Raw genomic sequence first — 112,882 nt, forward strand, 5'->3', positions numbered from 1 at the left:
TGTTCATCGAATGCATGACGCGGATCCTGCGCGAATGCTCGCGGCAGTTGGACAAGGAACGCCGTCAGTTGGGCAGCGTCGATCTGGAAGAGGAACGCGGCTATCTCACGCAGCTTGTGTCCGAATACCAGCGCCTGTCGCGCCAGGGTCAGGATCAGGTCTCGGACGAGACCTATCGCATCCTCGACGCCTGCAAGAAGATGAACCGTCACATCCTTGGCCTGTCGACGACCCGCGTCATGTGCAAGATCGAAGGCGCCCGCCTGACAGAGGGGCGCGAAAGCCTGACAGACATCATCGGGGAACTGAACGGCATCCAGCAGCGCATCCGCGCCAACCTTGCCCGGATCGAGGAACTGAGCGGCACGATCCGGTCGTTGCTGAATTGATCTAAGCTGACGTCGCCGTGCCGCGCGACGGCCCGTCCGGGCGGCAGCCTGCCGCATTTCCAGACAGGCGTCTGCGGCTCGGCCGGTCTGTCGGGCCGCTAACCGGCGTCCCGCCCTGTCACCCCGCGAACTGGCTGGTATAACTTTGCGCGAAGCCCCTGACTTTTGCCGCATAAGTGATTCCCGCTGATGGATACCTTTCTGTTCCAGGCCACGATCTACCTGGCAACGACCGTGATCGCGGTGCCGATCGCCGCACGGCTGGGGCTTGGGTCCGTTCTTGGTTATCTTCTGGCGGGTCTGCTGATCGGCCCGATTTTGGGTCTGGTGGGCGCGAATGCCGACCTGCAGCACTTTGCCGAGTTCGGCGTCGTGATGATGCTGTTCCTGATCGGGCTGGAACTGGAGCCGCGCGCCCTGTGGGACATGCGCACCAAGCTGATCGGGCTGGGCGTATCTCAGATCGTGCTGACCATGCTGCTGATCGCGGGCGGCGCGATGCTGCTGGGGCAGCCCCCCGCTGCCGCACTGGCGATCGGCATGATCTTCGCGCTGTCCTCGACCGCCATCGTCCTTCAGACGCTGACCGAGAAGGGGCTGATGCGCACGGCGGGCGGGCGTTCGGCCTTCTCGGTCCTGCTTAGTCAAGACATCGCGGTGATCCCCATGCTGATCTTCCTGCCGCTGCTGCAGGGAGAGGCGCGCACGGTATTCAACCCCGACGGGTCCGTCAGCCGACCGCATGACGCGGCCGCCCATGCCGCTGCGGAGAACGGGCACGAGGCCACGCTGTCGCTGGTCGCGGGTCTGCCCGGCTGGGGCGCGACGCTGGTGACCTTGGCGGTGATCGCGGCGGTGATCCTGATCGGCGTCTACCTGATCCGCCCGCTGTTCCACTTTGTCCACGCCACCCGGCTTGGCGAACTTTATACCGCCTTCGCCCTTCTGATCGTGGTCGGCGTCGCCTTCCTGATGACGCTGGTCGGCCTGTCGCCGGCGCTTGGGTCCTTCCTGGCGGGCGTCGTGCTTGCGAACTCGGAACTGCGGCACGAGCTTGAATCCAGCATCGAGCCGTTCAAGGGCATGTTGCTTGGGCTGTTTTTCATCACCGTCGGCGCGGGCATCGACATCGGGCTTGTGCTGGGGCAGCCCTTCATGCTGATCGGCCTGACCCTTGCGGTGATGGCCGTGAAGGGCCTTGTCCTGTTCGGACTGGGCCGGATGTTCCGGCTGAAGACCCGCGACCAGTGGCTGTTTACCCTTGGGCTGGCGCAGGCCGGCGAATTCGGCTTTGTCCTGTTGTCGTTTTCCGCCCAGCAGGGCGTGCTGGCGCCGCAGACCTCGCAGAACCTGCTGATGGTCATCGCGCTGTCCATGCTGCTTACGCCGCTGTTCTTCCTCGCGCAGGACTACCTGTCGCGGCGTGGCCGCGAGGTCGAGGACCAGCCGACCCCGGACGAGGTCGGATCCGAGGGCCCGATCATCATCGCGGGCATGGGCCGGTTCGGGCAAGCGGTGAACCGGATGGTGCAGATGGCGGGGTTCCGAACCACGGTGCTGGACAACAACCTTGCCACCATCCAGCTGATGCGAAAATTCGGCTACAAGGGGTTCTTCGGCGACCCGACCCGCCCCGACGTTCTGCGCGCCGCAGGCCTGAAAGAGGCACGGGTGCTGGTCGTGGCGATGGACGGGCGCGACGATGTCACCCGGCTGGTGGCCTTCGCCCGGCGGGAACGGCCGGACCTGCACATCGTCGCCCGCGCGCGCGACCGGGTGCATGTTTACCAGCTGTACCGCGCCGGGGCGAACGACATCGTCCGCGAGATGTTCGATTCCAGCCTGCGTGCGGGGCGCTATGTGCTGGAAAACATGGGGCTGACCAACTTCGAGGCGTCCGAGATGGAGCGGACCTATTTCCGGTACGACCGCGCCGCCGTCCGCGCGCTGGCCGAGGTCTGGAAACCCGGCGTGCCGGTCGACCAGAACCCCGATTACGTGGCGCGCACGCAAGAGCTGAACGCGGAACTGGAATCCGCGCTGCTGAAACAGTTCGCTGAGAACGAGAAGCGAAAGGACGACTAGGGCGCGTCGCCGTCCGACACGCCCGCTTCCGCGAAGGTCGCCATGCCAGAGTGGCACGCGACGGCGCCTTTCAGCACCCCGATCGCCAGCGCGGCGCCGCTTCCCTCGCCAAGTCGCAGGCCCAGCGACAGCAGCGGTTCCATTGCGAACTGGTCCAGAAGCCGCCCGTGCGCGGCCTCGGCCGACCGGTGGCCCGCGGCGCAGTGATCCAGTCCGCCGGGCGCCATCCGGTGAAGCACGGCCGCGGCGGCGCAGCAGGGGAAGCCATCCAGAAGAACCGGCACACCGAAATGGCGGGCCGCCAGAATCGCGCCGGTCATCGCCGCCAGTTCGCGCCCGCCAAGGCGGCGCAGGCATTCGACGGGGTCGGACAGGGCGTCCCGGTGCAGCGCAAGCGCCTCGTCCACCACCTGCGCCTTCAGCGCCAGCCCGGCATCGTCGACGCCAGTGCCCCGGCCCACCCAGTCGGCACCGGTGCCGCCGTAAAGCCCGGCGGCCAGCGCCGCGGCCACGGTGGTGTTGGCGATGCCCATTTCGCCCACGACCAGCAGGTCGGCCTGCGGATCAAGCGCCGACCACCCGGTCTGCAGCGCCTCCAGCAGCTCGGCCTCTGTCATCGCGGGGGCGGTGGTGAAATCGGCGGTCGGTGTGTCCAGCGAAAGGGCATGGATGTCGATCGTGGCGCCGAAGCAGTCGGCCAGTTGGTTGATCGCGGCGCCGCCGGCGCGGAAGTTTGCGACCATCTGCACCGTGACCTCGGCCGGGAAGGCGGACACGCCGCGGGCCGCAACGCCGTGGTTGCCAGCGAAGACAATGACCTGCGGGCGGTCGATCATCGGCCGTGCGTCGCCGCGCCAACCGGCATACCACTGCGCAAGGTCCTCTAGCCGGCCCAGCGCCGCTGGGGGTTTCGTCAGCTGCGCGTTGCGCGCGGAGGCGCCGTCGCGGGCCGTGGCATCGGGCCCGGGCAGGTCGGTCATCGCGGCGCGGAAGGCTGGCAGGTCGGCGGGACAGTGGGCGGCCATATGTCTCTCTCGTTGCGGGAACTGCAGCTTGTCTCTATCCGGGAGGGCATGAAGAGAACAGACGGAATTGCCGGTGACGTCATCGCCGCGCTGGGCCTGCTGACGCGGTTGCCGCTGCCGGGTCGTGCGTCCCACCGCGGCGCAGAGGCCGCCTGGGCCTGGCCGCTGGCGGGGCTGACCGTTGCGCTTCTGGCGGCTGTGCTGGCGGGGATCGGGGGCTGGATCGGCCTGCCGGTGACGCTATGCGCGGGCCTTCTGATCGCGGCACTGGTCGTGATGACCGGCGCCTTGCACGAAGACGGGCTGGCCGACGTCGCAGACGGCTTCTGGGGCGGGTTCACCAACGAGCGGCGGCTAGAGATCATGAAGGACAGCCGCATCGGCAGCTATGGCGTCATCGCGCTGGTGTTGTCGCTTGGACTGCGCTGGCAGGCGGTGGCGGTGCTGATCGCGGGCGGCGCATGGATCGGGCCGTTGCTGGCTGCGGCGATGTTGTCGCGCGCGCCGATGGCGGTGCTGTTGCAAGAGATGCCGAACGCGCGGGGCGTGGGCCTGTCGCAGGCGGTCGGACGGCCGGGGCGGGCGGCTGCCGCGACGGGGATGCTTGTGACGTTGGGGGTGTCGCTTTTGCTGGCCGGGTCGGGGGCCGTCTGGGTGGCGCTTGCCGTGGCGCTTGCGGCTTTCGGCGTGGCGCGGGTGGCGCAGGCAAAGGTCGGTGGCCAGACCGGAGACGTGTTGGGGGCGACCCAGCAGGTGTCCGAGGTCGTGGCCTTGTGCGCCTTCGCGGCGCTGGCCTGATCAGGACCGACAGCGCAAAAAGAAACCGCCGCCCGAAGGCAGCGGTTCTAATCCGGCTTGTCGCGGGAATCAGGCGGCGCGGCTGACCAGCACGTCGTCGACCTGCTTCTGCGCCGACGTCTCGTCAGCGCCAGAAACGGCCGCGACTTCGCGGGTCAGGCGTTCCAGCGCAGCTTCGTACAGCTGACGCTCGGAATAGGACTGCTCGCGCTGATCGTCGGTGCGGTGCAGGTCGCGCACCACCTCGGCAATCGCGATCAGATCGCCCGAGTTGATCTTCTGTTCGTATTCCTGCGCCCGGCGCGACCACATGGCGCGCTTTACCTTGGCCTTGCCCTTCAGCGTCTTCATCGCCTGAGACACGATGTCCGGCGTCGACAGCGAGCGCAGGCCCGCTTCGGTCGCCTTGTGGGTCGGCACGCGAAGGGTCATCTTGTCCTTCTCGAAAGAGATCACGAACAGCTCCAGCTTGATGCCGGCGATCTCTTGCTCTTCGATCGACACGATCTGGCCGACGCCATGCGCCGGGTACACCACGTATTCGTTCGGGCGGAATTCCATTTTCTTGGTCTTAGTCATGCAGCGTCCTTCCTCGAAGGTCCGAACGGACCTGAGACGGGGCTACCCGGGGCCACCGGCACCCCCGGGGCCCGGAATTTGGCGCCAAAAAAGCCAACCTCAGGAACGGGTCCCTGCGGACGGCTTCGGGTTTCCGGCGTCGATATTGGGTCTATATAGCATCAAATCGCCCCTTTTGGAAGCTTGATGCCAGTGTCAGCACCGAAAAAGCCGCTAAAACAGCAGCTTGACGGCGTCGTATTTACCTAATCCAGTTAACCCGACGTAACGTCATTCGCACGAAAGCGACGAATCGCGGGTCAGCCACCCTCTCCGGGTTTCTCGGAGAAGTACTTTTCCAACTTTCCGGATTCGCCATCCCGTTCGTCCGCATCGGGCAGCGGATCTTTCTTGGTGATGATGACCGGCCAGATTTCCGAGTACTTGCGGTTGAACTCGACCCATTTCTCGGTGTCGGGCTCGGTATCGGGCAGGATCGCCTCTGCCGGGCATTCGGGCTCGCACACGCCGCAGTCGATGCACTCGTCAGGGTGAATCACCAGAAAATTCTCGCCCTCGTAGAAACAGTCCACGGGGCAGACTTCCACGCAATCGGTGTACTTGCAGGCGATGCAGTTGTCGGTGACGACGTAGGTCATGGGCAGTGTCCGGATCTTGGCTCCGGCCCGTGCTAGCCCGCCGGGGCGGATCATTCAAGGCCGTGTTGGCGCATCTCGTCTGACTTGCGGCGGTCTTTCTTGGTCGGACGGCCGCCACCCTCGAACTTCGGCGCCGGCGCGGGCCGGTCTTCCGGGGGCGGGGCAGGGGGCGACAGGTCTTCGTAGAGGGCCTGCGCTTCGGGCGCGGGGCCGCGCCGGGTGCCGGGGGCAAGAATGCGCACGACACGGATTCGCTTGGCCTGCGGGAAGGTCAGGGTGTCGCCGGGGCCGACCGCCTGCGCGGGCTTTGACACCCGCGCGGCGTTGACCCGGACATGCCCGGCCGAGACGGTCTTTGCCGCAAGGCCGCGCGTCTTGAAGAAACGCGCGTACCATAACCACTTGTCCAAACGGATGGTGGCGCGGGGCTCGGTCAAGCTACTGCTTGTCCTTCAGCCCCATCAGCGCGGCGGCGAAGGGGTTGTCGGGGTCGATCTTGTCCTTCTTGGGCGGGCGCGCTTCGTAGGTGCGGCTTTGGTTGCCGCCGCCCTTGTTCGGGCGCTTGCCCTTGCCACCGCCCTTGCCGGTGTTCGGCTTGCCACCGCGCGGCTTGCCTTGGCCCTTGTTGCCACGGTTGCCGGCACCACCACCTTCGCGGCGACGGCCGAAACCGCCCCAAGTGAAGGTGTAGAAGGTCTCGATCTCGGGGCCGGCGACATCGGCATCGGGCGCCACGCCCTGCGGCGTTTCTTCCTCGGGCGCCTGCGGAATGCCGTCATCGACCTTGGCCACGTTGTCCGCGGTCTCGTCCACGGGCGCGATCCCCTCGTCGGCCACAGCCTCGACTTCGGCAGCGGGCGCGGGGTCTTCGGCCGGGGCAGGGGCTTCGGGTGTTTCCACGATGCCACCTGCGGGCGCGGCATCGGCCACGTCCATCACGGGGGTGTCGTCTGCGGGCGCATCCTCGGACGGAGCGTCACCTTCGGCTTCCGGCACCACCTCGGTCACCGGCTTCACCTTCTGGCGTTCACCCTTCTCGGCCTTGTAGCCAAGGCCTTCCATCAGCGCGGCGAACTGGTCCAGCGTCATGCCGGTGATCGACAGCATGTCGGCGGTCGCTTCGAACCCGCCACGGCTGTCTTCCGACCGCAGCATGTCGGCAAGCCGTTCCAGCATGTCGATGCGGATCGCGCGGTCGCCCGCTTTCCGGTAGCCGGCCATCGTGTGGTAGGCTTCGGGCGCGCTGGCATCGGATGGGATCGTCACAAGGCCCGGCGGCGGGCTTTCGGGGAATTCCTGCAGGTTCTGGGCCAGCGACCACAGCACCAGCCGCAGGCGGGTCGGAGCGGGCTTCAGAAGCAGCGGCATGAAAATGGTGAACTGGCCGAACCGGATGCCGTGCTTACGCAGCGCGCCACGGGCGTCCTGATCCAGCTCTTTCACGTCCTGCGCGACTTGGTCACGCGGCAGAACGCCCATCGATTCGACCATGCGGAAGGCGAAGCCACGGGCAAGGCCGGTCAGAGCCTCGTCGCGGGACATCGCCAACAGCGGCTCGAACAGGGTCGCGATCTTGCGGTCGACGAAATGCTGAAGGCGGCGCTGCACCTTCTGCGCCACGTCGTGGCCGGCTTCTTCGTCAACGAAGGCCTGCACCTCGGGCTTCAGGGGCTCGGATCCCGCGACCAGCTTGCCGATCGCGTGTTCACCCCACATCAGCCCGCCCTGATCGGTAAAGTCGATCTCGGTATCGGGCGAGTTGTAGAACCGGTCGGCGCGCAGGTGGAACTCGGGCTTGAGGGCCTGCAGGGATGCCTGCCGCAGCGTCTTTGCCTCGTCCGGGCTTGCTGCCTTGTCCTGGCTGAAGCGGAATCCTTCAAGCCGGCCAATGAATTGGTCCTCTACGGTCACTTCGCCCTTGTCGTTCACCTCGGCCACAAGGCTCTCCTTCTGCTTGAGCCGCCGCAGCAATACGCTGGTGCGCCGGTCCACAAATCTTTGCGTCAGCCGCTCGTGCAGGGCGTCCGACAGTCGGTCTTCTACCGCGCGGGTCGCCCCGCGCCAATGGCTTTCGTCATCGAGCCAACCGGCCCGCTGTGCCACATAGGTCCAAGTACGGATATAGGCCAGTCTTTTGGACAGGGCGTCAATTTCGCCATCGGTGCGGTCGATACGGCGGACCTGTGCCGACAGCCAGTCATCCGGCACCCGGCCGAACTCGTGCAAATAGCCGAAAATCTTCTCTAGCAGGCCGGCGTGTTCGGCGTGGCTGATGCCGCGAAAATCGGGGATGCGGCAGACGTCCCACAGAAGCTTGACCGACTTGGGGTCGGTGGTGCGGGCGCGAATGCCGTCGACAGAAGACAGCAGCTTCAGTGCCATCAGGTCGTCCGCCTCGCGGCCGCGGGTCAGCCACTCGTCCTCTGTGCGTTCCTCGAGCGAGGCGATCAGGCGGTCCGCCGTGCCGAAGTCCAGCCGAGAGTTGCGCCACTGCAGCTTACGGATCGGCGCGAACCGGTGGTTCTGGATCGCCTCGGCGACACCTTCGTCCAGCGGCGGCGCCTCTCCGGTCACGCCGAAGGTGCCGTCCCGCGTGTAGCGGCCCGCACGGCCCGCGATCTGCGCCAGTTCGTTCGGCATCAGGTATCGCATCCGGCGTCCGTCAAACTTGGACACCGAAGAAAAGGCGACGTGGTCGATGTCGAGGTTCAGGCCCATCCCGATGGCGTCGGTCGCCACAAGGTAATCGACGTCCCCGTTCTGATACAAAGCCACCTGCGCGTTGCGGGTGCGCGGGCTGAGCGCGCCCATCACGACGGCGGCGCCCCCCTTCTGGCGGCGCAAAAGCTCGGCGATCGCATAGACCTGATCGACAGAGAACCCGACGATGGCGGACCGGCGCGGCATGCGGCTGATCTTTTTCTGACCGATATAGGTCAGGTCCGAGAACCGTTCGCGCCGGATGAAGTTCACGCCCGGCACCTGCGCCGCGATGGCGCCGCGCATGGTGTCGGCGCCCAGCAGCAGCGTCTCGTGCGTGCCGCGTGCGCGCAGCAGACGGTCGGTGAAGACGTGGCCGCGTTCCGGATCGGCGCACAGCTGGATCTCGTCCAGCGCGACGAAATCGGCCAACAGGCCCTCGGGCATCGCCTCGGTCGTGCAGACCCAGTACTGGGTCCGGTCCGGGACGATTCGCTCTTCGCCGGTGACAAGGGCGACCACCGATGGTCCGCGCAGGGCGACGATGCGGTCGTAGACCTCGCGCGCCAACAGGCGCAGCGGAAGGCCGATGACGCCGGTGCGATGCGCCAGCATCCGTTCGATCGCGTAATGGGTCTTGCCGGTGTTGGTCGGGCCCAGAACCGCCGTCACTCGCGCCTGTCCGGCCATCGTTTGCCTCTGCCTTCGGGTCGCGGGGCCTTCCGTGGAAGCCCGGCGGACGGGATGCGTTCCCGAGCCACCCTCAGGGGCGGCTTTGACCCGGTCCTGTTTGTTTCACCTGATGCCCCATGTAGTGCAGCCAGCCGTCCTTGTATAGGCGCGGGGGCCGCGATGGGGGCTGCGGCGGGTCAGAGCGTCTGGCCGCCGAACTCGCGTTCCAGCCGATCCAACGCCGCTTTCGTCTCGGGGCGGTGCGGGTTCACCTCGGACACCATGCGCCACGCTTCCAGCGCATCCTCGCGCATCCCGATTTCTTCAAGGATGACGGCAAGACCGGCCAGCGCGTCGAAGTGATGCGGGTTCAGTGCAAGGGCGCGGCCGATGTCTTCCAGCGCCGGACCGTGTTGACCCAGCTGGAAGAAGGCGGTGGCGCGGTTGGTCCAGCCCTCGGCGAAGTCCGGGGCGTGGTCGGTCAGCGCGGTAAAGTGATCGACGGCCAGCCGCCAGTCCTGATCCTCCATCGCGTCGATCCCGCGTTGCAGCAGCAGATCCATCGCCGGCGACCCGGACCGCTGCCATTCCGTGCGAATCCGGCGTTCCAGCTGCATCCAGTTGGACGTTTCAGGGTTGGCCAGTTCAGAAAGCATTCCGTCGACATCCGCATCCTGTGCTAGCACCGGAGCGGTGGCGAGAAGATATGCCGCAACGACAGATTTGCAGAACCGTATCGATTTTTTCATAACGGAAGCATACTGCGGACGCAGCGAAAAGCGAGCCCCGCGCGGGTCACAAACGAAGGAGCCTTTCGATGAGTGAAGTTATCGACGCCGCTGTCGCGGCCCTGAACGAGAAAGACACTTCCGAGTTCGACGGAAAGGCGAAATTCCTGATCGAGGACGAAGGCTCGATCGTGCTTGATTCGGACGGCGCCCGTGCGGCGGACGAAGAGACTGACGTCACGCTCAGCGCGGATGCAGAGACGTTTCAGGCGATCCTGTCCGGCGCGATGGACCCGACGTCCGCGTTCATGACCGGCAAGCTCAGCGTCGATGGCGACATGGGCATGGCGATGCAGCTGGGCGCGGTTCTCAGCTGAGATGTCGACCCCGGCGCCGTTCTTTCAAGAGGTCGCGAAGGGCCCCGATAACGTACGCGCGCTGTGGGTGACCGCCCGTGATGGCGCCCGTCTGCGCATCGCGCTTTGGCCCGGTGGCACGCGGGGGACGGTTCTGCTGTTTCCGGGGCGGACGGAATACGTCGAAAAATACGGGATTATGGCGTCCGAGCTGGAAAGCATCGGGCTGTCCACCATCGCGATCGACTGGCGCGGTCAGGGGCTGGCCGACCGCTCGCTTGAGGATCGGGCGACGGGGCATGTCGGCGACTTTACCGACTATCAGCACGACGTCGCGGCGATGCTGTCCACGGCGCGGGAACAGGGCCTGCCGGAACCCTATTTCCTGATCGCGCATTCGATGGGCGGCTGTATCGGCCTGCGGGCGGTGCTGGAACATCTGCCGGTGAAGGCCGCCGTCTTCACGGGCCCGATGTGGGGCATCAAGATCAGCCGGTCGCTGCGCCCCGTGGCGTGGGTGCTGTCGTGGGCCGCGCGGAAGGTCGGGCATGGCTATCGTTACGTCCCCGGCACCAGCCCAGACACCTACGTCACCGCCGCGATGTTCGAGGACAACCTGCTGACCACTGACCCCGGGATGTTCGAGTACATGACCGAGCAACTGCGCGCGCACCCGGATCTCGCGCTTGGCGGGCCAAGCCTGCACTGGCTGTACGAGGCGTTGATCGAGACGCGGCGCCTTGCGCGGCAACCCTCGCCGGACCTGCCGTGCCTGACCTTCCTTGGCACGAACGAAAGGATCGTCGACACGGCGGCGGTCCACGCCCGGATGGCGATGTGGCCCAAGGGGCGGTTGCAGATGGTCGAGGCTGGCGAGCACGAGGTCATGATGGAAGGCCCCGATGCGCGCAGGCGTCTTGTCGAGGATCTTGACCGCTTCTGGTTCGGCGACAGCTAAGCGGTCCGCATCAGGCCATGCGCAACGTGTCGTTCGCGGGCGTTGCCTGACCGAGGAACTTCAGAAGCTCTGGAAAAGGCAGCGGCCCCGAAATCGCGAAGCCCTGCGCGCGGTCGCATCGCAACCCCCGCAAGCGCGTCAATGCCGCGTCCGTCTCGACCGCCTTGGCGGTGACGGACAGGCGCAGTTCTTCAGCAATCGTCTGGACCGCCCGCAGGATCGCCTCGGTGCTGGCGTCCGACAGGTAGGCGGTCATCGCGGGCGCCATGTTCAGGCCGCTGACCTCCAGTCGCCGCATCTTGGGCAGGGCGGCGTGGCCGGTGCCGAAATCGTCGATGGCGACGCCGAACCCCCGGTTCGTCAGCGTCTTCACAGCCGCTTCCACCACGCCTTCGGCGTCGGTCGCGATCTCTGTCTCGCTGATTTCAAGCGTCAGGTCAGACGGGGCCAGACCGTGACCCATGACCTCCCACAAAAGCAGGTCGACAAGGTCGGGTTCGGCCAGCGTTTCCGCCGACAGGTTCACGGACATCACCGGCCGGGTGCAACCAAGCGCGCGCAGTTGGGCGGTGGCGGCAAGACCTTTCGACCGGACGATCGCATCCATGTGCCCCGACAGCCCGATCTCGGCCGCAGCGTCCAGAAACGCCTCTGGTGACAGCAGGCCCCGCGTCGGGTGCGGCCAGCGCGCCAGCACCTCCAGCCCGACGACCTCGTTCGTGGCAACTTCGACGATCGGCTGGAAATGCGGCTCGAAGCTTTCGGTGTCGACGGCGGCGCGCAGTTCCGCATGCAGGGTGCGCCGCGCCTCGGCCTCGGCCCGCATCCGGGGCGTGAAGGCCTGTACGCCGCGCCGGCCCCGGCGCTTCACCTCGTAAAGTGCAAGGTCGGCATTGGCGATCAGCCGCTCGGCAGAGCCGTCGCCGGGCGCGGCCAGCGCGGTTCCGATGCTGGCCGGGCAGGCGATTGACGTGTCGCCCCACGGCATCGGCGCCGCCAGCGCCGTCGACAGGTTTTCGGCCAAGGCGGCGATGTCGCCCCCGTGGCGATCCGACCGGGTCACGATCAGGAATTCGTCCCCGCCGATCCGCGCGACGACATCCGCCGGCCCCGCGGTCTCGCGCATGACGCGGGCGGCATGGCACAGCGCGGCGTCGCCGGCGGCGTGCCCCAAGCGGTCGTTGGTGTCCTTGAAGTGGTCGAGATCGACGTGAAGCACGCCGATGATGCGGCCTTGGCTGTCGGGCGCATGCAGCGCCTGCGGCGTGTCAAGCACACGCATCAGCCGGTTGCGGTTGGCCAGCCCCGTCAATGGATCGGTCTCTGCCATGCGGGCGTTGCGGCGCAACTGCTGCATCAGCCGCGCCTGCGCACCGATCCAGCGCGCCGCGGCCACGACGTGCCGGACCTGCAGGTCGGAAAAGCGTTCCCGCGACCGGCGCACCAGCCCGACGACGCCCACGGTCTCACTCCCGCTGCGCATCGGGGCCATCAGGACACGCCCGTACCCCTGTTCATACAGGTGACGCATCGCGGGGTCCGGTTCGCGGCCCAGCGCCGCGCGGCCGATCTGAAGCACCTCGCCGCTTTCAAGCACCCGCGCACGGGGCGAGCCTTGCGTCAGGGGCACAGGGTCGGCGTCAAGATCGTGGACCCCGTCACGGCGGAAGCTGCGGGCGACAAGCCGCCCGTCGTCGATAAAGCTCAGCTTGGAGCGATCCGACTCGATCAGTCTGGGCAACCAAGCCGCGGACACGGACAGCACCTGTTCGATACTGTCCGCGCGCGAAAGCTCTTCTATGAAGGCGACCGGCAATCGGATCGCCGCATGTGCCGATTGGGTCATGGTGCCTGTCCTCGGCCCCGGTCTAGGCGATCTTCGTTGAAGAAGCCTTTATCCGGGCGGGCAGGGCCGGCGCGTTATTTCGACTGGGTCCGTTCCGCCAGCCGCAGCACCATGCGGCGCGGCAACAGCGGCACGATCCAGGTCAGGGCAAAGTTCAGCGCGGCGGAATTGATCTTCACCAACCGGCCTTCCATCATCGCGTCATAGCCCATCTTCGCAACGGTGGGGGCGTCGGCGCCGCCCGCCTTCACCATCGCGGTGCCCTCCATATCGGCGGCCGAGGCGAACCCCGTCTCGACATAGCCCGGCGCCAGCACGGTGCAGGTCACGCCGCGCGGGCGCAGCTCTTGGTCGATCGCCTGCGAGAACGAGTTCACGAAGGCCTTGCTGGCGAAGTAGGCCGCCTGTTGCGGCCCGGGCAGGAAGCCTGCCGTCGACCCGACGTTCAGGATGCGGCCTGCGCCGCGCCCAGCCATGTCACGGCCAAATAGGTAGGTCAGGACCATCAGCGCCTTGATGTTCACGTCGACCATCGCAAGGTGCCGCGACAGGTCGCGTTCGACGAACTTGCCCTGTCCGCCGAACCCAGCGTTGTTTATCAGTATCTCAGGGGCCAGCCCCGCCGCGCGCACTGCGGCGTACAGCTCTTCCGCCGCGCCGGGCTGACCAAGGTCAGCCGGAAAGACATGGACCTCGGTCCCGTGCCGGTCCTCAAGTTCCTGCTTCAGCGCCAGCAACTCCGGCTCGCGCCGCGCGGTCAGGATCACCCGGCCGCCGGTGGCGGCGTGGATCCTTGCGAATTCTTGTCCAAGACCGGAGGACGCTCCGGTCACGATCGCAGTGGCGGGCATTCTGCTTCCCCTTGGGCGCTTGGCCATCCCGGATTGGGGCGGCCTGACAGACCAGCTAGCCCGTATGGGGCGCAGACCAATGAAATGTGAACGCGCGCCGGCGAACCGGCGCGCTTTTGGATCAGGCCGAAGCTTTCGCCAGCCCTTGGTCCAGGTCGCGGATCAGGTCGTCCGCATCCTCGATACCGATGGACAGCCGCACCACGTTCGGCGCGGCCCCCGCGGCCACCTGCTGTTCTTCGGACAACTGGCGGTGCGTGGTCGAGGCCGAGTGGATCACAAGGCTGCGCGTATCGCCAAGGTTGGCGACATGGCTGAACAGCTCGAGGCTGTCGACCAGTTTGACGCAAGCGTCGTAGCCGCCCTTCAGCGCCACCGTGAACAGCGCGCCGGCGCCTTTCGGATACAGCCGCTTCACGCGGTCCGCGTACGGAGAACTGTCCAGCCCGGCATAGGTCACCGCCTCGATCGCGTCGTGACCTTCCAGCCAAGTCGCGATTTTCTTGGCGTTGGCGACGTGCCGTTCCATCCGCAGCGACAGGGTCTCGATCCCCATCAGCGTGTAATGCGCGGCCTGCGGGTTCATCGTCATGCCAAGGTCACGCAGACCGATGGCGATGCCGTGGAACGTGAACGCCAGCGGTCCGAAGGTCTCGGCGAATTTCAGGCCGTGATAGGCGGGTTCCGGCTGCGACAGCGACGGGAACTTGTCCGAGGCGGTCCAGTCGAACCGGCCTGAATCCACGATTGCGCCGCCGGTGACGGTCCCGTTGCCGGTCAGGTACTTGGTCGTCGAATGCACGACCAGCGTCGCGCCGTGCTCGATCGGGCGGCACAGGTACGGCGTGGCCGAGGTGTTGTCGACGATCAGGGGCAGCCCGGCCGCGTCCGCGATGCTGGCCAGCGCCTCGATGTCGGTGACGTAGCCGCCGGGGTTGGCGACGGATTCGCAGAACACCGCGCGCGTGTCCTCGTCGATGGCGGCCTTCACGGCGTCCAGATCGTCGGTGTCCACGAACTTCGCCGACCAGCCGAACCGTTTGATGGTCTGGCTGAACTGGGTAACGGTCCCGCCATACAGCCGGGTCGAGGCGACGACGTTGCGGCCCGGCCCCATCAGCGGGAACAGCGCCATGATCTGCGCCGCGTGGCCGGACGAACAGCACACCGCGCCAGCCCCGCCTTCCAGCGTGGCGATGCGTTCCTGCAGCACGGCGATGGTCGGGTTGGTCAGGCGCGAATAGATGAAGCCGACTTCCTGCAGGTTGAACAGGGCGGCCGCATGGTCGGCGTCGCGGAACACGTAGGATGTGGTCTGGTAGATCGGGGTCTGACGGGCGCCGGTCGCCGGGTCGGGGCGCGCGCCCGCGTGGATCTGCAGCGTGTCGAAACCGTAGGTCGGTGCGTCGTTCATGATTGCCTCCCTGAAATGAACATTGACGCCATCTGTAGGGAGCAAGGCCACGACTGTCCATCGCCCGGGCTCAGGCGGGCGTCGCCTTCAGAAGGCGACCGACATAGTCGCGAATATCCTCGGGCCACGCGGCCATGTGCACCTGCATCCCGGCGGTGTCACCGGCGAACAAGGCGCGCATCGCCTCTTCATAGCCTGGACGGTCCCCGGCAAGCGCGGTGGCCGCGCTATAGGCCGCGTCTTGCGCCTGGCGGGAGGTCGCGGACTCGGCGCGCATCGCCTGTTCGACCAGCCGCCGCAGCGTGGCAGAGGCCCCGCCACGCTGGCCCGACAGCCAGTCCCAGTGGCGCGGCAGCAGCGTCACCTCGCGCGCCTTCACACCCAGCTTCGGCCGCCCCCGCCGCGCGGGCGCCTCGGCATGCCGCGCGGCCACCTCCTGCGGTGTGCCGCGCAGGTCGAGATCGACGACCTTGCCGGTGGCGTCGTCGAACGCCAGCACGCTGCCGCCGCGCGCCACGGCGCTCTGCATCTTGGCGGCGACGTCGGCCACCGTCCCCCGCGCCAGCAGGCGCGCGTCTTCGAATACGGTCAGTTCCATAATGTGCTTTTACACCCGGGCAAAAATATGTCAATAGAACCCGGGTAAAAATGAATCGTCGAAGGAAGGCAGGGCCGTGGACCGTCGGACTATAAAGACACAATGGAAGGACACGCCGCCGGATGCGGGCATCTACGCGGTGCGTGTGGGCACCGGCGTCTGGATCGGCGCGACCCTGCGGCTCGGGGCGGCGGAACGCCGCCTGCGCTTCACGTTGAAAACAGGCGGCGCGCGGCCCCCGGCGCTGCAGGCGGCCTACCGCGGCGAGATGAAGTTCGAGGTGTTGGAGCGCTTCGACGAAGATATCTCGCCTATGGCCCGCGAGCGGCTATCCAAGGAGCGTCGGGCGCATTGGGTCGAACGGACCGGCGGGACGGCGCTGTAGCAGGGGGCGCTGCCCCCGTCGCTTCGCGACTCCCCCGAGGTACTTGGAAAGAGAAGAAGCAAATGCGCGACGGCCTTCTTCTCTTGGGAAATACCTCGGGGGAGACGCGCCGAAGGCGCGGCGGGGGCGGAGCCCCCTTGTTCAGACCCCGAGATGCGCCGCGGCGAGCCCTGCGAGGGTCATCGCGTCGCCGTCTGCCGTGACCGGGGTCAGGCCCTGCGCCTGCAGGGCTTTCGCGTAGAGCCCCGACAGCGCCGGTGCGCCGATCAGGACAACGGGCTGGCCCAGCCAATAGGCGCGGGCGGCGGCCAGTTCCATGCCGATCAGCCAGCCCGACAGCCGCGCGCGGGCGGTTTCGGCGGCCAGGCCGTCCAGCAGGCTGCCGGCACGCAGGCAAAAGGCGCGGGCGGCGAAGCTTTCCGGACGGGAGAGCGATTCCGACACCGCTTCGAGGAAGGCGTCGTCGTCGAAACCGTCGGTCGTCACGCTGTGGCGCAGGACGGACTGGCCGGCGATCAGCGCGAAGATCTCGCCCGACATGAAGGTGCGGAAGCTGACGATCTCTTTCGCGCTGATGTGGGCCCACTTGGTGTGGGTTCCGGGCAGGCAGAGGATGCCGTCGAAATCCGGATTGGCCGCGACGAAGCCGGCGATCTGGGTTTCCTCGCCGCGCATGACGTCGGCGGGTGACGCCTGTGACAGTCCGGGGATGATGCGCACGTCGAGCCGGTCGTCGTGGACCAGCGCGCGGATCATTCCGTTTCCACCGGCGGGGGCGCAGGGCACGGCGCGGTAGGGCGCCTCGACCCAGCCCTGCCGGGCGCCCACCATGCCGCAGGCGACGACCGGCGTCGCGCCGTCGGGGCGAAGCCAGGCTTCGACCAGCGCCAGCAGCGCCGGTTCGAAGGCCTCGGGCGACAGGCGGCCCATGCCGTCGTCGCTGTGGGCCGAGGCGCGGATCTCCGGCCCCGTCATCGCCCATGCCCTCAGGTGGCTGGTGCCCCAGTCGACCGCGATCCAGTCGTCGCTCATGTCCGTCCCTTACTCTTGGTGTATGCCGTCGGCCGTGAAGCCGCCGCCCTGATAGACCACGTCGGGCGCATCCGCCGCCGGTTTCTCGCGGGCGGCGTCGACCTCGGCGCGGTAGTCCTCGGCGTTGTCCTGCGGTTTCCAGCCAAGCCATGCAACCTTGGAATTGTCCCAGAAGTTCGCCGTGTTGGCAGAGTTGCCGTAGATCACCGGGCAGCCGAGCTTCGGCACATCAAGACAGCGGCGGATCAGACGTTCGAGATCATCGAAGCTAAGCCACGTCGACAGCGCCCGGTGGTTCGACGGTTCCGGAAAGCACGAGCCGATCCTGACCGACGCGGTCTCGATCCCGAACTTGTGGAAGTACATCGACGCGATCATCTCGCCGAACACCTTGGACACGCCGTACAGGCCGTCGGGCTTGGGGTAGATCGTGTTGTCGATCACCTCGTCCTGCCGGAAGAAGCCAACCGCGTGGTTCGAACTGGCGAAGACGACGCGGTTGCAGCCGTGGATGCGGCAAGCCTCGTACAGGTTGTACATCCCGTCGATGTTGGCGTTCTTCACGACGCTCCATGGCGCTTCGACCGGCTGGCCGCCGAAGTGGACGATGGCGTCGCAGCCCTCGACCATCTTCGAGACCGCCTCGGCGTCGCCGAGATCGCAGGTCACGACTTCTTCGTTCTCGCCCGCGGGCTCCATGTTGCCACGGTCGGCCAGCCGCACGATCTCGGCCAGATCGCCCAGCCGGGCGCGCATCTGGCGGCCGAGGTTGCCACCGGCGCCGGTGATCAGCAGTCGTTTCATCATGTCTCTCTCCCTTGTTCGTTCGATCTTTGGTGATGTCTTGGGCCCAGCACGGCGCGGCGCCGACCTATCCGAAGTCTTGGTGCCCGCGCGCGGCGGCTTGGGCAAGGAAATCCAGAACGGCGACCCGCATGGGCGCCGTCTCGCCATGACCGGCGGCGGGGTCGATGGCGCAGGTCAGCCGGTCGTCATGTCCGGCATAGGCCGCCCGCAGCCGGGCAAGGGCGGTATCGCGCGCGGCGGGCGGGGTCAGGTGGTCGGTGCCGCCGTGGCAGGCGAATTGCGGGCGGGGTGCGATCAGCCCGGCGATGTCGCCGGTCTCGGCCAGCGGCAGCAGGCCCGGCACCGACAGGTAGAATCCGTGACGCGCGTGGGCGCCTGCGTCGATCATCGGCCCGATGTCGGCCAGCATGCACAGGTGGGCGCAACCCGCGACGCGTGGTTCCAGCGCGGCCAGCCAATAGGCATGCGCCGCGCCCATCGACAGCCCCAGCGTGAAGATCCGCGCGGCGTCCACGTCGGGCCGCTCGGCGAGGTAGCCGAACGCCGCGCCGAGGTCGTTCAGCATATGGCCGAACAGGCTTTCACCGCGCCAGAACAGGGCCTTGGCCATGTCGTTCTCGTCGCCCTCGTCCCGGCGGTCGCCGAAGCCGGTCATGTCGACGCACAGCGCGGCGAACCCGGCGTTGGCCAGTGCGATGCCGTAGCCCGGCGTGTGCAGAAAGCGGCTGCCCTCCAGCATCTCGCGCCGACCCAGCCGATAGTCGCCGCCGTGCGCATGGCAGTACAGCACGGCGGGCAGGGGGCCCGCTGTCTCGGGCCGGATCAGGGTAGCGGGCATCGGCCCGCGCGGTCCCCGCAATACAAGCGTCTCGACGGGATGCCCGGCCTCGGGCGCGGCGTCCTTGCGCGACACCGCAGCGGCGGGGCGGGGATCCCAGCCGGTCAGCCGTTGCAGGCGCGTGCGAAGGGCGTCGGGCGTCATGGGAACGCGATAGAGCCGTCGGGGCGCGTCGGCAGCTTGCGTTCCCAGTGCACGTAGCGGTCGGTCTTCAGGTAATCCTCGTCGATCTCGACGCCCCAGCCCGGTCGGTCGGGACGCAGCTCTAGGTGGCCATCCACCGGAAGATACGGGTCCTTGACGTAGGCCGCATTCTCGTCGCTGTCCGACAGCCCGTGCCCGGTGTACGCCGCACCGTGCGGCAGGCGGTATTCGAGGATCTTGAAGTTGGGGCAGGCGGCCGAGAAGTGCAGGTTCACCGCCGTGGCCAGCGGCCCCATCGGGTTGTGCGGCGCCACGTTGACGTAGAATGCCTCGGCCAGCGTCGCGATCTTGCGCATTTCGTACAGACCGCCGACTACGCAGATGTCGGGCTGCACAATGTCGGCGCCCCCGGCCTGCAGGAGGCGTAGGAACTCCCAGCGGTTGTAGAGGGACTCACCCGTGGCCAGCGGCACTTTCAACTGCCGCTTCAGGGCGCCCCATGCGTCGATATTCTCGGGGCGCATCGGTTCTTCGTAGAACAGCGGATGATGCGGGGCCAGAACGTCGCCCAGTTGCGCGGCCTGCCACGGCTCCCACAGCTTGGCATGGGCGTCGTAGGCGAATTCGAAGTCGGGGCACAGCGCGGCGGTCTTCTCGACCCAGTCACCGGTGGCCTTCAGCACCTTGCCCCAAGGTTCGGCATGGATGTCGTTGCGGTAGGGCGACAGCTTGAAGGCGGTCAGGCCGTATTCTTCGTTCTTCGCCGCGCAGAAGTCGCGGATGTCTTCGGGTTCCGGGGCCGAGTAGACGCCAAGATAGACCCGCACCCGATCGCGCACATGGCCGCCCAGCAACTGGTAGACCGGCACGCCAAGCGCCTTCGCGTTCAGGTCCCACAAGGCGTGGTCGATGGCCGAGATCGCGGCCAGTCCCATCGCGCCGGGCGGAAATCGCGACTGCTGCAACAGCTTGAGGATCAGCCGCTCGATGCGGGTGGCGTCCTCGCCCTCGATCTGAAGGTAGAGATAGTCCAGCAGCGGCGGCAGGGCGCGGTCGGGGCCGTGGTTATAGCACTCGCCCCAGCCGGTGACGCCCGCGTCGGTGTCGAGGGCCACCAGCACGCGGGGGCGGTCGCGGTCGGCGGACATGTAGCTGCGAAGGCCGGTTATTTTCAAAGGGCCGGTGGTCGTCATCGGGAAATGCCTTTCGGTGTGGGTCGTGTGGCAACGTGCCGTGCGGGTGGCGAGGGCGGAGGGGGCTCTGCCCCCGCGCGCTTTGCGCGCCCCCCGAGGTACTTCGGAAGAGAAGAAGCCCCCGGGGGAGCGGTCAGCCCGGAAAGCGGGCCTGCGGCACGCCCTGACAGCCGGTGCCGGTGACAGCGAACAGGCTGCCGGCCTCGGGCTGTTTCGGGTCGTCCGCCGCGCCGATCGAGGTGACATAGAGGATGTCGAGGTTCGACCCGCCCCACATCGGCTTGGTCGGGCGTTCCACCGGCATGTCGATGGTCATGTCGACCTTTCCGTCCGGCGTGATGCGATACAACTGCCAGCCGCCGACGCCAGCCTGCCAATAGCAGCCGTCCGCGTCGACCGTGCCGCCGTCGGGCCGCCCGGGCACGGCGCGGGTGTCGAAGAACACGCGCGGGTCGCCGGGCGTGCCGGTGTCGGTGTCATAGTCGGCGGCCCAGATCGTGCGCACGTCGGGGTTCGAATCCGAGAAGTACATCGTGCGGCCATCGGGCGAGAAGGCGAGGCCGTTGGTGGTGTAGATGCCGTCCTTCCACTTCGTGACCGAAAAGTCCGTGTCCATCCGATAGAAGCTGCCTTGCGGGGCGGGCGGGCCGCCGTCGTCCTTCATCGTGCCCGCCCAGAACCGGCCCTGCATGTCCGTCGTGCCGTCGTTGAACCGGTTGCCGGGCAGGTGCGCTTCGGGGTCGGACAGGGCCGACTTCTCGCCGGTGTCCGGGTCGAACAGCCAGAACCCGCTTTTCGCGGCCACCACCAGCCCGCCGCCTTCGCGGATCGCGAAGCAGCCCACCGGCTCGCCGAAGTCGGTGGTGCCGTTGCTGCCGTCCTCGCGGGTCCGGTGAATGAGGCCCGCCTTGATGTCGACCCACCACAGGGCTTGGCCGCGATCATCCCACACGGCACCCTCGCCAAGCTGCGAACGGCTTGGCACCACGCATTCTACCTGCATGTATCCTCCCTAGACTCCCTTGAATATCCTCTCGCGCGAGGCGGCGAGGTGTTGTTCCATCGCCCGTTCCGCCGCCGGGCTGTCGCCCGCTTCCAGCGCGTCGACGATTCCGTAGTGTTCGTTCCGCATCCCGGCCTTGCCGCGCGCATAGCCAGACGCCGACAGCCGCCGCAGGAAATGGCCCATGAACAGGGTGTGCGGGCGCAGCATGTGCAGCGTCTCCAGCAGGAACCTGTTGTTCGCGATCTCGGCGATGCGGATGTGAAAGTTCACGTCCTGCTCGACCGTGGCAATCCCGGATTCGATGTCCTTGTCCATCTTCGCCAGCCGCTGCCGCAGATCGGCAAGGTCCTCTGCCGTCGCGCGGGTGGCCGCGATTGCGGCGGTCCGTGTCTCGATCATGCGGCGGTAGTCGAAGAAGGCGGTCATGTCGTCGATCGACCCGATGGGCGTGAACCCACCCTCGACCTCGGCCTCGCCGGAACTGACAAAACTGCCCGCCCCGCGCCGCGACGTGACCAGCCCGGCATCGCGCAGACGCGCCAGCGCGGCCCGGACCACCGGGCGCGACACGCCGAATTCGGACGACAGCTCCATCTCGGGCGGAAGCCGCTGGCCAAGCGCGTAGGTGCCCGACTGGATGCGATCCAGAAGCGCATGATAAATCTGTTCTTCCAGCCTTGCCCCTGCGCCCGCGCCACTCTCGCGGGTGGCATCCCGCAAGAGATCACGGGCGTCTTGCGCCGTCCTGTCGCTGGTGTCGTTCACTTGTATGTCCCGCTGTTGCGTGACCTCCCCGCGATGGACATAGCGCAAGGTTGGTCTGACAACCACATTACAGCATCGTTTTAATTGTTTGACAACTGATGACAACCGGTGGCACGGTTCGAGGTGGCGGGACCATCAACGAGTCCCGGCAAAGGGAGGAAAATCTGATGACAGTATTCTGGCGCGGACTGCGCCCGTTGACGTTTGCCGGTACGGCGCTTGGCGTGATGCTGGGCCCCCTGTCGGCGCTTGCGTATCAAGAGGCCCCCGCTCTGGCAGAGCGTGTCGCGGCCGGGGACCTGCCGCCGGTGGAGGAACGGCTGCCGGAAAGCCCCGAGGTCGTGACGCCGTTCGAGGCCGTGGGCACCTATGGCGGCAAGATCCGCCGCGTGCTGGGCGGGTCGAACGACCACAACTCGATCCTGCGTTTCGTCGGCCCGCAGGGCCTGACGCGCTGGGCGCCGGACTTTTCGGAAGTGGTTCCGAATATCGCGGAAGGCTGGGACGTCAACGAGGACGGCTCGGAATTCACCTTCCATCTGCGCGAGGGCATGAAGTGGTCGGACGGCGAGCCGTTCACCGCGGATGACATCATGTTCTTCGTGGAAGACCTGCTGCACAACGAAGAGTTCTTTCCGAACCCGCCCGCGCGCTTCGTGGTCAACGGCGAGGCGATGACCGCCGAGAAGGTGGACGACTATACCGTCACGCTGAAGTTCGCGGCGCCCTACGGCACGTTCCTGACAGAGCTGGCGACCCCGCTAGCGCAGGAGCCGGTCCTGTGGGCCAAGCATTACTGCGCGCAGTTCCACCCCGACTACAACGACGACGTGCAGTCGATGGTCGAAGAGACCGAGGCCGTAGAAGACTGGCCGGCCCTGTTCCGCCTGAAGTGCGGCGAGGTCGAGGCGCCGAACCGCTGGGCCAACGCCGAGCGTCCGACGCTTGATCCGTGGGTCGTCGTCGAGGGCGGCGAGTACAACGCCGGCGCCACCCAAGTGGTGATGGAGCGCAACCCCTACTTCTGGCAGGTCGACACCGACGGCAACCAGCTGCCCTACATCGACACGGTCGAGCAGAACGTCGCGCAGGACAACGAAACCCTTGTTCTTGAAGCGATTGCCGGCAACATCGACATGCAGCGCCGCCGCATCTCGGGGCTTGCGAACAAGCCCGTGTTCGCTGAGAACGCCGAGAAGGCCGGGATCAACATCCTGGACATGGTGAACTCGAACTCGAACACCATGGCGATCCATTTCAACCACACCCACAAAGACCCGGTGATGCGCGAAATGATCCGCAACAAGATGGTCCGCGAGGCGCTTTCGCTGGCGATCGACCGCGAAGAGATCATCGACATCGTGTACCAAGGGCAGGGCGAGCCGTGGCAGATCGGTCCGCGTCCGGACCACGTGCTGTACAACGAGCAGCTTGGCACCCAGTACACCGACTATGATCCCGACCGGGCGAACGAACTGCTGGACGAAGCGGGGTATGCCGAACGCGACGACGATGGCTATCGCCTTCTGTCGGACGGCCGCCGGTTCACCTTCAACGTTCAGTACACCGGCATCGAGCAGCCGGACTGGGGCGACTCGCTGGAGATCATCAGCGAGCAGTGGGAAGACATCGGCGTCGAGCTGAACATCTCGTCGGTCGAACGGTCGATCTACTACTCGCGCGGGGAAGCCAACGAGCATGACTTCATGGTCTGGGGCGCGCCCGGTGGTCTGGATCCGACCCTCAGCCCGCGCGACGTGCTGGCGGTTCACCCGCAGGCATCGTGGTTCGCGATCCCGTGGACCCGCTGGTACCTGTCGGGCGGCGTCGATGGCGAAGAGCCGACGGAGTCGATGAAGAAGCGGCTTGAGCTGTACGACGCCTTCAAGAAAGAGGCGGATCAGGAGAAGGCGCTGGATATCTTCCGCGAGATTCACCAGATGGCCGCCGAGGAACTGGAGATCATCGGCATCTCGCTGGCTCCGAACCTGGTGGGCGTGGTGAAGAAGGATCTGGGCAACGTACCGCCCTCGATCCCCGCGTCGTGGATGTATCCCGACCCGGCGCCGACGCTTCCTGCGACCTACTACTGGAAGAAATAAGTCTTACAACTTCCAAGGGGTGCGCGCCAAGCGCGCACCCTACGACCCGGGGGACATGCGGCCCGACCGCGTTCTGACACCCCGTTCCGACCGTAGGGTGTGCGCCTGCGCGCACCATTCGCAGAAAGCCTCACCATGTTGTTGCGCTATATCCTGAAGCGGATCTTTTGGATGATCCCGTTTCTCTTCGCCGTCTCCATCGTGGCCTTCCTGCTGATCCAGGCGCCGCCGGGGGACTACCTGACCACCTACATCGCCAAGCTGGGTGAATCGAACGAGGTGCTGGACCAGGCGTCGATCGAGAACCTGCGCGAACGCTTCGGTCTCGATAAGCCGCTGTACGTCCAATATTTCCGCTGGATCGGCAACCTGCTGCAGGGCGACTTCGGCATGTCCTTCGAATGGCGCCAGCCGGTCAGCGATCTGATCTGGGGCCGCATGGCGCTGACGGTGACGCTGTCGTTCGCCACGCTTCTGTTCACATGGGCCGTCGCTTTTCCCATCGGCGTCTACTCTGCGGTGCGCAAGTACTCGGTGGGCGACTACATCGCCACGACGCTGGGCTTCATCGGGCTTGCGACCCCGAACTTCCTGCTGGCGCTGGTGCTGATGTATATCGGCGTGGTGCACTTCGGCGCCGATGTGGGCGGGCTGTTCTCGAACGAATACAAGAACGCGCCGTGGAGCTGGGCCAAGGTCATGGACCTTGTGGCGCACCTGTGGCTGCCGGTGATCGTGCTGGGCACCTCGGCCACCGCATCGCTTATCCGCATCATGCGGGCCAACCTGCTGGACGAATTGCATCGGCCCTATGTGGACACCGCCCGCGCCAAGGGCCTGTCCGAATTCTGGCTGATCATGAAATACCCGGTCCGCGTCGCGCTGAACCCGTTCATCTCGACCATCGGCTGGGTGCTGCCGAACCTCGTCTCGGGCGCGGTCGTCACCGCCATCGTGCTGTCGCTGCCGACGGCGGGGCCGCTGATGCTGCAGGCCCTGCTGGCGCAGGACATGTATCTGGCCGGCGCCTTCGTGCTGCTGCTGTCGTCGCTGACGGTGGTCGGCATGCTGATCTCTGACATCCTCCTCGTCCTTCTGGACCCGCGGGTGAAATATGACTGACACGACTGACCCTTCCGGCGAGCCTCTCGCCGACACGCCGGAGATCGCAGGCGCGACCGGCCACCGTGGCCGCGACGTGGCCATCGCAAGCCAGTGGCAGCTAATCTGGTGGTCGTTCCGCCGGCACAAGCTGGCGATGGTCGGGCTTTGGGTGATCGGCCTGATGTACCTGATCGCGCTGTTCTGCGAGATCGTGGCGCCGAACGATCCGACGCAGCAGAACCGCCGCGGCGTCTATCACCCGCCGCAGATGGTGCATTTCATCGACCGCACCGACGACGGCTGGCGCATCAAGCCCTTCGTCTGGGAGATGGACCGCGAACGCGACCCCGACACGCTGGCGATCACTTACGTGCCCTCGGGCGAGAAGACCTATCTCACCCTGTTCGGCCGGGGCGAGGAATACCGGATGTGGGGCCTGTTCGACTGGGACGTGCACCTGCTGGCGACCGAGAAACCGCGCGACAATTTCTATATCTTCGGCGCCGACCGGCTGGGCCGCGACATGTTCAGCCGGGTCGTCTATGGCACGCGTGTCTCGATGTCGATCGGCCTTGTCGGTGTCGCCATCGCGATGGTGCTGGGCATCGCCCTTGGCGGCGCGTCGGGGTACTATGGCGGGCGGGTCGACGCGGTGATCCAGCGATTGATCGAGTTCGTGCTGTCGCTGCCGACGATCCCCATCTGGCTGGCCCTGGCCGCCGCGCTGCCGCCGTCATGGCCGGTCTACCAGCAGTATTTCGTCATCACGCTCATCGTGTCGCTGGTCGGCTGGACCGAGCTGGGGCGCGTGGTGCGGGGCCGCTTCCTTGCGATGAAGAACGAGGATTTCGTGATCGCCGCCCGGCTGGACGGTGCCAGCGAACGGCGGATCATCGTGCGGCACATGCTGCCCTCGCTGACGTCGCACATCATCGCCTCGCTGACGCTGGCGATCCCGCTGATGATCCTTGCGGAGACCTCGCTTTCGTTCCTCGGCCTTGGCCTGCAGCCACCCGCGATCTCGTGGGGGGTGCTTCTGAAAGAGGCGCAGAACATCCGCTCGATCAGTCAGGCGCCGTGGCTGTTCATTCCTGGCGGCTTCGTCGTGGTGGCGGTGCTGGCGTTCAACTTCCTCGGAGATGGGATGCGCGATGCGGCAGATCCGTACAGTCACTGACGTCCCGGGCCGGAAGATAGGGCGAGGGGCGCCGCCCCTCGCGCTCCCCGGAGGTATTTGGAAAGAGAAGAAGCAGGAAAGGGGGGCGCGATGAGCAAGCCCGTCATCCAGATCGAGAACCTAAACGTCGGGTTCAATGTGCGGCAGGGGATGCTGGACGTGCTGCACGGTATCAGCTTCGACCTGCACCGGGGCAAGACCACCTGCGTCGTGGGCGAAAGCGGGTCGGGCAAGTCGGTCACCGCGCGCACGATCCTGAACATGGTGCCGCGTCCCGGCGTGATCAACGGCGGGCGGATCCTGTTCAATCCTGTGGGCGGCGACACCATCGAGCTGACCGCGCTGGATCCCCGGGGCCGCGAGATCCGGTCGATCCGGGGCGGGCGCGTGGGCATGATCTTTCAAGAGCCGATGTCGTCGCTGTCGCCGGTGCATACGATCGGCAGCCAGATCGTCGAGGCGATCCGCCTGCATCGCGACGTGTCCAAGAAAGAGGCCAAGCAAATGGCGGTGGACAGCCTGCGGCAGGTCGAGATCCCGAACCCGGAAAAGGCGGTGGACCGCTATGCCTTCGAGTTTTCGGGCGGGATGCGGCAGCGGGCGATGATCGCGATGGCGCTGGCCTGTCGGCCCGAGGTGCTGATCGCGGACGAGCCGACCACGGCGTTGGACGTGACCACGCAGGCCGAGATCCTGGACCTGATGAAGAAGCTGCAGGAAGAGCTGGGCATGGCGATCATGTTCATCACCCATGACATGGGCGTGGTGGCCGAGATCGCGGACGAGGTCGTGGTGATGGAACGCGGCCACGTCGTGGAGGTGGGCGATTGCGACCGCATCTTCAACGCGCCCGAGCACCCATACACCCAGAAGCTTCTGGGCGCGGTGAAGCGGCTGGAGGAACCGGCGGCGGCCAAGGTGCGCCCGGCGGGCGACGCGCCCGAGATCCTGAAGGTCCGCGACCTGCAGCTGCATTTCGAGAAGCGCGAAGGGTTCATGCAGCGGGTGACCGACGTCACCCGGGCGGTGGATGGCATCAGTTTCGACCTGAAGAAGGGCGAGGCACTGGGCATCGTCGGCGAAAGCGGGTCCGGCAAGACCACCGTGGGGCGCTGCATCGCGCGGGTGTACGACCCGCAGGGTGGATCGGTCGACTATGAAGGGCGCGATCTTGTCCATGCAGGGAAGGAAGAGCTGCGCCAGTCGCGCCAGCAGATCCGCATGATCTTTCAGGATCCGTTCGCCTCGTTGAACCCGCGGATGACGGTAAAGCAGCTGATCGCCGAGCCGCTGATCGTCAACGGCGTGGCGCAGGGGGCGGAGCTGGACGCGCGGGTCGCGAAGCTGTTGACCGAGGTCGGGCTCGATCCCGGGATGATGGAACGCTATCCGCACGCGTTTTCCGGCGGACAGCGGCAACGGATCGTGGTCGCGCGTGCCATCGCGCTAGAGCCGCGTCTGGTGATCGCGGACGAGCCGACCAGCGCGCTGGACGTGTCGATCCGCACGCAGGTTCTGGACCTGCTGTTGAAGCTGCAGGCCGAGATGGGGCTGTCGTTCATCTTCATCAGTCACGACATGGCGGTGATCCGGTACTTCTGTGACCGGGTGGCTGTGATGTATCGCGGCAAGATCGTCGAGATCGGCGAGACCGAGCAGATCATCACCGATCCGCAGCATCCCTATACCAAGGCGCTTTTGTCGTCGGTGCCGATCTCGGACCCGGCCCTGCGGGGCACGCGGCAGCGGCATCGCTATGTGGAATCCGCATGAAGATCACCGGCGTCAAAACCTACCTCGTGCAGGCGGGCGCGCGGCCCGACCTGACGCGGTCGATGGGCGCGGATGCGGATTTTCGCGGCTCGCGCTGCTGGCTGTTCGTGGAGATCGAGACGGACGAGGGGATCACCGGCGTCGGCGAGTGTTCCGGCTGGCCCCGCGTGGTCGAAACCGCGGTGCAGGACCTGTCGGCCGTGCTGGTGGGCGAGGACCCGTCGGCCATCGACCGGCTGTGGGGCGTGTTGTACCGCGCGATGATGGGGCATGGGCTGACGGGGACCGTCGGCTCGGGCGCGCTGTCCGGGATCGAGATGGCGCTGTGGGACATCAAGGGCAAGGCGCTGGGCGTGCCGGTCTGGCAGTTGCTGGGCGGCGCGATCCGCACCCGCATCCCGGTCTACGGCCACGCGCACACCGCCGACGAGGCCCGCGCCCTGACAGCGCTGGGCTACACCGCGTTGAAGACGCCCTTTACCGGCATCGTCGATTTTGACCGCATCGCCATGCTGCGCGAGACCGTGGGGCCAGAGGTGGACATCGCGGTCGATGCGCATGGGCCGTCGTGGATGACCGTATCGGATGCGATCCTTGTCGGACGCGAGCTGGAGGCGTTCGACCTGTTGTTCTACGAAGACCCGGTGCCGCCAGAGAACCTGGATATGCTGGCGCGGATGCGGGACCACGTCGCGGTGCCGCTGGCTGCGGGTGAGCGGGTGGGCACGGTGCACGGGCTGCGGCCCTATATCGAGCGCGATCTGGTCGACGTGGTGCAGCCCGACACCGGGCGCGGCGGCGGCATCACGCAGATGCGCAAGATCGCCGCGATGGCGGAACCGCACGGCATCATGCTGGCGCCGCATTCCGGCTCGCTTGGCCCGGTGGCCGAGTTCGCGGCGCTGCATATCATGGCGACGGTGCCGAACGCGCTGCTGCTGGAGCGGATCGAGTTCGACTGGGAGGGTCGCTATGACGTGGTGACGCCGGTGCTGAAGGTCGAGGACGGCTGCCTGCCGATCCCGACCGCGCCGGGGCTTGGCGTCGAACTGGTGAAGGACGAGATCGCGAAGTATCCCGTCGTCCGCAACGTGGCGAAGGCGCCGGTGGACAACGGAAAGGCCTATGTGCCCGGAACCGCGGACGAGGCGGTTCACGTCCAGACCCGACGCGCCCGGGCGCGGAGCCTGCGCGCATGACCGATCCCGCACGCTACGCTGATGGCATGGTCGCCACGCTGGCCGAAGAAACACGGCTGAAGGCGCTGGACGACCCCGATGCGACCGCCGCCTTCTGGTCGGATGGCGCGCCCGAGGTCGCCGGGGTAAAGGACCTGTTCTATCCCGGCGCAGCGGGGCAGCAGCAGGCGGCGCGGCTGTACCGTGGCGCCGCCGGGGCGGATGCGCCGGTGCTGTTGTACCTGCACGGCGGCGGATGGAACGGCGGCAGCATTGCGCTGAACGAGGCGGCGTGCCGGGCACTGGCCGCCGAAAGCGGCTGGTCCGTCCTGTCGGTCAGCTATCGACTGGCGCCGGCGCATCCCTATCCCGCCGGTCTGAACGACGCGCAGGCGGCGCTGGGCTGGCTTGCAGAGAACGGCGCCGCGCTGGGGCTGGATCCGGGGCGGATCGCCATCGGCGGCGCCTCGGCCGGGGCGAACCTTGCGCTGGCCTGCGCGCTATCGCGGCCGGGCGCCACCATCGGGATGCTGCTGGTCTATGGCGTCTACGACCGTGATTTTTCGCGCGAAAGCTACGACCGCTACGGCGAAGGGCCGGGGCTGACAAAGGTGCGGATGACAGAGCTGTTCGCGATGTACGCGCCCGATGCGGGCACCGATCCGCTGGTCGTGCCGCTGCATTCCGACGCTCTGTCGGCGTTGCCGCCTGCCTGCCTGATCGCCGCTGAACTGGACGTGCTGGCGGACGAGAACGCCGATATGGCCGCCGCGCTGCGCGGGGCGGGCGTCGATACGGATTACCATCAAGAGCCGGGGGTCACCCACGGCTTTATCAACCGCGGGCGTCTTCTGCCCGCCGCCCGCGCCTGTCTGACGCGCGGGGCCGACTTTCTGAAACGTCTGTCCGGGGACCTGCCCACATGAAGATCGAAACCGTCGAGGCGATCACCTTTCGCCATTCCACCAACACCGTCCGTGACAGCGATGGCCACGGCCATCCCGGCCCGGTGAGCCAGACCACCAGTTCGTTGCTGGTGATCACCTGCGATGACGGCACCCAGGGCCGTGTGGTCTGCCGGGGCGGCGACGTGCGCGAGTACCTGCTAGAGCGGTTCGTCCGGCCGAACCTGATCGGCAAGGACCCCCTTGCGACCGAGAAGCTGTGGTACGGCGTCTACAAGTGGCAGCGCCTGTCCGGCGGAGAGCTGACCGACCGGGCGCTGGCCGCCGTCGATCTGGCGCTGTGGGATCTGAAAGGCAAGGCGGCGGGGATGCCCGTGTGGAAGCTGCTGGGCGGCTACCGTCCGAAGATCCTTGCCTATGGGTCGACCATGTGCGGCGACGACTTGGAAAACGGGCTGGCCACGCCCGAGGATTACGCGAACTTCGCCGACTGGATGGTGAAGCGCGGCTACAAGGCGATCAAGCTGCACGGCTGGATGCCGCCGGTGCCCGGCGCGCCGGACGTGCGGATGGACTACAAGGCCTGTGCTGCCGTGCGCGAGGTGGTGGGTCCGGACTTTCCGCTGATGCTGGACCCGCACCATTTCTATTCCCGGACCGACGTGCTGTGGCTGGCCGAAAAGCTGGCCGACCTCGACTATCGCTGGATGGAAGAGCCGATGGAGGAGGCGTCGATGTCCTCCTACAAGTGGCTGACGCAGAACTCGCGGTTGAACATCCTTGGCCCCGAGACGATGACCGGCAAGCACTGGACCCGGGGCGAGTGGGTGAAACATGACGCGTGCGACCTTGTCCGGTCCGGTGTCTGGGACGTGGGCGGCATCTCTCCGGCGATGAAATGCGCCAACATGGCAGAGTGCTTCCACATCTCGTGCGAGATCCACGGCACCGGGGCGGGCAACCTGTCCGTAGCGCTGGCGATCCCGAACACCTCGTTCTACGAGCGCGGGTTGCTGCATCCGTTCATCGATTACGATGAGCCGAAGGAGTACCAAAACCGCATCGACGACGAGATGGACGCCGACGGCTATATCCACGGGCGCGAGGAACCGGGCCTCGGGCAGGATCTGAACATGGATTACATCGAGGCGAACCGGGTGAACGGGTGAACCGATCACAGATAAGGAGCAAAGCCGTGGCTGCGCCGACCTGCGGGGTGGCGCACCGACGTCGCCACGGATCGCTTTATGTTGGCCAAGCTTGGACGACCTTTGGCGCTGCCCGTGCCGCCAGACAAGCGCCGCCCCGGGGGGCGGGTCGGCGCTGGCGCGGCGGCCCTGCGGGCCTTGATTCCGCGCCGGGGAACCCGCCCGGCCCAGCAACAGCATAGAGAGCAAGAATGACCGACCTTCGTATCGCCGACATACGCGTCACGCCGATCGCCTTCTACGACCCGCCGCTTCTGAACAACGCGGGCTGTCACCAACCGTTTGCCCTGCGCTCGGTGATCGAGGTCGAGACCGAGGATGGCGTGATCGGGCTGGGCGAAAGCTATGGGACCGAGGACGTGCTGGCGGGGCTGGCGGCGATGGCGCCTTCGTGCCGGGGGCTGGCGGTCACCGACCTGAACGGTCTGTGGGCGCGTACTGCGACTGCGCTGCCCGAGGCGCCGACGCGGCTGCGCCTGCGGGTTGGCGGCGCCGTCGAGGTGGCGATGTGGGACGCGCTGGGCAAGGCGACCGGGCAGCGCGTGGTGGATCTGCTGGGCGGACAGGTGCGCGCAAGCGTGCCGTTCTCGGCCTACCTGTTCTACAAGTTCGCGGGCCACGCGAACGAGGCGCCCGACGACTGGGGCGAGGTTCTGAGCCCCGAGCAACTGGTCGAAGAAGCCCGCAGCATGGTCGACGCCTACGGTTTCAAGGCGATCAAGCTGAAGGCCGGTGTGCTGGAACCGCTGGCCGAGATCGCGGGGCTCGAGGCGCTGCGCGACGCGTTCCCCGACGCGCCCCTGCGGATCGACCCGAACGGTGGCTGGCACGTCCACACGGTGCTGGACCTGCTGCCCCGGCTGGAAGGGCTGGTCGAGTACCTCGAGGACCCCACCAAGGGCATCGACGGCAACGCGGTGATCCAGGCGGCGACCGACGTGCCGCTGGCGACCAACATGTACGTGGTGGAACCATCGCACCTGCCGCCCAACATGAAACACGACGCGTTCCGCGTGATCCTGTCGGACCACCATTATTGGGGCGGGCTAAAGGCCAGCCGCGATCTCGCCGAGATCTGCCGGATCTGGGGGCTGGGGCTGTCGATGCACTCGAACTCTCACCTTGGGATCTCGCTGGCGGCGATGACCCATCTCGCGGCGGCGACGCCGAACCTCACCTACGACTGCGACACGCACCAGCCGTGGCAGACCGACGAGGTGATCGAGGGCGGCAAGCTGCCCATCGTGAACGGCGCGGTGGCGGTTCCCGACGGGCCGGGGCTGGGGGTGACGCTGGACCGGGCAGAGCTGAAGCGGCTGAACGGCAACTTCGAGGCGCTGGAATACCGCACCCGCGACGACGCGACAGAGATGCGCAAGCACTGGCCGGATTGGCAGTACGGCCGGCCAAAGTTCTGATCCGGCTGAACCGTCCGCACGAAAAAAGGCCGCCGGGATCACCGGCGGCCTTTCGCAACTTGAACAGGGCAGACCGATCAGAGGATCGTCTGGCCGGTCTTTTCCCAATCCTTCAGGAAGGCGTCGAGCCCCTTGTCCGTCAGGACGTGGTTCGCCATCGCCTTGATCACGGCGGGCGGGGCCGTCGCGACGTCGGCGCCGATCTTGGCAGCCTCGGACATGTGGTTCGCGGACCGGATCGAAGCGGCAAGGATCTGCGTCTCGAACCCGTAGTTGTCATAGATCTCGCGGATGTCGGCGATCAGCTCCATCCCGTCGAGGTTCAGGTCGTCGAGACGGCCGATGAAGGGCGAGATGAAGGTCGCGCCGGCCTTGGCGGCCAGCAGGGCCTGGTTCGCGGTGAAGCACAGGGTCACGTTGACCATATTGCCTTCTTCCGACAGCGTTTTACACGCTTTCAGGCCATCCCACGTCAGCGGAACCTTGATCGCGATGTTCTCGGCGATCTTCTTCAGTTCGCGGCCTTCGGCGATCATGCCCTCGGCGTCCAGCGCCACGGTCTCGGCCGACACGGGGCCATCGACGAGGTCGCAGATTTCCTTGGTGACTTCCTTGATGTCACGCCCGGATTTCGCGATCAGCGAGGGGTTGGTGGTCACGCCATCGACCATGCCAAGCTCGTGCAGCTCGCGGATCGCATCGATTTCGGCAGTATCTACGAAGAATTTCATTTGGGCCTCCTAGGGGGGACGCTTGCGGTTGGCTCTCTGTTAGCGCATGCCAACGTGGTGTTAAAGTAGAACCGGGCCGTCTGCCGACGAGGGGGCGCATCATGGACATTTACCGTCTGGCCGAACGGTCGATGGCGATGGACGACGACGCATGGGCCCGGCACGCCCACCCCGGCAGCGTGTTCTCGCGGTTCGCCGTGCTGCCTTTGCTGGCGCTCGCGATCTGGAGCAGGGTCTGGCTGGGATGGTGGGCGCTGGCGCCAGTGGTCGCCGTCGTGCTGTTCACATGGCTCAACCCGCGCCTGTTCGCGCCCGTCTCTGGCCCGCCGGTCGGCTGGGCCGGGAAGGGCACGGCGGGCGAACGGCTGTGGCTGGCGCGGAAAGACCGGCCAGTGCCCGCGAAACATGTCGCCGTTTGCCACATGCTGACCGCGGTTTCTGCCTTTGGCATGGTCCTGCTGTTTGCCGGGCTTTGGTGGCTGGACGCAGGGCTGGTTCTGGCCGGACTGGCCCTTGCCATGGGCGGGAAGGCGTGGTTCGTCGACCGCATGGTCTGGCTGTACGAAGACATGACGCGCGAGGACACCGCGTGAGCGAGATGCCGTCGCATTTCGAGGAAGGCGCATTGGTCGGCGTGCTGACCACGCAGCCGCTTGATCGCCTGTTGGATTACAAGGCGCCCGAGGGCGGCTGTTTCGTCGGCGCCTTCGTCGAGGTGCCGCTGGGCCCGCGCAAGGTGCTGGGCGTGGTCTGGGGGCCGGGGCGCGGCGACTTTGACATATCGAAGATTCGCAGCGTGATCCGTGTGCTGGATGCCGCCCCCATGCTTGACGAAATGCGACAATTCCTGGGGCGGGTCGCGGACTATACCCTGACCCCGATGCCCGCGATGCTGCGGCTGGCGACGCGGTCGCCCGGGTTGGGCGATCCGCCGTCCATGCGCAAGGTCTACCGGCTGGGCCATGCCGAACCCGACCGGATGACAGACGCCCGTCGCCGGGTGCTGGAGGTCCTGTCCGAGTATGGCGGCCTGTCGTTCACGCTGGGCGAACTGGCGGAAACGGCGGGGGTGACGTCGTCCGTGGTGAAGGGGCTGGTGAAGCAAGGCGCCGTGTCCGAAGAGGAAAGCCCGCGCGACCTGCCGTATCCGCGGCTGGATCCGGAACTGCCGGGCAAGGAGTTGACCGGCGATCAGGCGGCGGGGGCCGAGGTGCTGGGCGCCGCGATCCGGTCCGGGGCCTATGGCACGACGCTGCTGAAGGGCGTCACCGGATCGGGCAAGACCGAGGTCTATCTGGAAGCGGTGGCGGAATGTCTGCGCAAGGGCCGGCAGGCGCTGGTGCTGTTGCCTGAAATCGCGCTGACGGCAGAGTTCCTGAAACGGGTCGAGGCGCGGTTCGGCGCGATGCCGACGGAATGGCATTCCGGCGTCACCATGACCGAGCGGCGGCGCGCGTGGAAGATGGTGGGTGAGGGCGGCGCGCAGCTGGTCGTCGGCGCGCGGTCCGCGTTGTTCCTGCCGTTCCGCGACCTTGGACTGATCGTCATCGACGAGGAACACGACACGTCCTACAAGCAGGAAGACGGCGTCCTGTACAACGCGCGGGACATGGCCGTGCTGCGCGCCTCGATCGCTTCGGCGCAGGTCGTGCTGGCCTCGGCGACGCCCAGCCTTGAAAGCTGGGTGAACGCGGAAAGCGGGAAATATTCAAGGCTAGAGCTGAAATCCCGGTTCGGGGCGTCGGAATTGCCGGATATGTCCGCCATCGACATGCGCGATGAAGACCTGCCGTCCAGCAGCTGGGTCTCGCCCTCGTTACAGGCGGCGGTGCGCGAACGTCTGGAAGCGGGCGAGCAGTCGCTGCTGTTCCTGAACCGGCGCGGCTATGCCCCGGTGACGATCTGCCGGGCCTGCGGGCACCAGATCGCCTGCGACCATTGCGACGCGCGGATGGTCGAGCACCGCTTCCTCAAACGTCTTGTCTGCCACCAGTGCGGCGAGACGAAACCGATGCCCGAGGTCTGCCCATCCTGCGAGGTCGAGGGCAAGCTGGCCCCGGTCGGACCCGGTGTCGAACGCCTGCACGAAGAGGCCGCCGCCCTGTTTCCAGACGCCAGGATCGCGGTGCTGTCGTCGGACCTGTTCGGCTCTGCCCGGGCGCTGAAGGCGAAGGTCGAAGAGATCGCATCCGGCGGGGCCGATATCGTCATCGGCACCCAGCTTGTCGCCAAGGGGCACAACTTTCCGCTGCTGACGCTGGTCGGGGTGATCGACGCCGATCTTGGCCTGCAGGGATCGGATCTGCGCGCGGCGGAACGGACGTTCCAGCTGATGCGGCAGGTCGCGGGCCGCGCCGGGCGGGCCGAGCGGGCGGGGCTGGCGCTTTTGCAGACCTTCCAGCCAGAGCATCCGGTGATCCGGGCAATCCTGTCTGGTGACGAGGAAGGCTTTTGGCGGGCCGAGGCGGCCGAGCGGAAGGCGGCGGGCGTGCCGCCCTATGGACGCATGGCGGGGATCGTCATCTCGTCGCCCGAGGCGCAGCAAGCCTTCGACATCGGCGGCGCGCTGGCGCGGGCGGATGGGCCGTTGCGGCGCATCGGGGCACAGGTCTTTGGACCGGCGCCAGCGCCCATCGCCCGCATTCGCGGACGCCACCGCGTGCGGTTGCTGGTCAAGGCCGAGAAAACCGCACCTCTGCAAGCCGCGCTCGCGCAATGGGTGGCGCAGGTGCGCCTGCCGGCGAACCTGAGGCTGTCGATCGACATCGACCCGCAGAACTTCTTCTAGGGGCTACTGCGCCGCAACCGCCATCGGCGCCCACGCAGGCTGGGTGGGCAGGAACAGCTCGACCGCGTCATTCACGGCCAACTCGCCTTCGCGCTCGACCCAGGCGGTAACGCCGCGCAGGCTTTCGGCGGCGGGCTTGAATGCCTTGCCATGACCCGGCGCCTCGGCCTCGATCTCGCGGCCGGGCTGCACACAGGGGCCGTTCTCCAGGTCGATGGTCAGCACCGCGCCCGACGGCATGCGCAGACGCGACCCGGGCGGCACGTGGCTGAAATCGGGGATGCCCTCGACCACCATCGAGGCCCCCAGCAGGGAAGGGTTCAGCGTATCGAGCCCGATCTTGCCTGCGATCACTGCCAGTTCCTCGGCCGATACGATCGAGATCTGGCGGGTGTTCCGCACGGTGGTATAGCGCGGGTAAAGCATGGTGAAGCGCGAGCAGGATGGCCGTGTCAGCCCGCCATGCGCCTCGCCCTCGAACCCCTCCATCTGCGCCGGGACGCGGTCTAGCGGCTCGGCGCGCATGCCTGAGTCGCGGTCTGGCACACGGCCCAGCCATGTGATCCGGGCGGTGTATTCGGAGCGGACAAGCGCGGGCATGGACAAAGATCCTTGGTTGGCTGTGCAGACGGCGCCAGTCTGCCACTCTGGACGGGCGGCGGCAATCGGTGGCGGTTTTGGCCGGTGGGCCTGCCTGCGCAGACGCGGCGCCCAAAGAAAAACCCCGCGCCGGGGCGCGGGGTTTGATGTTCAGGTCGAGACCGGGTTCAGGACGGTTCCGGCTCTAGCCCGCCTTCGCCCGAGGGCTTCGGCTTGGGCTTGGTCTTTGGGATCGCCGTGACGCTGGCGCTGCCGCCCGCGTCGTTACGATGATCGTCCTCGTCGTCGCCACGGTTCAGCGGCTCGCCAGCGATCACCTTGGTGATCTCGTCACCGGTCAGCGTCTCGTACTCCAGCAGACCTTGGGCCAGCCGGTGCAGATCCTCGTTCTTCTCGGAGAGGATGCGCCGTGCGGTCTCATAGCCTTCGTCCACCAGTTCCTTGACCTTCGCGTCGATCTTGCGCTGCATGTCTTCGGAGTGGTTGGTGCCACCGCCATAGGCGCCCAGGTACGACTGCTGCTCGTTCGCATAGTCGATGTACCCGAGTTCCTCGGCAAAGCCGAACTGCGTGACCATCGCACGGGCGATCTTCGACACCTGCTGGATGTCAGACGCCGCGCCAGAAGTCGCGTTCTCCTTGCCGAAGATCAGCTCTTCCGCCACGCGACCGCCCATCGCCATCGCGATCTTGGACGTGTACTTGGTGAAGGTCACCGACAGCTGGTCGCGTTCCGGCAGCGACAGCACCAGACCCAGCGCACGACCGCGCGGGATAATGGTCGCCTTGTGGATCGGATCATGCTGCGGGACGTTCAGGCCGACGATCGCATGGCCCGCCTCGTGGTAGGCGGTCAGCTTCTTCTCGTCGTCGGTCATGACCATCGATCGCCGCTCGGAGCCCATCATGACCTTGTCCTTCGCGTTCTCGAAGTCCTCCATCGTGACGAACCGGCGGCCGACGCGCGCGGCCATCAGCGCCGCCTCGTTGACAAGGTTCGCCAAGTCGGCGCCCGAGAAGCCGGGCGTGCCGCGCGCGATGATGCGCAGGTCGACATCGGGGCCCAGCGGCACCTTGCGGGCGTGAACCGACAGGATCTTCTCGCGGCCCTTGATGTCCGGGTTCGGCACCTGCACCTGACGGTCGAAACGGCCGGGGCGCAGCAGCGCGGGGTCCAGAACGTCGGGACGGTTGGTCGCGGCGACGATGATGATGCCTTCGTTCGCCTCGAAACCGTCCATCTCGACCAGCAGCTGGTTGAGGGTTTGTTCGCGCTCGTCGTTGCCGCCGCCGTAGCCTACGCCACGCGACCGGCCCACGGCGTCGATCTCGTCGATGAAGACGATACAGGGCGCGTTCTTCTTCGCCTGTTCGAACATATCGCGGACACGGCTTGCGCCGACGCCCACGAACATTTCGACGAAGTCAGAGCCCGAGATGGTAAAGAAGGGCACGCCAGCCTCGCCAGCCACGGCACGGGCCAGAAGCGTCTTACCGGTGCCCGGAGGGCCGACCAGCAGCGCGCCTTTCGGGATCTTGCCGCCAAGACGGCTGAACTTCTGCGGGTTGCGCAGAAACTCGACGATCTCTTCCAGATCGTCCTTCGCCTCGTCGATGCCCGCGACGTCGTCGAAGGTGACGCGGCCGTGCTTTTCGGTCAGCAGCTTGGCCTTGGACTTGCCAAAGCCCATCGCGCCGCCGCGTCCGCCGCCCTGCATCCGGTTCATGAAGTAGATCCAGACACCAATCAGCAGAAGGAACGGCAGGAAGGTCATCAGGATGGTCTGGAAACCAGACTGTTCCTGCGGCCGTGCGTTCACGGTGACGTCGTTGGTGATCAGCATGTCGGTGATGTTGGCGTCGTCCGGACGGATCGTGGAGTAATCCTGACCGTCGCTGCCGCGGAACATCACACGCTCGCCGTCGATGGTGACCGAGCTTACCTCGTCATCCTGAACGCGCTGAACGAATTCGGAATAGCTGATCGAGCGGGTCGTCATCGTGGACTGACCTCCGCTGAACAGATTGAACAGCGCCAGGATCAGCAGGAACAGCACAACCCAAAACGCGATATTTCTGGCGTTACCCAAAAGTGGACCTCCAAGAATTGCCCGACGCCGGAGCCTGCGCGGACCTGCTGTACTAAAATAGGCATCGGGGCGGGATCTTCAACGAGAAAGGGCACACGCACGACCGGTGTGCGAAAGGGTCACGGTGCGCCCAGACGGTTATGCGGACCGCAGGGCGGCGGTGAACCTCTGGCTGTCGTCGGCAGAGGTGCAGGTCCATGCCTCTTGCGCGCGCGGATCGGCCAGCGGTCCGAACGGGCAGTGCACCAGAACGTCGCCGCGCCAGACCGACGGAGCGGCCAGCATTGCGCGGCGGGGCAGGGTGCCTGACTTCCAGCCCGGATCCAGCAGCGCCACCCCGGCCTCTCCCAGCGCGCGGATGACTGTGTCGGGGCTGTGTGTCCCCTCGACGGTCCAGCGATTGTCCCATGTTTCGCGGGTGCTTACGGCGGGTGGGACCGCGGCGGCCTCGCGTCCGATGCGGATCGTTTCACCGTCCGCCCCGATGGTGCAGCCCGCCAGCGTGGCCGGTCCCGGATCGCCGGTCCAATCGCGGGCGACGATGCGCATCATGGCCGCCGCCCGTGGGGCGTGCCGGGCCGCCGTGTGAAACCGCAGCGCCGCGGCCAGCGTGCGGCGGCGGAACTCGGCGGTCAGGGCGGTCCACGCGCCAAGGTCGATCACGATATCGGGACCGTCCGTGCGCCAATGGCCGGTAAGGATGTGCAGCAATTCCTCGCCTATGTCGCGCCGGGTGGCGGCGAGGTTGCCTATGGATTGTGCAATCTGGCCGTCCGGCAGGTCCAGCGTGGCAAGCGCGGCGCGGATTCGCGCCCGGTCATAGGTGGTGTCGGCGTTGGTCGGATCCTCGGCCCAGCCGACCCCGCGGTCGTGCAGCACGTCTCGGAGACTTTCGCGCGAGGCGTCCAGCAATGGGCGATGAAACCGAACGCCGTCGCGATCGAAGGCGGGCCTCATGCCGCACAGCCCGTCCAGCCCGGCGCCGCGCGACAGGCCCATGAAGAAGCTTTCGATGTTGTCGTCGCGCGTGTGGCCGAGGGCGCAGGCGCCAATGCCGGCGTCACGGCACCAGTCCGCCAAGGCGGAATAGCGCCCCTCGCGGGCGGCTTCGGACAGGTTGCCCTCGCCATCCCATCGCCATTGCAGGACGGCGTGCCGGAGGCCGAGCTCGCCGCAGATGCGGGCCACCATGCGGGCCTCGTCCGCCGCCTCGGGCCGCAGGCCGTGATCAACGGTCAGCGCGGCGGCGGCAAGGCCGTGGTCGTGCAGAAGGTGAAGCAGCGCAAGCGAGTCGCCGCCGCCCGAGACGGCGACGGCCATTGGTGCCGAAGGATCGAGGGTCGAAAGGTACCCTTCAAGAGCCGCCCGGGCGGGCTGGCTCACTGGCAGGCCAACGATTGCGCGCGCGAGACGGCGGTTCCGGCCTGAGCCGAGCCGGGGAAGCGTTGGCCGACCTGGGTCAGCATCACGCAGGCTTCCTCGACCTGTCCCAGATCGCCCAGCGACACGCCAAGGTTCAACAGCGCATCGGGGGCGCGGTTGCCGTCCGGGCTGCTTTTGAAGCTGTCGAGATAGGCGCGGGCCGCGCCGGCGGTGTCGCCCGAGGATCGCAGCGCCTCGCCCCGCAGATAATGGGCCTCGGCGTTCAGCGGGCCGCCCGGATAGGTGTCGGTGAACCCCCGGAACAGCTGCGCCGCCTGGGCGAATTCGCCCGCATCGAAAGCGGCGCGCGCGTTGTCGAAATCGGCCTGCTCGCTCATGGCAAGTTCGCCGCCACCCGTAGTAGCGGGATCGCCTGCGGGAACCGAAGGCAGCGTGGTGTCCACTGCAGGCGTCGTTACCGGTCCGGTGTCGACCCCGCCAAGCGTTGGCGTTTCGCCCAACGAGCCGATGTCGCAGTCGGCTTCCAGTTCGCACAGGCGGAATTCGAGGTCGCCGATGCGGTTGGTCCCATCGGTGACCACGCGGTTCACCGTCAATTCCATCTGCTCCGCCTCGGCGGTCAGGCGCTGAAGTTCGGACTCGATCCGGTTCAGCCGCTCGATGCCGGTAGAGCCGCCCAGCGAAACGCCGGGCGACCCGGTGGTCGACAGTTCGCGCTTCAGACGCTGGATCTCGACATAAAGCACCGACAGTTCCTGCCGGATGTCCGCCAGTGTGCTGTCCTGTGCCGCCGCCGGCACCGCCGCCAGAAGCGACAGGGCCAGCAATCCCGCTTTCGTCACGCGCTTCACGTCGTGTCCTCCGTCAGATCCGTCAGACGCCCGCGCCGACCGCCAGAACGGTCACGGCACGGCGGTTCTTTTCATAGCACGCCTCTTCCGAGCAAATCTCGAGCGGGCGTTCCTTGCCATAGGAAATGGTCTGAAGACGGTTCGCCGCAACCCCACGCGAGATCAGGTATTCGCGAACAGAGTTCGCGCGCCGTTCGCCGAGGTTGAAGTTGTAGACCCGCGTGCCTTGTTCGTCAGCGTGGCCTTCGATGGTCGCGGTGTACTCGGGGTTCGCGTTCAGCCACTCGGCCTGCCGGGCAAGGATTGCCTGCGCGGTGGTGTTCAGCGTGCTCTGGTCGACCTCGAACAGGATGCGGTCACCGACGGTCGCCGCGAAATAGGCGGGCGACGCCGGGTTCGACGGGTCGCCTGCATACGGGTTGTTCGGATCATAGGCGTCGGGGTTGCTCAGGGGGTCGTCCCCTGCGCCAAAGCCGGTGGGCTCGTTCTGCGAACAGGCCGCAACCGCGGCCAGCGCCAGCGCGCCGATGGCAATCCGGAAGGGGGTCATTGGGTCATGCCTCGTTGGGTCATTTGGTGCTCGATGCGCTCAGTCTAGCATCTCGCAGGGGGATTGGGAATCTTTCGCGTTTACTGCAGCAGCGGCGACCACGCCGGGTCCGACGCGGCGCCGTCGATCGGCACGCGGCGCAGGTTGCGGCCCGAAATGTCGACCGAGTACAGCGACGGCGCGCCGCTGGCGCCCTGACTTTCGCGGGTGAACATGATCACCCGGCCGTTGGGCGACCAGCTGGGGCTTTCGTCAAGGAAGGACGCCGTCAGCAGCCGTTCCTCGGACCCGTCGGTGCGCATGACGCCGATGTGGAACCGGCCGTTGTTCTGCTTGACGAAAGCGATCATGTCGCCGCGCGGCGACCACACCGGCGCGGCATAGCGCCCCGCGCCAGAGCTGATGCGCGTGGCTTCGCCGCCCGACGCGGGCATCACGTACAGCTGCTGCGTACCGGACCGGTCGCTTTCGAACACGATGAACCGCCCGTCCGGCGACATGCTGGGCGAGGTTTCGATCGACGGCGCCGAGGTCAGCTGCCGGGTCTGGCCGGTGGCGACGTTCAGTTCGTACAGGTCCGAGTTGCCGCCGCGCGCAAGCGAATAGATCACGCGCTGCCCATCCGGGCTGAAGGCGGCGCCGACCGACATCGCGCCAGCTTCGTTCTCCAGCACCCGCCGCTGAACCGTGTCGACGTCCAGAACGTGGATGCGCGGGCTGCCGGTCTCATAGCTGGTGTACAGCACGCGGTTGCCGTCCGGCGAAAAGCGCGGGGCCAGCACGATGGCGTTGCTGTCGGTCAGATATTCAAGGTTGGCGCCGTCGTAGTCCATGATCGCCAGACGGGTGCGGCGGTCGTCCTTGGGGCCGGTCTGGCTGACGAACACCACGCGGCTGTCGAAATACGCGCCCTCGCCGGTGATCCGGGAATACACGGCATCCGCCACCTTGTGCGACATGCGGCGCCAGCTGTCCTGACTGGCCACGAATTGCAGGCCGTCGCCCATCTGGCTTTCGGCGAAAACGTCGAACAGGCGGAACTTGACGATGACCTGATTGCCCTGAAGCGAGACCGCCCCTGTGATCAGCGCCTGCGCGTTGATCGCTTTCCAGTCGGAATACTGTACCGGGCTTTGAAAGCTGGTGATCCCGGAGATATAGGCGCCCTGCGGAATTTCGCGGAACAGGCCCGTGTTGGTCAGGTCGGCGGACACCACACGGGTGATCTGTGCCGCGATCGCCTCGGCGCCGGGGGTTTCGGCCACGAATTGTGGCGAGGCGAACGGCAAAGGTTCGATCACGCCCTCGGTGATCTCGATGCGCAGGGGGCCCGGGCTTTGCGCCGCGGCGGGGGTCAGGCCGGTAAGTGCCAGCAGGATGGTCAGCACGATCAGGCGGGTCATTTGATCCTCGTCGTCTCCGGTTGGGTCCGCGTGTGGCGGGGTGCGGCAGGTCCGCAAATTACAGTGTAGCCCGGATGCGCCGCTTGCACAGCGGCGCACCATTGACGCGGCAGGGACTTGCCGGGGGCGCGGTTCATCGCAGCCGCATCCCGTCGGGATTGAACGTCATCTCGATATCGCGCCAGTGGTCGTACTTGGCTTCCGGCAGGGGGAAGCCCCGCGCGCCGCAGCGGATGATCGCGCGGCGGGCGGCTTCGTAGGCCTGCGTGACGCTGTCCTGCGTGCCGCCCTCGGACGAGATCAGCCGGATCGATCCGGTGTCCGGCGTCCCGTCGCGGTTCATCGACACGCCGACGATCACCGTGGTCCGCATCGCGTCGGTCGAGGACGCGCCGAGGTTCCAGCATTGCTGGACGGCGACGCGCAGGCCTTCGCGCTCGCTGTTGTTCAGCGGCGGGCCGGCGGCGGTGCTGCTGGCGGGCGGCGCGGATGTGGTTTCCGAAACCGCATCAGCAACGGCGCCAGCGATGGCGTCGGCCAGCGGGTCCGCGTCGGGCGCCGGCGTTTCGTCGGGCGTTTCTTCCGGCGTTTCCGCGGGCGGCTCGGGCGCTTCGGTCACCTCGACGGGTTCCTCGACCTCTTCGGTCAACGGCGCGGGCGTCGGCGGCGGAGCGGGCCGGGCGGTGGGCGCCGGAGAACTGGCCGGGGCGCGGTTCGCCTCTGTCGCGATCTCGGTGGTCGCCTCTTCCGGCGCGGCTTCGGGCTGTTCCTCGGCCTGCTGGTCGCTGTCGGCGTTCTCGTCCACGCGCGGGGCGGGGGTGTCCGCGATTTCGGGAACGTCCGGCGCTTCGGGCACGGGGATCGGCGCCACGCGCGGGATGTCGCGGGGCGCGGCTTCCTCGGCGGGCGGCGTGATGTCGGGGATCGCGGTGTCTTCGACCGGCGGCGCGATCTCTTCGGGCGGGGTGTCTGTCACCTCGGCCTCGGGCGCGGGCGGTTCCTCGGCCTCGACCGGGGCGTCCTGTGGCGGTTCGGGAGCTTCGGGCGCGGGCGGTTCGGGCTGTTCCACGGGAGCCTCGGGGCGCATCGTGGGGGCGGGCGAATCCTCGACCACCGGTTCTTCGGGTTCGGGAACGGCAACGGTCGCGTCGGGCGCGTCCGCCTCGACCTCGGGGCGTTGCAACGCCGCGAATTCCTCGGCCGAGATCAGCGACACGTCGGCGGCGTTGAATTCAGGTTCCTCGTCGCGCGGCTGCAACAGGCCGCCGAACATCAGGAAGGCCAACAGCAGGCCGTGGCCCGCGCCGGATATGGTTGTTCCCGCGTCCAATTCGCGTCAGCCGCCCGTGGAATCCATCGTCGGGCCGCCGGTGTCGGTGACCAGACCGATGTTCTTGAACCCGCCCGCGTTCAGCGCACCCATCAGTTCGGCGACGCGCGCGTAGGGGATGTTTCCGTCGGCCCGCAGGAAGATCTTGTTGCTGGTCCGCTCGGCGGCGATGGCGCGCAGGCGGCCGATCAGTTCGTCCCGCGCGATCGCGGTCGTCTGGATCATGATGGTGCCCTCGGCGTCGATCGTCACCGTCAGCGGTTCTTCCTGATCGACCGGCAGCGCCTCGGCCGCCGTTTCGGGCAGTTCGATGGGAACGCCCACCGTCAGAAGCGGCGCAGACACCATGAAGATAATCAGCAGCACCAGCATCACGTCCACGAACGGCGTGATGTTGATCTCGGACATGGCGGCGGCCCCGCCCCGGCGGGCGCGACGGCCCCGGCGCTTGCCGCCACCGCTTTTGATGACACCTGCCCCCATGTCAGGCGGCCAGCTGGCGGCTGAGAATGGTCGAGAATTCGTCCGCGAAGCTTTCATAGCCCGCGACGATCTTGTCGCTGTCGGCGCTTAGCTTGTTATAGGCGACAACGGCCGGGATAGCCGCGAGAAGGCCAAGCCCGGTGGCCAGAAGCGCCTCGGCGATGCCGGGGGCCACGACGGCCAGCGAGGTGTTCTGCTGGCCCGCGATCTCGATGAACGAGTTCATGATGCCCCAGACGGTGCCGAACAGCCCGACGAAGGGCGCGGTGGACCCGACCGTGGCAAGGAACGGCAGGCTCGACGTCAGTTCGTCGGCTTCCTTGTTGATCGCGACGTCCATCGACCGGTCGATGCGCGACTGCGCCCCGGCGATCAGGCCGCCGTCCTGCCGGTGGCTGCGACGCCATTCCAGCATCCCGGCGGCAAAGATCTTTTCGGACGCGCCCTCGGGGGCGGTGCCGATCTGGTCGTACAGTTCGTCCAGCGGTTCGCCCGACCAGAAGGCCGCGTCGAAGGCGGCCTGTTCGCGGCGGGCGGCGCGATAGGCGATGGACTTGCGGATGATGATGGCCCAGCCCCAGAACGACGCCGCGATCAGCAGGATCATCACCAGCTGCACGACAAAGGACGCGTGGCTAAACAGCCCGAAGAAGGAGAAATCGGCTTCCATAGATCCTGCTCTGTATTCGGCCCGGCGTATCAGGCTCTTTGTTGGTGTCGTCCTTACCGGATTGTCAGGTCAAAATCCAGAATCACTGCAAGTGGAAGACACGAGCGCGTGTTCAGGCCGAAATTTGGCGGAGAATTGCCGGAAGCCGCGCTGGCCGCCCGGCGGACGTGAGCGCAACAAGGGTCACACTGGCCGAGAACAGAAGGGTGTCGCCGCGTTTGACGTCCTGCCGCAGCACCAGCCGCGCCGCCGTTGTGTCCGCGGTTGTCGTCTCGACCGTCAGGGTGTCGCCGAAATGCGCGGGCGACAGATAGTCGGCCTCGACCCGCCGCACTGCAAAGACAGTGCCGGTTTCCTCCTTCAGGGCGCGTTGGTCGATACCCATCGCCTCGACCATCTCGGTCCGGGCGCGTTCGATGAACTTCAGGTAGTTCGCGTAATAGACGATGCCGGCAAGGTCGGTGTCCTCATAGTAGACGCGACAGCGGTATTCGTGGGTCATTTTGCCTCGCTTCCTTCCCCGGCACGGCAATTGCCATTGCTGGGGGCCGCCGCCAATCTAGTTTGGCTCTGCACGACAGGGAAGGCGGGTGGATGGTGAAGGTTCTGAAGGTCTTGGGCGGGCTGATCGCGGTGTTCGCCTTGGCTGTGGTGGCGTTGCGCGTGATGTATCCGCTGCCGGACCTTCCCGAAACCGGCGAACTGCCCGATCCGACCGAGACAGAGCTGACCCGGCTGGTCGGCGCGCAGACAGCCGCGCATCCGGATGTTTCGGGCATCGTCGCGTTGGAAAGCGGGCTGGACGCCTTTGCGGCCCGCGTGGTTCTGACGCGTTCGGCGACGGCCAGCATCGACGCGCAATACTATATCTGGCACGACGATCTGACGGGCCTTCGCCTGCTGGCCGAACTGCAAGCGGCGGCAAAGCGTGGCGTGACCGTGCGGCTGCTGGTCGATGACAACGGCACGCCCACGCTGGACCCCGAGCTTTCGGCGCTGGACGCGCTGCCGACCGCCGAAGTGCGGATCTTCAATCCCTTCACGTTCCGGACATGGCGTCCGCTGAACTACGCCTTCGATTTCTTCCGCCTGAACCGGCGGATGCACAACAAATCGATGACCTTCGACCGCCGCGCCACCATCGTCGGCGGGCGAAACGTGGGCGACATCTATTTCGCGAAGGGGGACAACCAGTACATCGACCTCGACGTGCTGGCGATCGGGCCTGCGGCGGACGCGGTGACCGAGGATTTCAACCGCTATTGGGCCAGCGGGTCGTCCTATGCGATCGCGGATCTGGTGACCTTTCAAGACGACTGGGCCGACCGATTGGAACGCCGGGACGCCGAGAACCGCACCTCGGAGGAAGGGCAGGAGTACGCCGAAGCCGTGCAGGGCGCGGCGTTGCTCGACAACCTGCGCAACCAGACGGTGCCGTTCGAGTGGGTGCCTGCGCAGTTGTTCAGCGACGATCCCGCCAAAGGGCTGGGCGAGGCAGCCGAGACGCCGATGATGCGCACCCTGCTGGAGGCCATCGGCGAGCCGGAAATCTCGTTCGACATCATGTCCGCCTATTTCATCGCAGGCCCCTCGGCGACCGACCGCTTGGTGTCCTTTGCCGAGAATGGCGTGGCCGTGCGGGTGCTGACCAATTCGTTGGAGGCCACGGACGTGGTGCCGGTGCATTCGGGCTATATCGAGGATCGCGTGCCGCTGTTGCGCGGCGGGGTCGATCTGTTCGAACTTCGCAGCGCGGCGGAAGGGGAACGCAGCCTAAGTGAGTTCGGCTTGTCTGATCTGTCCGACGCGGCGCTTCACGCCAAAAGCTTCGCGGTCGACCGCCAGCGTGCCTTCATCGGGTCGATGAACTTCGATCCACGGTCGCGGCGGCTGAACACAGAGATGGGCTTTCTGATCGACAGCCCTGCGCTGGCCGAGCGTATCTCGGGCTGGCTGGACGACAACCTTTCGGGCCTGACGTATCAGGTGAGCGAGACCGAAGACGGTTCCCTGCAATGGAGCGAAACGAACGCCAGCGGAGAGGTGACGACGTGGGACACCGAACCGAACACCACGGTGCCGCTGCGCATCGCCGTTCGCGTCATTTCGTGGCTGCCGATCGAGTGGCTGCTGTAACCGGCGGCGTGGCCTAGGCGCCGGCGGCGGACATACGGGCGAACAGGCGCAGCGCATGGCTGGGGTCCTGCGCCACCGCCGGCATCACCGGGTCATAGCCTGCGGCGATCACGCCCGCGATTTCGGGTCGCAGGATGACCTTGCCGCCCGCGACCGCCAGCGGCGAGCGCGCCGAAAAGGCCGTGTCGGACCACAGCAGCACCGACTGCGCCACTTGCCCAAGCGCCAGTTCCTCTGCCGGGATGGCGGACATGGCGGCGTCCATCCGCAGAAAGACGAAACAGGCCTTCACCGCGCCATCGGCATCGAAGCGGAACACGCGGTACTGGTTCGCATCTGCCGCTTGCAGCCGGTCGACCAAGGGCGTCAGCCCCTCGATCATCCGGCCAAGGTCAGGCACGTCCAGCAGTTCGGCCCAGTCGCGGAAGAAGAAGAACATCAGGTTCGCGCCAAGCTCAGGGTCGGTTTCGGCCATCTTGTGACCGGCCAGCGCGACGACGGCCTCGCACGCGCCCTTCACGACCTGAAGCGTCGCATCCTCTACGCCGAAAACAATCGGCGCGATGGGGCGGCCCCAGCGGGCGAACAGGTAGGAGCCGTCAGAGCGGGTGAACAGGGCGGTGATATCTTCGGGCGTCAGGGTCATGATGCGGGGCTAGCCCGAGCGGCGCGCCTGAGCAAGCCCGTGGCCGCCGCCGTGGCGCTATTCGAACAGGTCGTCCTGTCCCGGCGCCTTCGGCGCGTCCAGCCCAAGATGAGACCACGCCTTCGCCGCCAGCATCCGTCCGCGCGGGGTGCGCTGGATCAGGCCCTGCTGCAGCAGGTAGGGCTCGATCACCTCTTCGATGGCATCGCGGCTTTCGCTCAGCGCGGCGCTGATCGTCTCGACCCCCACCGGGCCGCCGCCGTAGTTCTCGGCGATCATGCCAAGATAGCGGCGGTCCGCGCCATCCAGGCCAAGGTGATCCACGCCCAGCCGCGTCAGCGCGCCATCCGCGATCTCTTGCCCGATGCGGCCGTCACCCTCGACCACCGCGAAATCGACCACACGGCGCAGCAGACGCCCCGCGATCCGGGGTGTGCCACGCGCGCGCTTGGCGATCTCGGACACGCCCTGCGCGTCGGCGTCGATGCCCAGCAGGCGCGCGCCTCGCGCGACGATCTCGGACAGTTCGCCGGGGGTGTAGAATTGAAGGCGGATCGGGATGCCGAAGCGGTCGCGCAGCGGCGTGGTCAGCAGGCCCAGCCGCGTCGTCGCGCCGACCAGCGTGAAGGGCTGAAGCTCGATCCGCACGGTCCGCGCCGCCGGACCCTCGCCGATCACGAGGTCCAGTTCGAAATCCTCCATCGCCGGGTACAGGACCTCTTCCACCACCGGGTTCAGGCGGTGGATCTCATCGATGAACAGGACGTCGTTGCGTTCGAGGTTGGTCAGGATCGCCGCAAGGTCGCCAGCCTTGGCCAGCACCGGCCCCGAGGTCATGCGGAAGTTCACCCCCAGTTCACGCGCGATGATCTGGGCCAGCGTCGTCTTGCCCAGCCCCGGCGGGCCGTGGAACAGCGCGTGGTCCATCGCCTCGCCCCGGCGCCGGGCGCTTTCGATGAACACGCGCAGGTTGGCGCGCGCTTCGGCCTGTCCGATGAACTCCGTCAGACCCTGCGGGCGCAGGGCGCGGTCGACATCCTCGGGGCGCCGGTCGGGGCGCAGGGTGGGGTCCGGTTCGGTCATCGCTTATCCCTTCGGCGCCAGCAGCTTCAGCGCGGCGCGGATCAGGCCCGATGTCTCGGTCTCGTTCTGCGCGGCCTCGGCCACGGCACCCGCAGCCTCGCCCGGGGCATAGCCAAGGTTCGTAAGCGCGCTCAGCGCCTCTGCCTGCGCGGCCGCCGCGCCAGAGGCGCGCTTGGGTTTCGGGGCAGGGCGGGGCGCGGCAGAGCTGCCGGGTTCGATCACCTCGGCCAGTTCGGCGGTGTCGGATGGCACCGCACCGCCCATCGCCATGACCGTGTGGGCCTTGTCCTTCAACTCGTTCACCACGCGCTGCGCGATCTTGGGGCCGACGCCGGGGGCCGCCTTGATCGCGTTCCAGTCGCCCAACGAGATCGCGCGGCTGACGCCCTCGGGCCCAAGGGTGCCAAGGATCGCCATCGACGCCTTCGCCCCGATGCCCTGCACCGACATCAGCATCCGGTGCCATTCCTTTTCCAGCGGGGTGGTGAAGCCGAACAGCTGCAGCAGGTCCTCGCGAACCAGAAGATCGGTGTACAGCGCGACCGCCTCGCCGGGGCCGGGCAGGGCGGCCAGCGTCCGGTCCGACACATGGATGACGTAGCCAACGCCGCCCACGTCGATCAGTACATGGTCGGTCCCGCGATAATCCAGCCGTCCCGCGATGCGCCCGATCATGCCGCGCCCCGTGCGCTGCGGGCTTCGGATTTGCGCAGCGCGGCCTCCAGCCGGCCCGACGACCGGGCGTGGTGCGCGTGGCACAAGGCGATGGCCAGCGCGTCGGCGGCGTCGGGGCCGCTGATGTCGACGCCCGGCAATTGCAGGCGCACCATGTGGTCGATCTGTTGCTTGGCGGCATGGCCGACGCCGACGACGGTCTTCTTGACCTGGTTCGGGGCGTATTCGCCTACGTCCAGCCCAGCCTGAGCGGGCACGAGAAGCGCGATGGCGCGGGCCTGACCCAGCTTCAACGTCCCGGCGCTGTCCTTGTTGACGAAGGTATGTTCGACCGCAGCCGTGTTGGGCGCAAACCGTGCGACCACATCGGTCAGCTGTTCGTGCAGGCACAACAGCCGGGTCGCCAGGTCGTCGCTGCCCTCGGACCGGCACACCCCGTTTGCGACATGCGAAATCCGCGTTCCGGCCACGTCGATGATTCCCCAGCCCATCATGCGAAGGCCCGGGTCGATCCCCAAAACACGCATCTGCCTCACCTGCTCGCTCATTTGTTTGTGAAAACTTAGCACGAAACGCGAACATCCGCCAAGCCCGGTTCGGACAGGCGTGCCGCAGGAATGCCGATTTTGCAGCTTGAATGCGTCACCCGAAATGTCGTTTGCGACGCTTGAAGCCGGTTCGTATTCGTATAAAAAACACGCAGTTCTCAAAACGCCCAAGATATGCGCAAACAGCATGGCTTCCATGCAAAATTGCGGCTTGCTCGGGCGAAGCGCGATCTCTAACTGCCGCTTCACGACGCATGATGCGCCGCTGAAAAGTGCAGCCTAAGAGGAGATCGCTGATGGCTCTTTATGATACCGCCCGCCCGACTGTCGACGGTCGCCCTGCAATGCGTCCCGCCGGCCTGTTCGGCCAGTTTGTCGGCATTTTTGCCGCGTGGAACGACACCCGCGTGACCCGCAACGCCCTGTCGCACCTGTCGGACCACGAACTGGACGACCTTGGCCTTCACCGCGGTGACATCGACAACGTGTCGCGTCGCGGCCGCCGCTGATTGCGGCATCATTCCCGGACGGGCCGAACGGTCGATGTCCGGGTCGGAATAAACGAAGGGCCACGTTCCGCGTATCGGAACGTGGCCCTTTTTTCGCTCTCTGTGGCCCCCACCTTCTCAGAGAACGAATTTGATAGCGTCCACCACCTTGTGTGACACCGGATCAAGCGCCATCGCCGCGGCGGCGACGCGCCCGAAGGCCCCGCTTTCCGCAAGATCGTTCCGCTTCTCGGCGTAGGCCACCGGGCCAAGCTGGAGGAACAGGAAGATCTTGAAGGCGAATACGGCCAGCATGAACTGCAGCAGCTTCGCGACCGGGAAAGAGCGACGGCTCTTCTTCCGGCGGGCAAGTTCGAGACCGTCATGGTTGAAGCTTTCAACCGATTGGTCCGGGCGGCTTAGGACAGCGTGTTTCATGGATCACTAGCAGCAGACTAAAAACCAGTGTCGAACGCGGCAGCGTCGTTGCGACATGGGCAAAATCTTGTCGAATTGGGGCGAAAATGTGGCAACCAGAGCGTGTTGCCCGAATCCGGACAGATTTACACGCATAGGGTGAGTCGCTCTGTTTTAACTTGAAACAGTCCTAATTTTACTTAGAAATTGTTCTCTAAACTTGCGCGCACTCGCCGGTTGACCCTACGACTCGGACCCCGGAAATGGGGCCAAAAAAAGACCGCGACACTTGCGTGGCGCGGTCCAGTCCGAACGAAGAGTCTACTCCTCGGGAGTATTCGGGAATTCCTGTCGTCGCGGCGCGGGGCCGGATCGTGGGGCGGGCTGTTCTTGCGGGCCTCCTCTGCCCTTGTTCTGCGCCCGGCTGCAAAGCCACCGCTGCGAAACTGTTGCACGCTTCATTGAATTCAAATGTGGCCAGAGTTTGACGCAAAACGAGGACGGGCGGAATTCCGCCCTATTCGTTTCAGGCGCGCCGCAGAATCAGCGTGGTCCAGTCAACGATCTCTTCCCGGTGCTCGGCATTGAATCCGTTTTGGGAATAGACCGCGATCACCTCGTCCGCCTGTTCATTGAGAATGCCCGACAGAATCGCGACACCGCCGGGGGCGGTGGCCTGCGCGATCGAGGGCGACAGGTCGATCAGCGGACCCTTCAGGATATTCGCGAAGATCAGGTCGTACGGCGCGGCAGCGGCCAGTGCCGGATGATCCAGCCCGGCGGCCTCGTGGCAGGAGACTTCGCCCGCCATGCCGTTCGCCGCAAGGTTCGCCTCGGCGACCTCGACCGCGACGGCGTCGATGTCGCTGGCCAGGACCTGCGCATCGGGGAAGGCGCGCTTGGCCGCCATCGCCAGAACGGCGGTGCCGCAGCCAAGATCCAGCGCCCGAGACGGGACAAGGCCCGCGTCGATCAGACGGTCGAAGGCGCGCAGGCAGCCCAGCGTCGTGCCGTGGTGCCCGGTGCCAAACGCCATCGCCGCCTCGATCAGCAGGGCGATCGACCCTTCGGGCACCTTGTCGGCGTCGTGACTGCCGTAGACGAAGAACCGCCCGGCCACGACCGGTGCCAGTTCGCGGCGAACCTTGGCGACCCAGTCGGTTTCCGGCAGTTCGGAGATCACGAAGTCGCCGCCGCCGAAGGCTGCCGTCAGCAAGGCCAGTCCGGCCTCGTCCGGCTGTTCGGTGAAATAGCCGCCGACTTCCCACAAGCCAGAGCCGTCTTCGACTTCGAAGACCCCCACGCCTGTCGGTTCCGGCTGCAGCCGTTCCATAGCTTCGCCAAGCGCCTCGGCGCGGTCCTTGCCCTTAAGGGTCGTCAATGCGGTCCAGGTGGTCATGGCGCCCTATAGCGGCAGCGCCGTGCTCTCTGCAAGCGGCGATCAGATGGGTCGTGCAGGGACACCCGCGACCTTGCCATTGGCCGGAACGTCCCGGCTGACCACCGCGCCCGCAGCCACAAGGGCGCCGTCGCCGATGGTGACGCCCGGCAGGATTACCGCGCGGCCGCCGATCCAGACATCGGCGCCGATGGTGACGGGCAGGGCGCGTTCCAGCCCCTCGGCGCGCTTAGCGGCGTCGTGGTGGTGGTCGGCGCAATAGATATGGACGCCGGGGCCCAGCAAGCTGCGCGCGCCGATTTCCACGCGCGCGGTGTCAAGCACGGTGCAGAAGGCGTTCAGATAGACGCCATCGCCGATGTGGATGTTCACACCGTAGGCGCAGTGGAACGGCGCCTCGATCATCGCGTTGTCGCCCAACGCACCCAGCAGGCCGCGCAGACGCGGACCACAGGCCCCGCGTTGGCCGGGATCCATGCTTGAATGCTCATGAACGGCCCTGCGGGCTTTGGCGCGCAGGGCTTCCAGTTCATCGGTCAGGCAAGAGTACCAGGCGCCGTCCTCGACGCCCGGCAGCGCGTTCGTCACGCACCGGTTCCAATCGGGCAGGTCACGCCGGTGCCGCCCAGCCCGCAATAGCCGGCGGGGTTCTTGGCGAGGTACTGCTGGTGATAGTCCTCGGCATAGAAGAACGTGGGCGCAGGCAGGATTTCCGTTGTGATGTCGCCATATCCGGCCTTGGCCAGCCGCGGCGCGAAGTCGGCCTTGGTCCGCTCGGCCGCGGCCTTCTGGGCGTCGGTGAAATAGTAGATGCCCGACCGGTACTGCGTGCCCATGTCGTTGCCCTGCCGCATTCCCTGCGTCGGGTCGTGGCCCTCCCAGAACAGTTGCAGCAACTCGTCATAGCTGACGACCGACGGGTCGTAGATTACGCGAACCACCTCGTTGTGGCCGGTCAGACCGGTGCAGACCTCTTCGTAGGTCGGGTTCGGGGTGATCCCGGCGGCATAACCGGCCATCGACAGCCAAACGCCGTCGGTCTGCCAGAACTTGCGCTCGACGCCCCAGAAACAGCCCATGCCGAAGATCGCCTCTTCCATGCCGTCGGGCACCGAGGCCTTCAGGTCGCGCCCGTTGATGAAGTGGGTGTCTGCGGTGGGGATCGGGTTCGGCCGACCGGGCAGCGCGTCTGCCTTGGTCACCATCTCGGTCTTCTTGCGCTTGAGCGTAAACATCGCGTGTCTCCCTTCCTGGGTGTCCTCCCCCATATAGGGCAGGGCGGGCGCGGCTGCTACTCTGCCGGCGCGGGCAGGCCGCCCGAGAACACCGTCTCGTTACCAGGCGCCGGGTGGCGCGGGATCATCAGCGCAAGACACAGCGAGGTCACAGCCATCGCGGCGGCAAGAACGAACACGCTGCCCGGCGACACGATCCACAGATAGCCCAGCACCGCCGGAAGGAAGACGGCCGCGATATGGTTGATCGTAAAGGCGACGGCCGCCGTGGGGGCGATGTCGCCGGGATCGGCGATCTTCTGAAAGTAGGTCTTCAGCGCGAACGCGAGGGTGAAGAAGATGTGGTCGACGATATAAAGCGCCGCCGCCAGCGCGACGCCCCAGCCGAACCAGTAGATCCCGCCATAGGCCATAAACACCAGCGCAAGGCCGCAGTATTCGAACGCCAGCGCCCGGCGTTCGCCCCAGCGGGCGACGGCGCGGCCCATCAGGGGGGCGAACAGCATGTTGGCAAGGAAGTTGATCAGGAACAGCGCCGTGACCTCGTGCACCTCGAAGCCGAAGCGTTCCACCATCATGAAGGCGGCGAAGACGGTGAAAATCTGACGCCGCGCGCCCGACATGAACTGCAACGCGTAGTACAGCCAGTAGCGGCGGCGCAGGACCATCTTCTTGATTTGCGGGTTCGGCGCCTCGAACTGGGGGTAGGCGAAGAAACAGAACAGCGCGATCAGCGCGGTCGTGCCGCCGGACACGAGGTAGACGAAGTTATAAGAAAGCTCGAAGGTCTTCCACGTCAGCACCAGCAGGCCATAGGCCAGCAGGGACGCGCCAGAGCCGATGCCGACGATCCAGCCCAGCAGCTGCGGCGCCTTTTCCTTTTCGATCCACTGAAGCTGCAGCGACTGGTTCACCGTCTCGAAATAGTGGAACCCGATCGACGACAGCATGGTGATCGTCAGGATGCCGCCAAGGCTGGGGAACCACGCGGTCACTGCCGTCGCGACGCCCAGCAGCAAAAGCGCGACGACGCCCAGAACCTGTTCCCGCATGAACATGATCAGCGCGATGACCCCGATGGCCAGAAAGCCGGGGATCTCGCGCACGGTATGCAGCCAGCCGATCTCGACCCCGGTGAAGTCCGCGACCTCGATGACGAAATTGTTCAGCAGCGCCGACCACGTCGCGAAGGCGATGGGCATGGCGAATGCCATGAGGAACAGCAGGGAAACGGGGCGTTGCCAAAGGGGCAGGTGCCGCGCCTCGGCAAGGGGAAGGATGCGCATGGCATGTTTCTTAGGAGCATTCGCCAGCCTTGGCGAGTGGATTTTTGCCGCGCTGCGGCGTCCTTCAGCCGTGGGTCTGTGCGGCGTGGTCCGCGATTTGCGCGGCCTCCTGCGCGGACTGCCGAAGCTGGCCGTTCGGTGAAGCATGGTACGAACAGAAATACAGGCCCCTGCGCCCGCTGGGACCGCCCGAGACCTTGGGGCGCCCGCTGGCATCAAGAACGTCCGGGACGTCGGGCAGGAAGGTGGTCAGATCCACACGATAGCCGGTGGCGGCGATCAGCGTGTCATAGGTGGCGTTCGTGTCGTCCGCGAAATGGACCGTGCCGTCGTCGAAGCGCGTGATGCCGGGATGGACGGCGATCCGCCCCGCCTTGATCGCCGCCAGCACGCCCACGTCGATCATCGGAACGCGTCCGTCCTCGACCACCTGCCGCACCGGCCCCTTGTCCGCGCGGCGCAGGCCATAGTCCTCGGGGCGGCCGACCAGCGTCTCGATCACCGGGGCGCTCAGGCGGTCGGCGGCGGCGGGTCCCAGCGCGCGGCGCAGCAGGCTGAGAGAGGTCACAGGCACGCCCAATATCTCAAGCGGGACGATGTTGACCGGGCTCCGCACCGACAGGCCGGTGGCGATGCCCGCGCCCGCAAGGTCGGTGGCGATGTCGGCGCCAGAGTTGCCGAAGCCCACCACCAGCACCTTCCGGTCAAGGAACCGATGTGGATTGCGATACTCGGACCCGTGCATCACCGGGCCGGGAAAGCCGTCAAGGCCGGGCCAGTCCGGACGGTTCGGCTGGCCGTTCAGCCCCGTCGCGAAGACCACCACATCGGCGAAGTCGTCACCGTGTTCGTGGCGGACGATCCAGCCCTCATCCTCGGGATCGACCCTGTCCACCGCATAGCCAAGCCGGACGTCCAGATCGAAGGTCTGCGCATAGCTTTCAAGATAGGCGGCCATGTCGGCGCGCGATGGGTATTTGCCCGCGCTGGCAGGAATAGGCAGCCCCGGCAGGCCAGAGGTCTTGCGCGAGGTGTGAAGCCGCAGGCTGTCGTAGTGGTCGTGCCACGCCGATCCGATCCGGTCGTTCCGTTCAAGGACGGCAACCTCGAACCCGGCCTTCTGCAAGCAGACCGCCGTGGCAAGACCCGATGGGCCAGCGCCGATGACGATCGCGCTGCGCGTCATGTTAGGCCGGGACGGGGATCATCGTCCCCTGCAGCACGGCGACATGCGTGCTGTCGCTGCCGGTGTCGGCCCACACGTCGGCGGCGACGACGATCAGGCGGCGGCCTGACTTGATCACCCGGCCGACGGCGCGCAACCGGTCCCCCCGCGCAGGGGCCAGCAGGTTGATCTTCATCTCGACCGTCAGCACCTCGTCGGTTTCGTCCAGCAGTGTCAGCGCCGAATATCCCGCCGCGCTGTCGCCGATGCCGAAGCTGACGGCGGCGTGGGCGAACCCGTGCTGTTGTTTGGTTGAGTCGATGATGGGCGCGCTGATCGTCACCTGACCGGGCTCGATCCCGTCAAGCCGGGCGCCGAAGGTGCCCATCAGGGTCTGCCGGGCAAAGCTGTCGCGGATCTTGTCGCGGTATCCGTCGAACCGGGGTTTCACGAGCATCGCCCCGGCATCGGGATCTCGGCGGTGAACGGCCCCGTCAGGATCGCAAGCGCCTCTGGCCGCATCAGCCCGGCCAGTGCGGGCGCGTCGGTCCTGAGCCCGCCGGTGTAGGTGCCGAAGGCGGGCAGGATCACCCGGTCGCTGTCGTACAGGAAACAGGGCCGCGTCACGGCACGGCCACGGGCGTGCAGCGTGGCCTTCGGGTGGTAATGTCCCGAAATCTCGCCGCTGGCGCCGGGTCGCGCGATGTGGCGAAAGCTAAGCGGGGCGTGCTGAAGCTCGGCCAGATGCGTGCCGCCGATGCTGACGGGACCGGGATCGTGGTTGCCCTCGATCCAGACCCAGCGCCGCCCGGCCATCAGCCGGTTGAGCCAATCGACCGCCTCGGTGTCCAGCCCGTCCCGCGCAAGACCGTCGTCGAAGCTGTCGCCAAGACACACGACGCTGCGCGGATCGAGCCATTCGATCTCGGCGTCCAGCCGGGCCAGCGTGTCCTGTGTTTCATACGGGGGCAGCAGGCTGCCGCCGCGCCGGGCGATGCGTTCCGATTTTCCAAGGTGCAGATCCGAGACGACCAGCAGCCGCTGAGCGGGCCACCAAAGGGCGCCGGTGCCCCGGGCGATCAGCTCCGCGCCGGCCAGTGTGAACGTCTGCTCGTTCTGTAATTGTTCCGCTCGCATTCCCTAGATAGACGACGCCGCATGGCAGTCGTCAATAGGGCACGCGCCAGCCCCGGCGGGGTTTTGCCTTTTGGCTTTCGTCCAGACCCGCGTCCTGCATCAGGCGCATTGCCTCTTCCGCCACCAGCCGGTCGGTTGCCATGCCTTGGATCGGAACCTTGCCTACCTCCAGCAGCATCGGCGCGGCCAGCGGCGTCACCCGGTCCAGCGCGACGTGGTCGATGCGGCCGCGCGTCCGGTCCAGCATTTCCTCGACGCGGCCGAAGTCGACGAGGCCCTTCAGCGCCTCTTCGCGCGTGATCTCCAGCAGCAGGTGGCCGGGGTCGTAGCGGCGCAGGGTGTCGTACAGGATGTCGGACGAAAACGTCGCCTGCTTGCCGGTCTTGCGCTGGCCGCCGGTCTGGCGGTCGATCAGCCCGGCGATCACCGCGCTGGCCTTGAACGTGCGCTTCATCACCGCGTTTCCGCCCAACCACGTCTCGAACGCGGTACGCAGGTTGCCCGGTTCGAACAACGCGGCAGGATCTTCCAGACGGTCCAGCCCCCAGATCAGCACGGCGTAATCCGTGGACACGAAGCCCAGCGGGTGCAGGCCAAGAACCTCCATCCGTTGTGTCAGCAGCAGGCCCAGCGTCTGCATCGCGTTGCGCCCGGCAAAGCCGTAGATGCAGGCGTGCTCGCGCCCGTCCCACGGGAAGGTCTCGACCAGCAGGCGGTCGGCCTCGGGCATCTTCGACACCTCGCGCTGAAGCGACAGCCATTCTGCGGTGTGGTCGGGCAGCTCGGGCCAGCTGTCCTGCTGGAACATCCGCAGGATACGGTGCGACAGCTGGGTCGAGGTGGCGAACTTGGTGCCCATGAACGTCGCGACGCGGGGCTTGGAATGGTTGGTGCGCGTCACCTCGACGGTGGTTTCGCGCAGTCCTTCATAACGGACGATCCGCCCGGCCATCAGGAAAGTGTCGCCCTTCGTCAGCGTCGCGGCAAAGCCTTCCTCGATCTCGCCCAGCGGTTTGCCCTGACCGCGCATCCGGACCTTCACAAGCTCGCTGTCCTGAATCGTGCCGATGTTCATGCGGATCTGCCGCGCCGCGCGCGGGTCGCGCAGGGTCCATGTCCCGTCGGGCGCCTGCTTTAGCCGCTGCCAGCGGTCATAGGCCCGCAGCGCATAGCCGCCGGTGGCCACGAAATCGAGGCAGGCGTCGAACTGTGCCCGCGTCAGCGCGGCATAGGGCCCGGCAGTAGTAACGTCGGCAAACAGCGCGTCGGCGTCGATTGGACCGGCGCAGGCGGAGATCAGGATCTGCTGGCACAGCACGTCGCGGGGGCCGGGGCCGCGCGGGTCGCCGTCCAGCTGATGCGCCTTTGCCGCTTCCAGCGCAGCGACGCATTCGACGACTTCGAACCGGTTGGCGGGCACCAACAGCGCCTTCGATGGCGCATTGTAGCGGTGGTTGGCGCGCCCGATCCGCTGGATCAGCCGCTTGACGTTCTTCGGCGCGCCGACCTGAATGATCAGATCCACGTCGCCCCAGTCGATGCCTAGGTCCAGCGTCCCGGTGCAGACGATGGCGCGCAGCTCTCCGGCGATCATGGCCGCCTCGACCCTCTGGCGCTGTTCGCGGGCAAGGCTGCCGTGGTGGATGCCGATCGGCAGATCCTCGTCGTTGGCCAGCCACAGGTTGTGAAAGAAGATCTCGGCCTGCGCGCGGGTGTTGTGGAAAATCAGCGTCGTCTTATGCCGCTTTACCTGTTCCAGCACCGCCGGAATCGCATAGGCGCCGCCGCCACCAGCCCAAGGCGGTTGCTCTTCGGTTTCCAGCATACGGATGTCGGCATCCGGGCCCGGGTCGGCGTGAAGGATCTCGCAAGGGTCGGGATGCCGCGCAAGGAACCGCGCCAGCGCCGGCGGATCCTCGACCGTGGCGGACAGGCCGACACGGCGCAGGTCCGGGCACAGCGACTGAAGCCGCGCCAGCCCCAGCATCAGCTGATCGCCGCGCTTCGATTCCGCCAGCGCGTGGATCTCGTCGACGATCACCCGCTGCAGCCCCGCGAACATGCGCGGCGCGTCCTCGTAGCTAAGCAGCAGCGCAAGGCTTTCCGGCGTGGTCAGCAGGATGTGGGGCGGGTCGGCGCGCTGGCGCTTCTTCTGGGTGGCCGAGGTGTCGCCGGTGCGATCCTCGATCCGGATCGGCAGCCGCATCTCCTCGACCGGCGTGGACAGGTTGCGGCGGATGTCCGAGGCCAGCGCCTTCAGCGGCGAGACATACAGCGTGTGCAGCCCCTGATGCCCGCCGTCTGCCAGTTCCGCCAGCGTCGGCAGGAACCCCGCCAACGTCTTGCCGCCCCCGGTGGGCGCCACCAGCATCAGTGCAGGCGCATCGGCGCGGTCCAGCATGGCCTGCTGGTGCGGGTGCACGGTCCATCCCTTGGAGGCGAACCAGTCGGTGAAGGCAGAGGGCAGGGCGACCATGCGGACAGAGATAGGGTGCCACCCCGCCCGCGTCGATCCTCAGAAGATCGACTGTTTGAGGGGCAGCTTGACTGGGGCAGGGAAGCCGGCGGCGAGATCGGTCCAGAAGCGGCCGTGCAGAACGTCCGGGAAGACGTGCCCGGCGGGCAGGGCGTCGCGCGTGAACCAGCCGGCTTCGGCGATCGCTTCGTCCTCTGCCGGGTTGGCGGTCACGTCGATCTCTCCCGATACATAGTCGGCGACGTGCCAGAACTTGACCATCCGGCCGTGGCCGTCGATCAATTCGTCGATGTAGGCAAGGCTGCGGCTGCGTGCGCGTATGCCGGTTTCCTCTAAGCACTCGCGCTCGGCTGCGGCGGCCAGGTCCTCGGCCCCCTCGACGCCACCGCCGGGCGGCGCCCAGAAATCATAGCGGCCGGGTTTGAAGTGCCGGGCAAGCAGCACCGTCTCGCCCCGCAGGACCAGCGCCCCGGCCGAGATCCGGTGCCTCATCGCGACCGCCTCAGGACGCGCACTTGCGCGCGAGGCCCTCGGCGATCTCGTTCACTTCCTTGGCGAAGCGTTCCGGGCCAATGGCCCAAGCCTCGTCCGCCCAGGATACGAAGCGTTCCAGCAGGGGCTTGAAGGTTTTGCGCTCTTCCTCGGTCCAGCTGGACAGGAACTCGCCCATCACGAGGTATTTGAACCGCCGCACCGCGTCGACGATGGCGCGGCCCCGGTCGGTCAGTTCGACAATGGTGCGCCGGGCGTCGGTCTGGCTGACCGCGCGGCGGGCAAGCCCCTTGCCGATCAGGTCGGACACCATGCGGGACGCGCGAGAGGGGTCGATGTTCAGCCGCTGTGCGACCGTTGCGACCATCGTCTCGGGTTCGCGGTCCTTGCCGAATTCCTTGGACGGGGCCCAGATCGCGATCAGGACGTCCAGCTGCGGCAGATCGATTTCCGAATCCAGCCCGAAAGCCTGTAGCGCGGCGCGGCCAAGCTCGCGTTTGTTCACGCGGCGACGCCAAGCTTGCAGCGACGCGTCGATGTCGAGCGCATCTTCCGTGACGCTGTGCGCGATTCCCGCTGACGCTAGAAACTCCGCGATGACTTCATCCCGAGACGGTATGGCCCTGTCCTCCAGTTTTGATCCTGCCCGTATCATACGGCGGAAACGTAGTTTTACAAATACATGCTATTGACATGCAATTGATTGCAGCACAAGTATGGTCCCAACACGAGGGCATCAAGGCCGCGAGTCGCGGTTTTCCTGTCTTCGGCCACATTTTTTTAAGGAAAACACCGTGTCACAGGATTTGCATACGCATCCTGACGGCGTGGACCGAGCGAAACTGAAGCTGACCTTCGTGGCCGTCGTTTCGGTCCTATTGCTGGCCTCTCTGGGCCAAACCGTCGTCACCACCGCCCTGCCGATCATCGTCGGCGAACTGGGCGGTCTCGACCAGATCACATGGGTGATCACCGCCTACCTGATGGCGGCCACCGTCGGCGCGCCGGTCTTCGGCAAGCTTGGCGACCTGTACGGGCGCAAGAGGGTGCTGCAGATCGGCATCGGCGTCTTCCTGTTGGGCTCGCTGCTCAGCGCATCGGCGGGCAGCATCTGGACGCTGGTGCTGGGCCGCTTCGTGCAGGGCCTTGGCGGCGGCGGCCTGATCGTCGTTTCGATGGCCACTGTCGCCGACGTCGTGCCGCCGCGCCAACGCGGCCGGTATCAGGGCTTCCTCGGCGGCGTGTTCGGCTTCTCGACCGTAATCGGGCCGCTGGCTGGCGGTTTCATCGTTCAACATTTCCACTGGAGCTGGATGTTCCTTCTGAACGTCCCGCTGGGCCTTGTGGCCTTTACCATTCTCGCCATCGTGCTTGAGTCTCTCCCACCGCGCCGGAAACCGGTCATTGACTATGCCGGCGCGGGACTCTTGGCGGCAACCCTCTCCCTGGCCGTCATAATCGCTAGCATCGGTGGCAATCCCGTCCCCTGGACGAGCCCGGTGATGTTGGCCCTGTACGCGGCGCTTGCCGTCGCGCTCGGGGCCTTCATCACTGCGGAATATCGCGCGAAGGAGCCGGTGCTGCCGTTGCAGCTTTTCCGGATCAACAACTTCGTGGTGTCGAACACGGTGGGCACGATCATCGGTGTCGCCATGTTCGGAACGATCACCTTCGTTCCCATGTTCATGCAGGTCGTGAAGGGACTTTCCCCGGCCCAATCCGGTCTGTTCATCTTCCCGATGATGCTGGGCATGATCACCGCCTCGACCCTGTCGGGCATCTTCATGTCGCGCACCGGACGGTATCGCATCCTGCCGGTGTTCTCGACCCTGCTGCTGGCCGTCGCGATGGGCGCGCTATCGACGCTGTCGCCCTCCACGCCGAACTGGCTGATCGTCGTTTGCGTCATGGCGGCGGGTATCGGCATCGGGCCGGTGATGGGCGTCGGGGTGACCGCGATCCAGAACTCGGTTCCCGGCAACATGGTCGGCGTCGGCACGGCAAGCGCCAACATGTTCCGGCTGATCGGCGGGTCGCTGGGCACAGCGCTGTTCGGGGCGATCTTCTCGCACGGGCTGACGCGCGAGCTTGGGTCGGCTCTGGGCGGGGCGAACCCGCGAGCGCTGACGGCGCAGGCGATCTCGGCGATGGACCCGGACCTGCAGGCGCAGGTCGGACTGGGCATCGCCCACGCCCTTCAGCCGGTCTTCCTGATCGGCGCGGTCATGGCCTGCCTTGCCTGCCTTGTCGCGCTGCTGATGGTGGAGTTGCCGCTGTCGGACCGCGTGCCGGACCGAAATTCGAACGAGCCGGCCACGGTGCCGGCGGAGTAGGGCGGAGGAGCCCTAATGAGCGCCGCCCGTTCGAGGAAGGTCCGGGTGACGCGTTCGTGGAACAAGGGGGCATGCTCGGGCCCCCTTGTTTCAATTTAGGGGTCAGGCCTTGGCGGCGATGACGGTGATCTCGACGATCATGTTCGGCGCCGCAAGGTTCGCCTGACCGCACGCACGGGCCGGAGCGGCACCAGCGGGAAGCCAAGCGTCCCACACGGTGTTCATGTCGTTGAAGTCGCGCATGTCGGCCAGCCAGATGATCGCCTGCAGCAGGTGGCTCTTGTCAGAGCCGGCTTCGGCCAGCAGCGCGTCGATCTTGTCGAGGCAGTCCTGCGTCTGGGTCTTGATGTCCGCGCCAGCGGTGCCGACTTGGCCGGCCAGATAGACGGTGTCGCCATGCGTCACGATCTGGCTCATGCGGTCATTGGTATGTTTGCGTTCGATCTCGGCCATGTCGGTCCTCGTTCTTCGGGTTTCAGTCCGAGGCGATGTAGACGCGGGGCCGAGGCAAGGTCCAGAGCGGATGGCGCGAACGCCGGGGAAAGCGCGGTCGTTCCTTCGCGCTTTGCCTATTTCACGATCTTCTCGTCCTTCACGAACATGTTCGCCCACGCCCGGTCGATCAATTCGGGGGTCATCTGGTAGGGGATGCCCTCGAATTCGCAGATGGCGATCATCTGGTCGATCAGGAAGATCGGCTGGTAGTTCGCGTAGACGTTGTCGATCGTCGGGTACTTGTTCTTGATCAGGTGCACGAGCGTCTTCTCGTCCAGCGGCATCTTCTTCTTTTTCGCGACCAGCGCGAAGATCTTGAGGAAGTCCTTCTGGCTTGGCCCGTCGATCTTGATCTTGAAGAAGATCCGGCGCAGGGCTGCCTTGTCGAAGATTTCGTTCGGGTGGAAGTTGGTCGAGAAGATCACCAGCGTGTCGAACGGCACCTCGAACTTTTCGCCTGATTGCAGGGCAAGGATGTCCTTCGATTCCTCCAGCGGCACGATCCAGCGGTTGATCAGCGCCTGCGGCGGTTCCTTCTGGCGGCCAAGGTCGTCGACGATGAACACGCCGCCGGTGGATTTCAGCTGCAACGGCGCCTGATAGGTGCGCGAAGTGGCGTTGTAGACAAGGTCGAGCATGTCCAAGGACAGTTCACCACCCGTGATCACGGTCGGACGCTCGCACAGGACATACCGCCGGTCATAGCGGTTCGAGGTGCGGCGCAGCTGAGTCGGATCGTCTTCCAGTTCTTCGGCGACGGTGTGCACGATGGGGTCGTAAACCGTGATCACCTGACCGGAATAGAACACGGCGCGCGGCACGAAGATGGTGTCGCCCAGCGCGTCGCGGATGCCGTTCGAGATCGAGGATTTACCGTTGCCCGGCGGGCCGTACATCAGGATCGACCGGCCAGAGCCGACCGCCGGGCCAAGCTGGTCGATCAGCGTCGGCGGCAGGATCAGGTGGCCCATCGCGCCGGTCAGCTGGTCGCGGGACATGTGAATGTTGCGGATCGACTGGCGCTTGACCTGCTGGCCGTAGTCTTCCAACGGAACGGGCATCGCGCCGTAGTATTCCGACTGCGACAGCGCATCCAGCGCGCGGGCCTTGCCCGCGTCGGCCAGTTGATAGCCCATCTCGCCGCCAGAGTTGGCGTGCAGCGTGCCTGTCGCCTCGATCAGGCGCTGGGTGCGGCAAAGGTCGATCAGTTCCTGCGTGACCTGAACCGGCAGCGCCAGCACGCGGGCAAGCTCTGTCACCTGCTCGAGATTGCGGCGGAACATCGTCTTCAGCAGGATGTCACGCATCACCACGACGGGCAGGCCGGTATCGTCCAGGCTACGCGGGGCCGGGGGCGCCATTACCGGGGCGGCTTGCATGTTCATCGACTGCTCTCCAACGATATGGCCTTGCGGCCCGATCTGCTCCGGGTGTTCCGGTCGCGACCCTTGACAGGTTGACTTCGTTGGTTTTCTGACAGGTTACTGTGGCAGAAAAATGGACACACCGAGGGCATGAGCAGACCTAATCCCGCAGTTTTCATTGCGTTTCTGGTGGCCGTGATCGTGGTCCTCGGCTCTGTCACGCTGGCCAAGGGCGGCTTCTATCTGGCCAAGCATGAAGGCGACACGCTGCACCTTCTGCAGATCCTGTTCCGCATGGCGAGCGGCGAGTGGCCGCATCTGGATTTCATGACGCCGATCGGCTTGCTGGCTTTCGCGCCGGTCGTCTTGTTTCTCAACCTCGGGCTTGGCGTCGGGATTTCGATCCTGCTGAGTCAGGTCCTGCTGGCCTTCATCCTGCTGCCAGCGGTGTTCTGGGCCGGGATGAGCCGGCTGCCGCGCCGCGCGGCCTACCTGTTTGGTCTGTCGGTTCTGGTGCTGGTGATGGCGCTGGTGCACGGCGAGACGGAACGGTCGGTGTCGATCTCGATGCACTACAATCGGTGGGCGTGGGCGGTCAGCTACGTCGTGATCGTGCTGGCGGTGCTGCCCCCGCGCGAGATCCGCAACGACGTGCTGGACGGGCTGATCATCGGCGTCGGTCTGGCGTTCCTTGCCTTGTGCAAGGTCACATACTTCGCCGCCTTCCTTGTGCCGGTGGTGGTCGGCCTTCTTGCCAACGGCAACACCAAGGCGCTGCGCGGCGCGCTGGCCAGCGGGCTGGCCGTGGCGCTGATCGTTTCGGTCTTCGCGACGCTCGACTTCTGGGTCGCCTACCTGAACGACCTGCGCGAGGTGTCGGCCTCGACCGTGCGTCCCGCACCGGGCTTCGGGCTGCGTACCATCGTGATGGCGCCCGCCTATCTCGGGGCGTCCGCTGTCGCGCTAGGCGCGATCATCCTGCTGCGGCAGGCCGGAGAGATGACGCTGGGCCTGGCACTGCTGCTGCTGGCGCCGGGGTTCATCTATGTCACCTGGCAGAACTTCGGCAACGATCCGCAATGGCTGATGCTTCTGGCGGTGCTTCTGCTGGTGCCCGAGGTGCGGCCCGAGTTGCGCAACAGCTTCGGCTGGCCACTTGCGCAGGCGCTGGGCGTGGCCGCCGCGATCGCCATCGCCTTTGCCGCGCCGTCCATGCTGAACCTTGCCTACAGCCCGTTTCGTCATCTCAGCCTCGATCCCGCAGATTACCAGCCGATCCTTGTCCGGAACCCGGAACATCACGACCTGCAGGTGCGCGAGATCCGGGCGAACCGGGTCGACGGTGTCGTTGCGCTGGACGTGCCGGGGTCAGGGCTGGAGGATCGCGTCGGCAAGGCAAAGCGGGACGAGGAGCGGGTCAGCTTTCAGGGCACGCCGCTGCCGTATTGCGAACTGCAGATGGGCATTGTCGCTTGGTTCGAGGCCATCGTGACGGATCTGGAACAGAACGGCTTCGCCGAGGGACGCCGGGTATTCGTGGCCGACCTGTTCATGGGGCACTGGATGTTCAGCAGCCTCGATCGTCTGGAGCACGGGGCGCCGTGGTACTATGGCGGGCTTCCGGGGATCGACAGCGCGGATTACCTGCTGGTGCCGCTGTGTCCCACGTCTTTGTCGGTGCGCAAGGACATCCTTGAGACCATCGAAGAGTCCGGCATCGCCGTGACCGAGGTGCGCAAGGCGCCGCTCTATTGGCTGTATTCCTTCGACCGCGACGGCTAAGCGCCGGTCTTGCGAAAGAAAAGCGGACCGGCTGGGCGCCGGCCCGTCGATGCAGGCGTGATGGCAGGGCGGTTAGCCGCCCTGCGCAAGGCTTTCGATCTGACCGCGCAGGCCCGAGATGTCATAGCCCGCGTCGGCAGCCGCCGACAGCAGCGCATCGGTGGGCTGTGCGCCCGCGTTGCTCAGCGCCCAGACGATGGTCGACCGCGTGCCGGACCGGCAATAGGCGAACACGGCGCCCGAGGCGTCCGTGATCGACTGGCCCTGCGTGGTCACCATGTCCATCGTCATCGCCCCGTTCACCACGGGGTTCTCGACATAGGTCAGCCCGGCGGCTTCCGCCGCCGCGCGCATGGCCTCTGACTGGTGCGTCGGGGGCACCTCGTCGTCGGGGCGGTTGTTGATGACCATCGTAAAGCCTTGCTCTGCCAGCAGGGCCATGTCGGTCGGTTCGATCTGCGGAGAGACCGCGTATTCGGGTGTGATGTACCGGATGTCCATGACGGAATCCTTACGACGACGCGGCGACCCCGTCTACCCAGCTGCGCACCGGCGGCGCGAACAGCATCCCGGCGATCATTGACACAACGAACAGCGGCCCCGACCAGCCCGCAAAGGTCAGCGAGGCCATCGCCGGTCCGGGGCACAGCCCGGCCAGTCCCCAGCCCGCGCCGAACAGCACCGATCCAAGCACAAGGTTGTGGCCGATCCGCGGTTCGGGCGGCGCCGGGAACGAACCGCCCAGCTTCGGCGCGCGGCCCATCGTGAACCGCCACGCGATGGTCATCGGGATGATCGCCCCGCCCAGCACGAAGGCTAGCGTCGGGTCCCAGTCGCCGAACACGTCCAGCCAGCCTTGGACCTTGGCGGTGTCGACCATGCCCGACACAAGCAGCCCGGCGCCGAACAGGCCGCCAGAGAAAAGGGCAAACAGCGCGCGCATCAGATGACTCCCAGGATGTGCTTGAACAGCAGGACGGATACACCGCCCGCGATCAGGTAGAAGACGGTCGCGACGATGCCCCGCAGCGAGAACCGCGAGATGCCGCAGACCCCGTGGCCCGAGGTGCAGCCGTTGGCCAGCCGCGTCCCGACGCCCACCAGCAAGCCCGCGCCGATCAGCACGGCCGGATTGGTCGAGATGTGGGTGTCGACCTCTGTGTAAAGCGGAAGCATCAGCAGCGGCACAATCACCAGTCCCGCGATAAAGGCGGCGCGTTCCGTCCAGTTCGACCGGCCCGAGCCGTCCACCAGTCCGCCAAGGATACCCGAGGCCCCCATGATGCGGCCGTTCACCAGTAGGAAAAGCGCCGCGGCGCTGCCGATCATCAGGCCGCCGACAAGGCCCCAGATCCAGTCCATTTCGATCATGTGTTTACTCCTTGCCGCATCGCGGAGTCGCGCCCGGGCGGGCGTCCCGGCGGCCGTTAGCGCACTCATATAACAATTACTGCATGTGTTTCAATGGGGCCTCTTTCGGCCTGTGTTTCAATGGGGCCTCTTTCGGCCTGTGCGGCCCGTCGGGATCTTGACGTGGATCAAGGCCGCAACGGGGCGTGCTGGGTAATTTCGGGCAAAGGGGAGAGAACCAGATGCCCATGACGACCACGGAAGACCGCCGCAAAGTGCTGGAAAAGCGCCTGGCAGAGCTTGAAGCCCGCTTGCAGGGAATCGAGACCGAAATCGATTCGCACCAGTCCAAGGATTGGGAGGATCTGGCGACCGAACGTGAAACCGACGAGGTACTGGAAACGCTTGGCACCAGCGGGCAGGTCGAAATCTCTATGATCCGCGCGGCCTTGGACCGGATCGACGCGGGCGAATACGGCTATTGCGCACGTTGCGGTGAAGTCATTCAACCTGAGCGGTTGGATGTGGTACCCTACACCCCGTTGTGCCGTACCTGCGCGGGGGCGACGGCCCGGTCCTGAGGGGAGCCGACCGGACGATCCGCCACGCGGTGGCAGCGTGCCAGACCGAGAAGGAGGACACGGAAATGGCATTGGAAAGGTTCAAGGCGACGGTCAGCGGCCTGCTGGACGAGATCCAGAGGCACCCCGAGAACAAGGCGATGCTGCAGGAACAACTGCGGCGCACACTTGCCGAGTACGAAGCTCTCGGGCTTCCGCTCCCGGAAAACTACGTCCGTCTCAGCCGAAGGCTGGAAGACGAGGACGCCGACGATTTCTTCGACAACGTACCGGTCTAAACGGATCCTGACTGTCAGGTGTCAGACTAAAGTGACCTACCTGTCAGGTCGCTGATCCAGATCGCCTTCGCCAAGGAGTACGTGCCGTTCGTGCGCCATGCAGCGAGGGTCGGCAGTGAGCGTAATTTGACGGGTGCAGCACAGCGCACGAATGCCCGGTTCTATAACGGGGCGTAGCCTAAGCTCTTAATTTGGCGACAGCTTCGAGCGTTCCAGTCGATTTTTTACCGAGTAATTAGAGTGACTGCCGCCCCCGGTACCGAAGGCCATCTTCCGCGATCCCACGGCCAAGTCTTATGTGCTGCGATAAGGACGGCAGGTGTACCGTTTCTCTGAACTCGCCATGCTTGAACAACATGGTCGGATAAGCCTTGTCCATTCTCTGCGTTTGTCGTGGCTCCAAATCTCTTAACCAAAGCCTGAGCGAGCAAGAAACTCTGCTGTGGTGTCATTCCGCGTAAGCCCACGTAGCAGTATCCAGCACCAGCTTGAACGATAACTTGCCCATCATCGTGTGACACCACAGGAACTACAATTCTGGTCTTCCCACTTGGTAGATTTGTTCTGGACGCTCTGTCCGGTGTTTCAGGAGAACGATATCCTATCGCCTCAAACCTATCGAACATTGCCTCTGCGTCTGGTAAGCCCGCGCATGCCCTCACGGCCTTGCTCGCCTCCGCAAATGCGTTTGCTCCAGCAGGAGAGTTGCTAATCGTATTGGTGTTAACCGGTGGGATGCCTGCACAGTTGGAGACTAGCATCAGTGCACCAATCGCCATGCTAAATAACCTTGCGTTCATGTTCTTACTTGCCGTCCTAAATTGTTCAGTCACCACGATTTTAGATTGAGATAGCTAACAGCACCACATGGGATGCATTTGTGCGAAAACTCGCACGCCTCTGCCGGTGGCGAAAAATCCGCGTTCCGGAAAGCGGTCGTTCAAGTGGTCGATGGCAACGGCAGCTTTGTCCCGCCAAGCCGCCTCCCGCTTGTTCCGCGTCCAAGGTCTGGTCTGGCCTCAGAAGGGCGGTGGCCAGTCCGAAGCGTCAGCCCGGGAAACGTCAGCCCAGAACGATCCCGAAGACCACGATGATCAGCCCGAATACGGACAGCAGCAGCGCGCCCATGTTCAGCGGGATGACCCGGCGGACCCGGTCGCGCAGTTCGTCGTCGCTTAGGTTCTGGCGCTTGGCCCGCACGACGATGACGATGCACCAGACAAGCCCTACAAGCCCCACCAGCGACACCGCCGCCCCAAGCCAGATCAGCCAATCCATCGCGCTCTCCCGTTCCTCTGCCGCGGGGCCGTCCCCGGCCGCTCTGCGGTGCGGGTACCCCGGAACCCGCGCACGGGCAAGTCTGCCCCTTGCGGGGATGGGGGGCGGGCGGTAATCCGGTTACCCAAGAGGCCGGACATCAATGGCCAGAGCAGGAGACCCGCCGAATGGACCAACCCGACAACACCCCGCCGGACAGCTACCGCGTCACCGCCGATGAACTGCGCCAGTTCATAGAGCGTTTCGAACGGCTGGAGGCCGAAAAGAAAGACATCGCCGACCAGCAGAAAGAGGTGATGGCCGAGGCCAAGGGGCGTGGCTATGACACCAAGGTCATGCGCAAGGTGATCGCGCTGCGTAAGCGCGAGCCCGACGACATCGCCGAAGAAGAAGCCGTTCTCGACATGTACAAGTCGGCGCTGGGCATGGGCTGACCCTTCGGGGCCACCCGCGTTCAGGCTCGGGTTCGGGTTCGGGTTCGGGGCCGCGTCGCGCTGGCCGTGTCCGCCGCCGCCAAACGGCAAGAGGGACGGTGGACAAGCGCCCGGGCGACGGGATAACTGCCCACCATGTCCGGAGAGATCCTTCAGCAAGGCCGCCCGCGTGCACGGTGGCGGGCAGACCGCTGGTCGGTCGGCGCCGCAGTTATCGCGGCGGCGGTCGTGCTGCCCATCCTGTCGGTGATCTGGATCGCCTTCCACCCGACCCAGAACATCTGGCCGCACCTCGTTTCCACCACCCTGCCGCGTTACCTTGGCAACACGCTTCTGCTGACCCTGTCGGTGGGCGCGCTGTGCGCCGCGACGGGGGCGGGGCTGGCGTGGCTTCTGGTGATGTACCGCTTTCCGGGCTCGAAGGTTCTGCAGTGGCTGAACCTGCTGCCGCTGGCGATCCCGGCCTATGTCGGCGCCTACGCGCTGGTGGATTTTCTTGAATACGCCGGGCCGTTCCAGACCGCCCTGCGCGAGACCTTCGGCTGGCAGACCTCGCGCGATTACTGGTTCCCCGAGATCCGGTCGCGCTGGGCCGCCATCATCGTGCTGTCGGGGGCGCTGTATCCTTACGTTTACCTGCTGGCCCGACAGGCGTTCCGCGACCAGTCCGGCAGCACGTTCGAGGTTGCGCAGGCGCTGGGTGCGGGGCCGTTCCGCCGGTTCTGGCGCGTCGGCCTGCCGCTGGCGCGCCCCGCCATCGCCGCCGGGACTGCGGTCGCGATGATGGAGGCGGTCAGCGATTTCGGCACCGTCGATTACTTCGCGGTGCAGACCCTGACCACCGGTATCTTCAGCGTCTGGCTACAATCCGGCAACGCGGGCGGCGCGGCGCAGATCGCCAGCGTCATCCTTGTGCTGATCCTGCTTCTGGTCGGGCTGGAGAAGCTTGGCCGCCGCCGCAGCCGGTTCTACCGCCTGTCCCGGTCGCAGCGCCCGGTCGAGCCGCAGCCGCTGAAAGGCGGCGCGGCGGCGCTGGCGCTGGCGTTCTGTACCTTCCCCTTCGCGCTGGGCTTCCTGCTGCCCGGCGGCGTGATCCTGAGCCACGCGCTGGACAATCCCGAACACTGGGTCGACCGAGGGCTGCTGCTGGCACTGTGGCATACGCTGACGGTCGGCGGCATCGCCTCGGTCCTGACCGTCGTGGCGGCGCTGTTCCTTGTCTACGGCGTCCGGCTGGCCCGCAGCGGCGTGCCGCGTGCGCTGCTGCCGATCACCACCATCGGCTATGCCGCGCCGGGGGCGGTGCTGGGCGTGGGCCTGCTGATCCCGATGGCCGCCGCCGACAACGCCGTCGCCGACGCGGTCGAGGCGGCGACGGGATGGGACATCGGCCTTGTCATGACCGGATCTGCCTTCGCGATCATCTACGCTTACGCCGTGCGCTTCTTCGCCATCGCCCAAGGCGCGGCGGATGCGGCGATGGGGCGGGTGTCGCCCAACCTGCCGATGGCCGCGCGGTCGCTGGGCCGCACCGCTGGCGGCGCCCTGCGCGAGGTCTACGTCCCGCTGATCCGGGGCTCGGTCGGAACCGCACTGCTTCTGGTCTTCGTTGACTGCGTGAAGGAGTTGCCCGCAACGCTTCTGCTGCGGCCCTTCAACTACAACACGCTGGCCACCCGCGTGCACGAGAAGGCGTCGCTGGAACAGATCGGCGAGGCGTCTCCGGCCGCGCTTTTGGTGGTGCTGGTCGGATTGCTGGCAGTACTGCTGTTGGCGCGGGCGAACCGTTGACGCCGCGTGGACCAATCCATGCTTTACTCGTTCGGCCTTTCCACTTATCTCTCGCGCTGCGCCCCTATAGCTCAGCTGGTAGAGCGCCTGATTTGTAATCAGGATGTCGGGAGTTCGAGTCTCTCTGGGGGCACCACCTTTCCTATCTGTCCGACCTGGGTCCATGACGGCCCGCCGCTGTGCGCCGCGTTGAAGCTGGCGGCGTGTCGGATATGGTGGGACGGCAGTGGCCATTGGTGAAAGCCACACAGGAAGAAGGCGTGTCCCCGATGGAAACTCAGCCGGTGAAGCGGCGCATCAGCGTGATCGGCATCGGAGCCGGAAACCCCGAATACATGACCGTTCAGGCGATCAACGCGCTGAACCGGGCACAGGTCGTGTTTCTGCCCAACAAGGGCGCAGACAAGGCGGGCTTGCTTCACTTGCGTCACGAGATCTGCGACCGCTACATGGACGGCGAGGCTTGCCGGTTCGTGGAATTCGACATCCCCGAGCGGTCGAAGGCCGGGGCCTACAAGACCGACGTGAAGGAATGGCGCGCCAAAGTCCGGCAGATCTATGAACGGCTTTTGAGGGACGAGCTGGCCGAGGACGATGTCGGCGCGTTCCTCGTTTGGGGCGATCCCTCGCTGTACGACGGCACGCTGGGCATCCTCGACAGGATCCATGCCACCGGTGCGTTCGACCTTAACGTCGACGTAATCCCTGGCATCAGCAGCGTCTCGGCGCTGGCGGCCCGGCACAAGGTCGCGTTGAACCGGATCGGAGAGTCGCTGACCATCATGACGGGCCGCCAGCTTGCCGCCGGTTTTCCCGACACGGGCGGAAACGTCGTGGTGATGCTGGATACCCAGAAAGGGCTGCAAGAGATCGACGGCGACATCCACATCCGCTGGGGCGCTTATGTCGGAAGCCCGGACGAGATCCTTGTCGAAGGCAAGCTGCGCGACGTCCGCGACGAGATCGAGCGCCTGCGCGAGGTGTCCCGAGAGACGCACGGCTGGGTGATGGATACCTACGTCCTGTCGCCGGACGGCGGAAGCACGGGCGACTAAGCGTCACCGCGCTGTTGCCGGGGCAGGGAACAGGGCGTATCGTGTCGGCATATTTCCACTGCACGACGATTTCTTATGATCGCCCCATTGCTTATTTTCTTCGTGTCCGTCGCCGGGATTGCCGTGGCGCTGTTGCGTCCCGAATATTCGGATTTCCTGCTTCTGGCGGGTCCCAGCGCCGCCGCCAGCTTGGTGCTGTGCCTCGCGGCGCTGTGGCGACGAAGGCCGGGCAGGTCGGGCAAATCGCGGCCCGTGATCGTGATCGACGGGTCGAACGTGATGCACTGGGACGACGGAACGCCGTCGCTGAAACCTGTAAAGGCGCTGCTCGACCACCTTGCACGGTCGGGCTATTCAGCCGGGATCGTTTTCGATGCGAACGCCGGGTACAAGCTGTTTGGACGGCACATGAACGATCAGGCGCTTGCGCGCATGTTGAGCCTGAAGACGGACCACGTACTGGTCGTTCCCAGAGGGACGCCCGCCGACCCGTTCATCCTTGATGCCGCGCGGAAAATGAACGCAAGGGTGGTCACCAACGACAGGTTCCGCGACTGGGCCGACGGCTATCCCGAGGTCCGAAGCCGTGACTACCTGATCCGGGGCAGCTTTCGATCCGGCCAATTGACGCTGGAGCTTACTCAGCCCGCGTGACGCCGCGCGCCGCCTGTGGCGTCAGCCGTTCTCTTGCCCCGGGACCGAAAGCCCGTCGACCAACACGTCAAGCAGTCGCGTCACCGTGTCCTGCCAGCCGTCGTCCTGCTGCATGTAGCAGATGGCGATGAAGGCGCGCATGACCTCTTCGGGCGTCACATCCGACCGAAGCCGTCCCGTTTCCGCGCCGCGCTGCATCAGGTCGGCCACGGCGCTGCGCAGCCGCGCCGACCGTTCGGCCAGAAACTCGGCCGAGCCGTCGGTGCTGGGCGACAGGGCCGTCAGCATCCCGCGCTTGGTGGCCACCGTCCGCACACAGGCGTGCATCCAGCGGCGCAGCGCGGCGACGGGGTCGTTGCTTTCGGCGCATAGGGTCTCGGCCAGTGTCACCAGCTCGTCGACCTCGCGGGCATAGACGGCCTGAAACAAAGACTCGCGGGTGGGGAAGTGCCGGTACAGCGTCCCGATCCCGACCCCGGCCTCTTTCGCGACCGCCTCTAGGCTGGCGCCCGGCCCGCCGGCGGAGAAGATCGACGAGGCGGCGGCCAGCAGTTTCTCGCGGTTGCGGATCGAATCCGCCCGCGGCTTTCTGCCTGTTTTCTTTGGTTCGCCGTCCATCTCGCACATCCGAAACCCCGTCGTGTCAGCGACAGGGTTGATAAACGGAGGGTGCCTCCGTATATTGAATTCAGCGGGCACACCGGCCCGCGTCAAGTCTGCACCGATAAAGACCGGGGCGAAAGGCCCCCAGCCGGGGCCACCGGCGGTCTGCCGCAACGACATCCAACATCCGGAGGGATCATGACCCTGTCCATCAGCCTTACCGTCAACGGCGAACGCCGTGACGTGCCATTGGAAGACCCCCGCGCCACGCTTCTGGACGTGCTGCGCGACAGGGTGGGTCTTACCGGAACCAAGAAGGGCTGCGACCGCGGCCAGTGCGGCGCCTGCACCGTTCTGGTGGACGGGCGGCGCATCAACGCGTGCCTTGCGTTGGCCGTCAGCCACGACGGCGCCGAGGTGACAACGATCGAAGGGCTGGCGCAGGGCGACGACCTGCACCCGGTTCAGGCCGCCTTCGTCGAATGCGACGGCTTCCAGTGTGGATACTGCACGCCGGGCCAGATCATGAGCGCGGTGGGCCTGATCGCCGAGGGCGGGGCGGACGACGCCGAACGCATCCGCGAGGGCATGAGCGGCAACATCTGCCGCTGCGCCGCCTATCCCGGCATCACCGCCGCCGTGCAGGACGCACAGCGCCGCATGGCCGACGAGAAAAGGAAATCGGCATGAACCTGTTCGACTATCTCCGGCCGGGATCGGTCGACGAGGCGGTGCAGGCGGGGCTTCAGCCCGGCGCCGCGTTCCTTGCGGGCGGCACGAACCTGCTGGACCTGATGAAGATCGGCGTCGCGCAACCGGGCACGGTGGTGGACATCACCCACCTGCCGGGACTTGACGGGATCGAGGCTTTGCCGGGCGGCGGCTGGAAGATCGGTGCGCTTGTGCGGAACGCCGACCTCGCCCGCGATCCCGCGTTTGCGGCAGCCTGTCCGGCGGTGGCCGAGGCGCTGTTGTCCGGTGCCTCGGCGCAGTTGCGCAACGCGGCGACGGTGGGCGGCAACCTGATGCAGCGGACCCGTTGCAGCTATTTCCAAGACCCGCTTAGCGCCTGCAACCGCCGTGCGCCCGGATCGGGCTGTGCCGCGCTGGGCGGCGTGACCGACAACCACGCGGTGCTTGGCTGGACCGAGCAGTGCATCGCCACCCACCCGTCGGACTTCTGCGTGCCGCTGGTCGCGCTGGGCGCAACGGTGGAAATCGCGGGCGCGGACGGGCGGCGCGAGGTCGCGCTGGAGGATTTCCTGACGCTGCCCGATGCCGACGGTCCCGGTGGCGCGCATCTGGCGGCGGGCGAACTGATCACCGCGCTGATCCTGCCCGCAGGCAGCACCTCGTTTGCGTGCAACGCCCGTTACGTGAAGCTTCGCGAAAGGACGTCCTACGCCTTTGCGCTGGTCTCTGCCGCGGCGATGCTGCGGATGGACGGCGACACCATCGCCGAGGCGCGTATCGCGCTGGGCGGCGTCGCGGCGCGGCCGTGGCGGTTGGCAGAGGCCGAGGCCGCGCTGGTCGGGCAGCACGCCGATGCGACGGCCTTCGCGAAGGCAGCAGACCTGCTGGTCGCGGGTGCGCGGGCCTCAGGCGACAACGCCCACAAGATCGAACTCGCGCGCCGGATCGCGGTGCGTGCGCTGACCAACGCGGCCACGGGAACGCCAGAGCGGATGCCCGCGCTGCCCGCATCCGTCTTCGAGAATGGAGCAGACGCCCATGCCTGACACGTTGAACCCGACCGCCGGCCACGTAAGACTTGGGTCGAACGCCGGCCAGCCGATGAGCCGCCGCGACGGTATCGCCAAGGTCACCGGCGCCGCGACCTATGCCGCCGACAACCGCCCCGACGGCCTGCTTTACGCGGTCTACGCCGGGGCTGGCATCGCGCGGGGGCGCGTGATCTCGCTGGATGTCGAGGCCGCCAAGGCCCATCCCGGCGTCTTCGAGGTGATGACTCCCGACAACCGACCGCCGCTGGCGCTGGACCCGGATGAAAAGCACCACTTTTTCGCATGGCGGACCGAGGCGTTGCAGAACGACTCGGTGCGCTATGCCGGCCAGCCGATCGCGCTGGTGATCGCCGAAACGCTGGAGGCGGCGACCGAGGGCGCGCGCCTTCTGGCGCCGACCTATGACGAACAGCCCGCGCGGATAGGCTTCGACGGTGGCGAGGCCTATGACCCGCCGGCTGTCGGGATCGGCGGAAATCCGACGTTCGAGAAGGGCGACGCCGAGGCCGCCGAAGCCGCGTCGGCGAAGGTGGTCGAGACGAAGATCGCCACGCCGATGCAGTACCACAATGCGATGGAGCCTCATGCCATCGTCGCACAGTGGGACGGCGACCGCCTGACGATCGACACCCCGAACCAAGCCATCGTCATGGCGCGCGGGGGCTTCGCGGCCTATTTCGGCATCCCGCCGGAAAACGTCACCCTGCGCAGCCCCTACCTTGGTGGCGGTTTCGGGTCGAAGGCGATCCTTGTGGGGCCGCAACTGCTGTGCATCCTCGCGGCGAAGCTGACCGGGCGCCCGGTGAAGCTGACCCTGCGCCGTGACCAGATGTACGGCCCGGTGCAGCACCGGGGCGCGACGCGCCAGACGGTCACGCTGGGCACCGATGGCGACAACCGGCTGACGATGATCAAGCATCACGCGGTCGCAACGACCAGCAGCTTCGACGACTTCATCGAGGGTGCGGCCAACGCCTCGCAGAACACCTACGCCGCGCCGGTGCTGCAAAGCTCGCACGGGGCTGTGCGGCAGGACACCGGCACGCCGGGACCGATGCGCGCCCCGGGCGAGGCGACGGGATCCGCCGCGCTGGAGGTCGCGATGGACCGGATGGCGGAAGAGGCGGGGATGGACCCGCTGGACTTCCGCCTGCTGAACTATGCCGAGACCGACCCGGCCTCGGGCAAGGAATACTCGTCCAAGAACCTGCGCGAGTGTTACGCCGAGGGCGCGAAGCGGTTCGGATGGGCCGGTCGCCCGCTGGCGCCGGGCATGATGAAGGACGAGTTCGGGCGGCTGAAGGGCTGGGGCATGGGCACCGCGATGTTCCCCGCGCCGATGTTTCATGCGCAGGCGCGCGCCGTACTGAAGGCCGACGGCACCGCTTTGGTCGAGACCGCAGGCGCCGACATGGGGCAGGGCGCGTGGACCGCGCTGGCCCAGATCGCGGCGGACGGTGTGGGGCTTCACGCCGACAAGGTCGAGTTCCGCTCGGGCACCTCGGATCAGCCGGACGGCGGTGTCGCGGGCGGATCGGGGCATACCGCGACGGCGGGCAGCGCGCTGTTCGCCGCCGGTTCGGATGCGGTGGCAAAACTGGCCGAGATCGCGATGAAGGACCCGGACTCGCCCCTGTTCGGCGCGGACAACGCGGGCGTCGAGGCGCGGGACGGGCGGCTGGTGCGGCTGGACGACGAAAGCCGGTCCGACAGCTATGCCGACATCCTTGCCCGCGCCGGTCTGTCCGAGGTCGAGGGCAGCGGCACCGGCGCCCGCAACCCGGCGGATGCCGAGGCGCGGGCGATGTTCTCGCACGGGGCGGTCTTCGCCGAGGTGCTGGTGGACCCGGACCTGTTCCAGATCCGCGTCACCCGCCTTGTCGGCGCATTTGCCGCCGGACGGATCATCAACCCCAAGCTGGCCGCCAGCCAGCTGAACGGCGGGATGATCTGGGGCGTCGGCTTTGCGCTGCACGAGGAAGGCATCCACGACCCGCGCACGGGACGGCCGGTGAACGGCGACCTTGCCGGGTACCACGTCCCGGTCAACGCCGACGTGCCTTCGGTCGAGACGCTGCTGATCGACGAAGAGGACCGCTTCGTCAACGCGCTGGGCGTGAAGGGCGTGGGCGAGATGGGCATCTCGGGCACGGTGGGCGCCATCGCGAACGCGGTGTGGCACGCGACGGGCACGCGAGTCACCTCGTTCCCGATCCACATCTCGGCGCTTCTCTAGCGGCCTTTGCTGCGCGGCCTAGCCAGTGGCGAGGTCGCGCAGGTCCGCCCGGTGCCGCTGCATCAACCGGAACGCGGCATGGTCGCGGTCGTATCGCCCAGCCGACTCGGGTTCGAACCGCGTCACGCCCCGCCGCATCGCCTGTGCGGCGGACGGCAGGTCGGGATACAGCCCGGACCCGGCCGCCGCCGCCATCGCGGTTCCCAGCATCACCGTGTCCGGCGCGTCCGGGCGCAACGCGGGCAGGTCGCAGCAATCCGCGAACAGTTGTGTCAGCAGGTCCGACCGGGTCAGCCCCCCGGCGATGGTCAGGGCGTTGACCGGCTGGCCCGCCGCCTCGAACTGATCGACGATCTGGCGCACACCGCAGGCCAGCGCCACCGCGGTGCGCCAGTACAACGCGCACAGGCCATCAAGACTGCGGTCCAGCGACAGGCCAGAGATCACCCCAAGCGCCAGCGGGTCCGCCAGCGGCGAGCGGTTCCCGTTGAAGTCCGGCAGCACGTCAATACCGCGCCCGAAGGCGGCGCCGTCGCGGGCGACCAACTGTTCCAGCCGCGTCAGCACCTGAGCATGGTCCGGCGGCGCAGTATCGTCTGGCCAAGGCCAGCTTGCCAGAACGTGGTCCAGCACGGCCCCGGCGGCCGACTGGCCGCCCTCGGTCACGAAGTGACCGGGCAGGATCGCGTTTTGCAAAGGGCCCCAAAGCCCCGGCGCGGCGCAGGGATCGGGCGTCATAGACATGACGCAGTTGGATGTGCCGGTGATCAACGCAAGTGTCGCCGCCGGATCCTGTGCCGAAGCCAGCCCGCCAAGCGTGCCCGCGAAGGCGTCGACCATCCCGGCGGCGACGGGGGTACCGGCGGCAAGGCCCAGCTCTGCCGCGCTGGTCTCGGACAGGCCTCCCGCGCGGCTTCCCGGCGGGACGATTGGGTCCGTCAGCCCCGCGCGGTCGGACAGGTCGGACAGGCCGACGGCGGCAAGAAAATCCTGCTGCCAGCCGCCCAGATCCGGCGCGAAAGCCCATTTCGCCGTCAGCGTACAGGCGGATCGGACCGGCGCACCTGTGGCGCGGGTTGCCAGGTGGTCGGTCAGGTCCTCGGCGCGGGTCAGCGCGTCCCACAAGTCGCGTCGGTTTCGCTTTAGCCACAACAGCTTGGGTGTCTGCATCTCGGGCGACATCGACCCGCCGTGGCGGTCGATCAGGGGATGTCCCGTCGCTGTGCAGTCGCGCGCCTCGGCCAGTGCGCGATGATCGAACCAAGCGATCGTGTCGCGCCCGTCAGGGCCAAGCGGCACGCCGCCGGTCAACACGAGCGAACAGGTCGCATCGAAGGCGATCCCCGAGATGTCCGACGGGGCAAGGCCCGACGCGTCAAGGGCCCGGCGGACGGCGGTACACACGGCCTGCCAGATCTGTTCGGAACTGTATTCGCCGTGGCTGGCGCGTGCGGAATGGACGGTGATGGCAACCACGTCGCGCGACAGCTGCCGGCCGTCTTCAGCGAAGACGCCCGCGCGTACGCTGCGCGTACCGACATCGACCGCACAGAAGTTGCGCGCCATCTCCTCCCGACCCCGTTAGGCGGTTCCCTGCACGATTGCGGGAAGCTCCGCCATGTCCGAGATGATGGCGTCCGGCGCGAGATTTGCAACCGCCTGACGCAAATCAGCGGGCTCGGCATGGGCCCCGCCCACGAACCCCACGACCCGCATTCCGGCAGACTGCGCCGCGCGGATGCCGGGCGGGCTGTCCTCGACCACCACGCAATCGGCGGGCGCCACTCCCATCCGCGATGCCGCCAGCAGGAATAGGTCGGGCGCGGGCTTGCCCCGGTCGACCATCGTCGCGCTGAAAATGTTCGGATCGAACAGGGGCAGAAGCTCGGTCAGGTCCAGCGACAGGCGGATGCGGTCCGGCTGGCTGGACGATGCGACACAGGCGGGGCAGGGCAGCGCGCGGACAGCCTCGGCGACCCCGGGGATCGGGCGCAGCTCGGCCTTGAACCGTTGGAACAGCCGCGCGCGCAGGCGGGCTTTCAGGGCGTCGTCCAGATCAACGCCATGCTCTTCGCGCAGCCACTGCGCGACACTGGCCAGCGACCGGCCAAGGAACCGGGCGTACCCGGTCGACAGATCCAGCGGGCAGCCTGCCTCGGCCAGCACTTCCAAAGTCACGGCAAGCGAGATCGGTTCCGAGTCGACCAGCACACCATCGCAATCGAAGATCACGAGGCCGGATGGCCGCGCCGCCCGCATCGCTTAGCCGTCACCGAGGTAGGTGCGCAGGGTGGCGGCAGTGCCTTTGTCCCAGAGCATCCCAAGCCAGCGCGCGAAGGGCTCTGCAAAACGGGCATCGTCCCCAAGGTCACCGTAGATCGCCTTTTGCTCCAGCCACGCCTGCGGCCGCTCCCGCGCCGCAAGGGCGACGGGCACCAGCGCGTCCCAGTTGGGGTCATTCGGCTCGATCACCGCGCCGCTGTCGGTGGTTCCGGCGCAGTACCGGCACCACAGCGCGCTTTCCAGCGCCAGCCCCTCGACCGGGCCGTCGCCTTTCAGCGCATCGCGCAGCGTCGGCACGATGAACTTCGGTTGCCGGTTGGACCCGTCAAGGCACAAGCGCCGCACCGTGTCGCCGATCTTGGGGTTCGAGAAGCGGCGTTCGATCAGGTCGAAATAGTCGTTCAGGTCGGTGTCGGGCACCGGCGGCACGTTCGGCATGATCTCTGTCTCTTCCAGCTTGCGCAGGAAGGCACGGACCAGATCGTTCTCCATCGCCTCGTGCACAAAATGGATGTCCATCAGGCCGGCGGGATAGGCGATGGTGGCATGGCCACCGTTAAGGATGCGCAGCTTCATCAGCTCGAACGGTGCCACGTCGGGCACGAACTGAACGCCCGCGTCCTCAAACGGGGGGCGGCCAAGGGGGAAGTCATCCTCCAGCACCCACTGGGTGAAGCCTTCGCAGAACACCGGCCAGCCGTCCTGTACCCCGAAATCGTCGGCTAGGATCTTGCGTTCGCGGTCGGTCGTCGCCGGGGTGATCCGGTCGACCATCGCGTTCGGGAAGGACACGTTGGCGACGATCCAGTCGGCGAAAGCCGGGTCGGACATGCGCGCAAGGCCGGTCAGCGTGTTGCGCGTGACCACTCCGTTGTGGGGGATGTTGTCGCAGCACATGACGGTGAAGGGCGGAAGACCCGCATCGCGGCGCGCGCGCAGGCCCTCAAGGATCATGCCGAACACCGTCACGGGGGTGCCGGGGTTCGCCGCGTCGGCCACCATCGCGGGGTGGGTCGGGTCGAACCGGTCCGAACTGTCGAGGAAATAGCCACCCTCGGTGATCGTCATCGACACGATGCGGATGTCGTCCTGCGCCATCCGGGCGATGATCGCGGGCGCATCGGCGGGTTTTATGAAGTCGATCATCGACCCCAGCACCCGGGCCTCGCTGCGGTCGGCCTCTTGTTCCACAAGGGTCGTCAGCCAGTCCTGCGCCTGCAGCACGGCACGGCCCTTCTTCTCGCCCTCGAACACGCCAGCGCCGACCAGCGCCCAGTCGCGAGCCTTGCCCGCCGACATCAGCGTGTCGAGATACATCGCCTGATGCGCGCGGTGGAAGTTGCCGACACCGAAGTGCAGGATGCCAGCGGACAGATCCGCGCGGGCATAGCCCGGGCGGCCCACATTCGCGGGCAGCGCATCGAGGTTCGCGAGGGAAAGTTTAACGGACATATCAGCCTCTCAGCTCATCCATTGGCCGCCGTCGACGTTGTAGGTCTGGGCGACGATGTAGTCGGCCTCGGGCGAGGCCAGGAAGATTGCCATGCCGGTCAGGTCGTTGGCCGTGCCCATGCGTCCGAAGGGAACGGCCTCGCCGACCTCTTTCTTCTTTTGGCCGGGGGCCTTGTTCTCGTACTTGGCGAAGAAGGCATCGACGCCGTCCCAATGCTCGCCGTCGACGACGCCGGGGGCGATGGCATTCACGTTGATGCCGTGTTCGATCAGGTTCAGACCCGCCGACTGGGTCAGCGAGATGACGGCGGCCTTGGTGGCGCAGTAAACCGCGACCAGCGGTTCGCCGCGCCGTCCGGCCTGACTGGCCATGTTGATGATCTTGCCGCCGCCGCCACGCTCGATCATGTGGCGCGCGACCGCCTGCATGGTGAACAGCACGCCACCCACGTTGATCGAGAACACGCGGTCGAAATCGGCCCGCTCGATGTCGACGATGGGCGAGGCGGTGAACAGCGCGGCGTTGTTGATCAGGATGTCGATCCGGCCCAGCATCGCAACCGTCTCGGCCACGGCCGCGTCTATGCTGGCCTGATCGGTCACGTCCATCTTCACCGCGATGGCGGCATCGCCCAGTTCCTCGGCGGCGGCGCGTGCCCGGTCGATGTCGATGTCCGCGATGGCCACCCGCGCGCCCTCGGCCACGTAGGCCTGCGCAAAGGCCAGCCCGATGCCACGCGCCGCGCCGGTGATCAGCGCGCATCTGCCGTCCAGTCGGTTCATGTCAGCCGCAGCCCCTGCGCGTCGAAGCGGTGGATCTTCGCGGGGTCGGGCGTGCAGTAGACGGTGTCGCCGTGGCGCACGTTGAACTCGCCCGTCGCGCGGACGGTCAGGGGGTCGGCGACGCCGGGGGCGTGGACGTGGAGGAACGTGTCCGAGCCCAGATGCTCGGCGACGCCGACCGTGCCCTTCCAGCGACCCTCGGTCGTGGAAAGCGCAATGTGTTCCGGACGCACGCCGATGGTGTGCGCGTCATGACCGGCGGCCTCGGCCCCCTCGACGAAGTTCATCTTGGGCGAGCCGATGAAACCCGCCACGAACTTGTTGCGCGGGTTGTTGTACAGCTCCAGCGGGCTGCCGACCTGCTCGATATGACCGGCGTGAAGCACGACGATCTTGTCGGCCATCGTCATCGCCTCGACCTGGTCGTGGGTGACGTAGATCATCGTGGTCTCAAGGGTGTTGTGCAGCTCGGAAATCTCCAGCCGCATGTTCACCCGCAGCGCCGCGTCGAGGTTGGACAGCGGTTCGTCGAACAGGAACGCCTCGGGCTCGCGGACAATGGCGCGGCCGATGGCGACACGCTGGCGCTGGCCGCCCGACAGCTGGCCGGGACGCCGGTCGAGGTAATCGGACAGGTTCAGAACCTTCGCCGCGTTGGCGATGCGCTTTTCCTGTTCGGCCTGCGGCACGCCCGCCATCTTCATCGGGAAGGCGATGTTCTTGCGCACCGACATGTGCGGGTACAGCGCGTAGGACTGGAACACCATCGCCAGACCGCGTTTCGCGGGTGGCACCATCGTGGCGTCGTTGCCGTCGATCTCGATATGGCCCGAGGTCACGTCCTCCAGCCCCGCGATCAGCCGCAGCAGGGTGGACTTGCCGCACCCCGAGGGGCCGACGAAGACCACGAACTCGCCGTCGTTGATTTCAAGGTCCAGCGGCGGGATGACGTTCACTTCGCCGAAGCTTTTCGTCACCTGTTTCAGCGTGATGCTGCCCATTGGTCAGTCCCCCCTTTTCTTATTTCACCGCGCCGAAGGTCAGGCCGCGGACAAGTTGTTTCTGGCTGAACCAGCCAAGGATCAGGATCGGCGCGATTGCCATTGTCGAGGCGGCCGAAAGTTTCGCGTAGAACAGCCCTTCGGGGCTGGAGTAGCTGGCGATGAACGCGGTCAGCGGCGCGGCCCGGACGGTGGTCAGGTTGAGCGTCCAGAACGCTTCGTTCCACGCGAGGATGATGTTCAGCAGGACGGTCGAGGCGATGCCGGGCACGGCCATCGGTGTCAGCACGTACAGGATTTCCTCGCGCAGGCTGGCGCCGTCCATCCGCGCGGCTTCCAGGATCTCGCCCGGGATTTCGCGGAAGTAGGTGTAAAGCATCCACACGATGATCGGCAGGTTGATCAGCGTCAGCACCACGATCAGCAGAATGTAGCTGTCGAAGATGTTCAGCGTCCGGGCGATCAGCACGATCGGGAACAGCACGCCCACGGCGGGAAGCATCTTGGTCGACAGCATCCACAGCAGCACGTCCTTGGTCCGACGGCCCGGCACGAAGGCCATCGACCATGCGGCGGGGACGGCGATGATGATGCCGAGGATCGTCGAGCCAACCGACAGCACCACCGAGTTCCACAGGAACCGCAGGTAGTTCGACCGTTCCTGCACGACGGTGTAGTTCTCGAGCGTCCAGTTGAAGAACAGGAAGCTGGGCGGATCGGCGATCGCCTCGGCCTCGGTCTTGAACGAGGTCAGAATGGTCCACAGGATCGGGAAGAAGATCAGCAGGCCGATGATCCATGCGGCGGCGGTGGTGATCGCCTTGCGGCGGGTGGTGACAGCGCGGGCCATGTCCGGTTCCTCCCCTTACTTGTCCAGGTTCTTGCCGACGATCCGCATCAGGAAGATCGCGATGATGTTGGCGAGGATGACGGCGATGATACCGCCCGCCGAGCCAAGGCCGATGTTCTGGCTTTCCAGCACCCGCTGGTAGACCAGGTACGTCAGGGTCCGGGTGCCGAAGCCGCCCGAGGTGGTCACGAAGATCTCGGCGAAGATCGACAGCAGGAAGATCGTCTGGATCAGGATCACCACGGTGATCGCGCGGGCGAGGTGCGGCAGGATGATGTAAAAGAACCGCGACAGAACCGGCGCGCCGTCCATCTCGGCGGCTTCAAGCTGCTCGCTGTCCAGCGACTGGATCGCCGTCAGCAGGATCAGCGTCGCGAAGGGCAGCCACTGCCACGACACGATCAGGATGATCGAGAACAGCGGCGCCGCCGTCAGAAAGTCGAATGGTTCCAGCCCTAGGAACTCGAACCCGTAGGCGAACAGACCGTTCACCGGGTTCATGAACATGTTCTTCCAGACCAGCGCCGATACCGTGGGCATCACGAAGAACGGCGCGATCACAAGGATCCGCACGACGCCCTGTCCCCAAATCGGCTGGTCCAGCAGAAGCGCCAGAAGGATGCCCCCGATCACGGTGATCAGCAGGATGCCCCCGACCATGACAAGGGTGGTGATGACGCTGTCCATGAAGGACGAGGACGTGACGAACCGTTCGTAGTTCTGGAACCCGACGCAGCAGTCGAAGATGCCCCGCAGGGGGCGGTAATCGGTGAACGAGAACCAAAGGGTCAGGACCAGCGGGACGAGCATCCACCCCAGAAGGACGATCACCGCCGGGGCCATCATCATCCGGGCCGCGGATTTGGAATGCTGGGTTGCCATCTGCAGGTCCTCCCCCCTTTGCTGGCGCCTTCGGCGTGCCTGTCTGTCCGAAGATCTTGTCGTTATGTCCGGCGATGGGTCCGAAAGCCGGGCCCGCGCTATGGGCCGAAGCCCGGTCCGGTCGGCGCTTGGCGGTCGCCCCGCGAAAGGTGCGCGGGCGGGGCGACGGCGAAACGTGGCCGGGGGGGGAGGGGGCGTCGATGCGCCCCCTCCGGTGGTTTCGAGGGTGTCAGCGGTAGCCGGCGGCTTCCATCTCGTCCGTGGCCAAGGCCTGAGCCGCTTCAAGCGCCTCTTCGGCGGACTGCTGGCCGGCGAGTGCTGCCGAGAATTCCTGACCGACGAGCGTGCCGAGACCGGCGAACTCGGGGATCGCGACGAACTGGACGCCGGTGTAGGGCACCGGGTCGACGGTCGGCGAGGTCGGATCGGCCGCATTGATCGACTGCAGCGTCATCTCGGCGAAGGGCGCCGCGTCAAGGTACTCGGGGTTCTCGTACAGCGAGGTCCGGGTGCCCGGCGGGACGTTGGCCCAGCCTTCGTTCTCGGCCACCAGTTCGGTGTAAGCCTTGGACGTGGCCCATGCGACGAACTCTTTCGCGGCTTCCGGCGCGTCGGTGCCCGCCGGGATCGCCAGCGACCAAGCCCACAGCCAGTTGCCCCGCTTGCCAAGGCCGTTGTCGGGCGCAAGGGCGAAGCCGACGCTGTCGGCGACGGTCGAGTCGTTGGGGTTGGTCACGAAGGACGCGGCGACGGTGGCGTCGATCCACATACCGCACTTGCCTTGCTGGAACAGCGCGAGGTTCTCGTTGAAGCCGTTGTTCGCGGCGCCCGGAGGACCGTAGTTGGTCAGCAGGTCAAGGTAGAAGTCGACGGTGTTGGCCCAGGCTTCGCTGTCGAATTGCGGTGCCCAGTCCTCGTCGAACCAGCGTGCGCCGAAGCTGTTGGACATGGCGGTCAGGAACGCCATGTTCTCGCCCCAGCCGGCCTTGCCGCGCAGGCAGATGCCGTAAACTTCGTTTTCTTCGTCGGTCATCGCCGCCGCGGCTTCTTTGATGAAGTCCCAAGTGGGGGCTTCGGGCATTTCCATACCCGCCGCTTCCATCAGGTCGGTGCGGTACATCACCATCGAGCTTTCGCCGTAGAACGGTGCGGCATACAGGGTGCCGTCGACGGTCAGGCCGCCGCGGATCGCGGGCAGTAGGTCGTCGGCGTCCCAGTCTTCCGGCAGGTCGTCAAGGCTGACCAGCCAGTCCTGCGCGCCCCAGATCGGAACCTCGTAGGTGCCGATGGTCATGACGTCGAACTGGCCACCGTTGGTCGAGATGTCGGTGGTCACGCGCTGGCGCAGCACGTTTTCTTCCAGCGTCACCCATTCCACGGTGATGCCGGGATGTTCGGCGGTGAATTCGTCGGTCAGGCCCTGCATGCGGATCATGTCGCCGTTGTTCACGGTGGCGATCGTGATCGTGGTGTCCTGCGCGGTGGCAGCGAAGCCGATGGCGGTCAGGGCAGTGGCGCCCATGAGGGCGCGAATGGTCTTGGTCATGGATGTCCTCCCAAACTGAGCAATTGCCAAGCTCACGGGCAAAAATTCAGTTAATGACGCGATCTGTCAACAGACATTCGTCGCTGCGCTGCGGCGGCGCTGCGGATGGTCCATCATAAGTCTTTGATTTTGGGTTGAATTGAGGGGTGGTCGCGCGCCTGGGTTCAGGCTGTTAGCGCAACCGCCGTTTCCTCGTCCGTGATCAGGCCGTTTACCAAACGCCCGTCCAACGCCGCTCGAATCGCGCCGACCTTCTCGGGCCCGTGGGCCGCCGCGATGGTGGGAAACCCGGGGTTCGGGCCAAGGTCGGCACTGCTGACCCGGTCGTTGATCTCGTCGTCCAGCAGCCGCCCGGCGGCATCGTAGACGTAGCCCACGATCTCGCCCGCGGCGCCTTTGCCAAGCAGCCGCTGCTGCTCGTCGCGGGTGATGAATCCATCCATGACAAGCGGCGCCGTCTCGGTGATCGACCCCACCCCGACGAAGCGCACGTCCGTCCGGGCCGACAGGTCGCGCGGCGCGCGGATCATCTTCTGGCTGAGAAGCGCGTCCCGTTCCTGCCGCGAGGCGGCGATCACCGGAAGCGGGATCGGAAAGGTCGGGGCGGACACCTTGTCGGCGATGGTGAACAGCACGTTGTAATAGGCGGTCGAGCCGTCCTGTGTCACGTTGCCGGTCAACGAGACGATGCGATGCTGCGGGCAATCGAGATGCGGCAGGTGTTCGACCGCCGCGCGCAGGGTCCGCCCTGTACCTAGCCCGATGATCGTCGGGTCCTCGCGCATCAGCCAGCGCTCAAGGTGGTCGCCGGTCGCATGGCTGACGGCCAGCCCGGAATCCTCGACCGAATGCAGCGAGGGCACGACCTCGCAGGTGTCCAGCCCGTAGGTGTCGCGCAGGGCGCGGGCAAGTTCGAGGCATCGCGCGATGGGATGGTCGATGCGGACCTTCACCAGTCCCGCCGACAGCGCCTGCGACACCAGCCGCTGCGCGGACTGGCGCGAGATTCCCATGATCTGCGCGATTTCATCCTGCTTCAGCCCGCCGACATAGGCCAGCCAAGCGGCGCGCGCCGCGTCGTCCAATCGTCGCTCGGTCGATGCCATCGGGCGGCCGCCCCTTTTCAGTGCCTTGGCGCATCGTGCGAAGGTGCGCGCGGTTTGGCAAGGGGGCAGGGAACGCCCCTGCGGGGCGTGCCTCCGGCGGGGATATTTGAAGACAGAAGAAGCGGGCCGGGGAAGGTGGTCAGGTCAGTGCCTTGGCCCAGGCGGCGGCGCGCGCGGCCATCGTGGCCATGTGGTCGGCGGCGGACAGCCCGGTCACGCGTTTGCGCGGCTTCAGATCGTGGTCGCCGTCTTCGAGCCAGAGAATCTGGACTGCTGGCGACAGCGCGTAGCCCGGCACCTCGTCCGCGGTGCCGAACGGATCGCGCGTGCCCTGCACGATGAGCGTCGGGCAGGTCAGCGTTTCAAGGTGTGCCGTGCGCAGCGTGTCGGGTTTCGCGGGCGGGTGGAACGGGTAGCCAAGGCACAGGACGCCCGCTATGCGGCCGCTTGCGTGAAGCTCGTCGCCCAGCATGGACGCCACGCGGCCGCCCATCGACTTGCCGCCGATCACCAGCGGACCCGGGGGCAGGGCGTCGACGGCGGCGCGGTATTCATCCAGCAGCCGGTCGGCGCGGGGCGGGGGGCGGCGGCTTCCACCAGCGCGGCGGGCGGCCATGTAGGCGAATTCGAACCGGGCGACGGCCAGCCCCTCTGCCGCCAGCGCCTGCGCCGCCGCGGTCATGGCGGGGCTGTCCATCGCCGCGCCTGCGCCATGGGCCAGCAGCATGGTCAGGGGTGCATCGTCGGGGCCGTCCCGAAGAAAGTCTGTCATCGCGGCCTCCTGCCGATCCGTCGCCGCGAAGCTGCGCCGGCGGCACCGCCGGCGCAAGGGGTCAGAGGAACAACTCTTCCGCCGTGACGCCCGCCAGCAGCAACTGCTCGCCCAGAGCCGAGGTGATCAGCAGGCTGTCGTCGCTGTCGTAGACGGTCGCAGTAAAGTCGAAGCCGTCGCCCGGCGTCCCGCCCGTGCGAAAGGTATCGAAGGCCGTCTGGAACCGTCCCTCGGTATCACTGTTGAACACCAGCCGGTCGCCTTCGGACAGGTCGAAATCCAGCACGACGTTCTGGCCCTTCGTGCCGACGAACGTGTCCGCGCCCGCGTGCCCGGTCAGCAGATCAGTGCCGTCGCCGCCCACCAGCGTGTCGTCGCCATAGCCGCCGTGCAAAAAATCGTCGCCGTCCTCGCCCAGCACCAGATCGTCGCCGTGCATCCCAAGCAGCCGGTCGTCCCCGTCCGCGCCTTCCAGCCGGTTGTCGCCCGCGTTGCCCATCATGTGGTTGTTCATCCCGTTGCCCACCGCGTCGATGTCGTCGGTGCCGGTCAGAGTTAGGGCGTTCAGGTCGGCGCCCATCCGCGCCGAGACGTCGCTGTATTCGCGTTCCCAGCCCGCGGTGCCTGTCAGCTCGGTCATCCCGGCGCCACCCGTCGATGCGAAAAGGGGCGTGACCGACATGCCGGTCGTCCCGAGATCGTCCACCGCGATCCGGTCGTCGCCGAAAACGATGTACTCGACGTCGATCATCCACGTTTCGCCATAGGTGCCGCTGACCACCAGCGTCGACCCGAACCACTCGGTCGCGTGCTCTGCGAGGTCGCCCGCGAAATACACCGTGTCCGTTCCTTGGTCGCCGAGGACGGTGTCGTCGCCGCCGGACGCGTACAGAACGTCGTGGCCCGATCCGAGCGAAACCATGTCGTCGCCCGCACCGGTATAGACCGTGTCCGACGACTTGCGGGTCGAGATGACCGCGCCCGCGTCCGAGGCGTAGACAAGATCAGACCGCACGGTGCCCGACACCTGTTCGAAGATGACCGTATTAGCGTCCGGGTCGGTGGGCGCGCCATAGCTTTCGCCCTCGTTGAAAAACAGGGTCGAGCCCATGTATTTCACTTCGTCGCCGGTCCGGAGCGAGGTGTGGACGATCACCGTGTTGTCGTGATCCAGGCCGCCGTGGAAGTTGATGTCGCGATTGGTGTAGTCGACCTCGACATGGTTGCCGCTTGCGCTGGTGTAGCTTGCGAACAGCACGGCGTGGCGGGTGTCTGTGATCTCCAGCCCGGTCAGGGTGCTGTCGTAAACATCGCGAATCCAGACGCCATAGCCGTTGCCCTCGGTGCCCTTGTTGTGGCTGCCATCGACGGTCAGACCGGTCACCGTGACCTCGCGGCTGTCGGCCAGCGTCAGCCCGTGCGAAGCGGCGTCCTCGATTGTGACGTCGGAAATGGTGGTGCCGCTTGTGCCTGCCACCAGCACCATCGACGCGCCTTTCACCGACCAGATCGTGTTCGAAAAATCCGAAGCGTCCGGCGTGCCCCAGTCCCCGCGCAAGGTGAAACCGCCGATCGTGACGTCTTCGACGATCACCCGTTCCTGCACCTCTGTCAGGGCTGGATCGAAATCGAAGTTTAGGGGCGCCGTCAGGGTGATGGTGTCGCCGTCGACCGATGCGACCTCGACCAGCATGGTGGTCAGGTCCTTGTCCTTGCGCCAAGCGTCGTCGCCGATGGCGTCGAACAGGGCGTCGGTGTTGTCCTGCGTCAGGTACAGGAAATCACCGGCCTGCACGTCGTGCCCTTCGGCCAGCGATATGACCGTGTCGCCCTCGGGCGCGGGGGCGGCAAGAACATAGGTGTCCACCAGTTCCGGTTCGTGCAGTGCGTGCCCGATCTGGATCGCTGGTGCATCGCCAAGCGCCGGGTCGGCGATGATGATCGTCTCTTCGCTGCCCGCGCCCACCAGCGTGATGTCGCTTCGGGTGATGGTGACGGTCTGCGTGAAGGTGAAGGTCCCGGCTGTCAGTCGAATCTCTGATCCTGAGGGCGCGGAGTCGATGATGGCCTGCAGATCATTGGCAGATGTGTCTGGCCCGACCGTGATGGTGGTTTCTGTCATGTCACTGTCCGTGTTGGAGGGGGAATCATCTTAAAGTTGTGTTACGCGGCAGTGCAGAAATTGTGAATCAATCGGCATGAAACTGTGGCAGTGGGCGAAGAAATGCCTAGCTGCGCCCAATTTGCCATCGGTCGGTGGTCAAAAGCTGCGCCTTGGTGCAGCTTTCGGGCCAAGGGCGTCATTCGCTATTGGTTCTTGACCTTATGCGACTGACGATCAGTTCTATCACACAGATGCCGAGCTGGGGCCACCTGCATCGAACGACGAAAGGTTATCGTAATGCGGACGGCGCAGGTGCGTCGTTCTGGGAAAGGGGACGGCGCGCTTTGGTCGGGCGCGACGGGATCCGGACCCGGCGTAAGTGGTACGCGGTTTTACAACCTTAGGGAGGGTAAACAGGTGGTTTCCGGAAGGACCAGGTATGGCAATACAGCGTCAGATCGCGCCGACCAGCGCTGTCGCGAACGACGGACAGGACCCCGCGCAGGGCGCCGTCAGACACATCATCTTTTTCGACAAGAACCCGGCATTCTGCGAGATGCTGGCTCAGCAGCTTTCGCACCCCGGCACGTTCCGATGTCACGGGCACTCTGCCGATACGGATTTGTTGAAATCCGTCAGGTCCCTGTCTCCGGATTTGCTTGTGGTCGATCCGGTTCATCTGGACCTCAACCACGCGCATGACCTGTCCGATTTCACCCGCTCGGTGAAGGCGGCCTGTCCGGCGACCCGGATCATCGCCTACAGCTTCGAGGTGTCGCCCAAAAGCGCGCGCGCGACGCTGGAGGCGGGGTTCCTTGGATGTCTGTCGAAATCCTCCAATCTCAGTCGTCTTGAGCTGGCCATCGCCGCGGTGCTGGACGGCGGCATGTTCTTCGATCAGGAGTTCGGCGCGCAGCTGCGTCCGCTGCTGAACGGGGACGAAGAGAAGGACGAGATCCTAAGCGAGAGAGAGAAGGAAGTCCTTGTCATGATCGCACGAGGACACGGGGCAAAGCAGATCGCTTACGAGTTGAAGATCAGCACCAAGACCGTCGATACCTACAAGGCGCGGGCGGTTCAGAAGCTTGGCCTAGGCAGCCGCGCGCAGCTGGTGGAATACGTCATCGACAACGGTTGGATCGCCTGACCTAAGTTCGCCGTATACAACCTTAAATTGAAAAGCTGCCGGGCGATGGATCGCCGGGCGGCTTTTTGCTGCCGCATTTCTGCTGCGGAGCGGCATAGGGCAATTCATTGATAAGCAAAGAATTAATATACCCTACAGTGTAGGGATTTTTCCTGACTGGTGACTTGTCGCTGCATTGCGGCAGGGTTGTGTCATGCCCAAGACGGGCGATTTGACTCAGCTTAGACGAGGATGGAATGGCTCGGATCAGCATATTTGGAATTGGCTACGTCGGCGTTGTCGCGGCAGCATGTCTGGCGAAGGACGGACACGATGTCATCGCGGTGGATGTCGACCCCGGCAAGATTGACGCGATCAACAACGCAAAGTCGCCCATCGTGGAAAAAGGGCTGGGCGATCTGGTGAAGGAAGTGGTCGAAGCGGGTCGCCTGATTGCCACCGACGACGTGCAGCACGCCATCGACAACACCGACGCCAGCTTCGTCTGCGTGGGCACCCCCAGTGCGCCGGACGGTTCGGTCGGTCTGACGTATGTCTCCAGTGTGTGCGAGTCGATCGGCAAGGCGCTGGCTGCCAAGGACGCATTTCATTCGGTCATCATCCGCTCGACCATCGTACCGGGCAGCACCGAGGGCACCTGCATTCCGGTGCTGGAAGCCGCGTCGGGCAAGACCGCCGGAACCGATTTCGGCATGGGCTATTATCCCGAGTTCCTGCGCGAAAGCACCGCGATCGAGGATTACTACGATCCGGGCCTGATTGTGTTCGGCGCGCTGGAGGATCGAACCGCCGCGATCCTCACCGAGATCAACGCGCATCTCGGCACCAAAATCCACGTCGTCGATCTGCGCACCGCCGAGATGGTCAAATACACCTCGAACACATGGCGTGCCGTGAAGGTCACCTTCGCGAACGAGATCGGCAATATCGCCAAATCCTGCGGCCTGGATGGCCAGACGGTGATGGAGATCCTGTGTTCCGACACCAAGGTGAACATCTCCCCGTACTTCATGCGCCCCGGCTTCGCGTTCGGCGGATCTTGCCTGCCCAAGGATGTCCGTGCCCTGCGCCACCTTGCCCAGACGCGCGAGGTCCGCTCGCCCATGCTGGACGCGGTGGTCGCGGCCAACGAGGCGCAGATCGCAAAGGCCGAGCAGATGGTCGCCAAGGCGAACGCCAAAAAGGTCGGCTTCGTCGGCATCAGCTTTAAGCCCGGCACCGACGACCTGCGGGAAAGCCCGCTGGCGGAACTGGCCGGACGGCTGATCAAGTCCGGCGTCGCGGTCGAGATCTACGATCCCTTCGTCCACGAGGCCTATGCCAACGCCAACTCGACGGCGGGGCGCGGCAACGATGTGGTCCCGGACCTTGCCGACCGGCTGGTGCCCGAACTGGGCAAGCTGATCGAGGGATCGGACGCCATCGTGGTGGGCAACCTCTACAAAGAGACGGTGGCCGAACTGGACAAGGTGTCCGGGTCGAAGCCGATGGTCGACCTTGCGCGGCTGCGGCGCGATCTGGTCAGCCAAGGCGGTTACGAAGGCATCTGCTGGTGATCGCCCCGATGCTTGGCCATCTCGCATACGCTTCGGTGATCGTCCTTCTGGCATCGCTGGTCCCGCCCGCCCTTCTGGGCGAGGCCGCGGCCGGGCTGCTGGTTGTGGGGATCATCGGCACGTGGCGATACGGCTGGGCCGCGATCAACTTCACCCGCGCGGTGATGTTCCGGCGCTGGGTCTACCCGCGCCGGAAAGCCAGGGCGATGGCCGCTTACGCCGCCAAGCCTTTGCAGGCGCACGCCTATTTCCTGACGACGTCCTACAAGATCGAACCCGAAGTGACGCTGCCGGTCTACCGCAGCATCTTTACCGCTGCCGCCAATTCGGACGCGGGCGCGACGATCGTCGCCTCGGTCGTCGATGGCGCGGACGAACGGCTGATCCGCCAGATCTTCGCCACCTCGCCCGAGGATATGACCGGCGTCCGGCTGATCGTCGACCGCATCCCCGGCACCGGCAAGCGCGACGCGCTGGCGCGGTCGCTAAACCTGATCGCGCGGCAATGCCCGACCCGGCACGATGTCGTGCTGTTCGTCGACGGCGACAGCTGCGTGCCGCCCGATGTCGTGGCGCAGTCCGCGCCGTTTTTCACCAACCCGAAGGTGGGCGCTTTGACCACCGACGAAGCGGTCAGCATCCCGCAGCCGGGCCTGTTCCGCGACTGGTTCGAACTGCGCTTCGACCAGCGGCAGATGATGATGTGCTCGATGGGGCTGGGCAACCGCGTGCTGACGCTGACGGGCCGCATGTCCGTGTTTCGCGCCGATCTGGCGACGACGCCCGATTTCATCAACCTCGTGCAGTACGACCACATCGACCATTGGCGGCTGGGCCACGTCAAGTTCCTGACCGGGGACGACAAGTCGACGTGGTTCTGGCTGATGAAGAACGGCTACGAGATGGCCTATCTGCCCGACGTCCGGTCGAGCAGCATGGAAACCCAGCCCAAGCCCACCTTCGTCGGCAGCGCCGCCGCGCTGATGGTCCGCTGGTTCGGCAACATGCTGCGCACCAATGGCCGCGCGTTGGAACTGTCGCCGCGCCAGATCGGGTTGTTCACATGGTGGTCGATCTTCGACCAGCGTCTGTCGATCTGGAGCACGCTGGCCGGCCCGCTGTCGGTGATCGTCGCCGCGGTCTTCTTCGATCCGCTGGTGCTGCCGATCTACGTCGCGTGGGTCATGTTCACGCGGTACGTCTTTTGCTGGATCATATGCGGCTTCCGGGGCCGGACCTTCCCGATCTCGTACCCGTTCCTTCTATACTTCAGCCAGCTGTTCGGCGCCTGCGTCAAAAGCTTCGTCTTCTTCCGGCTCGACCGGCAGAAGTGGACCCGACAGGCGGCCGGCACTGGAACTGGCGCCGCGCCCGTCGCTTTGGGACGGCGCATGGCGGCGATGGGCTCTGCCTACCTTCATTTCCTCGCACTCGGATGGCTGACCGTAGTCGTCCTGTTCCTCACCGGCGTGCTGTGACGCGCCGCCCCTATCCGATCCGAACCCGACACAAGGACCGATCCATGAGTGACACCGACATGACCCTTTCGGACGCCCCTGCCAGCCGGACCGCCGTGCCGGACGGGTTCGTCCACGACGGCGAGCATCCGCAGATCCCGGTGCCGTTCACCGCCGTCATCGGCGACCGCAGGATGGAAGGCCGCAGCCTGTCGGTGACCGGAGCGGTGGTGACCGGCCTGCTGCCACCGAACGCCGAAGGCAGCGTGCGTCCCGTGACGCTTCGGTTCGATTTCGAGGGCTTCTCGACCAACCTCTACCCCGAGGTGCGCGTACTGCGGCAGGGCAACGAGGCCGACGCGACCTACGAGCTTCGGTTCACGGACCCGACCGCCGGGCACCTTGCGCCGCTGCGCTACATTCTCAACAGCGCGATCGCCGGGGACCTTGTGTCGATCGGGCAGATGCTCGGCTACACCGGGCCGACCAAGGTTAAGACGAAGCCGCCGCTTGCGCGGCGCGGCGTCGCCGGGCGGGCCGGGAACGGGCTGAAGCGCCTTGCGATCCTTGGGCTTAGCCTCGGGCTGATCGTCGTGGCGGGGCAGGTGATCCACAACCGGGTGATGTTCAGCTACGAGGGCCAGCCCGTCGTGGTGTCCATCCCGGGCGAGACGTTGCGATCCACCGCCGCCGGTCAGATCACCTATGTGAACGCGGATGCGGGCGCCGGTGACGTGATCTACTCGATCAGCGCGAACTCTGGCGATTTTCTCAGTGTCGAGATGCCCTGCGACTGTGATCTGCAGGCGCTGCCGGACTTCTACGAAGGCGCAACGATCCTGCCGGGCACGGCGCTGGTCAAGCTGGTCGAGCCGGACGCGGGGCTCGAGGCCCGCACGCAAGTCAGCTTCGAAGGCGTCGCGCGGATGTTCGCGGGGGACGAGGCCGAACTGGTGCTGGCCAGCGGCGACGTCGTGCCGGTGTCCGTTTCCCTGATGCAGGGCGAAGGAATGGAGCCGGGCGACACAGTTCCCGCCGAACTTGCGCTGCCGGATGAGATGGCGGGCACGCTCGCGCCGGGCACGACTGCCCGGCTGCGGTTCCGCCGGACCCTGCTGCCGGACTGGTTTGGCAGCACATGGAACGACGCAGGCACCCGCATCGGCGGCGCGTGGACCGCGCTTGTCAGCGATCTGACGACTGAATGATTTCCCTACGCGAATACCCCGCGGCCGAGGGCCGGAACGGGATGGCACAGGAGGCCAATGATGAACAGTGATATTCACCCGGTCGTACTTTGTGGTGGCTCGGGATCGCGCCTTTGGCCGATGTCCCGCGCCCAAAGCCCGAAACAATTCCAGTCGGTGAACGGCGCAGGGTCGCTGACCTTCTTTCAGGCGACGGTGCAGCGGCATCGCGGCGGCGTGTTCGCCGACCCCTATGTCGTCACTTCGGCGCAGCACGCGGTGGTCGTCCGCCGTCAGCTGGACGCGCTGCAATGCCCGGCGACGGTACTGGCAGAGCCGGTGGCGCGAAACACCGGCCCGGCGGTTCTTGCCGCGGCGCTTCAGATCGCGAAGACGGACCCCAAGGGCCTCATGCTCGTCCTTCCCTCGGACCACGTCATCATCGGCAACCTGAACACCCCGATCATGCAGATGCGCCAGGCGGCGCTGGACGGACGGATCGTGATCTTCGGGATCAAGCCGACCTATCCGGAAACCGGCTACGGCTACATCACCGATGGCGGAAGCTTCACCGAGCACAAGGATCTGCACCGCGTCGCCGAGTTCGTCGAGAAACCGCCGCTCAGCCGCGCGGCGCACCTGATCCAAAGCGGGTTCGCCTACTGGGCCTCGGGGATCTCTTTGTTCATGGCAGAGACGATCATCGAAGAGTTCAAGCGGCTCGACCGCACCACCTATGACGCGGTGAACAACGCGCTGGAACGGGGCGAGCAGGGCTTCCATGCCTTCGAGCTGCACGCTGACAGCTTCCGCCGCGCGGTGAACGAGCCGACGGAACGCAACATCTTCGAACGGTCCCCCGCGGTCTCCCTGGCGCCGCTCGATGTTCAATGGAGCGACGTCGGCTGCTGGACTTCGATGCACGCCATCGGCACGCAGGACGAAAGCGGCAACGTGCTGCATGGCGATGTCATCACGGTCAACACCGAGAACACGCTGGTGAAGGCCGAAAAGCGGCTGGTCGCGGTGGTCGGCATGTCCGACGTCATCGTTGTCGACACGCCGGACGCGGTGCTCGTGACCCAGCGCGGCATGTGCCAGAACGTGAAAGAGGTCGTCTCGACGCTGAAGGACGAACAGCGGATCGAGGCGGTGCGCCACGTCACCCGCGATCACGACTGGGGGCAAAGCCAGCAGCTTCTAAACAACAGCGATTACGACATGTCGGTAATCCGTATCAATCCGGGTGCCTCGATCAGTGTCGATCCGCTGCCGGGGCGCCAGCTGATCTCGGTGCATGGCAAGCTTGAGGTGTTCGACGGCCTCAGCCGCCGCAAACTGGAAGCGGGCGAACGCCTGATGCTGGGTCCGGACGGCAGCGCGCACCTGACCAACACCGCGAACGACCCGGTAGAGGCGCTGCTGGTCACCATGAACGCGGCCCTCGTCGCTGCCCCGGAGATCGTCCAGCATGGCTGATACGCGGCGGACAGGCGGGCTAGCGTCCATGATGGCGCCCATGATGGGCGCGGTGCTGGCGACGCTGGCCTGCGCCTCGGTGCAGGCGCAGGCGATCGACCGCTATGCGGAACTGCGCCGCGGCATTGTCGGCGCCTATGCCACCCTGTCCGGCGCGGCAAGCACGGCAAAGGGCCTGTCGGCCCTTCCCGAACTGGGCGCGGCCGACGGTCTTCAGATCCTGCCGCCACCTGTCGAGGTCCACTATGACACGTTGACCCTGCTTCCCGATGCCGAGGTCTCGCTGATCGACGTCCGGGTGACGCTTTTGCAGATGTCGCAGTCGGCGGGCGCGAACGGCCAGCTTATGGTGCTGCGGGCCCAGCACGGCGATACGCCCAAGGCCATCGCCGTGCAGAAGGGCACGATCGCGCTGTCCGACTTGATGAAGACGCCCGAAGTCATCGACGCAAGCGGCCCCGACGGGCTGACCTTGCCGCTGGTGATCTGGCCCGGCGCGCGCCTGATCGTCGGCAAGGGCGAGACGCTGAAACTCAGCCGCGCCGACGGGGCCTTTCTTGCGAACTTCGGCGCGCTTGTCGTCAACGGCGGCGCGATCGAGGGTGCAGGGGCCGAACATGCCGACGTGCCCGAATTCGCGCCTTTTGTGATCACGGCTGGCACCGGCCACATGGTGCTCCGCAATGCGCGCCTTCAGAATCTTGGCTTCGACGTGTCACCGGCCTTCGGGGGCGTGACCCAGTTCACCGGCGGGCTTTACCCCGCAGAGGACCGCACGCTGGTGACCGGATCGGTGCTGCGCGACGTCCTGTCATTGACGCTGAAGGGCGCAAGCGCCCCTGTGGTGACCGGCAACCTGTTCCACGCGATGCGCGGCGAGGCGGTAGAGCTTCGCGCCACGAAGGACGCCGTGATCTCGGGCAACCTGTTTCTGGACGGTGTCGACGGCAACGCGATCCGGGTCACCAATGCCTCGACGGGTACGGTGATTGCGGACAACCGCATCTTCCGGGCCGGTGGCGGTGCGATCCGTGTCGACGACGCCAGCCATTCGGCCCGCATCACGGGCAACATCGTGTGGCGCGCGGACGGCGTCGGCATCACGGTCGAGGCCAGCGACTGCGCGGTCCTTGCCGGGAACGTCGCGCTGGAAAACCGGATGAAGGGAATTTCGCTGCGCGCGGTCCGCGCCGGCGTGGTGCGCGACAACCGGATCCTTGCCAACGGCAGCGCCGGCTTGTTCGTCGCGGACCAGCCGGGCGAAACGCCGACCGTGGTCGACGCCAACCTGTTCGTCGGCAACCGGGCCGGTCTGGATAGCGCGTCGGGCGGCAAGCTGGACCTGCGCGGCAACGACCTGACCGACCAGTTCCCCCGCTTTTTCGATGGCGACCTGAACGGGCTGACGTCCGAGATCGTCGGAAACCTCCGGGGCGAGACCGACATGTTGCTAAGCGTGGGACACGCCCCGCGCGACGGTCTGGCGCCCCTGTCCTGCAGCCCCGAACACGAAAGCTGACGCGATGGTCTTCTCTTCGGAATCCTTCCTGTTCCTGTTCCTGCCGCTGTTCCTTGCGGCCTACTACCTGACGCCGACGCGGCTGAAGTCCTACACGATCCTTGCCGGGTCTTACGTGTTCTACGCGTGGTGGCGGGTCGACTTCCTTGGCCTGCTGTTCTTGACCACCGCATTCGCTTACGTCGTCGGTCAGCAGGTCGCGAAGCATCGCGGAACCAAGACCGGGCGAGTCTGGCTGGGCATCGGCGTCGTTGGGTGCCTTGGCGTGCTGGGTGTGTTCAAGTACCTGAACTTCTTCATCGATAGCTTTGCGGCCCTGATGGGCACCGACGCGGCGGGGCTGGGCGTGCATTGGCACCTGATCCTGCCCATCGGCATCTCGTTCTACGTGTTTCAGGCGCTGAGCTACCTGATCGACGTCCATCGCGGCGACGCGACCGCCGACGCCAGCTTTATCGACTTCGCCGCCTTCATCGCGCTGTTCCCGCAGCTAATCGCCGGCCCGATCCTGCGCTACAAGGATCTCGAGGACCAGTTCCGCGAACGCGAGCACTCGGTCGAGCTGTTCTGCGACGGCCTTGCGCGGTTCCTGATCGGTCTGGGCAAGAAGGTCATCCTTGCCGACGCCGTGGCGCCGCTGGCCGACGTGGTATTCGGCGGAGGCGAGGTCGGCATGGCGCTCGCGTGGGCCGGGGCGCTGGCCTACATGCTGCAGCTGTACTTCGACTTCTCGGGCTATTCGGACATGGCCATCGGGCTTGGCCGGATGATGGGCTTTCGGTTCCTCGAGAACTTCCGCTTCCCCTACATCAGCCGCTCGATCACCGAGTTCTGGCGCCGCTGGCACATCTCGCTGTCGAACTGGCTGCGCGACTATCTCTACATCTCGCTGGGCGGGAACCGTAAGGGGCCGGGCCGCACGTACTTCAACCTGATGGCGGTGATGGTTCTGGGCGGCCTGTGGCATGGCGCGAACTGGACCTTCGTTCTGTGGGGCTTCTGGCACGGCGGGCTTCTGGCGGCCGAACGCTACACCGGCTGGGACAAGCGCGCGGCGGGCAGCTGGATCGCGCTGCCGCTGACGCTGTTCTTCGTCCTGATCGGCTGGGTCATGTTCCGCGCCACCACCGTTTCCGAGGGGTTCGAGGTCTACGCGGGCATGTTCGGCGCGAATGGCCTGACCGGGGACCCGGCGCTGTGGATGGACGTTACCCGCGAAAGCGTCGCGCTGGCCCTTGTCGCCGCCGTGGTGGTGTTTCTGGAACCGCATATCCACGACTATTTCAGCCGCCCGGTGAAGAACGCCCCGGTGTCCCACGACGGGACCGTGATCGTGGAAGGCCACGCCGCGCAGGGCGCCCTGATGCAGGCCGTGTCGGTCGTGGCGGTGCTGGCGATCGGGGTTCTGACCGTCCTGAAGCTCGCCGAGCAAAGCTTCTCGCCCTTCCTTTACTTCCAGTTCTGAACGGAGACGCGCCGATGTCGATTGGAAAAGCCCTGAAACTGACGATCCCGGCCGCCTTCTTCGGCTATGCCGCTTTCGCCAACTACAGCCTGCTTACGTCGGATGTCGAAGGTCCGAAATGGGCCGGTCTGTGGAGCGGCGAGGTCACGCAGGAGATCGACACGATCTACCGCGCGAACCTGCCGCACCGCGACCCCGCCGTCGGCATCATCGGTGCGGTCCGCTATATCGCGCTGGGCGAAGGGCGCGACGGTGTCGTCGTCGGGCGCGACGGCTGGCTGTTCTCGGACGAGGAATACCGCCCGCTCGCAACCGCGCCGCACGGGCTGGACAAGACGGTCGGTTACATCGCCAGCGTCCGCGAGACGCTGCGCGCGGCGGGGGCCGAACTGGTGGTCGTGCCGCTTCCGGCGAAACTGGACATGGAACGCGCGCAGGCCGGTGAGGACGCTCCGTCCAAACGGATCGAACAGGACTATGCCGCCTTCCTTCGGGCGCTTGACGGGGCCGGGGTGGAAACCGTGGACACCCGCCCGGTGCTGTCGCAACGCCCGGATCCCTTCTTCCGCACCGATACCCACTGGACACCCGCCGCCGCCCGCGACGTGGCCGAGGCGGTCGCCAACTCTGGCCGTGTGGCGATCGGTGACGCGTCGTTCGACGTGGTGCCCGGCCCGGCGGTCAGCTTTACCGGCGACCTCGTGTCCTTCGTGACCTCGGACAGTCTGGCGCCCTTCGTCGGCCTGCGCCCCGAGCATGTAACGCCCTACGTGGCCGAAGCCGTGGCTGAAACCGACGCTGATGGCGGCATGGATATCTTCGGCGGCGGCGCCAGCGGGGCCTATGCGCTGGTCGGCACCAGCTATTCCGCGAACCCGAACTGGAGCTTCGCCGAAGCGCTGAAGCTGTCGCTGGCACAGGACGTGCTGAACTATGCCGAGGAGGGGCAGGGCCCCGTCGCGCCCATGGCGGCGTTCCTGTCGCGCCTTGCCTCCGGCACCGAAGAGGTGCCGCCAGTGGTGATCTGGGAATTCCCGGTTCGCTACCTGACCGATCCGGCGCTGATGGACCGCGCCGAGGAGCGGCAGGATGCGTAACGTTATCCTTGCCACGACCATGCTGGCGTTCGCAGGGCCCGCCACGGCGCAGGTTGTCGACCTTGGCACCGGCGGCAGTTCCGCCGACCCCGAGGCCAAGCGCATCGCGGTCGAGCTTGCGCCCGGGCTTCGGTCCACCCGTGATCTGCCGTGGAACCTGCGACAGGCACGGCGGCGGCTGATCGACGGGCAGACCGTTTCGATGACCGATCTGCGCCAGATGGCCGATCGCGGCGACGGCTTCGCGTCGTACCGCTTCGCCGAGCGCCTGATGGAGACGGGCAACCCCGACCTTGCCGACGACGCTGCGCATTACTACGGCATGGCCGCCGCGACCGGGCGGGCGGGGGCGATCTTCGGGCTGGTGAAGGCCGTCGATGCGATCAAGGACGTGGACGCCGTCCCGCCCCGACGGCTGGACGTGATCCGCGACATTCTTCTGGCCTATGCGCGCGCCGGGAACAGCCGCGCCATCGACGCGGTGCTTCAGTACCATCTGGATGGCGTGCCGTTCGGAAGCTTCGGCGACGACGTCGAAAGCCTTGTGCTGGCTGGCAGCGGCGACGGGGCGGTGTCGCTGCAACTGGCCACCGCGCTGCTGCAACAGCCGGACCCGACCCGCGAAGAACTGGAACGCGCCCGCGACTACCTCGAACGCGCGCAGGCGTCGGAGTCGATGCGCACCGTCCTGATCGCCGGAAACCTGCTGCCAGGGGTCGAGACGGCGCTGGCCGCGTTGCCTGCTCTGGCGCCGGACACGGATGACGCCCCCATCACGGAGGACACCCAATGAAATACCTGCTGACCACCGCCCTGATCGCACTGGCCGCTCCGGCGCTGGCCGAGACGCCTTCGGCCTTCGGATGTACCGGGCTGGAGACCGACAAGGAACTGCCCACGATCGAAGGCCGCGACGGCGTGTTCTACCGCATCCACGCGGACCTTCGTCTGCACCATTCCTTTTCGGATCAAGTCGTCGCCGACATGGCCGCCCTTAGCCGCGCGCTGGCCGAGCGGGGCACAACGCTGATCTACGTGCCGATCCCCACAAAATCCGTTGTGCTGCCGGACCTGCTGCCGGACGAGGCGCGGCTGTACGGGTTCGATCTGGAAATCGCCAGCTGGACCCACGATCAGGTGATCGAACGCCTGCAAGAGGCCGGCGTGCTGACCGTCGACGCCCGAAGCGCGATGAAGGACGCACCCGGCGACGCGCTGCCGTTCTTCCGCGCCGACTTTCACTGGACGGCCCGGGGCGCGGACCTGACCGCCGCCGCGATTGCCGACGTGATCCGGGCGCAGCCGGACTATGCGGACCTGCCGAAGACCGTGTTCGAGACCGTCGAAACCGGCATGGACACCGGCTTTTCCGGGATGCGCCGCATCCTGCAAAAGCACTGCCTGGACACGCTGCCAGAGCCGCAGACAATGACCTATGACACGGTGATCTCGAACGGTTCGGTCGATCTGGGGCAGGGCGAAGACGGTGCGATCGACATCGGCTTGGGCGACACCGGCGACGATGGTCCGGTCGACATCGGACTTGGCACGACCGACGAGGCCCCGGCGTCCGAAGATCCCGGCATCGACATCGGGCTGGGCGATGACGAGGATGCGGGCGGCGGCGGCTTCGATCTGTTCGGCGAACAGGAAGCCTCGGTGCCGGTTGCGCTGCTGGGCACGTCGTTCTCGGATTCACCGATCAACAACTTCCCCGGCTTCCTTGCCCAACATAGCGATCTGGAAGTGATCAACTACGCGATCACCGGCGGCAACCAGTTCGGCGCGATGATCTCGTACATGACGTCCGCCGAGTTTCAGGAAAACCGGCCAAGGTTCCTTGTCTGGGAGAACCCGATCTACAACAACCTCGCCCAGTACGGCGACCAGCCCATGCGCGAGCTGATCGCGGCGGCGCGCGGCGCCTGCGACACCCCGCTGGACGCGACCCTGAACGACAGCCGCACGGTCCTGACCGCCGATCTGGACGGGATGGATCTTGATGCCAGCGACAGCCTGTTCCTCGACACGTCGGGGTCTGCCGGGCTGGAGGCGCGGTTCACCTTCGTGTCCGCTGATGGCTACCGGCGCACCAAGTCCGTGGCCCGAGGCGAACGCCTGCGCCGGACCGGGCGGTTCTACATGCCACTGTCCGCCCTGTGGCCGGATGGCCCGGTGCAAGTCGAAATCGAGATGTCGCAAGTCTACGGCGCGGCTCCGACCCTTTCCGTGTGTTCCAACCAAAGCGAGGAAAAATCATGAAATCTCGTCGTTTCGTACTGGCCGGGATGCTGGCCCTGTCTGCCGCGACCGGCCCGGTCATCGCGCAGGATGACGGTCTGTATCAGGATGTGTTCGACCCGAATTCCAGCTTCATCCGCGTGCTTGCCCCGGACGAAGCCTTCGCCACTGTCGACGGCACAGAGGTGCGCAACCTCGACGAGGGCGTGTCGTCCTACGTCAACGTGATGCCGGGCAGTGTCGAGGTGGCGCTGCCGTCGGCCACCACCAGCATCGAGGTCGCGCCAAGCAGCTACTACACGGTGGTGCTGTCCGAGGCGGGCGAACCCGAGGTGCTGACCGACACGATGGTCAACAGCCCGTCGAAGTCGGACGTCAGCTTCTACAACCTCACCGGCAACGACGCAGTCGAGCTGTACGTTCCGGCCGCCAAGGCGGTGGCCATCGGCGATGTCGCGCCCGGCCTTGGCAAGTCCGTCGCCCTGAAGGCGCCGCTGACGCTGGATTTCGAACTGCGCGCGGATGGCGAAACCCTCGCCTCGGTCGCGGCGGTCGAACTGAAGCGCAAGGCGGGCGTGTCCATCGTCCTGACCGAACTGGATGGCGCCTATACCGCCATCGCGGTTCCCAACAGCTACACCCAGTAAGACGATCAGCCCGAGGGGGGCGAACCGCATGACATCCCGAACCGACCTCCGCCCTGTCCGGCGTATTGCCCGAACCCTCGTGCTTGCGGCGGCGCTGCCCATCGTGGCGGCGCCCCGCGCCCCGGCAGACACCATCGACCTTGTCTTTCGCCCGCCCGAAATGGCGCCGCAAGAGGTCTGCATCGCCCGTCCGCCGGACGAAGAGACCGTGGCCCTGTGGTCCGACTGGGACGGGGGCGCGCTGCCGGATATGGAGTCGGATTTCGTGCGGCGGGATCTGAAGCGCCTGCAACAGATCGACGCCCGCCGCTGGTTCGGCACCATCGACGCGATGATCGACCGGCTGGCGGAACGCGACCCCAAGTTCGCTGGCCGCAACGCGCTGCTGACCCGCATTCAGGCGATGGAGGACGCGGGCCGCTACGAAGAACTGCGCGCGCGGCGGCTGGTGCCGGATCTTGCGCGGATGGAAGGATCGGATTCGCCGCGCATCCAGAACGCCCTGTCGCGGTTCTATCGCGATGGTATCGGCGTGGAACGCGACAATGCCCGCGCGGACGAGCTGCTGATCGCGGCGGGCTATGGCGGCAACGCTGACGCGCTGCTGACCCTGTCGCAACTGGCCGCCGAGGGCCGTGCCCCGGAAGGCTGGGACGTGCCGGTCGATCTTGCCGTCACGATGGCCTTCGGGTCGCTGGTGGGCGAGCTGAACCCGACCATCTGCGACCGCACCTCGCGCATCGCCCGTGAATACCACAACGGCGAAGTCGTCACCCACGACGCACGCCTTGCCCACGACTGGTATCGCTTCACCGCCGATCTGGGCGACGACTATGCCGCGTGGAAAGTGGTCGAATATCACATGCAGGCGGAAGGCTTCGAAAAGGACAACGACGTCCTGCTGAAGTACCTGACGCAGGCGTCCGACGGCGGGCTGAGCTATGCCCAGATCGAACTTGGCCGCCTGTACGAAGCCGGATCGCTGGTCGAACACGACCTTGACCGCGCCCTGTCCCTGTACAAGGCCGCGGCCGCTGGCGGCGGCCGTCCCGGCCTGACCCGCGTCGCGCTGTTCCTTGAAGAACATAAGGCAGAATACGCCGGGCAGCAGGACGACCGCATCGCGGCGCTGACCGCGATTTCCGAGATGAACGACGCGCCGGGCTGGGTGTTCACCCGCCTTGCGCAGAACGTGCTGGAAACCAAAGGCCGCTGGGCTGGCGAGGCGCAGGCGATGGCCCTGCTGGAAGAAGCCTCGGCGCGGGGCGACCTTGACGGCATCACCCGCCTTGCGACCATGCTGATCGCCCGCCGCCAGTCGCCCGAGGAATTCGAGCGTGCGATCGGGATGCTCAGCCGGTCGGTGTCCGTCTATGGCGGTGTGACGCCTTCAAAACGGCTGGCCGCCGCGTTCATGTGTCAGGCCGCCGACAGCCCCCGGCTGGAAGAAGCCGCCTATTGGTCCGCCACCGAAGAGGCCACCGCCTCTGCCAACATCGAGATCCCCGTGGCGCAGTTGATTGCCCTTACCCCGGAACAGAACCCGCGCGAAATCGCGATCATCCAAAGCCAGGCGCTGTATGGGCGGCCAAGCTCTCTGGCGAGCTGGCTGAAATACCTCGACTATGCCGCCTTCGCCGACGACGAGATGCGCGAGTTCTGGCAGGAATATTCCGAGCAGTACAACGACGTGCTGAACGCCCTCGCCAAGCTTGAACTGCAGCTTGCCAGCAACCCCGAACAGCGCCTTGCCGCCTTCGACATGCTGCGGCGTGAATACCAGCAGTCGGGCGCACCGGCGGCGCTGGAACTGGCGCAGGCGTTGCTGGACTATGACGCTGCCGGTGATGCCACCACGCGCGAGGATATCCTTGCGCTGCTGCGCGAACCGGCCGAAGCCGGGATCGGCGCTGCGATCCAGCTGATCGCCAGCCTCGATGCCGACGCCGCGCACCGTCAGACGATCTACGACCAATATGCCGGGGTCATCGCCGACAACGGCGACTTCGACGCGCTGGTCTTCGCCGCGCCCTTCGTTCAGGGCGAAACTCGCGATCTGTACCTGTCCCGCGCGGCCGGCGTCATGCGCTGCGACTACAAGCACGCAATGGCTATGGCGCAGTTGTCCAACACGTTGGGCGACGAGACCGAGGTGTCGCACTGGCTGGACATCGCAGAGCACCTGACCGGCCAGAACGCATGGGCGATGCGCGGGCTGGCCGAGATGAAGATGGACGCAGGCGGCCCGGATGCCGCGACCGAGGCCCAAACGCTGTTGGAGCAGGCCGTCGCGCTGGGCGACGACAGCGCATCGCGCGATCTGTTCGAACTGGCGCTTCTGGCGGATCAGCCGACCTACGATCCCGAGGGCGCGGTCGCCATGATCGACGCGGCCCGCGAGGGCGACCAATGGGAGATGCTGGCAAGCTACCTCAGCCGTTATCGCGGCGCCGACGACGCCGTGAAGGCAGAGATCGAGGCCCGCCTCGACATGCCTGTCCTGTACCGCACGGCGGCGGCGAACGGCGACATCTATTCGATGCGGGCCTACGGCCAGTATCTGCAAGAGACCGCCGAGGATGCCGACACGCTGGCCGAGTCCACCGACTGGCTGCGCAAGGCCGCAGAAGGCGGCGACACGACCGCGATGGCCGAATACGGCGAGGCGCTGGCCTTCGGCATCGGCACCCAAGCGAACCCGGCCGAGGCGGTGACCTGGCTGGAAAAGGCGGCGGCCGGTGGCAGCCGCAAAGCAACCGAAATCACCGCGCTGATCAGACTAAGCGAGGAGAGCTAACCATGAAGACCCGCACACTGACCATCTGCCTGGCCGCCGCGGCAAGCCTTGGCATCCCCGCAGCACCGGCGCTCGCCCAAACGGAAGCGGCCTGCGTCACCGTGCCAGAGCCGGTCGTCAGCCTGTCCTACGGCAGCCGCTATATCGACGACGACGACAGCCGGTCCGTGGTGGACGAGGAGTCCGAACAGGCCGTAAACGACGCGCTGCGCCCGATCGACGATTTCCTGCGAGACCTGACGTCCGAGGCCAACGCGGTGCTGCGCGGCGGTGACGACCGGCAAGAGAAGGCTGACTGCGTGGTCGCCGCCATCGCCGAATGGGCAGAGGCCGACGCCCTGTCCGATCTGGGCACCTTCAACGCCGGTCTTACCGTCGGCGCGCGCTATGCCGGCTTTGCGATGGCGTACCGACAGGTCCGCCCCTACAGCAGCCTGATGGCCGAGGGCGAGGCGATCGAGGAATGGCTGTCCACCCGCGTCCGCGAGCAGATGACCTTCTGGGAGGAAGAGGCGACGCCGGGCGCCAAGACAGGCAACCTGCGGGCGTGGGCCGCGCTGGCCGTGAACCTTGTGGGCGACATAACGGGCGACGACGACGCGCTGTTCTGGTCCGCGTCCTCGATCACCCACGTCATGTGCACCGCGCTGGACGACGGCAGCCTGCCGCAGGAAATGAAGCGCGGCAATTACGCACTGCACTATCAGTTGCACGCGATTTCGCCCTTGGTGGTCACCGCCGCGCTGCTGGAAGAGCAGGGCCTGTCGGTCAAGGACAACTGCGGCGATGCCCTGCAGCGGATCGTGATCTATGCCCTGAACGACATCGAGAACGAAGGCGCCGCCGCGATGGAATATTCGGGCAAGGAACAAAGTTACTGGGACGGCACCGAAGAACTGGAAAGCCACGAGATGGCGTGGCTTGAAGCCTATCTGACCCTGTTTCCGGACCCCGAGATCGACGCGTACGCAGAGCAGTTCCGCCCGCTTGGCAATTCCAAGCTGGGCGGATCGCAGTCGCTTTTGTGGGGCGCGCCCACGAACTGATGCGGATCGGGCGTCAGTCCTTCCGGGTGTCGTCCTTCATGACGCCTTCTAGGTTGACGCCCACCGCATCGCCGATCTTCTTCAGCGCCGGCAATGACACGGCCATGTCGAGGATCGCGCCAACGGTCTGATCCACAGGCGACCCGCCGCCGTTGCCACCCGCAGGACGGTCCAGTCCAGAAATGTGGTTGATCGAGATCCCCTTGATCTTCTCGGCGGGTTTCACGACTTCGCTCAGGATGCCGGGCAGGGCGGCCAGCCGCGCCTTTTCCATCTCCATCGCCGTCAGCGCCTCGGACCGGGTGTTCTCGGCGGCGATGCGGGCGGTTTCCGCCTCGGCAGCGGCTAGCCGTTCCAGTTTGTCCGTCTCGATCGTTTCGCGCCGGATCACCGCCTTCGTCTTGGCGACCTCTTGATCCGCGACGGCGCGCTTCGCCTGACCCTCGGTGTCCTGCTCGACGGCAACCAGCGACAGGCGCTTGCGGCGCTCGGCCTCGGCCATCTGGCGCAGGGTGGACAGGTGTTCCTCGGCCTCGATCAGCGCGGCGCGGGCAGCGGTCGCCTCGGCCTGTGCGCGGCTTTGCTCTTGGCTTTTGGCGGCGGTCTGGATCGTCTTGTCCTGCTCTGCCATCTCCAGCGCCCGAAGCTGGGCGATCTCGGCCTCGCGCACTGCCAGTTCGCGGGCGATGTTGGCGGCCTGGATCTGCTGCTCCATGCGGATGCGGGCCTGCGCCGCCTCTTGTTCGGCCTCGGCCTTGCGGCGGGCGACCTCGGTCAGTTGCGCCGCCAGCAGCAGTTCGATCTCCTGCGTCTGGGCGATCTCGGCCCGCCGCTGTTCCAGTTCGATGTCCAGCTTGCGACGGTTGGACTCTACCTCGGCTCGGCGCACCGCCACCTGCGCGTCGCCTTCGATCTCGGCCCGCTCTTTCTTGGACTGCGCGATGACCTCGGCCAGTTTGCGCATCCCGACGGCGTTAAAGGCGTTGTTCTCGTCCAACGAGTTGAAGGGCGTCTGGTCCAGCGTGGTCAGCGACACGCTGTCCAGTTGCAGACCATAGCGCGACAGCGTGTCCGTCAGGGCCTCGCGCACCTCGCGCACGAACTCGGCGCGGTTCTCGTGCAGCTCGTCCATCGACATCTGCGCGGCGACGGATCGCAGCGCGTCGATCATCATGCCGTCGATCAGGGCGGTCAGCTGGTCGGGCTGGAACGTCCGCTTGCCCAGAGTCTGGCTGGCGCGGGCAATCGCGTCGGCGTCCGGGATGACCGAGGCATAGAACTCGGCGCCCACGTCGATCCGCATCCGGTCGCGGGTGATCAGCGAGTTTTCCCCCAGCCGCGAAACATGCATCCGGATCGTCTGCATGTTGACGCGGCTGATCTGGTGGAAGAAAGGTAGCGCTAGAAGGCCCCCGTCGATCACCACCCGGCGACCACCCGCGCCGGTGCGGACTAGGGCGACCTCGTTGGTCGCACGGTCGTAGAACCACGCCGCAAGCGCGATCAGCGCGGCAGCGATGACGAGGATCAGGATGATCCAGCCCAAGGCGCTCATGTTCGTTTCCTCCCAATTTCAGGGCAAAAGATCGCAAATCTTTGCCGCGTTTGGTGCATTTGTATAAGCCGGGTTAGAACACCGGCGGGAAGTGACGGCCGCCGCGATCCAGCGTGATCCAGCGCAGTTCGGTGAAGGCGTCCAGCGACCAGCGCCCGCCGTACCGGCCCACGCCGGACGACTTCACACCGCCGAACGGGACGTGCGGCTCGTCGTTGATGTTCTGGCAGTTGACGTGGGCGATGCCGGTTTCCAGCCGCGTGGCGATCCGCAGCGCGCGGGCTTCGTCGCGGCTCCAGACGGCGCCGGTCAGCCCGTACTCGGTGTCGTTGTTCAGGGCGACCGCCTCGTCATCGGTGCCGAAACGGCAGACCACGACGACCGGGCCGAAGGTCTCGTCGTGCCAGATGTCCATCGAGCTGTCGACGTTGGTCAGCACGGTAGGCTCGACGAAGTTGTCCCATGCCTTGCCGCCCAGTTCGACCGTCGCGCCGCGCGCCACCGCATCGTCGATCAGCGCCTTCACCCGGCGCGCCTGACGGTTGTTCACCAGCGGTCCGATCACGTTGTCGCGGTCCTTGGTGTGGCCGGTGCGCAGCTTGCGGGCGCGTGACAGGAAACGGGACATGAAGTCGTCGTAGACGTCGTCCTGAACCAGCAGCTTCTCGGTCGACATGCAGACCTGTCCTTGGTGCATGAACGATCCGAAGTTCGCGGCACGGGCGGCGCCGTCAAGGTCTGCGTCGTCCAGCACGATCATCGAATCCTTGCCGCCCAATTCCACGCAGGCCTTCTTCAGGTGCGCCCCGGCCTTCGCCGCGATGTGGCGACCGACCGCGGTCGAGCCGGTGAAACTGATCGCCTTCACGTCCGGATGTTCGATCATCACGTCGCCGACGGCACCGACGCTTTCGCGCGAACAGGTGACCACGTTGAAGACGCCCGGCGGGATGCCGGCCTCTTCAAGGATCTCGGCAAAGTACAGCCCGCCCGCGTGGGGCGTGTCCTCGGACGGCTTCAGCACCACGGTGTTGCCCACCGCCAGCGCGGCGGCAAACCCGCGAGAGGTCAGGATGCCCGGCATGTTCCAAGGAGAGATCACCGAAACGACCCCCAGCGGGAACCGCGTGGCGGTCATGAACTTGCCGTGCTCGGACGGCAGCACCTCGCCGATGTTGTGGTAGCAAAGCGCCGAGGCGGACCGGAACACTTCGGACACGTAGCCTGCCTCGAACATGCCCTTGCCGAACCAGCCGCCGCCCTCGGCCACGGCGGCGTTGACGAATTCGTCCTTCCGCCGATCCCAGACGTCGGCGATCTTCAAAAGCGCATGGGCGCGTTCGTGGAACGGGCGCTCGGCCCACTCGGGGAAGGCGGCTTTCGCCGCCGCGATGGCCGCGCGGACGTCGTCGGGGCTGCCATCGGGGATGCGGGCGTACAGCGTGTCGTCGGACGGGTTCAGGTCGTCGAAGGTGCGGGCGGCGGGGGTCCACCTGCCGCCGATGTACATGCCCCGGATCTCGGGGCCGCTGGTCTGGTCAAGCATCGGTCATCTCCGCTTGGGGTTGGTGGGCCGCCACGTCTCGGCACGGCGGGCGGCGCCTTCGATTTCGGACAGCAACGCGGCCAGCCGGTCGCCAGAGGCGGCCGGGGCCGGTGAAGGCGCCGCCGGGCGTGGGCCGGACGGTGCGGGTGCCGGAGGTGGCGTTCTGCCATTCGCGCTGTGCTCTCGCCGGCTGGACGAACTGGCCGCGCGCGCCACCAGATCGCCGACATCGGTGCCCAGCAGGTCGCTGGCGCTGGGCGCGGCGGGGCGCGGTGGCCGGGGTTCCGACGGCGGCACCGGCTGTGGCGCGGGGCGCGGTTCGGGTTTCGGCGCCGGCGCGGGCGACGGGCGCGGGGCAGGGGCCGGGCGCGGCGGCTTTTGCCCCACCGTCTTCAGTGCGGCAGCGGCAATCTCGGACGGATCGGCAGACTTGGTACGCATGACTTGGGCCTCCGGCTTGCGTTTCGGGGCGTCGGACGCGGCGGCGCCGCCAAGATAGGCGCGCTGCACGGCGGGATCGTTCAGAAGGGCGTCGGCGCGGTCCTCGTGCACGATCTGCCCGTTCTCCAGCAGATAGCCGCGGTCCGCGATGGCAAGGCTTTGCCGCGCGTTCTGTTCGACCAACAGCATTCCCAGCCCGGCGTCCCGCAC

The 112,882-nt window shown here is 66.2% G+C and carries 105 protein-coding genes and 1 tRNA gene (2 of these 106 running past the window's edge); 43 read left to right on the forward strand and 63 right to left on the reverse strand.

From position 1 onward, the window contains the following. Together P1K30_RS14500 and P1K30_RS14505 are read left to right on the forward strand one after the other, a co-directional pair. A protein-coding gene (locus tag P1K30_RS14500) for a PAS domain-containing protein (protein ID WP_275633473.1) crosses the window boundary here: on the forward strand, positions 1-389 show its 3' portion. Its footprint begins 901 nt before the window's first position; 389 of the gene's 1,290 nt are visible here — the last part of the coding sequence; the start codon falls outside the window, past its left edge; the stop codon is at positions 387-389. A gap of 189 nt (positions 390-578) precedes the next feature. Continuing rightward, positions 579-2,474 carry a cation:proton antiporter domain-containing protein gene (locus P1K30_RS14505; protein WP_275633474.1) on the forward strand — a complete coding sequence of 632 codons (1,896 nt, stop codon included), beginning with the start codon at positions 579-581 and terminating at the stop codon, positions 2,472-2,474. On the opposite strand, the gene cobT is transcribed toward P1K30_RS14505, so the two are convergent. Next, positions 2,471-3,499, reverse strand: coding sequence for a nicotinate-nucleotide--dimethylbenzimidazole phosphoribosyltransferase (gene cobT, locus P1K30_RS14510; protein WP_275633475.1), 1,029 nt, complete (start codon positions 3,497-3,499; stop codon positions 2,471-2,473). The genes P1K30_RS14505 and cobT overlap by 4 nt on opposite strands. A gap of 48 nt (positions 3,500-3,547) precedes the next feature. Here cobT and cobS point away from each other — a divergent pair, with 48 nt between their 5' ends. Next, positions 3,548-4,297 carry an adenosylcobinamide-GDP ribazoletransferase gene (cobS, locus tag P1K30_RS14515; RefSeq protein WP_275633476.1) on the forward strand — a complete coding sequence of 250 codons (750 nt, stop codon included), beginning with the start codon at positions 3,548-3,550 and terminating at the stop codon, positions 4,295-4,297. Between the two features lie 69 nt (positions 4,298-4,366). Here the strand turns inward: cobS and P1K30_RS14520 are convergent, their stop codons facing one another. The 5 genes from P1K30_RS14520 to P1K30_RS14540 all read right to left on the reverse strand — a co-directional run bounded on the left by P1K30_RS14520 (position 4,367) and on the right by P1K30_RS14540 (position 9,542). Further along, positions 4,367-4,876, reverse strand: coding sequence for a CarD family transcriptional regulator (locus P1K30_RS14520; protein ID WP_275633477.1), 510 nt, complete (start codon positions 4,874-4,876; stop codon positions 4,367-4,369). A gap of 299 nt (positions 4,877-5,175) precedes the next feature. Beyond that, the gene (gene fdxA, locus P1K30_RS14525) at positions 5,176-5,514 is read right to left on the reverse strand and encodes a ferredoxin FdxA (protein WP_275633478.1); all 339 of its coding nucleotides are present in this window, start codon (positions 5,512-5,514) and stop codon (positions 5,176-5,178) included. Between the two features lie 50 nt (positions 5,515-5,564). Beyond that, entirely contained in the window at positions 5,565-5,951 is a 387-nt protein-coding gene (locus P1K30_RS14530) for an RNA-binding S4 domain-containing protein (protein WP_275633479.1), read from the reverse strand. 1 nt (position 5,952) lies between these two features. Further along, positions 5,953-8,904 carry a helicase-related protein gene (locus P1K30_RS14535; RefSeq protein WP_275633480.1) on the reverse strand — a complete coding sequence of 984 codons (2,952 nt, stop codon included), beginning with the start codon at positions 8,902-8,904 and terminating at the stop codon, positions 5,953-5,955. A 179-nt stretch (positions 8,905-9,083) separates the two neighbouring features. After that, positions 9,084-9,542 (reverse strand): tetratricopeptide repeat protein, encoded by a 459-nt coding sequence (locus P1K30_RS14540; protein ID WP_275633481.1) that lies wholly within the window; start codon positions 9,540-9,542, stop codon positions 9,084-9,086. Between the two features lie 161 nt (positions 9,543-9,703). Between P1K30_RS14540 and P1K30_RS14545 the strand changes: the two genes are divergently transcribed. Further along, positions 9,704-9,991 carry an SCP2 sterol-binding domain-containing protein gene (locus P1K30_RS14545; protein WP_275633482.1) on the forward strand — a complete coding sequence of 96 codons (288 nt, stop codon included), beginning with the start codon at positions 9,704-9,706 and terminating at the stop codon, positions 9,989-9,991. A gap of 1 nt (position 9,992) precedes the next feature. Further along, positions 9,993-10,928, forward strand: coding sequence for an alpha/beta hydrolase (locus P1K30_RS14550; RefSeq protein ID WP_275633483.1), 936 nt, complete (start codon positions 9,993-9,995; stop codon positions 10,926-10,928). 10 nt (positions 10,929-10,938) lie between these two features. Here P1K30_RS14550 and P1K30_RS14555 read toward each other — a convergent pair whose 3' ends face one another. The 4 genes from P1K30_RS14555 to P1K30_RS14570 form a co-directional block, all read right to left on the reverse strand. Then, positions 10,939-12,774, reverse strand: coding sequence for a putative bifunctional diguanylate cyclase/phosphodiesterase (locus P1K30_RS14555; RefSeq protein ID WP_275633484.1), 1,836 nt, complete (start codon positions 12,772-12,774; stop codon positions 10,939-10,941). 74 nt (positions 12,775-12,848) lie between these two features. Beyond that, positions 12,849-13,625 (reverse strand): SDR family NAD(P)-dependent oxidoreductase, encoded by a 777-nt coding sequence (locus P1K30_RS14560; RefSeq protein ID WP_275633485.1) that lies wholly within the window; start codon positions 13,623-13,625, stop codon positions 12,849-12,851. A gap of 121 nt (positions 13,626-13,746) precedes the next feature. Next, a complete protein-coding gene (locus P1K30_RS14565; RefSeq protein ID WP_275633486.1) occupies positions 13,747-15,039 on the reverse strand; it encodes an O-acetylhomoserine aminocarboxypropyltransferase/cysteine synthase family protein in 1,293 nt (430 codons plus the stop codon). A 70-nt stretch (positions 15,040-15,109) separates the two neighbouring features. Further along, on the reverse strand, positions 15,110-15,637 hold the full coding sequence (locus P1K30_RS14570; protein WP_275633487.1) for a DUF2239 family protein: 528 nt from the start codon (positions 15,635-15,637) through the stop codon (positions 15,110-15,112). Positions 15,638-15,713: 76 nt separating this feature from the next. Here P1K30_RS14570 and P1K30_RS14575 point away from each other — a divergent pair, with 76 nt between their 5' ends. Then, positions 15,714-16,022 (forward strand): GIY-YIG nuclease family protein, encoded by a 309-nt coding sequence (locus P1K30_RS14575; RefSeq protein ID WP_275633488.1) that lies wholly within the window; start codon positions 15,714-15,716, stop codon positions 16,020-16,022. Between the two features lie 141 nt (positions 16,023-16,163). Here P1K30_RS14575 and P1K30_RS14580 read toward each other — a convergent pair whose 3' ends face one another. The 6 genes from P1K30_RS14580 to P1K30_RS14605 all read right to left on the reverse strand — a co-directional run bounded on the left by P1K30_RS14580 (position 16,164) and on the right by P1K30_RS14605 (position 21,807). Then, positions 16,164-17,054, reverse strand: a complete 891-nt coding sequence (locus P1K30_RS14580; protein ID WP_275633489.1) for a 2-dehydro-3-deoxygalactonokinase — start codon at positions 17,052-17,054, stop codon at positions 16,164-16,166. Between the two features lie 9 nt (positions 17,055-17,063). Next, complete coding sequence (locus P1K30_RS14585) at positions 17,064-17,861, reverse strand: NAD-dependent epimerase/dehydratase family protein (RefSeq protein WP_275633490.1); 798 nt, start codon at positions 17,859-17,861, stop codon at positions 17,064-17,066. A 64-nt stretch (positions 17,862-17,925) separates the two neighbouring features. Further along, the gene (locus P1K30_RS14590; RefSeq protein WP_275633491.1) at positions 17,926-18,843 is read right to left on the reverse strand and encodes an alpha/beta hydrolase family protein; all 918 of its coding nucleotides are present in this window, start codon (positions 18,841-18,843) and stop codon (positions 17,926-17,928) included. Further along, complete coding sequence (locus P1K30_RS14595) at positions 18,840-20,036, reverse strand: mandelate racemase/muconate lactonizing enzyme family protein (RefSeq protein WP_275633492.1); 1,197 nt, start codon at positions 20,034-20,036, stop codon at positions 18,840-18,842. The genes P1K30_RS14590 and P1K30_RS14595 overlap by 4 nt, the downstream gene beginning before the upstream one ends. A gap of 133 nt (positions 20,037-20,169) precedes the next feature. After that, the gene (locus tag P1K30_RS14600; RefSeq protein ID WP_275633493.1) at positions 20,170-21,039 is read right to left on the reverse strand and encodes an SMP-30/gluconolactonase/LRE family protein; all 870 of its coding nucleotides are present in this window, start codon (positions 21,037-21,039) and stop codon (positions 20,170-20,172) included. Positions 21,040-21,048: 9 nt separating this feature from the next. Continuing rightward, positions 21,049-21,807 carry a FadR/GntR family transcriptional regulator gene (locus tag P1K30_RS14605; protein ID WP_275633494.1) on the reverse strand — a complete coding sequence of 253 codons (759 nt, stop codon included), beginning with the start codon at positions 21,805-21,807 and terminating at the stop codon, positions 21,049-21,051. Between the two features lie 167 nt (positions 21,808-21,974). On the opposite strand from P1K30_RS14605, the gene P1K30_RS14610 reads away from it, so the two are divergent. The 8 genes from P1K30_RS14610 (at position 21,975) to P1K30_RS14645 (ending at position 32,672) form a co-directional block, all read left to right on the forward strand. Next, positions 21,975-23,909, forward strand: a complete 1,935-nt coding sequence (locus tag P1K30_RS14610) for an ABC transporter substrate-binding protein (RefSeq protein WP_275633495.1) — start codon at positions 21,975-21,977, stop codon at positions 23,907-23,909. A 135-nt stretch (positions 23,910-24,044) separates the two neighbouring features. After that, entirely contained in the window at positions 24,045-25,031 is a 987-nt protein-coding gene (locus tag P1K30_RS14615; RefSeq protein WP_275633496.1) for an ABC transporter permease, read from the forward strand. Then, the gene (locus tag P1K30_RS14620) at positions 25,024-26,190 is read left to right on the forward strand and encodes an ABC transporter permease subunit (RefSeq protein WP_275633497.1); all 1,167 of its coding nucleotides are present in this window, start codon (positions 25,024-25,026) and stop codon (positions 26,188-26,190) included. Before P1K30_RS14615 ends, P1K30_RS14620 begins: the two co-directional genes overlap by 8 nt. A gap of 90 nt (positions 26,191-26,280) precedes the next feature. Then, positions 26,281-27,963: an ABC transporter ATP-binding protein gene (locus P1K30_RS14625; protein WP_275633498.1), complete on the forward strand. Its 1,683-nt coding sequence runs from the start codon at positions 26,281-26,283 to the stop codon at positions 27,961-27,963. After that, positions 27,960-29,162 carry a mandelate racemase/muconate lactonizing enzyme family protein gene (locus P1K30_RS14630; RefSeq protein ID WP_275633499.1) on the forward strand — a complete coding sequence of 401 codons (1,203 nt, stop codon included), beginning with the start codon at positions 27,960-27,962 and terminating at the stop codon, positions 29,160-29,162. The genes P1K30_RS14625 and P1K30_RS14630 overlap by 4 nt, the downstream gene beginning before the upstream one ends. Continuing rightward, complete coding sequence (locus P1K30_RS14635) at positions 29,159-30,067, forward strand: alpha/beta hydrolase (RefSeq protein WP_275633500.1); 909 nt, start codon at positions 29,159-29,161, stop codon at positions 30,065-30,067. The genes P1K30_RS14630 and P1K30_RS14635 overlap by 4 nt, the downstream gene beginning before the upstream one ends. Then, positions 30,064-31,215 (forward strand): enolase C-terminal domain-like protein, encoded by a 1,152-nt coding sequence (locus P1K30_RS14640; RefSeq protein WP_275633501.1) that lies wholly within the window; start codon positions 30,064-30,066, stop codon positions 31,213-31,215. The genes P1K30_RS14635 and P1K30_RS14640 overlap by 4 nt, the downstream gene beginning before the upstream one ends. Before the next feature lie 230 nt (positions 31,216-31,445). Further along, positions 31,446-32,672 carry an enolase C-terminal domain-like protein gene (locus tag P1K30_RS14645; RefSeq protein WP_275633502.1) on the forward strand — a complete coding sequence of 409 codons (1,227 nt, stop codon included), beginning with the start codon at positions 31,446-31,448 and terminating at the stop codon, positions 32,670-32,672. Positions 32,673-32,749: 77 nt separating this feature from the next. On the opposite strand, the gene fsa is transcribed toward P1K30_RS14645, so the two are convergent. Further along, the gene (gene fsa, locus P1K30_RS14650) at positions 32,750-33,403 is read right to left on the reverse strand and encodes a fructose-6-phosphate aldolase (protein ID WP_275633503.1); all 654 of its coding nucleotides are present in this window, start codon (positions 33,401-33,403) and stop codon (positions 32,750-32,752) included. A gap of 101 nt (positions 33,404-33,504) precedes the next feature. Between fsa and P1K30_RS14655 the strand changes: the two genes are divergently transcribed. Both P1K30_RS14655 and P1K30_RS14660 read left to right on the forward strand, forming a co-directional pair. Then, the gene (locus tag P1K30_RS14655; RefSeq protein ID WP_275633504.1) at positions 33,505-33,996 is read left to right on the forward strand and encodes a DUF6653 family protein; all 492 of its coding nucleotides are present in this window, start codon (positions 33,505-33,507) and stop codon (positions 33,994-33,996) included. Positions 33,997-34,001: 5 nt separating this feature from the next. After that, positions 34,002-36,191 (forward strand): primosomal protein N', encoded by a 2,190-nt coding sequence (locus P1K30_RS14660; protein WP_275633610.1) that lies wholly within the window; start codon positions 34,002-34,004, stop codon positions 36,189-36,191. Positions 36,192-36,194: 3 nt separating this feature from the next. Here P1K30_RS14660 and P1K30_RS14665 read toward each other — a convergent pair whose 3' ends face one another. The 10 genes from P1K30_RS14665 to ybgC all read right to left on the reverse strand — a co-directional run bounded on the left by P1K30_RS14665 (position 36,195) and on the right by ybgC (position 46,053). Next, a complete protein-coding gene (locus P1K30_RS14665; protein WP_275633505.1) occupies positions 36,195-36,791 on the reverse strand; it encodes an MOSC domain-containing protein in 597 nt (198 codons plus the stop codon). Between the two features lie 167 nt (positions 36,792-36,958). Next, positions 36,959-38,881 (reverse strand): ATP-dependent zinc metalloprotease FtsH, encoded by a 1,923-nt coding sequence (ftsH, locus tag P1K30_RS14670; protein WP_275633506.1) that lies wholly within the window; start codon positions 38,879-38,881, stop codon positions 36,959-36,961. Positions 38,882-39,019: 138 nt separating this feature from the next. Beyond that, positions 39,020-40,201 (reverse strand): tRNA lysidine(34) synthetase TilS, encoded by a 1,182-nt coding sequence (tilS, locus tag P1K30_RS14675; protein WP_275633507.1) that lies wholly within the window; start codon positions 40,199-40,201, stop codon positions 39,020-39,022. A gap of 59 nt (positions 40,202-40,260) precedes the next feature. Next, positions 40,261-41,115: a tol-pal system protein YbgF gene (gene ybgF / locus P1K30_RS14680; protein ID WP_338052371.1), complete on the reverse strand. Its 855-nt coding sequence runs from the start codon at positions 41,113-41,115 to the stop codon at positions 40,261-40,263. Between the two features lie 22 nt (positions 41,116-41,137). Next, a complete protein-coding gene (gene pal / locus P1K30_RS14685) occupies positions 41,138-41,665 on the reverse strand; it encodes a peptidoglycan-associated lipoprotein Pal (RefSeq protein ID WP_275633508.1) in 528 nt (175 codons plus the stop codon). 80 nt (positions 41,666-41,745) lie between these two features. Beyond that, complete coding sequence (gene tolB, locus P1K30_RS14690; RefSeq protein WP_275633509.1) at positions 41,746-43,068, reverse strand: Tol-Pal system beta propeller repeat protein TolB; 1,323 nt, start codon at positions 43,066-43,068, stop codon at positions 41,746-41,748. Between the two features lie 133 nt (positions 43,069-43,201). Beyond that, on the reverse strand, positions 43,202-44,398 hold the full coding sequence (locus P1K30_RS14695) for a hypothetical protein (protein ID WP_275633510.1): 1,197 nt from the start codon (positions 44,396-44,398) through the stop codon (positions 43,202-43,204). A gap of 6 nt (positions 44,399-44,404) precedes the next feature. Beyond that, entirely contained in the window at positions 44,405-44,881 is a 477-nt protein-coding gene (gene tolR, locus P1K30_RS14700; RefSeq protein ID WP_275633511.1) for a protein TolR, read from the reverse strand. Position 44,882: 1 nt separating this feature from the next. Next, positions 44,883-45,551, reverse strand: a complete 669-nt coding sequence (gene tolQ, locus P1K30_RS14705) for a protein TolQ (protein WP_275633512.1) — start codon at positions 45,549-45,551, stop codon at positions 44,883-44,885. A 112-nt stretch (positions 45,552-45,663) separates the two neighbouring features. Continuing rightward, on the reverse strand, positions 45,664-46,053 hold the full coding sequence (gene ybgC, locus P1K30_RS14710; protein ID WP_275633513.1) for a tol-pal system-associated acyl-CoA thioesterase: 390 nt from the start codon (positions 46,051-46,053) through the stop codon (positions 45,664-45,666). Positions 46,054-46,145: 92 nt separating this feature from the next. Between ybgC and P1K30_RS14715 the strand changes: the two genes are divergently transcribed. Further along, positions 46,146-47,687, forward strand: coding sequence for a phospholipase D family protein (locus P1K30_RS14715; protein ID WP_275633514.1), 1,542 nt, complete (start codon positions 46,146-46,148; stop codon positions 47,685-47,687). Between the two features lie 13 nt (positions 47,688-47,700). Here P1K30_RS14715 and P1K30_RS14720 read toward each other — a convergent pair whose 3' ends face one another. The 4 genes from P1K30_RS14720 to ruvC all read right to left on the reverse strand — a co-directional run bounded on the left by P1K30_RS14720 (position 47,701) and on the right by ruvC (position 50,618). Further along, complete coding sequence (locus P1K30_RS14720) at positions 47,701-48,327, reverse strand: hypothetical protein (RefSeq protein WP_275633612.1); 627 nt, start codon at positions 48,325-48,327, stop codon at positions 47,701-47,703. Positions 48,328-48,390: 63 nt separating this feature from the next. Then, a complete protein-coding gene (ruvB, locus tag P1K30_RS14725) occupies positions 48,391-49,416 on the reverse strand; it encodes a Holliday junction branch migration DNA helicase RuvB (protein ID WP_275633515.1) in 1,026 nt (341 codons plus the stop codon). 3 nt (positions 49,417-49,419) lie between these two features. Further along, positions 49,420-50,091: a Holliday junction branch migration protein RuvA gene (gene ruvA / locus P1K30_RS14730; RefSeq protein WP_275633516.1), complete on the reverse strand. Its 672-nt coding sequence runs from the start codon at positions 50,089-50,091 to the stop codon at positions 49,420-49,422. Continuing rightward, positions 50,088-50,618, reverse strand: coding sequence for a crossover junction endodeoxyribonuclease RuvC (gene ruvC / locus P1K30_RS14735; RefSeq protein WP_275633613.1), 531 nt, complete (start codon positions 50,616-50,618; stop codon positions 50,088-50,090). The genes ruvA and ruvC overlap by 4 nt, the downstream gene beginning before the upstream one ends. A 317-nt stretch (positions 50,619-50,935) precedes the next feature. On the opposite strand from ruvC, the gene P1K30_RS14740 reads away from it, so the two are divergent. After that, the gene (locus tag P1K30_RS14740) at positions 50,936-51,148 is read left to right on the forward strand and encodes a DUF1127 domain-containing protein (RefSeq protein WP_379560512.1); all 213 of its coding nucleotides are present in this window, start codon (positions 50,936-50,938) and stop codon (positions 51,146-51,148) included. Positions 51,149-51,265: 117 nt separating this feature from the next. Here the strand turns inward: P1K30_RS14740 and P1K30_RS14745 are convergent, their stop codons facing one another. From P1K30_RS14745 to P1K30_RS14795, 11 genes are all read right to left on the reverse strand, one after another. After that, on the reverse strand, positions 51,266-51,565 hold the full coding sequence (locus P1K30_RS14745; protein ID WP_275633517.1) for a hypothetical protein: 300 nt from the start codon (positions 51,563-51,565) through the stop codon (positions 51,266-51,268). A 505-nt stretch (positions 51,566-52,070) separates the two neighbouring features. Continuing rightward, entirely contained in the window at positions 52,071-52,943 is an 873-nt protein-coding gene (locus P1K30_RS14750) for a 50S ribosomal protein L11 methyltransferase (RefSeq protein ID WP_275633518.1), read from the reverse strand. A 42-nt stretch (positions 52,944-52,985) separates the two neighbouring features. Then, positions 52,986-53,531: a sugar O-acetyltransferase gene (locus P1K30_RS14755; protein ID WP_275633519.1), complete on the reverse strand. Its 546-nt coding sequence runs from the start codon at positions 53,529-53,531 to the stop codon at positions 52,986-52,988. Then, entirely contained in the window at positions 53,528-54,178 is a 651-nt protein-coding gene (gene msrA / locus P1K30_RS14760; protein WP_275633520.1) for a peptide-methionine (S)-S-oxide reductase MsrA, read from the reverse strand. Before msrA ends, P1K30_RS14755 begins: the two co-directional genes overlap by 4 nt. Positions 54,179-54,234: 56 nt before the next feature. After that, positions 54,235-55,464 carry an MFS transporter gene (locus P1K30_RS14765; RefSeq protein ID WP_275633521.1) on the reverse strand — a complete coding sequence of 410 codons (1,230 nt, stop codon included), beginning with the start codon at positions 55,462-55,464 and terminating at the stop codon, positions 54,235-54,237. A gap of 64 nt (positions 55,465-55,528) precedes the next feature. After that, positions 55,529-56,650, reverse strand: a complete 1,122-nt coding sequence (locus tag P1K30_RS14770; RefSeq protein WP_275633522.1) for a flavin-containing monooxygenase — start codon at positions 56,648-56,650, stop codon at positions 55,529-55,531. Between the two features lies 1 nt (position 56,651). After that, a complete protein-coding gene (locus tag P1K30_RS14775; protein WP_275633523.1) occupies positions 56,652-57,086 on the reverse strand; it encodes a PaaI family thioesterase in 435 nt (144 codons plus the stop codon). Further along, entirely contained in the window at positions 57,077-57,766 is a 690-nt protein-coding gene (pdeM, locus tag P1K30_RS14780; protein ID WP_275633524.1) for a ligase-associated DNA damage response endonuclease PdeM, read from the reverse strand. Before pdeM ends, P1K30_RS14775 begins: the two co-directional genes overlap by 10 nt. Positions 57,767-57,797: 31 nt before the next feature. Next, positions 57,798-60,242 carry a ligase-associated DNA damage response DEXH box helicase gene (locus P1K30_RS14785; RefSeq protein ID WP_275633525.1) on the reverse strand — a complete coding sequence of 815 codons (2,445 nt, stop codon included), beginning with the start codon at positions 60,240-60,242 and terminating at the stop codon, positions 57,798-57,800. 39 nt (positions 60,243-60,281) lie between these two features. Then, complete coding sequence (locus P1K30_RS14790; protein WP_275633526.1) at positions 60,282-60,734, reverse strand: NUDIX domain-containing protein; 453 nt, start codon at positions 60,732-60,734, stop codon at positions 60,282-60,284. Between the two features lie 10 nt (positions 60,735-60,744). Further along, on the reverse strand, positions 60,745-61,239 hold the full coding sequence (locus tag P1K30_RS14795) for a MarR family winged helix-turn-helix transcriptional regulator (protein ID WP_275633527.1): 495 nt from the start codon (positions 61,237-61,239) through the stop codon (positions 60,745-60,747). 322 nt (positions 61,240-61,561) lie between these two features. Between P1K30_RS14795 and P1K30_RS14800 the strand changes: the two genes are divergently transcribed. Beyond that, entirely contained in the window at positions 61,562-63,067 is a 1,506-nt protein-coding gene (locus P1K30_RS14800; protein WP_275633528.1) for an MDR family MFS transporter, read from the forward strand. 102 nt (positions 63,068-63,169) lie between these two features. On the opposite strand, the gene P1K30_RS14805 is transcribed toward P1K30_RS14800, so the two are convergent. After that, positions 63,170-63,520 (reverse strand): RidA family protein, encoded by a 351-nt coding sequence (locus tag P1K30_RS14805; RefSeq protein ID WP_275633529.1) that lies wholly within the window; start codon positions 63,518-63,520, stop codon positions 63,170-63,172. 116 nt (positions 63,521-63,636) lie between these two features. Next, positions 63,637-64,947 carry a P-loop NTPase family protein gene (locus tag P1K30_RS14810; protein WP_275633530.1) on the reverse strand — a complete coding sequence of 437 codons (1,311 nt, stop codon included), beginning with the start codon at positions 64,945-64,947 and terminating at the stop codon, positions 63,637-63,639. Between the two features lie 129 nt (positions 64,948-65,076). Here P1K30_RS14810 and P1K30_RS14815 point away from each other — a divergent pair, with 129 nt between their 5' ends. Next, positions 65,077-66,708, forward strand: coding sequence for a hypothetical protein (locus tag P1K30_RS14815; protein WP_275633531.1), 1,632 nt, complete (start codon positions 65,077-65,079; stop codon positions 66,706-66,708). Positions 66,709-66,780: 72 nt separating this feature from the next. Here P1K30_RS14815 and P1K30_RS14820 read toward each other — a convergent pair whose 3' ends face one another. The 3 genes from P1K30_RS14820 to P1K30_RS14830 are packed head-to-tail and all read right to left on the reverse strand — an operon-like array spanning position 66,781 to position 68,076. Then, complete coding sequence (locus P1K30_RS14820; protein WP_275633532.1) at positions 66,781-67,209, reverse strand: protein tyrosine phosphatase family protein; 429 nt, start codon at positions 67,207-67,209, stop codon at positions 66,781-66,783. A gap of 10 nt (positions 67,210-67,219) precedes the next feature. Then, positions 67,220-67,651: a DUF6691 family protein gene (locus tag P1K30_RS14825; protein WP_275633533.1), complete on the reverse strand. Its 432-nt coding sequence runs from the start codon at positions 67,649-67,651 to the stop codon at positions 67,220-67,222. Then, entirely contained in the window at positions 67,651-68,076 is a 426-nt protein-coding gene (locus P1K30_RS14830; protein ID WP_275633615.1) for a YeeE/YedE family protein, read from the reverse strand. Before P1K30_RS14830 ends, P1K30_RS14825 begins: the two co-directional genes overlap by 1 nt. Positions 68,077-68,300: 224 nt before the next feature. Between P1K30_RS14830 and P1K30_RS14835 the strand changes: the two genes are divergently transcribed. Then, entirely contained in the window at positions 68,301-68,639 is a 339-nt protein-coding gene (locus P1K30_RS14835; protein ID WP_379560522.1) for a TraR/DksA family transcriptional regulator, read from the forward strand. Positions 68,640-68,704: 65 nt separating this feature from the next. Next, entirely contained in the window at positions 68,705-68,917 is a 213-nt protein-coding gene (locus tag P1K30_RS14840; RefSeq protein ID WP_275633534.1) for a hypothetical protein, read from the forward strand. A gap of 1,062 nt (positions 68,918-69,979) precedes the next feature. On the opposite strand, the gene P1K30_RS14845 is transcribed toward P1K30_RS14840, so the two are convergent. Then, entirely contained in the window at positions 69,980-70,195 is a 216-nt protein-coding gene (locus P1K30_RS14845) for a hypothetical protein (RefSeq protein WP_275633535.1), read from the reverse strand. 167 nt (positions 70,196-70,362) lie between these two features. Here P1K30_RS14845 and P1K30_RS14850 point away from each other — a divergent pair, with 167 nt between their 5' ends. The 5 genes from P1K30_RS14850 (at position 70,363) to P1K30_RS14870 (ending at position 74,129) form a co-directional block, all read left to right on the forward strand. After that, entirely contained in the window at positions 70,363-70,629 is a 267-nt protein-coding gene (locus P1K30_RS14850) for a DUF2312 domain-containing protein (protein WP_275633536.1), read from the forward strand. Between the two features lie 135 nt (positions 70,630-70,764). Further along, positions 70,765-72,420, forward strand: coding sequence for an ABC transporter permease (locus P1K30_RS14855; RefSeq protein WP_275633537.1), 1,656 nt, complete (start codon positions 70,765-70,767; stop codon positions 72,418-72,420). Positions 72,421-72,480: 60 nt separating this feature from the next. Next, positions 72,481-72,556 (forward strand) — tRNA-Thr (locus tag P1K30_RS14860). Between the two features lie 133 nt (positions 72,557-72,689). Then, positions 72,690-73,475: a precorrin-6A synthase (deacetylating) gene (gene cobF / locus P1K30_RS14865; protein WP_275633538.1), complete on the forward strand. Its 786-nt coding sequence runs from the start codon at positions 72,690-72,692 to the stop codon at positions 73,473-73,475. 75 nt (positions 73,476-73,550) lie between these two features. Next, a complete protein-coding gene (locus P1K30_RS14870) occupies positions 73,551-74,129 on the forward strand; it encodes an NYN domain-containing protein (protein WP_275633539.1) in 579 nt (192 codons plus the stop codon). A gap of 21 nt (positions 74,130-74,150) precedes the next feature. Here P1K30_RS14870 and P1K30_RS14875 read toward each other — a convergent pair whose 3' ends face one another. After that, positions 74,151-74,747, reverse strand: a complete 597-nt coding sequence (locus P1K30_RS14875; RefSeq protein WP_275633540.1) for a TetR/AcrR family transcriptional regulator — start codon at positions 74,745-74,747, stop codon at positions 74,151-74,153. Between the two features lie 183 nt (positions 74,748-74,930). On the opposite strand from P1K30_RS14875, the gene P1K30_RS14880 reads away from it, so the two are divergent. The 3 genes from P1K30_RS14880 to P1K30_RS14890 are packed head-to-tail and all read left to right on the forward strand — an operon-like array spanning position 74,931 to position 78,713. Next, positions 74,931-75,422, forward strand: a complete 492-nt coding sequence (locus P1K30_RS14880; protein ID WP_275633541.1) for a (2Fe-2S)-binding protein — start codon at positions 74,931-74,933, stop codon at positions 75,420-75,422. Continuing rightward, a complete protein-coding gene (locus tag P1K30_RS14885) occupies positions 75,419-76,471 on the forward strand; it encodes an FAD binding domain-containing protein (RefSeq protein WP_275633542.1) in 1,053 nt (350 codons plus the stop codon). The genes P1K30_RS14880 and P1K30_RS14885 overlap by 4 nt, the downstream gene beginning before the upstream one ends. Beyond that, complete coding sequence (locus P1K30_RS14890; RefSeq protein WP_275633543.1) at positions 76,464-78,713, forward strand: xanthine dehydrogenase family protein molybdopterin-binding subunit; 2,250 nt, start codon at positions 76,464-76,466, stop codon at positions 78,711-78,713. Before P1K30_RS14885 ends, P1K30_RS14890 begins: the two co-directional genes overlap by 8 nt. Before the next feature lie 18 nt (positions 78,714-78,731). Here the strand turns inward: P1K30_RS14890 and P1K30_RS14895 are convergent, their stop codons facing one another. The 11 genes from P1K30_RS14895 to P1K30_RS14945 form a co-directional block, all read right to left on the reverse strand. Continuing rightward, positions 78,732-80,279 carry an FGGY family pentulose kinase gene (locus P1K30_RS14895; RefSeq protein ID WP_275633544.1) on the reverse strand — a complete coding sequence of 516 codons (1,548 nt, stop codon included), beginning with the start codon at positions 80,277-80,279 and terminating at the stop codon, positions 78,732-78,734. A gap of 15 nt (positions 80,280-80,294) precedes the next feature. Continuing rightward, positions 80,295-80,945 (reverse strand): HAD family hydrolase, encoded by a 651-nt coding sequence (locus P1K30_RS14900; RefSeq protein ID WP_275633545.1) that lies wholly within the window; start codon positions 80,943-80,945, stop codon positions 80,295-80,297. 30 nt (positions 80,946-80,975) lie between these two features. Then, positions 80,976-82,448, reverse strand: coding sequence for a mannitol dehydrogenase family protein (locus tag P1K30_RS14905; RefSeq protein WP_275633546.1), 1,473 nt, complete (start codon positions 82,446-82,448; stop codon positions 80,976-80,978). A gap of 9 nt (positions 82,449-82,457) precedes the next feature. Then, positions 82,458-83,231, reverse strand: coding sequence for an L-iditol 2-dehydrogenase (locus tag P1K30_RS14910; RefSeq protein WP_275633547.1), 774 nt, complete (start codon positions 83,229-83,231; stop codon positions 82,458-82,460). Next, positions 83,228-84,232: an ABC transporter ATP-binding protein gene (locus P1K30_RS14915; protein WP_275633548.1), complete on the reverse strand. Its 1,005-nt coding sequence runs from the start codon at positions 84,230-84,232 to the stop codon at positions 83,228-83,230. Before P1K30_RS14915 ends, P1K30_RS14910 begins: the two co-directional genes overlap by 4 nt. Positions 84,233-84,251: 19 nt before the next feature. Beyond that, the gene (locus P1K30_RS14920; RefSeq protein WP_275633549.1) at positions 84,252-85,082 is read right to left on the reverse strand and encodes a carbohydrate ABC transporter permease; all 831 of its coding nucleotides are present in this window, start codon (positions 85,080-85,082) and stop codon (positions 84,252-84,254) included. A 15-nt stretch (positions 85,083-85,097) separates the two neighbouring features. Continuing rightward, entirely contained in the window at positions 85,098-85,964 is an 867-nt protein-coding gene (locus P1K30_RS14925) for a carbohydrate ABC transporter permease (RefSeq protein WP_275633550.1), read from the reverse strand. A 229-nt stretch (positions 85,965-86,193) separates the two neighbouring features. Then, the gene (locus P1K30_RS14930) at positions 86,194-87,510 is read right to left on the reverse strand and encodes an ABC transporter substrate-binding protein (protein WP_275633551.1); all 1,317 of its coding nucleotides are present in this window, start codon (positions 87,508-87,510) and stop codon (positions 86,194-86,196) included. Positions 87,511-87,674: 164 nt separating this feature from the next. Continuing rightward, on the reverse strand, positions 87,675-88,616 hold the full coding sequence (locus P1K30_RS14935) for a sugar-binding transcriptional regulator (protein WP_275633552.1): 942 nt from the start codon (positions 88,614-88,616) through the stop codon (positions 87,675-87,677). Between the two features lie 139 nt (positions 88,617-88,755). Beyond that, a complete protein-coding gene (locus P1K30_RS14940; RefSeq protein ID WP_275633553.1) occupies positions 88,756-89,388 on the reverse strand; it encodes an alpha/beta family hydrolase in 633 nt (210 codons plus the stop codon). 61 nt (positions 89,389-89,449) lie between these two features. Beyond that, on the reverse strand, positions 89,450-91,510 hold the full coding sequence (locus P1K30_RS14945; protein ID WP_275633554.1) for a right-handed parallel beta-helix repeat-containing protein: 2,061 nt from the start codon (positions 91,508-91,510) through the stop codon (positions 89,450-89,452). A gap of 421 nt (positions 91,511-91,931) precedes the next feature. Between P1K30_RS14945 and P1K30_RS14950 the strand changes: the two genes are divergently transcribed. The 13 genes from P1K30_RS14950 (at position 91,932) to P1K30_RS15010 (ending at position 109,130) form a co-directional block, all read left to right on the forward strand. Continuing rightward, entirely contained in the window at positions 91,932-92,639 is a 708-nt protein-coding gene (locus P1K30_RS14950) for a response regulator transcription factor (protein ID WP_275633555.1), read from the forward strand. Between the two features lie 236 nt (positions 92,640-92,875). Then, positions 92,876-94,195 (forward strand): nucleotide sugar dehydrogenase, encoded by a 1,320-nt coding sequence (locus P1K30_RS14955; protein ID WP_275633556.1) that lies wholly within the window; start codon positions 92,876-92,878, stop codon positions 94,193-94,195. Between the two features lie 8 nt (positions 94,196-94,203). Continuing rightward, positions 94,204-95,673, forward strand: a complete 1,470-nt coding sequence (locus P1K30_RS14960; protein WP_275633557.1) for a glycosyltransferase — start codon at positions 94,204-94,206, stop codon at positions 95,671-95,673. A 44-nt stretch (positions 95,674-95,717) separates the two neighbouring features. Continuing rightward, entirely contained in the window at positions 95,718-96,860 is a 1,143-nt protein-coding gene (locus tag P1K30_RS14965) for a hypothetical protein (RefSeq protein ID WP_275633558.1), read from the forward strand. A gap of 60 nt (positions 96,861-96,920) precedes the next feature. After that, positions 96,921-98,318 carry a mannose-1-phosphate guanylyltransferase gene (locus P1K30_RS14970; RefSeq protein WP_275633559.1) on the forward strand — a complete coding sequence of 466 codons (1,398 nt, stop codon included), beginning with the start codon at positions 96,921-96,923 and terminating at the stop codon, positions 98,316-98,318. After that, the gene (locus P1K30_RS14975) at positions 98,311-99,837 is read left to right on the forward strand and encodes a right-handed parallel beta-helix repeat-containing protein (RefSeq protein ID WP_275633560.1); all 1,527 of its coding nucleotides are present in this window, start codon (positions 98,311-98,313) and stop codon (positions 99,835-99,837) included. The genes P1K30_RS14970 and P1K30_RS14975 overlap by 8 nt, the downstream gene beginning before the upstream one ends. 4 nt (positions 99,838-99,841) lie before the next feature. Then, positions 99,842-101,302, forward strand: a complete 1,461-nt coding sequence (locus P1K30_RS14980; RefSeq protein WP_275633561.1) for an MBOAT family O-acyltransferase — start codon at positions 99,842-99,844, stop codon at positions 101,300-101,302. Positions 101,303-101,316: 14 nt separating this feature from the next. After that, positions 101,317-102,399 (forward strand): alginate O-acetyltransferase AlgX-related protein, encoded by a 1,083-nt coding sequence (locus tag P1K30_RS14985; RefSeq protein ID WP_275633562.1) that lies wholly within the window; start codon positions 101,317-101,319, stop codon positions 102,397-102,399. Next, positions 102,392-103,192, forward strand: a complete 801-nt coding sequence (locus P1K30_RS14990; RefSeq protein WP_275633563.1) for a hypothetical protein — start codon at positions 102,392-102,394, stop codon at positions 103,190-103,192. The genes P1K30_RS14985 and P1K30_RS14990 overlap by 8 nt, the downstream gene beginning before the upstream one ends. Then, positions 103,189-104,661: an alginate O-acetyltransferase AlgX-related protein gene (locus P1K30_RS14995; RefSeq protein WP_275633564.1), complete on the forward strand. Its 1,473-nt coding sequence runs from the start codon at positions 103,189-103,191 to the stop codon at positions 104,659-104,661. Before P1K30_RS14990 ends, P1K30_RS14995 begins: the two co-directional genes overlap by 4 nt. Beyond that, a complete protein-coding gene (locus tag P1K30_RS15000) occupies positions 104,658-105,287 on the forward strand; it encodes an alginate O-acetyltransferase AlgF (RefSeq protein WP_275633565.1) in 630 nt (209 codons plus the stop codon). Before P1K30_RS14995 ends, P1K30_RS15000 begins: the two co-directional genes overlap by 4 nt. A gap of 28 nt (positions 105,288-105,315) precedes the next feature. Beyond that, positions 105,316-108,084, forward strand: a complete 2,769-nt coding sequence (locus P1K30_RS15005; RefSeq protein ID WP_275633566.1) for a tetratricopeptide repeat protein — start codon at positions 105,316-105,318, stop codon at positions 108,082-108,084. Between the two features lie 2 nt (positions 108,085-108,086). Next, complete coding sequence (locus P1K30_RS15010; RefSeq protein ID WP_275633567.1) at positions 108,087-109,130, forward strand: alginate lyase family protein; 1,044 nt, start codon at positions 108,087-108,089, stop codon at positions 109,128-109,130. 13 nt (positions 109,131-109,143) lie between these two features. On the opposite strand, the gene P1K30_RS15015 is transcribed toward P1K30_RS15010, so the two are convergent. The 3 genes from P1K30_RS15015 to P1K30_RS15025 form a co-directional block, all read right to left on the reverse strand. Next, the gene (locus P1K30_RS15015) at positions 109,144-110,685 is read right to left on the reverse strand and encodes a flotillin family protein (protein WP_275633568.1); all 1,542 of its coding nucleotides are present in this window, start codon (positions 110,683-110,685) and stop codon (positions 109,144-109,146) included. 73 nt (positions 110,686-110,758) lie between these two features. Next, a complete protein-coding gene (locus P1K30_RS15020; RefSeq protein WP_275633569.1) occupies positions 110,759-112,231 on the reverse strand; it encodes an aldehyde dehydrogenase family protein in 1,473 nt (490 codons plus the stop codon). A gap of 3 nt (positions 112,232-112,234) precedes the next feature. Next, positions 112,235-112,882 carry the 3' portion of an ABC transporter ATP-binding protein gene (locus tag P1K30_RS15025; protein ID WP_275633570.1) on the reverse strand. It continues 540 nt past the right edge of the window, so only the last 648 of its 1,188 coding nucleotides appear in the window; its start codon lies beyond the right edge, outside the window — the gene reads right to left on this strand; its stop codon occupies positions 112,235-112,237.

This window comes from Psychromarinibacter halotolerans, from assembly GCF_029168315.1.
GTDB lineage: Bacteria > Pseudomonadota > Alphaproteobacteria > Rhodobacterales > Rhodobacteraceae > Psychromarinibacter > Psychromarinibacter halotolerans.

Excerpts from the sequence above, each read along its gene's own strand:
- P1K30_RS14895 (WP_275633544.1), bottom strand. The coding sequence starts at position 80,279 with ATGGCGCGCAACTTCTGTGCGGTCGATGTCGGTACGCGCAGCGTACGC.
- P1K30_RS14835 (WP_379560522.1), top strand. The coding sequence starts at position 68,301 with ATGCCCATGACGACCACGGAAGACCGCCGCAAAGTGCTGGAAAAGCGC.
- P1K30_RS14885 (WP_275633542.1), top strand. The coding sequence starts at position 75,419 with ATGAACCTGTTCGACTATCTCCGGCCGGGATCGGTCGACGAGGCGGTG.
- P1K30_RS14630 (WP_275633499.1), top strand. The coding sequence starts at position 27,960 with ATGAAGATCACCGGCGTCAAAACCTACCTCGTGCAGGCGGGCGCGCGG.
- P1K30_RS14890 (WP_275633543.1), top strand. The coding sequence starts at position 76,464 with ATGCCTGACACGTTGAACCCGACCGCCGGCCACGTAAGACTTGGGTCG.
- P1K30_RS14985 (WP_275633562.1), top strand. The coding sequence starts at position 101,317 with ATGTCGATTGGAAAAGCCCTGAAACTGACGATCCCGGCCGCCTTCTTC.
- P1K30_RS14955 (WP_275633556.1), top strand. The coding sequence starts at position 92,876 with ATGGCTCGGATCAGCATATTTGGAATTGGCTACGTCGGCGTTGTCGCG.
- tolB (WP_275633509.1), bottom strand. The coding sequence starts at position 43,068 with ATGACCCGCCTGATCGTGCTGACCATCCTGCTGGCACTTACCGGCCTG.
- P1K30_RS14555 (WP_275633484.1), bottom strand. The coding sequence starts at position 12,774 with ATGACCCAATCGGCACATGCGGCGATCCGATTGCCGGTCGCCTTCATA.
- P1K30_RS14945 (WP_275633554.1), bottom strand. The coding sequence starts at position 91,510 with ATGACAGAAACCACCATCACGGTCGGGCCAGACACATCTGCCAATGAT.
- P1K30_RS14855 (WP_275633537.1), top strand. The coding sequence starts at position 70,765 with ATGTCCGGAGAGATCCTTCAGCAAGGCCGCCCGCGTGCACGGTGGCGG.
- P1K30_RS14570 (WP_275633487.1), bottom strand. The coding sequence starts at position 15,637 with ATGGAACTGACCGTATTCGAAGACGCGCGCCTGCTGGCGCGGGGGACG.
- P1K30_RS14950 (WP_275633555.1), top strand. The coding sequence starts at position 91,932 with ATGGCAATACAGCGTCAGATCGCGCCGACCAGCGCTGTCGCGAACGAC.
- P1K30_RS14775 (WP_275633523.1), bottom strand. The coding sequence starts at position 57,086 with ATGCTCGTGAAACCCCGGTTCGACGGATACCGCGACAAGATCCGCGAC.
- P1K30_RS14820 (WP_275633532.1), bottom strand. The coding sequence starts at position 67,209 with ATGGACATCCGGTACATCACACCCGAATACGCGGTCTCTCCGCAGATC.
- P1K30_RS14770 (WP_275633522.1), bottom strand. The coding sequence starts at position 56,650 with ATGACGCGCAGCGCGATCGTCATCGGCGCTGGCCCATCGGGTCTTGCC.
- fsa (WP_275633503.1), bottom strand. The coding sequence starts at position 33,403 with ATGAAATTCTTCGTAGATACTGCCGAAATCGATGCGATCCGCGAGCTG.
- ruvB (WP_275633515.1), bottom strand. The coding sequence starts at position 49,416 with ATGACCGAACCGGACCCCACCCTGCGCCCCGACCGGCGCCCCGAGGAT.
- ruvA (WP_275633516.1), bottom strand. The coding sequence starts at position 50,091 with ATGATCGGGCGCATCGCGGGACGGCTGGATTATCGCGGGACCGACCAT.
- P1K30_RS14750 (WP_275633518.1), bottom strand. The coding sequence starts at position 52,943 with ATGACCACCTGGACCGCATTGACGACCCTTAAGGGCAAGGACCGCGCC.
- P1K30_RS14595 (WP_275633492.1), bottom strand. The coding sequence starts at position 20,036 with ATGACGACCACCGGCCCTTTGAAAATAACCGGCCTTCGCAGCTACATG.
- P1K30_RS14550 (WP_275633483.1), top strand. The coding sequence starts at position 9,993 with ATGTCGACCCCGGCGCCGTTCTTTCAAGAGGTCGCGAAGGGCCCCGAT.
- P1K30_RS14925 (WP_275633550.1), bottom strand. The coding sequence starts at position 85,964 with ATGGCAACCCAGCATTCCAAATCCGCGGCCCGGATGATGATGGCCCCG.
- P1K30_RS14660 (WP_275633610.1), top strand. The coding sequence starts at position 34,002 with ATGCCGTCGCATTTCGAGGAAGGCGCATTGGTCGGCGTGCTGACCACG.
- P1K30_RS14715 (WP_275633514.1), top strand. The coding sequence starts at position 46,146 with ATGGTGAAGGTTCTGAAGGTCTTGGGCGGGCTGATCGCGGTGTTCGCC.
- P1K30_RS14665 (WP_275633505.1), bottom strand. The coding sequence starts at position 36,791 with ATGCCCGCGCTTGTCCGCTCCGAATACACCGCCCGGATCACATGGCTG.
- P1K30_RS14640 (WP_275633501.1), top strand. The coding sequence starts at position 30,064 with ATGAAGATCGAAACCGTCGAGGCGATCACCTTTCGCCATTCCACCAAC.
- P1K30_RS14990 (WP_275633563.1), top strand. The coding sequence starts at position 102,392 with ATGCGTAACGTTATCCTTGCCACGACCATGCTGGCGTTCGCAGGGCCC.
- P1K30_RS14565 (WP_275633486.1), bottom strand. The coding sequence starts at position 15,039 with ATGAACGACGCACCGACCTACGGTTTCGACACGCTGCAGATCCACGCG.
- P1K30_RS14875 (WP_275633540.1), bottom strand. The coding sequence starts at position 74,747 with ATGGACGGCGAACCAAAGAAAACAGGCAGAAAGCCGCGGGCGGATTCG.
- P1K30_RS14880 (WP_275633541.1), top strand. The coding sequence starts at position 74,931 with ATGACCCTGTCCATCAGCCTTACCGTCAACGGCGAACGCCGTGACGTG.
- P1K30_RS14580 (WP_275633489.1), bottom strand. The coding sequence starts at position 17,054 with ATGAGCGACGACTGGATCGCGGTCGACTGGGGCACCAGCCACCTGAGG.
- P1K30_RS14915 (WP_275633548.1), bottom strand. The coding sequence starts at position 84,232 with ATGGGCAGCATCACGCTGAAACAGGTGACGAAAAGCTTCGGCGAAGTG.
- P1K30_RS14615 (WP_275633496.1), top strand. The coding sequence starts at position 24,045 with ATGTTGTTGCGCTATATCCTGAAGCGGATCTTTTGGATGATCCCGTTT.
- P1K30_RS14910 (WP_275633547.1), bottom strand. The coding sequence starts at position 83,231 with ATGAACCGACTGGACGGCAGATGCGCGCTGATCACCGGCGCGGCGCGT.
- P1K30_RS14655 (WP_275633504.1), top strand. The coding sequence starts at position 33,505 with ATGGACATTTACCGTCTGGCCGAACGGTCGATGGCGATGGACGACGAC.
- cobS (WP_275633476.1), top strand. The coding sequence starts at position 3,548 with ATGAAGAGAACAGACGGAATTGCCGGTGACGTCATCGCCGCGCTGGGC.
- P1K30_RS14635 (WP_275633500.1), top strand. The coding sequence starts at position 29,159 with ATGACCGATCCCGCACGCTACGCTGATGGCATGGTCGCCACGCTGGCC.
- P1K30_RS14845 (WP_275633535.1), bottom strand. The coding sequence starts at position 70,195 with ATGGATTGGCTGATCTGGCTTGGGGCGGCGGTGTCGCTGGTGGGGCTT.
- tilS (WP_275633507.1), bottom strand. The coding sequence starts at position 40,201 with ATGGCCGTCGCCGTCTCGGGCGGCGGCGACTCGCTTGCGCTGCTTCAC.
- P1K30_RS15005 (WP_275633566.1), top strand. The coding sequence starts at position 105,316 with ATGACATCCCGAACCGACCTCCGCCCTGTCCGGCGTATTGCCCGAACC.
- P1K30_RS14535 (WP_275633480.1), bottom strand. The coding sequence starts at position 8,904 with ATGGCCGGACAGGCGCGAGTGACGGCGGTTCTGGGCCCGACCAACACC.
- P1K30_RS14765 (WP_275633521.1), bottom strand. The coding sequence starts at position 55,464 with ATGCGCATCCTTCCCCTTGCCGAGGCGCGGCACCTGCCCCTTTGGCAA.
- P1K30_RS14590 (WP_275633491.1), bottom strand. The coding sequence starts at position 18,843 with ATGACGCCCGACGCCCTTCGCACGCGCCTGCAACGGCTGACCGGCTGG.
- P1K30_RS14740 (WP_379560512.1), top strand. The coding sequence starts at position 50,936 with ATGGCTCTTTATGATACCGCCCGCCCGACTGTCGACGGTCGCCCTGCA.
- P1K30_RS15015 (WP_275633568.1), bottom strand. The coding sequence starts at position 110,685 with ATGAGCGCCTTGGGCTGGATCATCCTGATCCTCGTCATCGCTGCCGCG.
- P1K30_RS14870 (WP_275633539.1), top strand. The coding sequence starts at position 73,551 with ATGATCGCCCCATTGCTTATTTTCTTCGTGTCCGTCGCCGGGATTGCC.
- P1K30_RS14930 (WP_275633551.1), bottom strand. The coding sequence starts at position 87,510 with ATGACCAAGACCATTCGCGCCCTCATGGGCGCCACTGCCCTGACCGCC.
- P1K30_RS14645 (WP_275633502.1), top strand. The coding sequence starts at position 31,446 with ATGACCGACCTTCGTATCGCCGACATACGCGTCACGCCGATCGCCTTC.
- P1K30_RS15020 (WP_275633569.1), bottom strand. The coding sequence starts at position 112,231 with ATGCTTGACCAGACCAGCGGCCCCGAGATCCGGGGCATGTACATCGGC.
- tolQ (WP_275633512.1), bottom strand. The coding sequence starts at position 45,551 with ATGGAAGCCGATTTCTCCTTCTTCGGGCTGTTTAGCCACGCGTCCTTT.
- P1K30_RS14790 (WP_275633526.1), bottom strand. The coding sequence starts at position 60,734 with ATGAGGCACCGGATCTCGGCCGGGGCGCTGGTCCTGCGGGGCGAGACG.
- msrA (WP_275633520.1), bottom strand. The coding sequence starts at position 54,178 with ATGTTTACGCTCAAGCGCAAGAAGACCGAGATGGTGACCAAGGCAGAC.
- P1K30_RS15010 (WP_275633567.1), top strand. The coding sequence starts at position 108,087 with ATGAAGACCCGCACACTGACCATCTGCCTGGCCGCCGCGGCAAGCCTT.
- P1K30_RS15000 (WP_275633565.1), top strand. The coding sequence starts at position 104,658 with ATGAAATCTCGTCGTTTCGTACTGGCCGGGATGCTGGCCCTGTCTGCC.
- P1K30_RS14920 (WP_275633549.1), bottom strand. The coding sequence starts at position 85,082 with ATGGCCCGCGCTGTCACCACCCGCCGCAAGGCGATCACCACCGCCGCC.
- P1K30_RS14810 (WP_275633530.1), bottom strand. The coding sequence starts at position 64,947 with ATGAACATGCAAGCCGCCCCGGTAATGGCGCCCCCGGCCCCGCGTAGC.
- P1K30_RS14960 (WP_275633557.1), top strand. The coding sequence starts at position 94,204 with ATGCTTGGCCATCTCGCATACGCTTCGGTGATCGTCCTTCTGGCATCG.
- P1K30_RS14935 (WP_275633552.1), bottom strand. The coding sequence starts at position 88,616 with ATGGCATCGACCGAGCGACGATTGGACGACGCGGCGCGCGCCGCTTGG.
- P1K30_RS14970 (WP_275633559.1), top strand. The coding sequence starts at position 96,921 with ATGAACAGTGATATTCACCCGGTCGTACTTTGTGGTGGCTCGGGATCG.
- P1K30_RS14995 (WP_275633564.1), top strand. The coding sequence starts at position 103,189 with ATGAAATACCTGCTGACCACCGCCCTGATCGCACTGGCCGCTCCGGCG.
- P1K30_RS14850 (WP_275633536.1), top strand. The coding sequence starts at position 70,363 with ATGGACCAACCCGACAACACCCCGCCGGACAGCTACCGCGTCACCGCC.
- P1K30_RS14540 (WP_275633481.1), bottom strand. The coding sequence starts at position 9,542 with ATGCTTTCTGAACTGGCCAACCCTGAAACGTCCAACTGGATGCAGCTG.
- pdeM (WP_275633524.1), bottom strand. The coding sequence starts at position 57,766 with ATGCGAGCGGAACAATTACAGAACGAGCAGACGTTCACACTGGCCGGC.
- P1K30_RS14825 (WP_275633533.1), bottom strand. The coding sequence starts at position 67,651 with ATGCGCGCGCTGTTTGCCCTTTTCTCTGGCGGCCTGTTCGGCGCCGGG.
- P1K30_RS14745 (WP_275633517.1), bottom strand. The coding sequence starts at position 51,565 with ATGAAACACGCTGTCCTAAGCCGCCCGGACCAATCGGTTGAAAGCTTC.
- P1K30_RS14785 (WP_275633525.1), bottom strand. The coding sequence starts at position 60,242 with ATGGTCGCCCTGCCCTCTGCCTTCACCGACTGGTTCGCCTCCAAGGGA.
- P1K30_RS14965 (WP_275633558.1), top strand. The coding sequence starts at position 95,718 with ATGAGTGACACCGACATGACCCTTTCGGACGCCCCTGCCAGCCGGACC.
- P1K30_RS14505 (WP_275633474.1), top strand. The coding sequence starts at position 579 with ATGGATACCTTTCTGTTCCAGGCCACGATCTACCTGGCAACGACCGTG.
- P1K30_RS14625 (WP_275633498.1), top strand. The coding sequence starts at position 26,281 with ATGAGCAAGCCCGTCATCCAGATCGAGAACCTAAACGTCGGGTTCAAT.
- P1K30_RS14840 (WP_275633534.1), top strand. The coding sequence starts at position 68,705 with ATGGCATTGGAAAGGTTCAAGGCGACGGTCAGCGGCCTGCTGGACGAG.
- P1K30_RS14805 (WP_275633529.1), bottom strand. The coding sequence starts at position 63,520 with ATGGCCGAGATCGAACGCAAACATACCAATGACCGCATGAGCCAGATC.
- P1K30_RS14980 (WP_275633561.1), top strand. The coding sequence starts at position 99,842 with ATGGTCTTCTCTTCGGAATCCTTCCTGTTCCTGTTCCTGCCGCTGTTC.
- P1K30_RS14905 (WP_275633546.1), bottom strand. The coding sequence starts at position 82,448 with ATGTCCGTTAAACTTTCCCTCGCGAACCTCGATGCGCTGCCCGCGAAT.
- P1K30_RS14620 (WP_275633497.1), top strand. The coding sequence starts at position 25,024 with ATGACTGACACGACTGACCCTTCCGGCGAGCCTCTCGCCGACACGCCG.
- ybgC (WP_275633513.1), bottom strand. The coding sequence starts at position 46,053 with ATGACCCACGAATACCGCTGTCGCGTCTACTATGAGGACACCGACCTT.
- P1K30_RS14545 (WP_275633482.1), top strand. The coding sequence starts at position 9,704 with ATGAGTGAAGTTATCGACGCCGCTGTCGCGGCCCTGAACGAGAAAGAC.
- P1K30_RS14600 (WP_275633493.1), bottom strand. The coding sequence starts at position 21,039 with ATGCAGGTAGAATGCGTGGTGCCAAGCCGTTCGCAGCTTGGCGAGGGT.
- P1K30_RS14560 (WP_275633485.1), bottom strand. The coding sequence starts at position 13,625 with ATGCCCGCCACTGCGATCGTGACCGGAGCGTCCTCCGGTCTTGGACAA.
- P1K30_RS14520 (WP_275633477.1), bottom strand. The coding sequence starts at position 4,876 with ATGACTAAGACCAAGAAAATGGAATTCCGCCCGAACGAATACGTGGTG.
- P1K30_RS14610 (WP_275633495.1), top strand. The coding sequence starts at position 21,975 with ATGACAGTATTCTGGCGCGGACTGCGCCCGTTGACGTTTGCCGGTACG.
- P1K30_RS14975 (WP_275633560.1), top strand. The coding sequence starts at position 98,311 with ATGGCTGATACGCGGCGGACAGGCGGGCTAGCGTCCATGATGGCGCCC.
- P1K30_RS14940 (WP_275633553.1), bottom strand. The coding sequence starts at position 89,388 with ATGACAGACTTTCTTCGGGACGGCCCCGACGATGCACCCCTGACCATG.
- P1K30_RS14815 (WP_275633531.1), top strand. The coding sequence starts at position 65,077 with ATGAGCAGACCTAATCCCGCAGTTTTCATTGCGTTTCTGGTGGCCGTG.
- cobF (WP_275633538.1), top strand. The coding sequence starts at position 72,690 with ATGGAAACTCAGCCGGTGAAGCGGCGCATCAGCGTGATCGGCATCGGA.
- tolR (WP_275633511.1), bottom strand. The coding sequence starts at position 44,881 with ATGGGGGCAGGTGTCATCAAAAGCGGTGGCGGCAAGCGCCGGGGCCGT.
- ruvC (WP_275633613.1), bottom strand. The coding sequence starts at position 50,618 with ATGCGTGTTTTGGGGATCGACCCGGGCCTTCGCATGATGGGCTGGGGA.
- fdxA (WP_275633478.1), bottom strand. The coding sequence starts at position 5,514 with ATGACCTACGTCGTCACCGACAACTGCATCGCCTGCAAGTACACCGAT.
- P1K30_RS14585 (WP_275633490.1), bottom strand. The coding sequence starts at position 17,861 with ATGATGAAACGACTGCTGATCACCGGCGCCGGTGGCAACCTCGGCCGC.
- cobT (WP_275633475.1), bottom strand. The coding sequence starts at position 3,499 with ATGGCCGCCCACTGTCCCGCCGACCTGCCAGCCTTCCGCGCCGCGATG.
- pal (WP_275633508.1), bottom strand. The coding sequence starts at position 41,665 with ATGACCCCCTTCCGGATTGCCATCGGCGCGCTGGCGCTGGCCGCGGTT.